This window comes from Methanocalculus natronophilus (assembly GCF_038751955.1).
GTDB lineage: Archaea > Halobacteriota > Methanomicrobia > Methanomicrobiales > Methanocorpusculaceae > Methanocalculus > Methanocalculus natronophilus.
This window is the reverse complement of the sequence record NZ_JBCEXH010000001.1, coordinates 295,551-403,126: the sequence shown is the minus strand read 5'-3', so window position 1 is coordinate 403,126 and position 107,576 is coordinate 295,551. Positions and strand designations below refer to the sequence as shown.

Here is a 107,576-nt window from a genome sequence, read left to right as displayed (position 1 = left end):
ATTGGGTTTTCAACTCTCAAGTGATCGTTGTTGGTTGGGTTAATCGAAAAGCTCTAAGGAAAAAGAGAGCACAACGCGATGAAAATCCAGGAGTGTGGCTGACTTTCTCCACAGGACTCCTGGTTTATCGCCGCCCCGGGCTCTCTATTCAGTCATCATCTCCGCCGTCGTCCTGGTCGTCTGTACCGACATCCGGCTCTTCGGCAGGCTCGTTCTCTGCAGACTCAACAGGTGGCTGCTGGGACTGGTCATAGTACGGATCATAGTGTCCGCCCCCGGACTTTGCCGCCTTCTTGATTGCGTTTATGATCGAAGATAGTGGCATACTATTCCATAACGCATCTCACTCTAAAAAATGTTTTTGCCGGTTCAGATGCTTCACTTCAGGCATCATCAATGACACAACCAATATCTCCGGAGAAAACCAATCGACCGCAATGGAAGAATGGTCGTCCCGCCTCGGTTTCATCCTTGCTGCTGTCGGATCAGCGGTTGGAATCGGGAATATCTGGCGATTTTCAACGGTTGTCGGTCAGAATGGCGGTGGCGCCTACCTGATCCCCTATCTCACTGCCGTTTTCCTCATCGGCCTGCCCCTGATGATCCTGGAGTTGCAGGCGGGACAGCGGACCCGGAGTACCGTGATCGCAGCCTTCAGCAAGGCCGGTGGCCTGCATGGAAGAAGAGCAGGGGATGGAACCGGAGGGGCAGGAACCGCCCGCTCGCCTGCCAGGTTCGCCGGGTGGATCATCTGTTTTGTGATGACCGGGATCTTCTCCTATTATCTTGTTATCACCGGCTGGACATTTGGGTATCTCGCCTTCTCCGTCACCGGGGCACTTGAGCCATTTTCTGCATTCACGGGATCGTACCTTCCGATCCTCTTTTTTATCATCTCCGGTCTCCTCTGTGGGATCATCATCTCATCCGGGGTCAGGAAGGGGATTGAACGGACAACAACCCTGCTTGTCCCTCTCATCTTTCTTCTCCTTGCGGCGATGATCTTCGTCTCGGTCCGCCTCCCCGGAGCAGATGCAGGTCTTGCCTTCCTCTTTACCCCCGACTTCTCGGTCCTCTCCGATCCCCTCATCTGGGGGGCAGCCCTTGGGCAGGCTTTCTTCTCGCTCTCGGTCGGATATGGGACACTCCTTACCTATGGTGCATACCTTGGTTCCGCTGAAAAGATCCCTGCATCGGCTGCCATTGTCACCATCGCAGACATCGTTGTCTCCCTGCTTGCAGGGATCGTCATCTTCTCGATCGTCTTTGCCTTCGGGCTTGAACCGGCAGCAGGGCCAGAGCTTGTCTTCACCACACTCCCCTATGCCTTCGAGATGATGCCGCTTGGAGCGATTGCCGCTGTCATCTTCTTTGCGATCGTCTTCTTTGCCGCGATCAGTTCAGGTATCTCCTTCATCGAGGTTCCGACAGCAGCCCTCGCAGAGACGTTTGGGCAGTCACGGAAGAAGATGGCAGCCCTTGTCACCGGTATTGCGATCCTCGCCGGGCTTCCTGCTGCCGCAAGCTATACTCCACTATCTCTCTCGATACAGGGGATCCCTGTCCTTGACGCAATGGATGAGGTTTTTGGTACAATCGGCCTCTCGATCACCTCCCTTCTGATCGCGGTCACCTTCTCCTGGTTCTTTGATCCAAAAGCCTTCTGGGGCGATCTCTCGGGACGGCACCCCCTCATCCGGGCACTCCCCTTTCTCTGCAAGTATGTGATCCCGGTGGCGCTTCTGATCACCACCACGTTCCGGATTGTTGCACTCTTCTGAAAAGACAAAAAACCTTAGGAGTGATTCCAGTTCTCCCCTCTATTTCTCTCCACTCTGCCCAGCCACCACCATGATCTCATGGGTGACCGAATCATCCACATACTCTTCACCGCAGTTCACCAACATCCATAATATCACCCATATTCAATACTACTGATGCATCATTTCAAAGCAGGTTTTCTCCTCGCTCTTCTGTTTGTGATCTTCCTCACTGTAGCGGGATGTACTGCTCCCAGCTCCCAGCTCCCGGATGATGGTGAACCGGATTATCCGATAGACTCCGTGGTCCTGACAACCGTTGACAGAACCGTTCTTCCTGTCCCTGTTCCATCAACGTCGCCTGCCGTGGGCCCGGATCAGATTGAAAGCTTTTCAGAGTACGGGTATGGCGTCTGGGAGTTTGGGGAGGGGCTGGAGCATGAGAAGAGACTGGATCTCATGCCTGAAGGATACACTCCTGCATCAGATACCACTACAGAGAAACTTCTTACCTTCTTTGCCATGGCCGATGTCCATATCACCGACAAAGAGTCTCCTGCACAGGCGGTCTATTATGGCTATAAATGGGGTGTCATTTCAGGATACTCTCCGGCTATGCTGTATACCACCCATATCTTCGATGCAGCAGTCCAGACGGCAAATGCCCTTCATAAAGAGAATCCATATGACTTTGGCATATTCGTAGGTGATGCAATTAACAGCGGCCAGTACAATGAACTGCGATGGTATATCGATGTACTTGACGGCAGGATAGTCAACCCCTCCTCCGGCGACAGGAATGATCCAATCCCCGGTCCTCTCAATGATTACCAGGATGAATACCGTGCAGCCGGTCTTGATGAATCGATCAGATGTTATCAGGTTCTCGGCAACCACGATCACTTCTGGATGGGTCTCTTCCCTCCGGATGATTATATCAAAAGTGCCATGACCGGCTCTGAAGTGCTCGAATTAGGTAATATCTTCGTTGACCCTCTCCGCCTCAAAAGCCGTGGCTACTATATGGGCGCAATCGATGGCCGGACACCCTATGGTGATATTATCGGTGCAGGGCCTGTTGCCAGCTTCCCTGACGGTCCCCCGACAGTCACAGCCGACAAAGATCGCCGTTTCATCTCGAGAACAGAGTGGATCGATGAATTTTTCTCCTCCTCTTTAAGCCCACAAGGGCATGGATTTAGCCAGTCCGCCAGAACAACGGGATTTGCCTGTTATTCATTCGAACCGCGATCAGATGTTCCGATAAAGGTCATTGTGCTTGATAATACCCAAAGGGACGATGATCCCAGTGAAAACACCTCCGGATTTGGTTCTATCGATCAGGAGCGGTATGACTGGCTTGTGCAGGAGCTCGAGAGTGGCCAGGCTGAAGGAAAGCTCATGATCATCGCAGCCCATATCCCGATAGTCATCAATGAGAATGAAGGTAGTCTCAGCTCAGTCATGAAATGGAGCGAGTATGCTGCGGTATCTGATCTTGATCTGATAGCCAAACTCCATACCTATCCAAATCTCGTGGCATGGATCTCGGGCCATCGGCATCAAAATACCGTGATACCTATCAAGTCTCCGGATGCTGAACGTCCAGAACTCGGGTTCTGGCAGGTTGAAACCGCATCACTGCGGGAGTTCCCTCAGCAGTTCCGGAACTTCGAGTTCGTTTACAACAGCGACAATACGCTCTCAATCTTCACGACCAATGTTGATCCGGCGGTCAGAGACGGTTCCCCCGCTGCAAAATCGCGTTCGTATGCTATTGCAGCCCAACAGATATTCAAAGCTCCAGTAGAGATGATGCCAAGTGGTGCCTATAATGCAGAACTTCTTGTTCAACTGACCCCGGAGATGCAGGAGATCCTCCAGAAGAGATAAAAGAGTTCTGGATTCGGTTATTATATCGATAATCGTACCGGTCGCTTCAACCGACCGGTACGCATTAAGGTTCAACTACGAACAACCTTCGTTCAGATTCAAGTGCAATACCTGTGTAAAACCGCTATTGCAAGCCCCGCTCTTTAGGGCGGGGTAGTTCAACGACATTCCGTCTTATGGTGTACTCAATTCCTGCAACACCCTTCAGCGATTACAGTGCTCTCAACAGGTTACAGAACCGGGAACATACCTGCGGACATCGATAAGGGTGCCATTTTCTGCAATCCGCTCAGCCAACGCCATGATTTCATGGGTGTTCGTCTCATCCACATAATCCTCGCCGCAATTCATGCAGATCTCTGCCGGGACTTCTTTTACCACCAGAGTGAACCCTTCCCGCTCGAAGGTGATCGTGGTCATACCGGGCCGTGTCTCTCCACTCTTACAAATAGCGCACTTCATCGTCTTCTCCTCCTCCTGTCTTTTTATCGGTTGCGTCATTTATATTCTACATCCCCTCCTCTTTTTCTGACATCTCCCGTCCCCCCTTTGGAGAATACTCCCTTCACCTCATCATATGCCCGGTCCAGCAGCACCCGGTAGTATGCCCGATCTGCTGTCTTCGCCTCCCACGGGGTATCGGCGATCAGATGCTTCCCATCACGGACGACATACCCGATCTCCATCCCGGCTTCAACAGCAACCCCCGCCATCCCGTAGGCACGTAGTGCGGATCCTTCAATGCATCGGTGTTTGTACCGGGTCCTGCCCACCCGCCGGGTGATGACGAGATCCTCTGTTGCTGCCATCTCAATCCCCCTAACCGCGTCTGCATACACCTCATCCGCCCTGCCTGCAAGCTGCCTGAGTTCGCCGGACGATTCTGCCTGTTCCATCAACGAGAAGATCTCCTCCTGAAACGATCTCACATACGGGGGAACATCCCTTCTCCGTGCGGCAACCCCGCGGATCTTCATCCCTTTCTCTTTCAGCCGCCCGAAGTACCGGTTGTAGGCGCCGGTTCCATCAGCCATCGGGAGGAAGGCGATCCAGGAGTAGGCTTCTGACTCGGTTGGTATCCCAAACGCCGCCTCGGTCTCGTGGACAAACCGTGAAATATCACCGCCGGTAACCCAGAGTGAATCAACAATCCCGTGGAGTATCCGGCAGCCCGCATCCTCAGCAATCTCCTTTGCCCCGATCAGGATCTCCCTGGCATGCCGGGTGATCCCCTCATGCACCCTGATACACCCGAATTTTGCGTTCCGATATCCCGTATAGCCAAAACTTGTCACCAGCATCCATTTCAGGAGACTGTCCATCCCTGCAAACCGTGCATCCTCTTTCTTCAATGCTTTCGTCCTCAGCCTGAGGGAGAGCACGGGGGCAAGCACTGAGGCGAGGAACCCCTCCCCGCCCCCGCCCTGCACCGTCTCGGGCGAGAGGTTCTGGCCGACGATGATTGAGGGATACATCGAGGTGAAATCCACCTGGACGACATCGTCATAGACACCCGGGTGCGGCTTGAAGATCATACCGCCTTTATCCGCCTCCCGGAGCTCAGGAACCGGCCTGCCGGATTCCGCATCCCATTTCCGGAACGGCACGGCAACCCCGCGCCGGATCGCCTCGTAGTTCTCATAGGACGAGATGAGTGTTCCGGGCGTGAACCTGGCGGTGAGGTTGGGGGCAAGCGCGGTAAGCCGCGAGGCGAGGAGCACGCCGGCAACCCCGCTCTCCCGAAAGGTAAAACTCCGGGCAGAATCAATGAGGCAACGCCCCTCGGGGATGAGCGCCCCTTCCCGGTGCACCACCGTTCCGTAGCTCTGGTAGGAGCGGGCAGAGATCCGCCTGTACCTGCCGGTCCTGCTGATCAGAAGCGGCACACCATGCTCTTCGGCCCGGGCCAGCAGGTGCGGCATCCAGTAATCGGCATGGGGAAAGAGGATCAGATCCGGGTTCTTCGCATCCAGTGCAGCAGCCACCTCCTCCACCAGCCCCCTTCCGTCACCTGCGATCCGGCGGCCATCCACGATCATCCCGCTGATACTCCTGCTCCGGTACTCCGGATCCAGGACCTGGATCTCAAGCACTGAAAGGCTCCGGTCAAAATGGGGGGAGAACCGGTCATCGCCGGGCCATGCACAGGCGGTCTCCCCCCGTTCAGCAAGAAACCGCTGGTCAGGCCTTATGTCAAGGTTATAGATCTTCGCACTGTACCCGCTCTGCTCCTCGATCAGTTCGGCAACTCTCCGGGACGCAGCGATGCTGTAGCCCGCCTCGTCACCAAAGATCGTTTGTATCCGGCATTCGGAGAGACCATACCGATCATCAAGCGCATCAAGCATATCCCGGTGGAGGTGTGGGTCTTCCAGCGTGAAGCAGAACGCCTGTGTATATGGAACCCATCGCGATCTCCCGGCCGGTTCCCAGAACCGGATGCCCCCACCCGATTCCGCGGCATCAAGTATCCACATCCCTCTCTTCTCCCGCACGGCTCTCTTCATCTGCTGCCTGTTCCAGTGCATCCGCCTCCTTCACCAGTTCAAGCAGAACCGACCAGACCGCGGCCTCAAGCGGATCGTCGAAGGCATAAAACGCCTCGCCCGTGTGGGCGCGTACCATCGCGGCGAGACGGCGTGCTGAGCCCTGCTCCTCTTTCCGTACTGATCGTGCCGCCCGTTCCCACCGGCGGGCAAGATCGTTTCCCCCCTGCCGGACACTTCCGATGCTCCGTCCCATTCAGAACACCTCCAGTGTCGCCTGGTCTGAAGCCTTTCTCCGCTCATGTCCACCCCTGCTGCCAGTTCGTCTCTCAGCATCCTTCTGCTGCGATTCGCCCATGGTGATGATCTGGCCGGCGTACCCGGCAAGCACCCCAAACGATCGATCGGGCACGGGTGTGTACAGGATCACAATCGATCCCGCCGCGCACTCTGCCATCGTCTGGCCAACTGCTGCCAGCACCCCTCCACCTGCATCAGCAAAGAGGGTTGGATCATGCTCGATGAAGACGATCGTATGGCCCGCATCACGGAGGATGGTGAGGAGCTGGTGTGCGGTGAATGCCCGCCGCACATCAAAGGTTGCGGTCCGGTCGCCGACCCGGGTGAGGAGGCGGGACCCGTTCCCCGAGATATAGAGGACAAGGTACCGCTTCAGCTCGGGCCGCCCGGCAAAAAAGGCGACAATATCGTCTATTGGTGCGGAAACTGCTGCAAATGTCCCTGTCCGGAGGATGATATATGGTGAAACCCGGAGCTCCATACCCCACTATCTGTGAGGTTCTGGTATTGATGATCAATGGCCGGGGGGTGAAAGTGAAGGCGAGCTTTTTATCTTCTCTTCTCCAAGCTACCTTGATAATGATGCATGTAGATGTCTCACGAAACGAAGGTGTGCTGGTCTTTACACTCGAAGGGCGGCTGGACGGCCATGGAGCAGGCATCCTTGAGGAGGTGGTCAGGTCAGCGTTCCATGATGATGACACATCTGCCGCACTTGACATGACAGCAGTTGCATACCTCTCAAGTGCCGGAATCCGTTCCCTCCTGACGCTCTCAAAGGAGGTGAAACGGCGTGGCGGAGTCATGGCGCTTGCCGGTGTGCAGGAGTACCCCCTCAAAGTCCTGAAGATGGCAGGCTTTCATTCGATCTTCTCCATTACTCCGACTGTCGAAGAGGCAGTCAGGATCTCTGGGAAGGGCGGGATCGCCCTCTCCTTAATCGACGAACTCACGACCCCGTCGGTGAAGCACGATGGTGTCCAGTACCAGATTGAACGGGCCGGAACAGATCCCGCCCGCCTGAAGGTGATCGGGAGCCTTGAGAACCTCCTCCGTTCCCGGATCACCCTGGAAGATCTCGCTTTGACCTCGTTTACAGACGTCAAATACTCAATAGGGCTTGGGGCACTGAGCCCGGATCCCACCTCGGCTCTCCCGCTGCTCGGGGAGATGATCATGCTCCACGGCTCGATGGTCTGGCTCCCGACCGATGGAAACGACACGCCGGACTTCCTTGCACCGGTCGGTGACGATCCAGGTATCCCGGTCTATGCTGCATTCAATGTCACGCTTGAAGGGCCGTTCCACGAGTACATCTCCTTTGATGCCGATGACCCTGATGGTATTGCGCTTGACGATCTCTACCGCCGGATCTTCTCGTTTGCAAAGGCCAGGCGGAAGGACTTCAAGGGTGTTGTCGCCGTATCGATTGCGGGGGTCTCGGCAGGTGTCACCGGATCAGCCATCATCCGGGCACCCCTCAGGGAGTATGCAGGCGAGCTGAAAGGAACGATCATGGATGAAGATGTAATTGGTGACTGGTGCACTGTCAACACCGATCCCCTGCACACGGGCGACACCCTGATCTCGTTTGGTGTCGGGGTGGATACGACAACCGATCTCTCCTCCTATGATCCTGTCGCGCTCCATTCACTTGCCTACATACATCCCTCACACACAGGTAATGCCGATCTGAAACTCCATAACCACGGTGTTATCTTCCGCGGCGTCCCCTGGGACAAAAACGCAAGCCTTGAGAAGCTGATCCAGACACTCCTTGAGGAGGCAGAGGTTGCGGAGATGCGCCATCTCCTGGGCTCCACACGACTGAGACGGGGCAAAATTGGAGTGGCATATATCAGCGGGATCAGCGAGGTATAATCGATCCTGCACCCGGAGGGTGCCTGCCATGTTCCTGACACAATTCAAAAAAATCTCACAGAAAGCTGGTCTTCCGCCCGGAAGTCTTGTCCATATCGGCGAGCCGACAGACGATCCCGTCACGATCACAGTGATGGACTATGATCCAGATGGTAACCTGACCGAACTCTGCACACGGGATCCGGAGATCATCAGCAGGTACCGCACCTCAACCTCCACCACCTGGATCGCTGTCGACGGTATTCATGACACAGATGTCGTCCGGATGATTGGTGATCTCTTCGGCATCCATCCGCTGACACTTGAAGACCTGATGAACTCCACCCAGCGGCCAAAATTCGAAGAATATCCCGACTACATCTTCATCATCCAGCGGATGATCTCCCGGAGCGGTGGTGAGATCGGTTCGCGGCAGGTAGCGCTGATCATCACTGAGACCTGTCTTTTGACATTCCTTGAAAAACCAGGCGATATCTTTGATCCTGTCAGGAAACGGATCCGGTCACGGGGAAAGATCACAAAAGCAGGACCTGACTTCCTCTGTTATGCCCTGATCGATACTATAGTCGATGAATATTTCGAGGTCCTGGAACTGCTTGGAGAAGAGATCGAGGTGCTGGAAGATACACTCATCCAGCATCCTGATCCCGACTCCATCGTGATGATCCGCCGTCTCAAACGTGATCTTATCGCACTCAGAAAAGCGATCTGGCCTCAAAGGGAGGTTCTTTCTGCACTCCAGCGGACTGAATCCTCCCTGGTATCCCAAAAGATCGGAATCTACCTCCGTGATGTTTATGATCACACCATCCAGGTCATTGATGCCGTTGAAACCCTCCGGGATCTCACCGCCGGGATGCTTGATCTCTATCTCTCGACCATCTCCTACCGGATGAACGAGGTGATGAAGGTCCTCACGATCATCGCAACTATCTTCATCCCTCTCACCTTCATCGCAGGTGTATATGGCATGAACTTCGCCTACATGCCCGAACTGGAACTCACGATCGGCTATCCGGCAACGCTCCTTCTTATGTTTGCCGTCTCGATCATGATGCTTTTTTATTTCCGGAAAAAGCGCTGGATATAACCACCGCCTGCTGCAGGTGACTGGAAGAAGACACTGCCGTCAACAACCCGGTCATGGGGGAGTTGCCTCCTCCTGCGGGGAGATCCAGCCACATCCGCAATCTCCCGGATGCAGCAGAGCAGGTCCGGCCGCACAAGTGCGCTTCCCCCACCTGTAAAGAGCGGGGCAAACCCCCCAGGTGGCTGCGTTGGTGAGATATAGAGGAAGTGAACTGGCTGCTCTCCTGCAAGCTCCCGGATGAGGGCCCGTTTTCTCTCCACCTCGGCACGGAACAAAGCTGGTGGGGGATGCGTTGTTGCTGCCTCGCCAAAATAGATCCTGCCCTCGGTATCTGCAAAGAGGAGGTCGATCTCGGCTGCCAGCGCACCGGCAGAACAGATCCGGATCCCCCCGTCCCGGGAGTAGCGGATCCCTTGTTTTGTCTTTGATGGCGGCGGCGCATCTGCGCCCCATGCAGCGAGCCGCGCGATTCCCCCGTGCGCTGCAGCAACCGATCGCAGGAGTTCATAGATGATCGCCTCAAAGAACCTCCCCTCGGATCGTCTCCGGATCTCATACTCGCCGGAGGTGAGTCCCTGCCTGATCTTGAGCGGCAGGTGACGGAGCGCATGGAGTGCCTCAGCCCTCCCGGCATTTGCCTCCTGCAGACGATGGATGGGTTCACCGGTCATGGAAAAAAGAGTATGTTATCGGTGGGTGAAGTATGCAACTACCTTCCCCTCATCAACCGAATCGATACGGACAAACCCAAACCTCTCGAACTGAACGGTTCTGCCCTGGTACTGCCTGCACTCCTCCTCGCAATACCCGGTAACCGGCCCCTCAGGGGTCAGGACTGTGCAGGGTATAGCCGCTTCCCGGGGCAGCCACTGGATGATCGGTGCTTTTGCAGCTCTTGCATCAGCCAGCGAATCCCCTGCATATCCGGCTGTCCCCTCTCCTGTCACGCGGATATTGAAGAGATCCTTTATCCGTATCAGCTTCCCTGCTTCAACCTCTTCACCCGGGATAAGGATCTCAGACGTAAACCTGAGCTTCCGGAACCCCCGCTCGCTGTCACCCGGGTACCGGGGAGCTTCTGCAACCTGCTCAGGTGCCCCCTCTACCCGGATGGAGACCGGATCCCGGACAAAGAAGTACCGGTTTGATTCGCGGTCAATCAGGTCGCGGTTCTTTGCAAAGAGGTTATCCCACGAGAACGAGATATCGGTCTCCCCGATACCTATCTCGGTGATCACCGCCTGGACAGCCTCAGGCCGGATTCCGCGGCGGGCAAGTGCACGGAGTGTCCCAAGCCTGATATCGTCCCAACCAGAATATGTGCCGTTACGTATCCCCTCGTGCATCGAGGAGGTCGAGAGGACAAGCCCTTCGATGGACATCCGTCCATAATGGAGATAATGCGGCTGTTTCCACCCGAAATAATCAAAGATATACTTCTGGCGGCGGGTGTTTGCGATATGATCCTTTCCGCGGATCACGTGCGTCATCCCGAGGAGATGGTCATCAATTGCCACTGAGAAGTTCATCAGCGGATAGACTGTTGCATCGACACGCGGATGTATTGTGGAGGTGACGATCCGCATCGCAGAGAAATCCCGGATCGCCGGGTCAGGATGATCGATCTCGGTTCGGATCCTGACTGTTACCTCCCCCTCGGCATACCGTCCATCGAACATGCCCGCATACCGTTCCATCTGCTCTTCCACAGCGAGATCACGGCACGGACATGCCTTTTTGGCAAGCTTCAGTTCACGGAACCGCTCCGCCTCGCAGGTGCAGACATACGCCCCTCCAAGTGCGATCAGTTCCTTTGCATATGCATAGTAGATCTCAAGCCGGTCGCTCTGGTAGACGATGTCAGAGATTCCGACCCCGAGCCACTCGAGATCCTCCTGCACCATCGTATACGCATCCGGGTCGATCCGCTTTGGATCGGTATCTTCTATCCGGTAGATGTAGTCTCCACCATAGCGCCTGATATAGGCGTCATTGAGAACTGATGCACGGGCATGGCCAAGATGAAGCGGCCCCGAAGGATTGGGTGCAAACCGCATCACAACCCCGCGCTCTCCATCGGGCAGGGGTGGGAGTTCGGTTGACCGCTCCCTCTTCTGGTGGATCGATGCAGAGAGTTCCGGGGCAATGGCGAGGAGCCGCTCCTCCCGCTCCTCATGAGAGAGAGCCGCAACCCCGTCAAGGACAGAACCAATTGTTTCGTTCAGCTCTTTTGCTCTCTTCCGAAGCTCAGGATGAACACCGAGCACCGCGCCGATCACTGCGCCCGCACGTGGGATATTGGCGTGTTTAACCGCATTCTGGAGTGCATATGCTTCGAGGATCGTCTTGATCCGATCCTCCATCTCAGGACCCCCGGGTCACGAAGAAATCAACCATCTCGATGATCAGTTGTTTCTCTTCGGACTCAGGCAGGACGGAAAGCCCTTCTTTTGCCTGCTTGACAAGATCAAGCGCGATTTCCCGGACCTCGGTGATGACTCCTGCTTCCTCAAGCTCCCGGATCACCGAATCGATCTCATCATCGGTTAAGTCCTTCTTGTATGGTGAGAGATCAATTCCTTTCTCTGCAGCGACAATTGCAATCAGGGTCTGCTTTCCGGACTGGAGATCTGATGCCCGGTCTTTTCCGCTCGTTCCCTTCGGAGCCATCAGATCGATTATATCATCCTGGATCTGGAACCCGATACCTGTGGTCATACCGAGGTTGTAGAGCGCCTCGGACTGGATGGGGGTACCGCCTGCAAGAATGGATCCGATTCCGGCAGCAGCAGCATAGAGCGCCCCGGTCTTCTTCCTGACCATATCAAGGTAATCGCCACGGCTCACGTCTGTCTGCTTCTCAAACGCCATATCCTCAAACTGGCCTTTACAGATCTCCTCACAGGCTTTTGCGAGCATCGATATCGCACGGACACGGGCATCCATGTCTGCTTCAGCTTTGGTGATCAGCTCAAATGCCCGGGCATAGAGGACATCTCCTGCCAGGATCGCGGTTGCTTCATCCCAGACGGAATGAACTGTTGGAACACCCCGCCTCAGCGAGTCGTTGTCCATGAAATCGTCATGAACGAGTGTGAAGGTATGGGTCACTTCAAGTGCAAGTGCTGCGGGGAAGACCTGGTCAGATGCTCCCTTCCGGACTGCATCTGCTGCCAGCATCACCATTGCAGGCCGGAGCCGCTTTCCCCCTGCCAGAAGCAGGTGCGCACTCGCCTTGTTCAGGTCGCCGGGAGCGTCCCCGAAGAAGCGGAATAATGTCTTATCAACGATATCCTGGACAGATTCAAGGTATTCTTTCAGATCCATGGTTGTTTCCTCATCTTATTTCTTTAATTGAAGCCGCTGGCCGTTGTGGAGGAGGTGCACATCCTTATGGAGCGTATACCCCATCTCAGCAGCAAAATCCGCATACGCAGCTGTCATCTGGAGATCTCCGTGCGACGGGATGATATGCTCCGGGTTCAGCATATGGATAAACTCGTAATGATCCTCGCGGTATGCGTGGCCGGTGACATGCAGTTCATCAAAGATCCGTGCACCTGCCATCTTCAGCCTGGTCTCGGTGAGGTACCGCTGGCCGAAGTTCATCGGGTTTGGGATCACCTTGGCCGAGAAGAGGACTTTATCACCCTTCTCAAGCCGGTATGGCGTATCCCCGGCACCTATCCGTGTCAGGACCGAACCCGGTTCGCCCTGGTGACCGGTGATCACCGGGACGAACTTCTCTTTTCCTTCCTTCATCATACGACGGAACACCCGGTCCACAGTCCTCCTGTTCCCAAAAACCGAGGTGGTTTTCGGGAATGCAACCAGCTTCATCTGCTCTGCGGTTGTTGAGTACCGCTCCATCGATCGACCAAGCAAAACCGGCTTTCTCCCGATCTCGTACGCGCACTCGGTGATCGTCTTCAGACGGGCGACATGGGAGGAGAATGTCGTCACGATGATGGCGTTTTTGTCATCTTCGAAACTCGTGATGGTATCGCGGACGAGATCCCGGGCGATCCGCTCACTCGGTGCCCGTCCGTTTGATTCGATATTCACGCATTCGGTGATGAGGGCAAGCACTCCTTCCTTGCCGATCTGGGTGAGGCGCCGGAAGTCCGGTGGTTCTCCGATAACTGGTGTCCGGTCAAACTTGAAGTCGTTTGCATAGATCACCGCACCATGGGGTGTGTGAAGCACCGCCATTACCGTATCGATGATCGAGTGCTGGGTCCTGACAAACTCAAGGGTCAGGTGCTGGGAGATGGTGTATTTCCCCCCCGACTTCAGTGCAAAAAGTTTGTTGTTCACCCCGAACTTCTGTTCTCCGGCGATCTGCTGGCGTATCAGTTCTGTTGTGTATGGTGTTGATATGATGGGGGCATTATACCGGTGGGCAAGCTTTGGAAGCGCCCCGATATGGTCAAGGTGCCCGTGTGTACAGACGATTGCCCGGACTGTCCCTTCGATGCCGTTCATCACGGTATCATCCGGGATTGCTTTCATCTGGATCAGGTCGAGCGAATGCATATTTTCGACCTCGGCATCCTCGTGGATCATAATCCGATCAAGCCGAAGCCCCATATCGAATATCACGATATCCTTGCCGCACCGGACCGCGGTCATGTTCCGACCGACTTCATCGTATCCGCCTACGGCGATTATTTCTATCTCCATTTTTTCTCCTCAATTTCGTATTTCTGTATCATATCACGAGTTTCTCCGGTAACATACGTCCTGACGTTCCGCATATCGCGGATCGTTGCTGCCCCTGAGAGAAACATCGCTGCTTTCAACTGGCTGTGAATATCCCCGATGGCTGTTAATAGTGCCGAATCGCTCTCTATTGCAGGTGCGAGCAGCGGGAGCGCCATCCCTGCCATATCCGCACCGAGTGCGAGAGCCTTTGCGATGTCAATGCCGTCTCTGACACCGCCTGTTGCAATCACGGGACCGCCTGTCTCCCTGGCTTCGAGGAGAGAGACCACGGTTGGTATCCCCCAGTCAACGAAGTCCTCGCCGAGACGGTGGAAGAGATCCCGGCCGCTCTCCCTGCCCCGGATCCCTTCGACACGTGCCCACGAGGTGCCGCCATGGCCGCCGACATCGATCGCCTGCACACCGGCATTCCAGAGGAGGCGGGCAGTCTCCCGCGAGATGCCCGATCCCGTCTCCTTGATGATCACCGGGTACGAGACTTCGGAACAGAGCTCTTCGATTGCACCCAGGCATCCTCTGGCATCACGATCCCCTTCGGGCTGGATCGCTTCCTGCAGGAAATTCAGGTGGATTGCAACTGCATCGGCATCAATCATTGAGACTGCCTTATCTGCCCATGCAACCCCATGGTCGCGGAGCTGGACGGCCCCGATATTTGCCGCAATAAACGCAGTCGGCGCTTCTTCCCTGACAACCGCAAATGATGCGGCGAGTTCGTCATGCTCAAGTGCCGCCCGCTGGGATCCGACACCGATAGCACACCCAAAGACCTCAGCTGCACGTCCGAGGCGGCGGTTCACCTCGGTCGTCTCCGGGTGGCCGCCGGTCATTGCGGCTATGAAGAGCGGGGACGAGAGCGTATGGCCAAGGAGGCGGCAGGAGAGATCGATCTCGTCCATAGCGCATTCGGGGAGTGCATTATGGACGATCCTGACATCGGCAAAGCCACTTGATCCCGCCTCGATCAGCTCGCTGCTGCAGATCCGGAGATGGTCAAGCTTTCGTGACCGGGTCTGGTCAGGCCGGGTCATCTCTCTGCCCTCACGATATCGGTACCGCCGTGGGGTTTTCCTGCCAGGAAATCCGAAAGCCGGTCGATATGAAAGATCGAGCCGGTAATGCCGGCTTCTGCCAGTTCTGCCAGCTCCCGGACCTTTCCACGCATACCTCCGGTGACATCGGTATGTCTGGATGAGCCGAGATCAATAGTCTCAACCTGCCCGGAATCAAGCCGGGGAACCACTTCATCCCGGACGAGAACCCCTGGCACATCGGTGGCCAGGCCGACACGGCCAGCGCGGGTTCCGCGGGCAGCATGCAGCACAAGCTGATCCCCCGAGATGATTGCGGCACCCCGGATCCGATCCATTACCACATCCCCGTGCAGGACCGGGACAATACCGAGTCCGGCCATCCTGCCGAGATGCCCTGTTTCAAAGGATATGAGCCTCCCGTTCTCTGCATATGATCCTGAGAGCGGGTGGATCCCGATTGCATCAATCCCGGCATCGTGTAATGCCGATACAACAGCAGCATTCAGCCCGGCAACAGCCCTGTGCGTCTCCAGAACGCCCCGGGCGTTCGATTCGGAGACACCGTCCTGGATTCCGAACCGGTGTGCCTCCGGATGGCCGCACGATCCCGCACCATGCACAATGATCAGCGGAAGACCACGGCTGGCAGCGATCGCCTCCGCTATCGTCCTGAGCCGGCCGTGATCGATTATGCCGGCATGTTCCTTCTCGGTGATCACCGATCCGCCGAGTTTGAGTACAACCGTATTAGTCATCTTTCTCTTTCCGTACACCCTGGGTATCGATGCCGGTGATGATGGCACGGGCATCACATGCCTCAATTGCACCGGCAACCCTGGTCTTTGCATTCTTGGAACAGAGTGCGAACATACATCCTCCGCCACCAGCACCGGTCAGCTTTGCCCCAAGCGCACCTGCTGCCCGTGCAGCCAGGACGAGGCGGGAGAGCTGGGGATGACCGACACCCAGTGCCTCGAGGAGCGCATGGTTCATATTCATCAGGTTACCAAGCTCGCGGGGGTTCTTGAAATGGTGCATCGAGCATTTTGTTACTGCTGCGATTGCATCGATGATGGGCTCTGCAATCTCCGGACGGCTTCTCTTCAGTTCAGCGACCCTGTTGACCATATCCGAGGTGTTGTGATGGGTCAGGCTGTTGCCGATAACGAGCTGCAGCTGCGGGGGAGGAAGCTTCCGTTTTGTCGTGCCGGTGATCAGCACCATCCCGCCGACGGTCGATACATACGTGTCTGTTGCACTGGCTCTCCCTTTCTGGACATTCTTCTCGACGGTATGGGCGATTGCTGAGAGCTCATCCTGTGTTTTGCCCAGGCCAAACTCATCGTTGATGGCAAAGAGGGTTGCAACAGTCACTGCTGCTGATGACCCAAGACCTGATGAACTCGGAAGCTGGGATCTGACATAGACCGATCCGGATACGCCCATCTGGCGGAAGCACTCTGCAATATAGGACGAATTCGGTTTCTTCAGCCGCTTTGCCTTCCTGACAGTGACCATAACCCGTGGCTTGATCGCCATTGCGATCCCGGGTTTTCCGTAGACCACGGCATGTTCACCAAAGAGGAAGACCTTGCCCGGTGCGCTCCATGTTGCCACCCTATACCACCGCAATGGCGGCGTATCCAACAACGTCAGGATCTCCGGTTACATCGCCGCTTGTCATGTACGAGAGGAGGATTCCCTTCTCCGCACCGAGATCGGCTGCTGCACGGATCATCGTGGCGACAGGGCCATATCCGCATGCTGATACCCCGAGTGTTGTGATACGCCGGTAGAACTCATCGCTGTCGAGTGAGAGGATCGGTTCAATGACTTTGGAATCAAGCTTTTCAGCTTCCATCCGGGGAATATAATGTGAGAAATCACTCGAAGCGACGATGATCACCTCTTTCTTCGTCTTCTGAAGTGCCGAGAGTATCAGTCCCGAGACCCTGTCCGCCTCTTCAGGGGACTGGTCTCCCATCAGGATCGGTGTGATCCTGGCTCGCGGAAACCGGTACTTGATAAACGGCATCTGCGTTTCAAGGGAATTCTCGTTATCCTGGTGTGCCTCTTCATCAACAGGCAGGTCAAGCGCCCTTGAGAGCCGCTCATCATTGGTGATGAGGCCAAGCGGCGTCTCCCACGGGAGTGCGGATACACAGGTCCGGTATCCGCGATGACTTGGGCCGATGACGATAAAGGTGCCGGAGAATGCCGGGTCTATTGTGCCATATCCGCGTGCCGCAACAGCACCGGAGTAGGGGTATCCGGCATGAGGAACAACTATCCCGATTGGATGCAGACGCCCCTCTGATGCCTGGAAGTACATCTCGAGCAGGTGCTCGAGGTGCCCGGGCTCTGCCGGGTAAAACATCCCGGCCATCGTACTCTCTCGGATCTCCATAGAACTCCCCACCTCTTCTGGCAGTTGTCCTTCAGACTATTTAAATATCGGTCTCAAAGTCCTCTGGTGTAAGCGAGGTTACAACACCACGGAGCCTGAGCATCTCCTTTGTGAGGAGGTAGTACACCATGGAGAGGGCTTTGCGTCCCTTATTGTTGGTTGGGATGACGAGATCGATGTTTCGCAGGCTGTTGTTTGTGTCACAGAGCGCAATCACGGGAATCCCGGTCTGGACAGCTTCCCTGACAACCTGTGCATCACCGATCGGATCGGTGACGATGACGACATCCGGCTCGATATACCTGTTCAGCGCGGTCTTGCTTAAGCTCGGGTTTGTGAGCATCCCCGGTATGAACCTGCCGGTTGCTGCCATTGCACCGATTGTGTCTGCAAATCTCCGTGCAGGATACTGTCCGTACTGCCGCGAGGTGACGGTGAGGATCTTCGGTGCCTCATACCTTGAGAGGAATTTTGCTGCCTGCTTGATCCGCTCGTCGGTTTTCCGTATATCTATAATATACAGGCCATCTCCACGGACCCGGTAGATGAAATTCTTCATCTCGTTGCTCTTCTGCTGTGTTCCGATGTGAACACCTGCCGCCAGGTACTCCTCGACCGGGACAAGGGGTTCGTTCAGTTCGATATCAAGTTCATTCTCGCTCATGCGAAATTCTCCGAAATACGAATCAATTCGTTTAATTTAGCTATTCTCTCGCCACCCACGATACCGCACTTGAGGTAGACGCACCCAAATGCGACTGCGAGGTGGGCAATGGTCGTATCTGTTGTTTCTCCGGACCGGTGGCTCATCACCGTTTGGAGGCCATAGCTGTGGGCCAGCCGGATCGCCTCGAAGGTGTCGGTGAGTGTACCGATCTGGTTTGGCTTTATAAGGACAGCGCTTGCAGATCCCCGATCGACTCCCATCTGGATGCGTTCGGGGTTCGTGACAAAGATATCATCACCGCAGATGAGGCAGGTATCGCTAATCTGGTCTGTAAGCGTTGCGAACCCTTCAAAATCCTCTTCAAAGAGGGGGTCCTCAACATAGACGAGTCCAAACTCGTCGACGAGATCAGCGATATAGGCGATCTGGTCTTCGGTAGACCGGGTACGGTCGCGGTATGCATACCGTTCCCCATTCCAGAGTTCGCTTGCTGCAACATCAAGACCTATTCCAATGGTGACGCCGGTCTCATCGGTGACAGTGTCGATGGCTAAAGAGATCAGGTTAAGTGCCTCGCTATCAGTGATCCGGGGTGCCCATGCTCCTTCATCACCTTTTCCGCATGGGATATCCCTGCTGGTGAGGAGTTTCTTTACCTCCTTGTGAATGGCTGCATTGGTGAAGACCGCCTCAGCTGTGGAGGATGCACCGGTTGGAACAACAAGAAATTCCTGGATATCGGTTGCTCCGGGTGCATGAGCGCCTCCTCCGATGACATTTCCAAGCGGAAGAGGCGTCTCGTCGGAGAAGACTCCGCCAAGATAGCTGTAGAGCTCCACTCCAAGAGCGGATGCGGCTGCCTTTGCATTTGCAAGCGATAGGGCAACAGCTACATTAGCTCCGATCTCCGCGAAGTTGCCTGTTCCATCGATCTCGTGGAGGATGTGATCGAAGGTGACCTGCCTGGTAGCGTCAAGGCCGATCAGATCAGGGATGACCCTGGTGTATGCATAGGGTACTGCCTCCTGCGGCTGCCTGACAACTGCTTCATGAGCACCGGTGCTCGCCCCGCTTGGGGCAGCAGCACGGCCAAACCCTCCTTCAACCCACACATCTGCCTCGATAGTGGGATTGCCACGGCTGTCAAGGATTGTCCGGAGGCTGACCGCTTCGATCGCCGTCATGCCACCACAACTTCCCGATCCCCGAAATGGCGCTTGACGGTGATGGGTATAAGCCCTTTCTCAAACTCCTCAAGTGCAATCTCCAGGGGGTCTATGCGCCCGGTACTCACAAGAACCGGTGCCCCCATTGATATCTGGAGGGCGCGTGCTCCTATGATCCTGGCCCGCTCGTATCGAGTGTAGGATATCATGCTAATCATCCGTAAAATTTTGTAACCTGAATGGGGTCGCTGAGATTCGAACTCAGGTCACTGCGTCCCGAACGCAATAGGATAGTCCAGGCTACCCCACGACCCCTCATTGATAGGGATACAGCTCATCAACAATCTCCTTATGTGAGAGAAGCATTCTTCTGCAACAGTAGCGTTCCAAATCGAGGGAATCGAGGATCTCTTTTGGATCCTCTCCTGCTGCTGATCGCTCTTTGAACTCATCCCATGCCGTGGAAACGACTTTTCCACAGGTGAAACATCGTACAGGTATCATAATCCCCGATTCCTTATTATCCTGCTGATATTTAACGGTACGACTTCTGGAATCTCTTCCTTGCTCCACGCCCGTGCGGTTTCTTCGCTTCTTTCTGGCGCGAATCATTGACGAGCAGGGTCCTGTCGTATCCAAGGTACCCTTCCTTGATTGCGGGATCATTTGTCCAGCCCAGGATGCCCCGGCCAAGTGCGGTCCGGATGGCTTCTGCCTGGCCGATGATACCTCCACCCGATACATCGATATCGATGTCGATAGTGTCTGTGACACCGGGTGCGAGGACGAGTGCCTCTGCAATCTTCATCCGGATCAGATCAGATCCATAGATCTCAAGGGGGACCGAATTGATCCGGATCCTGCCCTTCCCCTCACGCAGGGTGGCGCGGGCAACGGCTGTCTTTCTCTTTCCGCTTGTATTGATAATTTTTGTCATCGATTCTCCCCTCCTAGAATTTTGCACCAAGGTTCTGGCTCACGGTCTGAAGCGTGACATACCGTGGCTTGTTTAACCTCTTGCGGTGTGCCTCTTCAATCACTTCCATATCCATGCCTGCAAACTCTTCAGGCACGCCGACATAGGTTTTTATCCTGCCAAACGCCTCGCGGCCAGGTCCTGTCTTGTACGGCACCATACCGCGGATTGCCCGCTTCATGATATGATCGGGTCGGCGGGGGAAGAACGGTCCGCCTTCGACAGATCCCCGGGCTCTTTTCTGTTGGTATTTCTGGAGGACTTCTGCTTTTCTGCCGGAGAGTATGGCTTTCTCTGCATTGACAATGGCGATCTCCTCGCCCTGTAAGGCACGCTTTGCGACAGTGCTTGCAAGTCTTCCGAGGAGCAGGTTTTCAGCATTGATGATCGTTGCCATTTGGAATTTCACCTCAGTATCCTGACCCGGCTGCCCTGCGGGTTTGCCATAACCAGTTCTTCAATTGTCATACAATCTCCGCTTGCCTGGATTATCTTCTCCCTGGCCGATTCGGAGAAGTTCAGTGCAGCAACCCGTACTGACTGGTCCAGCACGCCGCTTCCGAGTACCTTGCCGGGGACGAGAATGATTTCGCCACCCTGTGCATAGCGGTTGATCTTGCCGATATTGACCTCGGCATAGTTCCTGCTGGACGTGTCAAGCCTGCAGGCTATCTCACGCCAGATAGTTGCCTCGTTGGTATTGGATGCGGTTCTGAGCATCCTGATGACTTCATCGAGGCGCGGGTTTGTCTTGCCCGTTCTCTTCATCTATAGTCCCTCCATGGATATTTCATGTAAAGCTTCAATCAGTGTGTCTGATCTGGTTCTGATATAGCGGAGCCCCTCCTCAATGATCTGCTGTGCCGAAAGTGATCCATCGGTTTCGATGATGAAGAGGAACTTCGTACTGTCTGCGCCTGCCTGAATCGCTGAATCATCGCCGATTCCTGTTGCAATACATGCCTTTTCACAGAGACGGCAGAGTGAACAGGCCTCAAGTCTCCCATCCACGACACGGACAACACGGCCTTTCACTTCGAGGACGCCGCGTGGACACTCCTCAACGCACATCCCGCACCCGTCGCATCGGTCATTGATATCAATGACCGGGTACTCCTTGTACCCGCACGCGACTGTCGGCTGCCATTTTGCATGCTCGGTACCGTTGTTCAGGTACGCAACCGCTTCGATGACGACTTTCTGGTCTTCCCAGAGCTTAACGATTGGGATGCCCGGGTCAACCGGGGTGGTTAATGCATCATCTGAGACGAGATCTCCGGATACGACCGTCTTTGGTCCCTCGGCAGTGATGGTGAAGGTGACCTGGCAGATCGGACAGCCAGCCCCTTCGCATCTGCATGCATCCTTTCGTGCAAATTTCGCAAGATCCGTCTTTATCGGGACCATACCAAGTCTGTGTGCGAGCATCTCATCGAAGAGAACGCTGGTATTATCATAAATCCGGATGTTGTCGATGGCAAGGGTTGGAACCTCACCAATCATCGCTCTCCTGAGCGCATTTGCAAATGCTTCAGAAGCGCCGCTTAAGGTGAACTGCGCAATGGAATCTTCGATCCTGCCAAATTCGATCTCCATCAGACTCTCCTTCCCCGCCTGCCCCCGCGTGTACGGATGCTGTCATGCGAGACAGGGGTGACATCTTCGATTCTGCCGATCCTGATACCGGCACGGGCAAGTGCCCGGATAGCTGCCTGGGCTCCGGGACCGGGGCTCCGCTGCTTTCCGCGGCCGGGCGCCCTGACCTTCACATGGAGGCCGACGAACCCCTTGTCCCGAATTGCCTGTGCGACGTTTGTGGCCATCTGCATCGCTGCATAGGGTGAACTCTCGTTCCGTGCCTGCTTGACGACCATCCCGCCGCTGCTCTTGCAGATGGTCTCTGCTCCCGAGAGGTCGGTGACGGTGATGATGGTGTTGTTAAAGGATGCATAGATATGGGCAATTCCCCATTTGTCATTCTCAGCTGCCATGCTTACTCCCTCACATTATTGATCCGGCCCCGCTCGGGGTTGGTCTCCTGGGTGAACGGTGACGACTGGTAATAACTGATCTGGTCTTCCTCTGCCCGTGTAACCATGTACCCGGGGATCGAGACACGCCTGTCATTGATTGCGATATGGCCGTGGTTGATCAGCTGGCGGGCCTGTTTTGGTGAACGGGCAAGACCTTTGCGGTAGACAATCGTCTGGAGCCTGCGTTCCAGGATGTGGTTGACTTTCAGCGACAGGACGTCGTCGATTGTTGCTCCGGCACCGATGATGGCGTATCTCTGAAGGTGAGAGAGGAGCTCCTCACGTCGTGCCTCAACACGTCCTTCCTCGACACCACCGGAGGTCATCGCAAGGATGTCACGGGCACCCTGCCTGTGGCGGCGGAGAATGTGGGTTGCCTTCCAGATCTCCTTTTTGTTCCTGAGACCAAAGCTGATTGCCAGATTCCGTTCATCCTCAATCCGCGCCTTCTCGAACCGGCGCTGGGGGGACTGATACTGCTTGTGGTTCTTTCCTGGATATCCCATTTTGTCTTCACCCCTTATCTCTTCTTCTTGGACACACCAACAGTCGCTCCTGTCCTGCCAGTGGATTTTGTCCGCTGTCCACGTACCTTCTGTCCGGTATCATGACGGATGCCGCGGTAGCAGCGCATCTTCCTCATAATATTGATATCCTCGTCATGTGCAAGCGAGACATCAGCGGCGAGAAGGTGGCGGGGTTTTCCGGTATAGAGGTCTTTTGGTCTGTTCATCATCCAGGTCGGGACTGTCTCAACGTACTCGTCCACAACAGCCCGGATCCGGTCAACATCCTCATCTGACAGTTTGCCCATCAGCTCGTGGGTGTTGACGCCGGCCTTGCGTGCCAGGACGAGCGCGGTGTGGGTACCCACGCCCTTGATGCCCGTCAGCGCGATCTGGACCTGTTTTGTGCCGTCAAGATCGGTATTGCTGACGCGTACGAAGTAATTCAGTTCGGTATCTTCCATTGTAGCTTCCTCGTGTATCTTCTCTTACAGCGCTGAGGGAGGGATTTGAACCCTCGAGTCCCAGGGGGACACAGGTTTAGCAAACCTGCGCCATACCAGGCTTGGCTACCTCAACAGAGACGACGCATCTTTCGACACTCGCAGTGCACTGTACCGGCACCGCTCCATAAATGAGTGCTCTATACTATTGGAAGAAAAAGGTATTAATTGTTATGGGTGGTCAACTCCGCCCTGTCCGCTGAATCCCGGAGAAAACAAGGGCTGAGGTTACCAGGGGGAGGGCGATTGTGGCGTCGCAGAAACACTGGACACGGGGCGAGTCCACGGTCTCCTTGCCCCAGCTGATCGCCTCTTCGAAGGTGCAGCCGGAGAGCCCTCCCCAATGGGGGGCATCGGTGGTGAACTGGACCGCATAGGCATGGCCGCCGAGATCGTGCTCATGGATTGAGGCTATCACCTGGGTCTGCTGGATGAAGTTCTTCGGAACACCCCCTCCGATATAGACGACACCGGTCTTCCCTGCACCCTCGACCATCCGGGTAATCTCGTCGGTATCGGCGATCTGGTCGACCTCGACCTCAACACCTGCCCTCCGTGCCATCACCAGGCTGATCCCAATTGATGAGTCTGCGATTGCAGGGACAAAGATGGGGATGCCTTCAGCAGCACAGGTGGCGGTGAGCGATCGCCCCTCTGGTCTCTCACTGGCGATCCATGTACCGATCCGGCCAATCAGCTCGCGGCTCGATCCCTTAAATGGTGCAATGGATGCGAGATAGCGCTCGACCCGGGAATCGATATCCCGGAACTCCTCTTCATAGGCGAAGACATCGTAGATCCGGTCGATCCCCTTCTCAAAAAGTGTTTCATCATCGGCCATGTGGTGGCCGCGATAGTGGCGGACGCCCAGGTGTTCACAGATGTCATGGAAGATGTTTGCACCGGTTGAGACGATACCATCAATATAGTGGTTTTCTGCCAGGGTAATGAGGCATTCCTGCATTCCTGCAGGCACCATCGCGCCCGAGATGCCAAGCAGGATTGTACAGTCGGGATCCCGGATCATCTCCCTCCATATCCTGTATGCTTCACCAAGTTTCCGGCCCTGAAAACCGGTCCTGCTCATCGCATCAAGGAGTTCGCTGATCTGCTCGGTAGGTTGTACCGGGGTGGTCGGGTTCATCTCCATGCAGAGTACATGCACTGCTCCCTGTATTAAAAGGCGCTATCGGGCAGCATGGTTAGGGGTGTGGATATGGTCTGCTGCCTCACGGGGCTTTTCTGGTGTTGGTAAAAAAAGAAGAAAAGAGCCGTTTTATCTTCTCAGAGCGCTTTAATAAGCGATCTCCGGGTGATAAGGCCGACTGGCTTTTCCTGGCTGGTCACGAGAACCGTACTGATATTTTTTCCTGCCATCAGGTCAATGACCTCTTCGACTGTTGATTTCATGTCAGTCGTGATGACGGGGGTGCTCATGATATCCTTTGCGATCAGGTTTCGGATCCTGTTATCCTGATGCCGCACCTCAACCATCTCTTTGAGTCTGACAACTGCACGTGCAAGATCGGTCTCGGTGACGATGCCAAGGATCATACCATTGTCATTGACGATAAACCTGGTCGCGGAATCGTCAACCATTCTCCGGTGAAGGTGAACAATCCGGTCTTCAGGTGCGATCTTTGGCGCAGTCTCGATAACATCCTCAAGCGGACAGTTGGGCTTCAGTACTCTGAGCAGATCAGCCATCGTCACTTTCCCGATAAGCTTGTGTTCACTGTCCAGAACAACAACAATCTTGTAGCTCTGGAGGAGCGGAATCAGGATATCGATCTCCTGATCCGGGTAGGCAAAGGTAAAGTCCTCTTTGGTCACGTTCGCAACGTGGATCTGGGTTGGCGGAATATTCCCTGTCTTCTTGCTGCCGATCTTCTCGGCAATTGTCCGGCGGGAGGCTGTACCGATGACCTTATTCTGGTGGGTGACGATGATCGGGTCGACACCGTCTGCGAGCATCCGGTCAAGCGCCTCTGTTATAAGAGCCGATTTCGCAATACTGACGGGTTTTGACATGACGTCCCTGATAGTTATCTCTGCTGTCATTGTGCTACCTCTTTCAGTATGTCATCCCGTTTTAATATCCCTCTGATCTCACCATCGGAAACAGCGATGATACTGTTGATCTGGTGCTCTCTCATTAACGCAATCGCACTTGCTATAGATTCATCCGGGTTGATTGTCCTCACCGGACGGGACATCACGTCCTCTGCTATCCCTGAGACATGACGGACATGACGGAGGCTTTTTCTCCCTCCGCTCTCCTGCCGTCTCAGATGGGTGATGTCCTTCTCGGGAATGCCCATATGATCGAAGTATTCATAGAATGCAATATTGGATTCCGTGATAACTCCTGCAAGTGTTCCGTCATTGTTTACCACAAGCAGCTTGTCATTTCTCTCCCTGATGATGTCGATAATATGGTTCAGGGAGTGGTAGCGTGATACCGTCATCACGTCCTCCATGATATCGGAGACCTTTGCCCTGATCCGGTCAACCTCTCCGGATGCCATGATATCGCTCTTTGTGACGATACCCTCGACCTTCCCAAGCTCGGTGACCGGAAGACCGCTGACATCATTGGCAAGCATCAGGTGCGCTGCTTCACGTGCCTCTGCCTGGGGCGCTATGGTAACCGGCTCTCTTCTCATCATCACCTCAATTGGTATCCTGTCAATGGGCCTCCTTCTCCAGATGGGATCGGTCTGCCGGAATCCGTATGCGATATCCTTTTTTGTGATGATACCGGCAAGCGATTCATCCTCATCCATCACAAGCAGTCTTGATATCCTGTGCTTCAGCATCATGTTGCGGGCATGAGCGATATTCTCGTTTCTGCCCACAACATAAACAGGGGATGACATCATCTCTCTGATTATCATGGTGTCTCACCTCTTTGCGAGTGTTTTGACAAGATCGAATTCTGTTATCATTCCAATGAGGCGTGACTCTTCGGTGACGGGGAACGCTCCAATCTCTTTCTGCACCATCTCGCGTGCCACCTCATTGATGCTTTTATCAGGTGTTGTTGTCTGGAGGCTGCGGCTCATGATGGAGCGGATCGGCTGAGCCGTCACTTCACCGACATCTCCAGTCTCCAGCTTCCGGAACACCTCGCCTGATCCGAGGTACTTCATGATATCTGTTGCCGTCACGATTCCAAAGAGGACATCTTCGGAGACAACCGGGAGCCTTCTGAAGCGGTATTTGTTCATCTGCTCTGCAACCGCTGCAATCGAACAGTCGGGGTTTGTGACCCGTGGTGCCTGTGACATCACGTCCTCTACTGAAAGGAGACTCTGTCCATGGAAGAGGGCTTTGAGCAGATCGTGTTCGGTCACCATTCCGATGACTTTTGAATCGGCATTTATGATCGGGGCTCCACCGTGTCTTTTCAGGACGATCAGGTCTATTGCATCCTCGATACCGTCTGATTCCGACAGTGTCATGACCTGTTCGGTCATGATCGTTCTCAGGCTGTCATTGATTGCTGAGACAAAGTTTCCATGATGTTTCTTTGTCACCAGGTTGAACCGGTCTCCACCGCCCATAAAATCGACGATATCTGAGACCGTGATGATCCCGCGGAGGTGCCCGCTGCCGGCATCTGTGATGGGAAGCCTCCGAAAACCCTCCCGGGTCATCGTCTCCACACCATCGCAGATGGTCATCGTCGGCGGAACACAGATTACATCCGGTGTTGCGATGGACATTATGCCGCCTTTCCGCTCAGCCGGACGGGATTTAAACTCTACTGATCCACGATTCATCTTGCCTTGCATCATAAGGTGACGCTCACCTTTGTTCTGGCCTGTATTTCTCTCGTGCATGCTGACTCCTTCACGCCTTTTTGACAAGGGTTTTCAGGACATCATGGCGATCCAGAATGCCGACGATAACCCTGTCCCTGACAACCGGCATGCGGCTGATATCATGGGTGATCATGAGGTTTGCGGCATCAGATACCATAGCATCCGGGCCGGTTGTGATAACCGGGGTGTTCATGACGCGGTTGATGGGGATCTTTTTGCTGTTCCCAATGGAATGCCTGATCCTGCCGTTTTCTACAAGGTCGCGGCGGGAGATGATCCCGACAATCTCCTTTTTACTGACAATCGGCAGGGAGGCATAGCCACTATCGAGGATGGTCGCATAGACCTTCTGGATGCTGTCGTCTGCGTCAGAACAGATGACCTGCTCTGTCATAACATCGAGAACCCTGCCCTTGATCTCATGGCGGGAGACCAGGATCGGGAAGAGATCCCTGAGCAGAATGGCCCCGATGCATTCATTTTTTGCATTGACAACAGCTGCGCTGTCTGCTTCTGATGCGAGAATGGCTGATGCAACATCTTCAAGAGGTGCCTCCATTGGAACAGCTGCTGCATGGCTGATGAAACCTGCAATAGTGACATTGGATCGTGTATCCATCACTCTCAGGACATCGGTGATAGTGATCTTCCCTTCAAGCTGGTTATCTGAATCGGTGATGAAGATCTCCCGATGGACATCATCCCGCAGGATCTGCCGTGCCCGGGTGACATACTCGTCTGCCTGAAGGGTCGTGACCTCAATCATCAGATCTCGGGCGACTTTCATAGGATTGACTCCTCTTCACGGCAGACCGGGCAGATAGTCTGGCTGTCGAATGTGACCAGATCATCTGACATGCTTCCGCAGCGGTCACAGATTCCGGCATGGTAGTCGTTCATCCTGTTGATGACGATCAGATCTGTCATGATCTCGTTGATCTCGTTTGCCACGCCGAGGATGTCCCGGACGGTGATCATACCGATTACCTTCTGGTCCGCATCAACCACAGGAAGCCGCCGGACACGGCTCTTTACCATCATCTTTGCGGCGTCTGCGATTACTGCCTCTCCACCAATGGTAATCAGCGGGGTGCTCATGACGTCCTTCACATATACCTCGCCAGGTTTTCTGTCCTTGGCCATTACCTTGCAGTTGAAGTCCTCCTCGGTTACAATACCGATTGGAAGGTTGTTCTGAAGCACAATACAGCTCCCAACCTCGTCACGGCACATTGCCCTGGCCGCATCAGCCGTTGTGGCGTATGCATCGATTGTGGTTGGATGAAGTTTCATCACTTCCCGAACCGGGATGCGTGTCTCGAAATCCATGTTATCACTATGTCTCATTTCTATTTCACCTCCGTCTTCTGCTTTCCGCTGATGGACACAACTACTACGCGATGCCCATATTAAAATGATTCGACAGGCAGACCCTGTGGTGAAATGACAGGGATCTGTTGATACCCGGAAACTGCCTGGTATCCCGGAAAAGCTGTTGCTGGCTGGAGGGTAGTATTATTAGTAATCGAAAGAAGAGTACAGGTACTATCGATTTCTATGATATCAAAAAGCAGAAGAAAGGAGTCTGAAGCATCTTGTGGAAAAGGGGATGACAGATGAGTATGTTCAGTCGGGCAAAAAACAGATTCAGAAGATTCTTCCAGTCAATATTCCGGAGGTCGAGATCCCGGATCGGTATCTATGGTCCGCCAAATGCCGGGAAGACAACGCTGGCAAACCGCATCGTCAGGGACTGTTCAGGTGATGCAGTCGGCCCGGTCTCCGAGATACCTCACGAAACCCGCCGGGCACGGCGGAGGGAGGATGTGGTGATCACCGGTGCAAACGGGAATACGCTTGCTCTTGATATCGTCGATACTCCCGGTGTGACAACCAAGATCGACTACCATGAGTTCCTTGAATACGGACTTGAACAGGATGAGGCGATCACCCGTGCCCGTGAGGCAACCGAGGGTGTTGCCGAAGCGATGCACTGGCTCAGGGAGGATATCAACGGTGTCATCTACGTGATGGACAGCACGCTTGATCCCTTCATGCAGGTGAACATCATGATGGTCGGTATCATCGAGAGCAGGGACCTGCCGGTGGTTATCCTCGCGAACAAGACCGATCTCCCGGATGCCGCACCTTCCAGGATAAAGAGTGCGTTTCCGCAGCATCCGGTTGTCTCTGTATCAGGGCTTGAAGGGACAAATATGGATGAGCTCTACGATATTATGACAGAACATTTCAGGTGATACCAATGATACAGGGAGTACAGATTGAACTGATCTCGGCAGACCGACTCAAAAACCTGACCGGAATGGAGAAGATCCGGACGATCCTCGATTCAGTTATGCTCGGGAATGTCGTTGTCCTTGAACGTGGGCTTTCACCAGATGAACAGAGTCTTCTTGTTGAGTATACGATGATGGAGATCCGGCCAGGCGGTTTTTCGGGAATTGAGATGGAGACCTACCCGGGAAGTGAAGCAGAATCCGGCGGTATATTTGCGAAGATATTTGGTGGTCGGAAGAAGCCGCAGGGCCGGATGACGGTCATTGGACCTGCTGGGCAGTTGAAGATGCTGAAGATCGAGCGAGACCGGCTTGTTGCCTGGGCCTCTCTCTCTTCAGGGAGGTGATCAGATACCATGCCTCACAAATGCACCCAGTGCGGCCGTGAGTTTCGGGATGGCTCAACTGAGATTCTGAGGGGATGTCCGAGCTGTGACGGAAAGAAGTTCCTGTATGTCAGTGACAGGGTGAGGCATAAGGATGTCCTTGAAGAGAAGTCCATCGAGGATATTGCAACCGAGACGAACGAACCTGTTCTGGAAGTAAAAACGCAGAGGAAAAAGCAGGATGACTTTTATGATCGTGTCGAGAGCGTCAGGATAGTGGGTCCGGGCAGCTATGAGCTGAATATTGAGAAACTGGTCCAGTCTGATGAACGGGTGATTGGTGTTGGAAAGGATGGCAGCTACGTTGTCGACCTTATCTCAATGGCAAAACCAAAGGGAAAAAAGTCAAAACATAAAAAATAAAAAGCTTATATTCTTCTCTATTTTTTTATCAGAGCTCATTTCAGTCTTATCAGGGTGGCTTCAGCCAAATTTTATATACTATTGCATGCCACAGGTACCTGGCTTTCTAGAGTTATTATCGGTCACGTGACTGCAGGTGCATCCTTCTTTGTATGCCCTGGTCAGGGGTGTGCCGTTTTATCAGTTGTACCGAAATTGGTCCGGTGCGATCATGGTATCCTGAGCGGAGGTGATTATTATGAAAACACGCTATATTACATCTGTATCGGAAATCCCAGGGATTTCAAGTGAAGAGCGGGAAAAGATAGGTGCGGTTCTGAACTGGTTCTCCTTCAAGGCGAGTGACTATTACCTGGGTCTTATCGACTGGTCGGATCCAGCAGATCCGATCAGGCGGCTTGTGATCCCCGATCCCGGTGAGATCGAGGAGGAGGAAGGCAATCTCGACCCCTCATCTGAATCGGCCTATACGCATGCACCAGGACTTCAGCACAAGTATGCACGGACAGGCCTTCTCCTGGTATCTGATTCGTGCGGGGGACTCTGCCGGTACTGTTTCAGAAAACGGCTCTTTGTATCTGGTGCAGACGAAGTCTCCCCGGATGTTTCTGCTGGTATTGACTATATCAGAAATCATCCCGAGATAACAAACGTCCTCCTCACAGGCGGCGATCCCCTGATGCTTGGGACAGGGAAGCTCAGGGAGATTATCGAAGAGCTTCGCAGGATCGATCATGTCAGTATTATCAGGATCGGGAGCAAGCTACCTGCCTACAACCCGATGCGGATCTCAGAGGATCCGGATCTTCTTCATCTCCTGCAGGAGTACAGCCTTCCAGAGAAGCGGATCTACGTGATGAGCCAGTTCACGCATCCCCGCGAGATCACAGCAGAAGCAGTCAAAGCAGTCACCGCTCTCACTGATGCAGGGGTGATGGTGCTGAACCAGACGCCAATTCTCCGTGGCATTAACGATTCTCCTGATGTGCTGGCAGAACTCTTCCAGAAACTCTCGTTTATCGGCATTTCACCCTACTATATCTTCCAGTGCCGCCCGACCCATGGCAATCATATCTATGCGGTCCCGGTAGAGGAGGGGTACCGGATATTTGAAGAGGCGCGTGCCAGGGTCTCAGGTATTGCAAAACGTGTGCGGTTTGTGATGTCGCATGCAACCGGCAAGATCGAGATAGCCGCCTGCACAGATGATCATATCGTGCTGAAATATCACCAGGCTGCCAATCCAAGAGAGATGGGCAAAGTCATGGTCTGCACACGGAACCCGGATGCATACTGGTTCGATGACTATCAACTGGTCTCGGGTACGCCTCTTTATCCTGAACACGGGGACTGCAATGCCCCATATGTTGGCATGTATCCCGGAGGGGCAGACTCGCCTGCTGGATGAAACCCAGCTCTTCTTTTCCGATACTATTAAAATACTGCCTGATGAATAGTATACCGCACATTATGTGCTGGCTAAGGTAAGTCCGACGTGCTTCTTCAGCACTGCTCCTTTTGGGGGGGCTTGGGATTACGGCGAGTCAGTTTCGGCTCTTTTCGTGACTTACAGTGAATGGCAGCTGCCAGACACTCCTGCAGGATTCTTCTGCACGGCAGGCTATAAACAACAATTTCGAGGTATACATGGCACGAATGCATGCACGACGGAGAGGATCATCGGGTTCAGTCCGGCCTAACAGGAAGGACGTTCCGGAATGGTTCAACACCGATCTCGCGGAGATCGAGAAACAGGTTATTGAAATGAAGAAGGAAGGTGTCTCTTCATCCGTCATTGGAATGGTGCTGCGGGACAAATATGGTGTCCCTGACATCAAAAAGGCGACAGGCAAGCGTCTTGGTACAATCCTTGAAGAGAACAACCTTGTTTCAGACATCCCCGAAGATCTCAGGAACCTGATGGAGAAGGCACTTGGCTTGCGCAGACATCTCTCTGAGAATAAAAAGGATGTTCATAACAAGCGCCAGCTCCAGCTGACCGAATCCAAGGTCAGGCGACTGGTGAAATACTACACACGAACCGGAAAGCTCCCGAAAGGGTGGACATACAAACCGGAGACTGCAGAGATTCTCCTTTCCCGATAGATTATGCCGTTTTCGTCGTCAGCAGAAAAAATCGCGGATCATCTGCAGACCGTCGGGTTCGTGGAGGTTCATGCCCATCACGATGCCGATGGAATAGCAGCCGCATCTCTTATCTGCACGGCGTTATCCAGAATTCAGGTTCCGTTCCATCTTCGTATTCGTGAAAACATCACTGCAGCTGCTGTACCCCAGGATCGTCCCGTTCTTCTCTGTGACTTCGGCTCGTCCCTCCAGGATCTTCCCGAATCGGTCATGGTCATCGATCACCATGTCCCGTCTTTTACCGGGGAGTTCCATGTTAATCCACGACTGCATGGTATTGACGGGGATCTCGAGCTCTCGACGTCAGGTGCTGCCTACCAGGTTGCCCTCCATCTTGGAGATAACCGGGATCTGGCAGGACTTGCACTGCTTGGTGTAATCGGAGACAAACAGGAGATTTCAGGTGAAAACAGGGAGATCGTGCATGAAGGGATAGCAAACGGTGTCATCTCGACAAAACATGCGTTTGCACTCGCCGGCCGCGATCTCTACGAGCAGCTCTTCTTCGCAACAGATCCATTCCTCCCTGATATCTCAGGCAATGATGCAGTCGCAAGGGATCTCTGCGGGATGGTTGAATCCGGCACACCTCCGGAGGATGACCCGGTCTTCCTCTCCAGGCTTGTCCTGGAGACAGGATCGGTGGCATCCGCAGAGGCGCTTCAGCGGATCGTCTCTGAGATCTATGAACTGGAGCGCGAGGTGATTGCTCCTGCACCGGCGATGGCTGCGGTCATTGATGCCTGCGGCAAATCCGGGCGGGGCGGCCTTGCCGTCTCGCTCTGTATGGGTGATCCGGCGGGGCTTGATGAGGCCTGGGAGATCTTCACCACATTCCGGCAGCGGATCATCACGGGATATAACTCGGCTGCGTCCCTGGAATCCGGATGGTATACAGTCAATGATACCGGTGTTGTCTCGGATATTGCGGATCTCCTTGCATCTGACCTTATACAGGCATCTCCTGTCTTTGTTCTTGCAAAGGAAGGTGAAATATGTCGTGTTTCGGCACGGTCCTCACCGGGGCTCAATCTGAACCTCGATAGTGTCATCAGTGAGGCGGCATCTGCTGTCGGAGGCAGCGGAGGCGGACATGGGATGCGGGCAGGCGCGACGATACCGCAGGGTGGAGCAGACAGGTTCAGGCAGATCGTGACGGAGGCGATTGCTGCATGCTGATTGGCTCAGGCAGGATCAGGTCATGCCATGCTTCACCAGACTGTGTTGCAGGCAGCCTCTCTCCAGATAACCTCGAGGGTATGGAGACAGGCGTGCGTGATGGTCTGGTCGAGATGGTAATCATGGAAAAACCCATCCGGTCACTCCTCGCATCACTGGATGACTATCTGATGAACCTCTCGGTTGCGGATGCACTCTGCAACCCTGCTACAACGGAACCAGAAGAAGGCAATAATCTTGAAAATGATGAAAATAAGGTGATATAATGGCAAAAAAGAAGCAAATTGGACGAAGGGTCGAAGGGTGGAAGGCGAAGAGCTGGTACAAAGTTTACACCCCTGAGACCTATGGTAAAGTGTATATTGGCGACATCGTCTCGGCAGATCCTGATAACCTGATCGGCCGGGTGATGGCGGTCTCACTTGGTGAGATCATCCAGGACTACTCAAAACAGTACATCAAGATGCGTTTCCGGATCAACAATGTTGCAGGAGATGCAGCATACACCGAGTTTATCGGCCATGAAGTGACCCGTGACTATCTCCGATCACACGTGAAACGGCGGACATCGCGGATAGATGCAACTGTTACAAAGAAGGTTCAGGGCGGCCGTGAACTGCAGGTGACAATTACCTGTTTCACGCTGAATCGTGCAAAGCTCTCGCATGTGCATGCAATCCGTGCAAAGATGCTGGATGTTGTGGATCGTCTCGCAAAAGAGATGGATTATGAAACCTTTGCAAAAGCTGCTGTCAATGGTGATATCTCCCGCGAGATCTTCAAAGAATCACGGACAATCTTCCCGATCCGCAGGATCGATGTGATCAAGTCCGAAGCAGTGAGTACTGCGGCACAGAAGGCTGCGGCCATAGCCGCATAACTTTTTTTTCCTCCCTGAAGGGGCATACTGATATTGTATTGAGGTATACCTCTATAGCAGGATGACTGCGCAGAAGATACTGTTCCTGGTGCTTGACGGGATTTCTGATCGCCCCTGCGACGCACTTGGCGGCCTGACCCCTCTTCAGGCAGCGTCGACCCCGGTTCTCGATCAACTGGCAAAAGAGGGTGTCTGCGGAATCATGGATACTATTGCTCCCGGTATCAGGCCGGGATCAGATACTGCACACCTGAGTCTGCTGGGATACCCTCCCGAGAAATACTATACAGGCAGGGGTCCGCTTGAGGCGGAAGGGTGCTTTATCAATATGGAAGCAGGGATGATCGGCTTTCGAGCAAACTTTGCAACGCTTGATGAAAACGGATCAATCATCGACAGGCGTGCAGGCCGTATTCCATCGACCGCACCACTCTGTGAAGCCGTGCGCGAGGGTGTTGATCTCTCTGCATATAATCTCGAATTCTTCTTTGAACCAGGTGCCGGCCATCGTGCCGCTCTCGCATTTAAAGGGGAAGGGCTTGGAGCGCATGTCACCTCAAATGATCCGAAACACGAATTTCTCCCGCCGCTCCCGGTCAGGCCAATGACCGAGGCCGGATCGGATCACAGGACCGCTGAAGCAGCAAATGAGTTTATAAGGCAGTCACAGGAGATCCTCAGTGATCATCCGCTGAATAAAAAGAGGGAAAATGAAGGTCTCATGCCGGCAAATATTGTCCTGATCCGGGGAGCCGGGATCATGGGGAGGTTTGAACCATTCTCTGAGAAATGGAAGATGACGGGTAGCGTCATCTCTGCTGCCGCCCTCATCTCGGGGATCGGATCTGTTGCTGGCCTTGAGCGGATCGCGGTGCCCGGGATAACCGGATCCGCAGATTCCAATCTGGATGCAAAAATGGCTGCTGCCGAACGCGAACTCGAAAGAAAGGATTTTGTCCTGGTTAATATCAAGGGTGCGGATGAATTTGGCCATGATGGAAAAGCCGGGGAGAAACGGGACTTTATTGAGGTGATTGACCGTGCCCTTGCTCCACTCACCAGGAGGTCTGATATCATCATCGCGATCTGCAGCGACCATACAACCCCCTGTTGCGCAAAAGATCATACCGGGGATCCGGTGCCGCTTTTGATCCGGGGTCCCGGGGTCCGAACTGACCTGGTCTCTTCCTTTGATGAGATCTCCTGTGCAACAGGCGGCATCAACAGGATCCGGGGACAGGATCTTATGCCGATCCTCGTTGATCTTATCAACCGTTCAGATAAATACGGTGCCTGAGGTGTATTCCGGTATGGAGGATATCATTGCAGATGAAAAAGTGGTACTCAAAGGTTGCATCCTCCCTGATCAGACCGAACTCCAGGAGCGGATCCTAAAAGCGCCGGGAGATGTCATCATCGGCGAACATTCGACGATCGAGTATGGCGTTTCCGGATTTGATGTCTTCATCGCCGAATCCTGCCACCTGAAGGGTGATGTAACCGCAGCAGGAGATCTCCGTGTCGGCAACTTCTGCGAGATTGACGGAAACCTCATTGCAGAAGCTGATGCCTATATCGGCGAGGGGGTTACGATCCGGGGGAAGCTTTCTGTTCTTGGAAACCTCGATATAGGCGACAATGTGGTTATTGAGCATGGGTTTGATGCACGTGGCGCAATTGAAGTCAGAAACCCGATGCCAGTTTTCATCTATATTCTCCTCTACGTGATGATGATGCTCAGAATAGATCGTGAAGAGGAGATCGACCAGCTCTTTGACGAACTCTGTTCTGATACCGATCACCCGCTTGTACTCCCCTCCCATACGCATCTTGACCAGGAGAAGCTCCAGGTGAAGGTCCCGATCATGATCGGCTCTTTCTGCCGTCTCCATGGCCAGATCCGCGGCCCGAAGACATCTGTTGGGAGCAACACCACGCTGTTTGGGAGTATACGGGCACTGGACTCGATTGCAGTCTCACCCGGCGCAATTATCCACGGGAATGTTGAGGCAAAAAATGATATTGTAATCGAAGAATATGTCCATGTTCTCGGTAATGTCTCTGCCAGGCGGGTGACGATGGATGAGGATGCAACTGTTGAGGGTCTCATCAGGTCGACTGATGGCCTGACGATCAGGAGGAATACGTGAATGAATGCCGAAATGATTTTTGAAGTCCCCAAAATCGGGTTTGTCGAACCTGATTTCGGAAGCCTTGCCGGGCCTGAGTATGTGCCGCACCTCCTTGGGGTGCCTGCCAGAGAAGGGTCTGCCCGTCTGCTCATCGATACTGAGGATGAACCCCTTGCTCTCGCCCTCTCTGCAGATGGGCAGACCTGGTGGGCGTCCACCTGCCTGTACCGCCCCCTGACCGGGGAGGAGATCAACTGTTTTGAGGAGGTCGGGGGGGATCTGTACCAGGTTGAGCGGCACACCTGGGAACGTGCGGTCCGTCAGGTCTTTGCAGACGGGATCAGGTCAATGGTTCATCCTGCATTTGAGGATGTACCCCCGGACAGAATAGAAAAACTCGAATCGCTCATCCATGAGGTCTGGGGTGCCAATGGATCGGGATCCTGTATCGACTGCTGTTGTGGTTCGGGGATCGGATCTTCTATCGTCAGGGGGATGGGTATGGAGCCGCTTGCCTATGATAACGATCCCGCACTGATTGCCCGGGGTTTGATCGCTGGCAGGCTGGACCCCGGCGGCACGCTCTGTATCGACGGAAGATCCGCAGATAGCTTCCTCCCTCCGGTTGAGAAAGGCCTTGGCATTATGATCGGTGAGATCCATTCGTTTGCAACTGATGTCTGGGAAGAGCTGGTGATGGTTCTCTTTGACCTCTGCGACAATGCGCTGATTACGGTTGGCACAAAATACGAAGCTGACTTGATTCTTGCATGGGGAGACTCAAATGAGCGATCAATTGAGGTCTTTGAAAATGAGCGGGATCCGATCTATGACCGGTGGGTCTGTCTGGGGTGAAAGGTGGTATGCCAGCCACCTGACCCGGGATCATTTTTTTCTGGCTCTTGCTGATTCGTATGGGTTTTAAAAATAGGGACGAGTCATCATCTGGTTATCAAATGTTTGCATCATCATCAGGGTCTGTTCACTGAGGCGTTTTTCCCACCGCCCCGTCCCCGTCCACACATGCTCCGCAAGGGATGTTGAACCGGGTATTTGCAGATGCAGGCGCGGGAGGGGGCGGGAATGCTCCTTTGGTCTGCCAGAAGCAGATAACACCCCGCAACCTTTGGAATCGCCTTTCAGGTTGCTCTGATGAGCAAGGGTGTATCAGCTCTGTCATCCTGCTCCCTCGATTACCCCGCCCCCCGATACCCGCGCCGCACCTGCTTCAAACTACCCACATGAAATAGCGAGGAGGCTTTTTTGTGAATCAAAAGGCGGTTCGTGCAGGCTACGTTGATCTGTGCTGTTTGCTGTCCAGCTTGCTGTCCTGCCTGGAGACACGTTTCTTTATCTCTTCTTCTGCTCGTCATCATCGGTTTTACATTCAAGATCTGCTACAATCAGCAGCGGGTCATCGACTGATCTGACAAGTGACCGGATCCGCATCAGCCGCTCAATTCCGATGAAATGTTCGCTCATCACCTTCCCAAGTGGTGAGAGTTCGATTGTGCCTTTTCTCCGGATGATCAGACCGTGTCTCTCCATCACCGGCATCGCATCTTCAAGTGTGCCGACCATCCTCTCATTCATCTCCTCGATATCCCCTTCCCTGCCCCTTGCAACAACCGTATTTGCCGCATACACCTCGCTGCTCTCTTCCATCCCATACACCGGGGCAACCTCTTCCATCACGCCTCGCAGGAGGTTCAGTGCGATCTCCTCTTCAGTTGCCTTTGACTCCCGCGAGTAGGATCCACCGGGTTCTGCGAGGATCACAACACGGCCCGCATCATGGAAATCGGGTCTTCCTGCCCGCCCGGTCATCTGCTGAAATTCCTGGACGGTCAGCCACTCGATCCCCATTGCAAGGGCATCAAATATCACCTGTGATGCAGGGAAGTCAACGCCTGCTGCAAGGGCGGCAGTTGTCACGACCGCAGCAAGTTTTCCTTTTGCAAACTTTGACTCAATCTCCCGCCGCTCCTGTGATGTCAGGCCGGCATGGTAGGGGGCTGCCCTCGGGCCGATTGCATCTGCTATCTGGTGGCACCTGGACCGGGCATTTGTGAAGACGATCGTCTGGCCTTTGTACCCTTTTGACGAGCTCTTGCCAAACTCTTCGAAGATAAGCCGTTTGATGGTTGGAATCTTTGCGTCCCGCTCAAGGAAGAGGAGGTGGCGGTCAAGTGAGACCGGCCGTTCGGCATAGGTTACCAGGTTCGCATTCAGCTTCTTTGCCAGAAGATGGGGGGATCCGATTGTTGCCGAGAGATAGATGAACTGCGCCTTTGGAGCGATATGCTTGAGCCGGGCGATCATCCCGTCAAGCCGGTGGCCGCGGTCAGGATCTTCAAGCATCTGAACCTCGTCGATGATGACTGTTCCAATATTGCTGATCGTTTTTCCTCTCCTGAGCGTCGCATCCAGACCTTCGTACGTGCCGACGATGATCCCGGATCCGCTATCACGCCGGGCAGCTGATCGTGTCTCCGGGAGATTGAGGCGTGAGACGCCGGTTGAGAGAGAAACACTCGCTATTTTCCTGTATGATTCAGAGAACCGCTCGTACTTCTGGTTTGCCAGTGCAACAAGCGGAACCAGAAAGAGGAGTCTCCCCCGCCCTTCCAGGAGATTTTTGAGCCCGGCCAGCTCTCCGATAAATGTCTTTCCACTGGCTGTTGCAGCGACGACAAGCAGGTGTTTCCCATACAGGAGCCCTGACTCGACTGCCAGCTGCTGGACAGGCATCAGGGTGGTGACAGGGGTCGCATCGACAAACTCCCTCGGCACCGGCAGCTCAACAAGATTGTCGGTCTTTGTGACCGGGTGGGCATCAACCCTGTCATAGAGGGTCTTCTTCATATCCAGGGATTCGGGCTGGATGATAGCCAGTACTGCCTCAAGGTCCCGGTGTTCGAGCAGGAGATCCTCTATATGCGCACGTGTCCGTTTTCCGAGTTTCCTCAGGTGCTGAAGCTCCCGCGAGAGCTCTTTTTTGGCACAGGTAAGACAGATCTCCTCTCGTCCGCACCGAATCGACGTTTCACTGGTCAGCTGCGTAATCCGGTCTTCAAGCAGGCATATCCGGCAGATCTTTTGGTACTGGAACGGTATCTGGAGATCCCGCAGGAACTCCTCAAAATACATATCCTGTTGTGTCAGGTGGACACTGCCGCCCCTGAGAGCGGCTATCAGATCTTTTGTCGGGGTTTTCCGGGGATGGGAGGCGCCTGGTCGCCTGACCAGGAAGTCATCGGGACGAATGCCCCGTGTCGTCCGCTCAAGCGATACCAGGCCGATATGCCGGATCTTCCGATCATCATAGAAGATGATCCGGTATCCTTTCTTCCATGGGAGGACAATAGCGCTCATATCTGTTTTATTGAGCTGCCAGATCGTGGATTGTATAGGAGAGGCCGGCCGTCTCAAGACGCTTGATAAAATCGGTAAACTCGGAATCAACAACGATAATAGCACAGTTCATCCCGTGGAACGCAGCTTCGATGACTCCTTCGCGTGCGCCATAGAACATATCAGATCTGATTCCTGATTTTTTGAGTGCCATATATGCCTCTACACCGACAGCACCGACGATCTCGGCCTTCTGAACGATTTTATAGAGCTGCTCTCTCTCGATTACGCGGGATCCGCCCCGCTCTATCCGTGGGACTTTACAGACGCAGATGGTACCTTCGGTATGATCAATGATGCCGTTTAACCGTGCGATCCCGACATCGCTTCCCTTCTCGGCATCATCGATTGCAACACCCATTGCAGATCGCGGCTCGCTTCCGGCATAGAGCCACCCTCCTTTCATGTACACACCGACTTCATCACCTTTCTGGATCTCTTCTCCGGCGATTGCAGCCCAGACTGCAACCTGCTGGATAATATCGCGCCTGACATGGCGTGCATAGCTTTCCAGCTGTTCAGCATTCTGCAGTACCCATTCTACACCTTTTCTGGTGACACTGTACCTGCCGCGCCCCTCGGCAACAATCAGGCCGTCATCTGCCAGATCACGGATATATTCAGAGATTGCCTGTGGTGTTACACCGAGCTTTTCTGCTATCTCCTGCTGCCTGATCGACGGCTGGTGCTCGGCTATCTCGACCAGTACCTGAAACCGTGTGGTCTCTCTCTTACTCCGGAGAAGGATGCTGAGGGGGTCTCTATCGCTCTCCGTCAAGGAGTATCAACCCCTGGCCCCGGACATCGAAATGAGGAAGGCGTTTTGCTATGCCTTTCACATAGATCGGTTTCACACCGACTTTCCGCGCGATCTCCCCAATAGAGGTATTCCCCAGATCAACCTCGGTTTTAATCCGGTCTGAGAGATCCCTCAGTGACTCATCGTTTGATGTTGATATATAGAGCATTGAGACGAGGTCTTCCATGGAACACTGGAAATTTGCCCTGAACTTGAAGTAATTGACCCGGTATTCCTTCTCTGGTTTTTTGCCTGCCTCGGTTCGCCACTGCTCTTCGATGAGGTTTCCTTTCTTAAGCATCTTCAGGCAATGGCTGATGCATTCCTGGTCATGGTGTTCACAGAGCTCAGATTCAGTCACCCATGACTTCGAGAGCATTTCATACACTACTTTATACCCTGAGTTGTTAAATGTAACAAGGAGCGGCACGAGCTCCACAGGGTCGCTGACAATTTTTGTCTTAGGATGATCCGTCACTATAAAAACCCTGATGTACTATATGGCTCTGTAATTCTATAACCTTTGTTGATAATCCATGCGGAGATCAGGCACTATCATTGTCCGCGGGATCGTTCAGGGAGTTGGATTTCGCCCCTTTGTCTATGCCATGGCAGTCTCGCTCGGTATCCGTGGGTCGGTTACGAACCTCGGGAGCGAAGTTGTCATTCATGCCGAAGGAGACCGTTTTGAAGACTTTTTGAAAGCGATTTCAAAAGGCCCCCGCCTTGCAGCAATAGACGAGGTGATCGTAACAGACCTGCAAGCTGCACCCCGGGCTGGCTTTTCCATATGTGAGAGCGGTTCAGGAAGCCTCTCTGGCCTGATCCCCCCTGATGTTGCGACATGCGATGCGTGTATTGCTGATATAAACCAGCTCAATGGGCGTTATTCCGGCTATTGGGCCACGTCATGCCTTGATTGCGGCCCGAGATACAGCATTATCCGCGCGCTTCCATACGACCGTATCCGGACAACAATGGATCAGTTCCCCCTCTGCCCTGCATGTGAGGAGGAGTACTGGAACCCGGACTCCCGGCGCCACCATGCCCAGACAATCGCCTGTGAGGCCTGCGGCCCTTCCCTGACCCTTCTCGATCCCGAGGGCAGGCCTCTGCCGGTTGGAGATCAGATCCGAAAAACGGCAGAATTTCTGGATGCCGGAAAGATTCTGGCAATCCGTGGTATCGGCGGATTTCATATCGCCTGTATAGAATCGCAGGCAGAACGGCTGAAGACGAGGCTTGGACGATCCAAACAGCCTCTTGCCATCATGGCTGACCTGGATGTCGCAGAAGAGATCTGTCACCTGGGAGCAGAAGACAGGGCAGCTCTCACCAGTCCTGCACGGCCCATTGCAGTTCTTGAGAAGCGGGATCATTCTGCTCACAACACCATCACAAACCTCCATACCATCGGGGTAATGCTCCCCTATACCGCACTGCATCACCTCCTCTTTCAGCACCTGAAGGCACCGCTTCTCGTGATGACGAGTGCAAATATACCAGGGGATCCCATGATCACCGGGATTGACCGGGCAATGTCGCGCCTCCGTGGGACAGTTGACTACTTCCTCACGCATGACCGGGTGATCCAGAACAGGTGTGATGACTCGGTGATCCGGGATGGTCTCATCATCAGGCTCTCCCGCGGGATGGCGCCCAGGCGGCAGCGGATCGATCTGGGTGACTGTCGCATTCTTGGTGTCGGCCCTGAGCTGAATGCGAATGCCACCATCTACCAGCATGGCTTCTGTATAACCTCCCCGCATATCGGCAACATCAGAAACCCTGGAACGGTCCGGTACCTGGAAGAGACCGTTGAGCGGCTATCCCGGCTCACCGGTTTCTCCCCGGATATCATCGCCTGTGATGCCCACCCTCAGTTCCTCTCGACGCGGTTTGCCCATGAGCTTGCAGCATCAACCGGTGCTGAGGTTATCCCGGTTCAGCATCACCGTGCCCATATCGCGGCAACGACACAACAGCGGTGTGTCGGGATTGCAATTGATGGTGTCGGGTATGGGGATGACGGCACCGTCTGGGGCGGCGAGATCTTTGTCGGAAGAGTACCCGACTACAGGAGGGCTGCCCATCTTGAAGAGGTGCTGATGCCCGGTGGCGATGCCGCGACAACCCATCCCGGCCGGATGCTGTATGGGATCCTGCCGGATGACCGTGTTCTTGAGGTCCTCTCGGATCACGGGTGGAGCGATGTTGCGCTCTCAGCCCTTGCCCACCAGGTCAGCAGGCGGTTCAATACAATGACAACCACCAGCACCGGCCGGGTGCTTGATGCCGCCTCAGCACTGCTTGGTATCTGCAGCGAGCGGACCTATGATGGTGAGCCTGCAATGCGGCTTGAAGCAGCTGCTGCATCCGGGAAGCCAGAGCCCTGGGAGCCTGTTGTGATGGAATCGGGAGGAGTGGAGATCTTTTCCACACGACAGCTTATGGAAGAGGCGCTCAACCGCTATCTTGGCATTGCTCATGAACAGCCGATGGTACGGCGCCGCGGTATTGCGGATATTGCTGCCTCGGTTCAGTATAACCTTGCAACGGGTATTGCGCACCTCGCGGTATCAGCTGCCAATGAGAGCGGTAGTACGCTTGCAGCCCTCTCAGGCGGTGTCTGTTACAACACCATGATCCGCACAACCATCTGCAACGAGCTTGAGAGAGCCGGGATCCAGCCGGTGATCAATTGTGACTATCCTCTCGGGGATGGCTGTATCTCGTATGGTCAGGTTATATCTGCTGCATACCGTGTGAAGAAAGAATAAAGCACGGGATTTTGAGCATCCGATCCGGCAGATAAAACCGGGAAAAACAAAGCCGGAACAGGAATAGTTCTGTAAAAAAAAGAGTTTTAGCCGAAGAGGGCACCAAGGCCGGCCATGCCGGACTCTTCTTCCTCTTCCTTCTTTGACTCTTCTTCCTCTTCGGGAGCCTCTTCAGCGGCGGCAGGTGCTGCTGCAGCTGCCGGTGCTGCGGCTGCTGCAACAGGTGCTGCAGCTGCCTTGGTGATGGCTTCCTGAATGTCAACACCGTCGAGGGCAGCAACAAGCGCCTTCACACGGGATTCATCTGTAGCGATACCAGCGGCAGAGAGAACTGCCATAACCGATTCTTCCTCTACTGGCTTTCCAGCGGAGTGCAGTAAGAGAGCAGCGTAAATATACTCCATAATTCAGTCACCTTATTCAACTAATGCTTTTAGTGTGTTCATCTGTCTGTATGCCTTACCGATGATGTCATCGATACAATCTTTCTCGTAGACGGCAGCCTCTATGCCGAGACCGCGTGCCTCGCGGTATGCCTTGCCAAGGATCGTCTCAATCGTGAATGCAGTTGGATATGCTGCATTAACCGAGAGGTTGAATGCCTGCTGGACAGCGAGGATGAGATTGTTATAATATTCGGCCTCGTCAATGTCGAGAACGTCTGAGAGGTACAGCTGATCCTGGTACAGAGCGACATGAAGCGAAAGACCAACATCCATTGGTTTGATCTGGAGTTTTGAGAGGATTCCGACCTTCTTCCGGTCAATTGCCTCTCCTGCTTTCACGACTGTCTTTGTCTCACGGATCTTCACCTTGCCTCCTTCGATGGTGGCGGGAATTCCTGCCTGCTGAAGTTCACTGACAATTGGCCCTGGCTTGAAGCTTGTCGGTCCTTTTGCAACAACGATATCTTCGGGAGCGATCTCGCCTGCTTTTGCGACTCGCTTCGTCTTCGTCTGCTCAAGGGACTTGAAAAGCTTAAACGGGTTTTCGTTTGTGAACAGCAATGCAGAGTGTCCGGTGATATGATCTTTGAGGTCCTCGTAGACGCCGCCAAGATCTGAGAACGCATGTTCGATAAGCGTATTTCTCAGCACTCTGATGACGGTGGTGTCTTTGAGGTTGCGTCGGATCTGCTGGAACTGTGTGGCCGGGATGCCATAGGTATCGATGATACCAAGTACTGCATACTCACCCACGTTCTTCTTGATCTCTTCGACAATGTCTTGTTTCCACTGAGGCAGGTGGCGGGTATAAATTGCCATCTAGATCACCTTCACTGCCGGGCCCATGGTCGTTTTGACATAGACCGAGCGGATATTCTGTGAACCCTGCTCCAGAGTAGTTTCGACCCTTTTGAGGACTGCACTGATATTTGCTGCAAGCTCTTCAGGACTCATCTCAGTGTTCCCGATTTTTGCAGAAAATGTCAGCTTGTCTTTGGTCCTGATCTTGATCGATCCACGCAGACGTTCGACTATAGGCCTGATGTCCTGTCCCGGTGGGATGGGCATCGGCATCTTGCCGCGTGGTCCAAGTCTTGGACCTAAAAATCGGCCTACGAGTGGCATAACGGCGGTCTCTGCAAGGAAATAGTCATAATCGCATGCAACCTGTCTGGCTTCACGCGGTTCTCCTCCCAGGCGTTCGATCTCTTCAGGGCCGATAATAGTATCAACACCTGCCTCTTTTGCCTGGGATGTGATATCCCCTTTGCCCAGAACCGCTATCTTTTTGGTGCCTGCACTCTCTGGCAGAAGAATCGTCGTATCAATACGGTTTTTCGGCTGGGCCATGTCGATGTTCTTCAGGTTGACGGTTATGTCCACACTCTCCCTGAATTTCCTCTTCGGGGCCTGCTCGATAGCCGCGGATACGGCATTCTGAATCTGGGTTATTTCAACCATGTACTCATGCCTCCATAGTCTTCGACCGGATGCGTCCGATCTCCTATGGTTGTCTGTTTGTCTATGCGTTCAGCTGATCATCGAACTGACCCGCATCAATCGCGGCAATCGCATCTTTTGACTTCATGCCTTCGATTGTCACTCCTACAGAGCGACAGGTGCCCATAACCTCCTTGACCGCATTCCTGAGGTCATAGGAGAGCATCGACTCCTGTTTCATGCGGGCGATCCTGATGACCGCTTCGAGCGGCAGATCACCAACCGGCTGGGTATTCGGGCTTGATGACCCCTTCTCGGAACCAGCTTCTTTCAGAACCAGTGCAGTCGTCGGCGGGATACCCACCGTGATGGTGAAGTTCTTCTTATCGTCGACCTCCACCGTGACCGGCACTGTCATTCCATTGAATTCTTTCGTCTTGAGATTGATCTCGTCAACGACGCCCTTCACGTTGATTCCAAGAGGACCCAGCGCAGGGCCCAATGGCGGGCCTGCGGTTGCTCTACCGCCGGGTACCAGTACCTCGACAGTTTCTGCCATAGTATCACCATGCCAAAAGTCCGGTCTAACCTGACTCTCAGCTGTGGTTCATATATGTCAACGGCTGGTATGATAAACCTGATGGGAAAAAAGTGTGGTGGTGACCCGGGCAGAGGGATCCTGCGGGTCTCTTTGCGCATCTAATTTTCAGTCATCGCTTCTTCGTTCGATGACCCTGACGTGGTCGCCGCGAACAGTGATTGGGATTGGAACAATGCTTTCATAGAGTTCAACGGTGATCTCTTCTTTTCCAAGATCAATCCGTTTGACAACGGCCTTTTCACCTTTGAACGGCCCTGCGATCAGCTCGACAATTGTCCCCTCTTCTATCCCCGAGACGACAGGCTTCGGCACCAGGTAATGCTGCACCTCTTCGAGCTTTGTCTCACCGGGCACAAGTGATCGTGCACTTGGTATCTGCTCGATCAGCTCCTGGATACGTCCCCGCCCCTCGGGTGATTCGATGATCACATATCCTTTGAGCTCTCCGGGAACGATCACTGATGAGACCCGTATATCGACCAGCTTCCGTTCAATTGATCGGAATATTGCATCGGCTACAGCACGTTCCTGCTTTGAAGTCGTCTTGACGGCGTAGTAGTGGTTTTCAGCCTCGGTCATGGTGATCAGGTACTTTATGCCAGAAGCATGATCTCGTAGAGGAGGAATCCTATCAGTCCGATGATGAAAATTCCAATCGCCGCAACAAGGCCGATCTTCGTAAACTCTTCACGTGTCGGAGTCCGCGCCAGTTTCAGGACACGGATATATTTCCGGAAGAGTTCTTCATTAATATTGAAACCTTTGAAATCAGGCCTCTTCAATTCAGGCATATCCATGGTATATCACTTAAGGAAATCTATGTCATACTGTTTCTGGACACGCTGCCCGTGATATGGCTCTTCGATCTTCCCATAGATCTGGGGTGACTGAACACCGGTCACGATCAGCATCGTCCTCATTCTGTTCTCCATCGCGGGATCGATCTGTGCACCCCAGATGATCCGTGCGTCCGGATCGATTCTCTCGTATATCTCCTGTACAACACCTTCAGCCTCGGACATTGTCATGTCGGGGCCTCCGACAACATTGACGAGCGCTGCAGTTGCGCCTGAGATATCGACATCAAGGAGTGGTGAGCGGAGGGCTTTCTTCACGGAATCTCCTGCTTTATCTTCGGAATCGGATTCTCCCATCCCGATCATGGCGATACCGCCCTGTTCCATGACAGACCGGACATCGGCAAAGTCCAGGTTGACAAGCCCGGGGAGGGTGATCAGTTCGGTGATGCCTTTGACTGCTTTCATCAGCACCTCATCGGCAACCTTGAAAGCGGTGGCGAGCGGGAGGCGGGGTACGACTTCGAGAAGCCGGTCGTTTGGAACGACAATGACAGTATCTGCAACTTCACGAAGGTGTTCAAGTCCGGCTTCGGCATTCTCCATCCTGTTTGCTCCCTCGGCCGTGAAGGGGAGTGTCACCACAGCGATGGTGAGCGCCCCCTCTTCACGGGCGGCTTTTGCGACGATGGGTGCGGATCCGGTACCTGTACCGCCACCGAGACCGGCAGTGACAAAGACCATGTGGCTTCCGGCAAGAACCCGGTGAATATCATCCTCGCTCTCGATTGCCGCTTCCTCGCCCCGGCGGGGTACTGCACCTGCGCCCAGGCCTTTTGTTGTCTGCCTGCCGATCAGCATCCTCCGATCGGACTTGATCATTGCGAGGTGCTGGGCATCGGTGTTGATTGCGATCATCTGTGCGCCATGGATATTCTCTTCAAACATCCTGTTGACGGTGTTTGATCCGCCACCACCGCATCCGATGACCGTGATGATTGTGCGAAGTGATGCAAGGACATCGTCAAAGTCATCATCCTCGACATATCCTTCAGGAGCCGGTTCATTCTGAGCATCCACAATAGGTGTGCGTTCGGTTGATGAAGAGGAATATGCTGCTTCCTCCGCTTCTTCTTCCTTCTTCCGTGATAATGCCTCTTCCACAATTGATCTCATGTATATCTCTCCAATCCCGGAATTGTTATCTCCCGCTCATCACGGGAGGAGACCATCTCCGGCTTTATAAGACTCTCCCCGACAGTGATCTCCAGTCCGGCGGCGAGTCTGCCAAAGAGTGGCCCAGGGGGTACCCCAAGCATGCGCGCTTTCTCAGGGTCAAAACGATCTCTCCTGATGATAAGGCGATCACCCTCGACAACAGAGAGAGAATGTTTCGTAATCTGTTGTACACACAGGGTTATTAAATCACTTGCTAATTGTTCTTTCTGCTCACGACACCCGATGAAGAGAGGGAGGGCTGCAGAACCGCCTGTTGTGATTCTGATTGACGGAGTGATGGTATCGAGGAGCGTAAGAAACGCCTCCTCATCGGCGCGGAGCGCTTCCTGGAGGAGCTCTTCATGGATCGATACAATCTCCGGATCACAGTCCCCTGCCATGCCATGGTTTTTAATCACGGATCCGGGGTAATGTGTTGCTGCAAGGTCAGCTGCCCTGCACCAGGTCTGCCAGCCAACATCCCCAAGCTCGTGCATGGTTCCCTCGGTGATGACTGGCAGGCCTGCCTGCTGCAGAAGTGACCTGACTTGTTTTGCCTCTGTTCTTGTCATGGCTTTTCTGTCGATGTATCCCGCCACCGCGCCGGATCTTTCAGCCATCAGCGCAACAAGTTCAGGGGTCAGGCTTGAGATCTCCCTTGTATGTGCGATATGCCCAAACGCTCCCCGTGTGCTGCCTGCAATGGCGGTCTGCCGGACAGCGTAATGGGTCCCTCCAAATCCTATGAGCGGTACAGCATTGCCGGGTTTTGCCATAAGGACACTTCTGGCAACGGCATGGGCTGCTTCCGGATCACGCCACTCGTTTTCTGTGCTCCCAATCTCAACAAAGAACGAGGGAGTTTTCAGATCTGTTGGGCCGTGATGGGTTACTTCATAGGCGACCCGATATCCCTTTGGGACAAAACGGTTCAGGTTCTTCAAAACAGCCTGCATCATCTTCGGATCTGCGACTGCCAGTTCATTGGGTCTGCCGCCATATGCAGCTTCGGCGAAGTTGCCGGTGACATGGACTGTCAGCACCGGGTAGGGCCGCTCACTTGTATGGCGTGAGAGGAATATGATCCGGTCTGCCTGGATCTCCTGGTCAAGACCATCTGCATAGATCAGCCTGCCTTCGGTCCTGTGGAAGAAATAGTCTTCCTCAAGAAGTGGCCAGGCGGGCCCTGATCCATCTTCTATGAGTTCATCGAGAGCTGATCGTATTGCCAGTCCCGCGGGGTCAAGCGCGGAATAGACGAGTGCTGTCACCATCCCTCTCCGGGTTTGATCCCAGAGGTAATGATTCCTGCTTCTTTGATCCTGATCTGTAAATGCTATTATACCGGCAGTGCAACAGGAGAAGTATGTCACAGGAAGCAATAGCAAAAATCTTTGCTGAGCAGGGTATTGGCAAGGAGATCCAGTGTGATGCGGCATTTCAGATCTCAGAAAAGCACGGCATCGACAAGCTCGAGATAGCAAAATACTGCAATAAAAACGGTATCAAGATCCGCGGCTGCCAGCTGGGTTGTTTTAAATGAGCCGTTTTCTCCGGGTTATTCCGGTTGAAGACGCTCTGCAGACCCTCCTTTCAATCGCACCCTCTCCCGGGGAAGAGCGTCTGCCTCTTGCAGATGCGGTTTTTCGCATAGCTGCATCAGATGTCACCGCCCCGGAGGATATGCCGGGGTTTGCACGATCTATAGTGGATGGCTATGCGGTTCTTGCTGCAGATACCGCGGGAGCTGGCGAATCGCTCCCGTCCATGCTCACCTGCACGGGACGGGTCGAGATGGGATCTGCGGATCCGGGTTCGGTCCGGGCAGGGGAATGCCGGTATGTCCCGACCGGAGGGATGGTGCCTTTGGGTGCGGATGCAGTGGTGATGATCGAGTATACCGAATCAGCAGGGGATTCTGTCCTGGTGATGCGCCCCCTGGCAGAAGGGGAGAATATTGTTTGTGCTGATGAGGATTTCCAGAAAAACGAAGTGATTATTTCAGCAGGGCGGCCGATTCTTCCCCAGGAGGCAGGCGTGCTCGCCGCAGCGGGCATATCATCTGTCCTGGTCAGGCGTGTGCCCGGGATTGCCGTTATAGCAACCGGAAACGAGATTGTACCTCCGGAGACTCACCCCTCTCCCGGCGAGGTGCGGGATGTCAACTCGATCGTCTGCGAATCATTCATCCGCCAGTGCGGGTGCATACCCATCTCCTGCGGTATTGTTCCAGATGATCCCGGTCTGCTCACCGCAGCTCTCAGGGACGCAATCGCTTGTGCGGATGCTGTTATCATCTCCGGCGGGAGCTCCAAGGACGAGCGGGATGCATCTGCAGAGGTGATAACCGAACTTGGCCGCCTGCTCGTCCATGGGATCGCCATCTCTCCTGGAAAACCGACGATCATCGGGGAGGTCGCCGGAAAGCCTGTCATCGGGTTGCCGGGACATCCGTCATCGGCATTCATGGTTCTGCGAGCCATAACCGGCCCGCTGCTTGAGGCAATGAGCGGCTCTGCAATCCGGTACCATACATGCCAGGCTACCCTGGATGCGTCGATTCCCTCTGCAAAAGGGAGAGAGGATTATGTCCGGGTCAGGCTCAACGGGGATACCGCAACCCCGCTCTTCTCAAAATCCGGCCTGCTTCATACGCTTGTCCAGAGCGACGGGTATGTCCGGGTGCCTGCGGGATCTGAAGGATACGAGACTGGATCAGGTGTGGAGGTGATATTGTGGTAAGCCGGTACCTCTCCCTGGTGCCTCTTGAGGAGGCAATAGATATCATCCTGACCAGGTGCAGCTCCCCCCTCCGCACCCGCAGGGTTCCCCTGCCCGGGTGTGTGGGCGGGGTGACGGCAGCTCCGGTCTTTGCTGACTATTCGGTTCCCGAAGCGCACCTTTCGGCAATGGACGGGATTGCGGTTCGTTCATCTGACACCCACGGTGCAACAGATAAGACCCCGGTCTTTCTCGGAGCTGCTGTCAGGGTGAATACCGGCAATGTTGTTCCCGCAGGCTATGATGCCGTCATCATGATCGAGGATGTCACAGAGGGTGATGGCGGTTTTCTGATCAGGCAGCCTGCTGCTCCCTGGCAGCATATCCGCCCTGTCGGGGAGGATATTGCCGAGTCTGAGATGGCCATCCCTCGTGGCCACCAGATCCAGTACCACGACATCGGGGCGCTTGCTGCCTATGGGGTCACGGAACTGGATCTCCGCTCGATGTCGGTTGCGCTCATCCCGACAGGCAGTGAACTGGTTGCTCATGGCACCCGCCCAAAACCGGGCCAGGTTGTTGAGAGCAACTGCCTGATGGCGGCAGCACACCTGGAATCGCTTGGTGTTGAAGCGGTCGTCTTCCCGCCTGTTGCAGATGATCCGGAGCGTATCAGGGATGCAATTGCAACAGCAGTCCAAAACCATGATCTCGTCATTATCTCGGCAGGTTCATCGAAGGGAACGAAAGATTATACTGCAACTGTTGTCGAAGAACTCGGCGAGGTGCTGGTTCATGGGGTTGCGATCAAACCCGGGAAGCCGGTGATCATCGGGTCTGTTCATGACACGCCCATCATCGGGCTTCCCGGCTACCCCCTCTCGGCACTGACAATTATCCGTGAGATTATCACGCCTGTTGTTCGTGCTGCCGGTATCCCGGTTGTGCAGCCAAAACCAGTTGTCGCCGAACTGACCCGTTCGCTAGCCTCAGATATCGGAACCGACGAATTTGTCCTGATGACTGCGGGTTTTGTTGGGGGACGGATGATAGCAACCCCGCTCTCACGGGGGGCAGGTGTCCAGATGAGTGCGGTCAGGTCTCATGGAGTCCTCCGTATACCCCGTGATTCTGAAGGGATGGAAGCAGGCGAACCGGTCAGTATACAGAGCAGCCGTTCCGAAGAGGAGATCCGGTCTGCTATCATTCTTGCAGGCAGCCACGATCCAATCCTCGACAATCTCGCCGATCTCCTCTCACCCCTCCCTGTTCATTCAGCCCATATCGGGAGCATGGGAGGTATCCTTGCCCTGAAGCGGCGGCACTGCCATTGTGCTCCGATGCACCTTCTTGCTGATGATGGCACCTATAATATCCGGTACCTGGAGCGGTACATGCCTGGTGAGGCGGTGACGCTCGTCTGTGTCGCAGAGCGTGAACAGGGGATCGTCTCACGGGACGGCATCACCTTTGATGACCTTGCCGATGTCTCGTTTGTGAACCGGCAGAAGGGATCCGGTACCCGGATGCTCCTTGACCATCTCCTGCGTGAGCGGGGAATCGATCCCGGGACGATCCAGGGGTATAATCGCGAGATGACGACTCATCTTGCGGTTGCTCTTGCAGTGAAGAGCGGGGAAGCCGATGCCGGCCTCTGTGTAGCCTCTGCTGCACGAACCGCCGGGTTATCGTTTGTTCCTGTTGGCAGCGAGCGGTATGAGCTTGCGATCATGACAGAGGATCTTGCCGATCCCCGGATTGACGCTGCACTTGATCTCATCAGTTCTGACTCCTTCAGGTCGATGCTTGAAGGGATCGGAGGTTACCGGACTGAGCTGACCGGTACCCGGCAGAGCCTCCCGCTCTGATACTCCTCTGTTTTTTTTGAAGTCTAGCTCACTTCCTTGAGCTCAAGGACGGTGAGGATATCTGTCCTGGTTACGATCCCGACAATGGTTCCATTCTCCAGAACCGGAATTCTCCCGATATTGTGGATCGTCATGATCTTCAGTGCCTCGGTCACTGATGCAGCGGGGGAAATGGTGATGATCGGCTGCCGTGTCATGACGTCACGGACCTGCATCGCCTCGCGATCTATCTCGCTCGTTTTATGGATGTCGGCAAGCGTGATGATCCCGGTGAAATCACCGCGCTCGATGACCGGGAATCCAAGATGTTTTGTGGTATACATCAGCCTGATCACATCGATGAGCGGACGCGTCGGCTCGACGCTGACCACATCGGTGGTCATGATCTCACCGACAGTGACATCCTGGAGGAGGAAGTTTGTCGTGACCATCGATGATTCCTGGCTTGCACCGATATAGATGAAGAATGCGATGATGATCAGGAGGAAATTGAAAGATAAGATCCCAAAAATCCCAAAAAGGATGGCAAAGCCCTTTCCGATATCAGAAGCGATCCTGGTTGCGCGATGGAGCGGCATCCGGCCGGCCAGCCAGGCGCGGAGCACCCGTCCTCCATCCATTGGGAATGCAGGCAGGAGATTGAATGCGAAGAGCAGGATATTCAGAAGAGCAAGATATCCAAACCCATACACGAAAATACCCGCAATTTCGGCGACATCGACAAAGATATCAACGACATAGACCATAGCCCAGCTTATGAGCCCAAGCCCGAGGCTCGTTAAGGGTCCGGCAAGTGCCATTGGAAGTTCCACCTTCGGATCCGGCAGCATATCCTCCATTGATGCGACCCCGCCGAAGATGATCAGGGTTATAGAGTTGATTTTGATGCCATTTGCCCGGGCGATAAGCGAATGTGCAAGCTCATGGACAAAGACACAGAAGAAAAGGGCGAGCGCGACGACTGCACCCATAATATAGGGGATAAAACCGCTCTCAATGATGGTCCGGTCAATTGGAACTGCAAAGAGGCCTTCGATAAAGGTGACCGTCAGGCCGATCTGTGATCCGATGATCCAGGCGAAGAGCGGGATTATGAGAAGAAATGTAACATGCAGCCGGACCGGTATGCCAAAAATCCTTCCTATCTCAAGGGATCCATCCATGAAAGGATTATCTTTTTTAACTATTTAGTATATATCTTGAACAGATAGCTATGAAGTGGCAGATCTCAGAGCTCTTTGGTATGAGCGTCTACACCGACAGAGCCGTATATATCGGCAATGTCGAAGATGTCGTCATCGATATCGATAATAAGAAGATGGCATCGCTTGCTGTTGCAAACATCAATTCAGACATTATTGATCTCAAATCATTCAAGGGCGTAAAGATTCCATACCGCCTGATTAAGGAGGTTTCCGATATCGTTCTTATCCGTCATATCCCGGGCGCGTTCAAGACGTCTGCTGTAACGGATCCAGAAGAATGAAAGAACGGGAGATCTTCTCTGCACTTCGGACGACATCCCCCTGTTTTATCAGGCTGGATGGGAGATCATTTCGATCGGCAGCGACAGCGTTATCCCTGAAAAAACCGTTTGACGAAGATTTTTCTCTCGCGATGGAGGAGGTTTCGCGCCTCCTTCTCGCAAAAAGCGGCCTTGCGCCTCTCTTTGCCTATACCTTTTCTGATGAGATCAGTCTTTATCTCGTTGAGCTCCCGTTTGAAGGGCGGATTGAAAAACTCGACTCGGTTGCCGCCTCATTTGCTGCAAGCGCGCTCACAAAAGCCCTGGACCTGCCTGATCCCATCTCATTTGATGCGCGGGTTGTGCCGGTGGATCCTGCGTCTGCAACCGGGTATCTCATATGGCGCCAGAAAGAGGCGTGGCGAAACCATACCAATGCCTACTGCCAGTGGGCGCTTCTCCAGGATGGTTATTCTGCATCAGAGGCACAGACGCGGCTGCATGGGATGAATACCGCGAGCCTGCATGATATGATGCATGCACGGGGTATCAATCTCGCAAAGACGCCCGGATGGCAGCGGCGGGGTATACTCATCTGCCGCAGGCAAAAGCCGCATACCGGGTACAATCCCCTGACCGGCGAAGAGGCAGAAACTGCGCGCATAAGGATTGTGGCAGATAGAAATCCACCGGTTTTTCATACAGAAGAAGGGAGGGCGTATCTCTCTCTCCTCTTCAACAGGCAGTTGCAAGACTGATAGTGACCTCTATTCCTTCGATATCCCAGGTGGATGATAATCCGGTCTTCTGTACCTCTGATGGCTGATCACCGGTAAAGACGAGTTTTATGGCCCGAATCTCATTTGCAATCCAGCTGGTTGATCCATTGAGCAGATTGAGGATCCGCTCGTCCCCAATTGAGATGGTTGCATCTATTGAATCGTTTACCTGGAGATCCATCTGCTTGCGCATCTCCTGGACACGGCGGATCACCTCGCGCGCATATCCTTCGGACTCAAGATCAGGTGTAAGGGTGACATCGACATAGACTGAGGCATCCGGCATGAGCGCGGCATAGACATTCTCAGGGAGTTTCTCGGTGAAGGTGACATGATCAGAGGTGATCTCTATCTCGCGCTCGCCCGCCCTGATGGTGGCCGATCCCGTCTGCCCGATTGCTGATTTGAGCTCATTTCCATCTGCCTCCTCGATTGCACGCCTGACAAGTGCCCCCTCTTTTCCAAACTCCGGTCCGATCTTCTTCATCTGTGGAACAGGAGTCCAGAGGATCCGATCCCAGGTACCGGTTATGACCCTGACATCGCGTGCATTTGCCCGCGCTTTGCAGAGCGAACGGAGTGTTTCAACTGCCGTCTGCACCCCTTCGCTTTCGGTAACAACAACGACCTCGCTGACAGGCCAGCGGAGTTTTCTCCTGCCTGCCTGCCTGGCATTGGCAACCGCATCGTCAAATGACTGGACAACAGCCATTGCATCCTCAATTGTTCTGTTGATGAGCGCGTCGTCTCCGCCAACCCAGTCGAGCATATGAACACTCGCTGGATCGCCGTCAAGCTTCAGGTTCCGGTACATCTCTTCTGCAAGGTGGGGGACAAATGGTGCGGTGATCCTGATAAGTGACCGCATCACGTAATACATCGTCTCGTATGCCTGGTGCTTGCTCACGGACTCCTCTTCAAGCCACATCCTGGGCCTGACGAGCTGGACATACCAGCGGGAGAGGTCATCCAGGATGAATGTCTGGATCTTCCTGGTTGCCCGGTGGAGATGGTACTCTGCCATTGCAGCATCGACCTCTCTGGCAAGCGAGTTGATCTTTGAGATGAGCCATTGGTCCTCAACTGCGCCGCTCTCTGCAATCATCGCAGCAGTGCCTGGATCATAGGTGCCGTCCGGTGCTGCTGCCGGTGCAAAGCCGTCAAGCCGCATATAGGGTATCGGGAACCGGTAGACATTCCAGAGGATGTTTAATGCACGGTTGACTGTTTTTACACCATCCCAGTTGAACTTCAGGTCATCCCACGGTGCACAGGCAGAAAGCATGTAGAACCTGAGGACATCGACGCCGAATGTCTGAATCACTTCTTCAGGGGTGACGACATTGCCGAAACTCTTTGACATCTTTTTCCCGGCAGCATCAAGTGCAAACCCATGCATCAGCACCTGGCGGTACGGTGCCTGGCCAAATGCGATCTGGGAGAGGCCCAGCTGGGAGTAGAACCATCCTCTCGTCTGGTCCTGACCTTCCGTGATGAATTCTGCCGGCCAGAGGTTCTGAAACTCCTCTTCCCTGCCGGGGTAGCCGAGTGTTGCCCAGGAGGCGACACCTGAGTCGAACCAGACATCGAAGATATCCTCAACACGGCTCATGGTGCCTCCACATGAACAGGGGAAGGTGATCTCATCGACCATGGGCCGGTGGGGATCAGTGACTGCGGTTTTTGAGAGTTCTTCCAGTTCAGAGAACCTGCCGATGACCCGGTAGGTTTCACAGGATGAACAGACCCAGACCGGGATCGGGATGCCCCAGTACCGCTGGCGGGAGATGCACCAGTCACGTGCGCCTTCGATCCAGTCATGGAACCGGGCGCTGCCTGCCCAGTCCGGGAACCAGTCGACCTCGTCTTTAATCGAGGCCAGCATCTGCTCTTTTGCCTCACTTGCCTTGATGAACCACTGCGAGGTGGCACGGAAAATATTCGGGGTCTTGCACCGCCAGCAGTGACCGTACCGGTGTGTCATCTTCCGGTCTGCAAGGAGTGCATCTCCAAGCGCCTCGATCACCAGCTGGTTTGTCTCCGGGTCTTTGACTGCAAGACCGGCAAATTCGCCTGCTTCATCGGTGAACCTGCCCCTGCCATCAACAGGGCAGACAATCCTGAGCTTCTCCTTCATGCCAAGGACATAGTCGTCCCAGCCATGGCCTGGTGCGATATGCACCATCCCGGTATTCTCCATCGCAACGAAATCTGCTGCGACGACACGGTGGGGAATTGTTGCCTGCATGGGAACAGATCTGACAAGTGGAGACTCGTAGGCTGTTCCGACGAGATCTGATCCTCTCCTGACCTCCAGGATCTCATAATCCTGGTACCGGCCTGCTTTGAGGATGCTCTCGACGAGTTCTTCTGCAATCCAGAGGATCTCAGATATACCCTCACGGATTGCGCGGACACGGGCATAGAGGAAGTCCGGGGAGACTGCTACCGCGACATTTGCGGGAAGTGTCCAGGGGGTCGTTGTCCAGATGACGAGAAACTCGTTCTCCCTCTCCAGAACCGGGAACTTGACAAAGATCGAGGGATCGGTGACATCAAGGTACTCGACCTCGGCATCGGCAATTGCCGTTTCACACCGGGGACACCAGTTGACGACACGGTATCCGCGTTCAAGCATCCCTTCTTCATCGACCCGTTTCAGGGTATACCAGGCAGCCTCGATGTATTCGTTGGATATTGTCTCGTAGGGGTTCTCAAAGTCAAGCCAGACACCGAGATCAGAGAACTGCCTGCTCATGATGTCTTTATGGGTGACTGCAAAGGTCCGGCACTTCTCCACAAATGCTGCGATTCCAAATGTCTCGATATCCTTCTTTGATTGAAAACCAAGTTCATTCTCCACCCGTACCTCGATTGGCAGGCCATGCATGTCATAGCCGGCCCGGTCGATGACATGCCTGCCTTTCATCCGGTAGTAGCGAAGAATGGCGTCTTTGAGGATCTTGTTCCATGCCGTTCCGAGATGGATATACCCGGTGGTGTATGGGGGCCCGTCAACAAAAAAGAACGGTTTTCCACTCTCTCTCTGCTCCTGTACCTTCTTGTAGGTATCTTCAGCACGCCAGTATGCACGTACTGCCTCCTCCACGCTGTGTGGTGTGTAACTGCTGGTGACTTCCTCCACCTGGATCCCTCGATCTGCTGTATTCCTAATTGTTGAGCGGAATGAGACAAAGGGTTTTCCACACATATGCAAAAATGAGCGAAACGAAAAGCTTTACATCTCCCCCGTCTGTGCAGGTAGTACGTGAGAGGACTGATGCAGATGGAGTGCAGCATACGGCCGTATATTCCTGACGATTATCCGCATATATGCCGGATAGACTACGAACTCTTCGGGGATTTTGGGTATTCCCCCATCTTCCTGCGGCAGGCAGGAGAACTGTTTACCCCTGTATACTTTGTCGCAGCAATCGGAGAGGAGCGGATCGGTTTTATCATCGGAGCGCAGGAGATGGAGACGGTTCGGGAGGGGTGGATCCTGCGGATTGGTGTGACTGCCGCCTGGCAGGGACGAGGGATCGGGGCTGCCCTTATGAACCCCCTCCTTCAGTCGTTTCAGGATATGGGTGTTGAACGGGTGAGGATTGCCCTCTCCAAACGGCACGGCCCGGTCACTGATCTTCTGCTTTCAACAGGCTTTTCTATTCTCGCATACGAGAAGGCATACTATTACCCGGATATTGACCGGCTGATCATGGAGCGTCTGCTGTAGGTTTCCTCTCTTCTCCAGGCACCATTCCCATCCAGTTGATGATATACTTATACAGTTCCACGACCACGAGAACCGAGAAAGAGAGGAGCGTGACTCCTATCCATGCATTGAGGGAGACTGGTGCGATGCCCAGCGCCTCCTGGAAGAATGGCGTGTACATGGCTGCAATATGTATCGCCTGGGCTGCAACGATTCCAAGGATCAGGTAGATATTTGAGAAGATGGGTATGCTGAAGAATGATTTGTACTCTGATCGGCAGTTCAGGGTATGGAAGTTCTCGAGCATGACCACCAGCAGGATGAGGAGGTTGCGAGCCTCTTCTGTGGAATAACCCGCCTGCAGAAGCCAGAACCAGAATAAAAATGCCACAGTGCCCATTGTGGTGCCTGCAACAGCGATCTGCCTGACCATCACACGGTCAAACATTTTCTCATCAGGATCACGCGGTGGCCGTTTCATCGTATGTGGCTCGCCCGGCTCAAATGATAGTACAACTCCCTTGATGCCGTTTGTCACAACATTCAGCCAGAGGAGCTGGGCTGCGACAAGGGGTATTGGAAGGCCGATGATGAAGATTGCTGTTATGAAGAGGAAGACTTCTGCCCACCCGGTTGAGACAAGGAGAAAGATGACTTTCCTGACATTGTCATATGCATATCTGCCCTCTTCGATACCGGCAACAATTGAGGAGAAGGAGTCGTCGGTGATGATCATTGCAGAGGTGTCCTTTGCAACATCGGTTCCGGATCCCATAGCCACGCCCATGTTTGCCGACCGGAGGGCCGGTGCGTCATTGACGCCGTCACCGGTCACTGCCACAAAATGGCCTGCTGCCTTCAGCGCATTTACTATCTGAAGCTTCTCCTCAGGGCTGACCCGTGCAAACACATGTTTTCGGTCGACCAGGGCCGCAAATTCGGGGCTGCCTGGAGATCCTGCTGCTGCAAGTTCGCGTCCGGTGATGAGGTCATCTTCATCCTCTCCGATTCCAAGCTGTTGTGCTATGGCAAGAGCTGTTTGCGGATGATCACCTGTGATCATCTTCACATCCACACCTGCCTCATAACACTCCATGACAGCGCCATATACTTCCGGCCTGATGGGATCGATGAACCCGACCAGGCCATAGAGTTCAAGCTCCGGAGGCGGTCCGCCTTTCACCTCGACGGGATCAGATGTCCCACCGGCAACCGCAAGCACACGGTACCCCCGGCTGGTGAGACTCTTCATCTGCTCCTCAACAGAACCGGTATTGATCGCTTTGCTTCCCTCAGGGGTGAGCATCGTCCTGCAACCAGGCAGGATGACTTCAAGAGCACCTTTTACTGCGACATACCGCTCCTCTCCTTCCTGGTACCAGACCGTGGCAAACCGGTTGTCTGAGGAGAACGGGATCTCGGCGAGAACGGTGTGTGTGGCCCTGATGGCTGCGGGGTCAAAACCTGCCTTGTACCCGAGGGCAAGCAGGGCAATATCCATCGCGTCGCCATTGGAAGACCATTTCTCATCCCGCTTTTTGAGATCGCCTTCATTGCAGATGATTCCGCTTTTGATCAGGTTGCTGAGTGCGCCGGTGATGCCGGCCGGATCACCTGTATCATCGAGCACCTCTCCTTCCCCGGAATACCCCTCGCCAGAGACAGTACATTCCCGGCCTCCCGGGAGGGCAATGATTTTGGCTGTCTGCTGGTTCACCGTCAGTGTCCCTGTCTTATCGCTGGCAATGACAGTACAGCTCCCAAGGCTCTCGACAGCCGAAAGCTGCCTGACAATGACATGGCGCTCTGCCATCCGTGTTGTTGCAACAGCAAGCGCAACGGTCAGGGCAACCGGAAGCCCCTCAGGTATGGCGGCAACAGCAAGGGCAACTGCAAGGAAGAAGACCTCTGTTGGGGGCTCTCCCTGGTAGATGATGACCGCAGCAAGGACGATGCAGGCAAAGAGAACGGCGATACTGATATTCCGTGCAAACTGCTCCATCCTGATAAGGAGGGGGGTTTTTCCAACCTCTGTGGTGGTTACTGAAAGGGCGATCTTTCCTATTTCTGTCCGTGTGGCCGTTGTTGTGACGATCCCTAAGCCACGGCCTGACATGACGGTGGTTCCGGCAAATCCCATGTTGCTTCGATCCGCAACCGGCGTATCCTCAGGAAGGGTATGGGTATTTTTTTTGGTTGCAACGGACTCCCCTGTCAGAAGCGATTCATCAATTGCAAGGGAGGAGGAGGAGATGATCCTGACGTCGGCTGGCACCCTGCTTCCTGCTTCAAGATAGACGACATCACCGGGAACCAGGTCTTCAGCAGGGATCTTCTCCTCATATCCCTGCCGTTTCACCCGGGCATATATTGTGAGCATCTCCTGAAGGGCAGCAGCATTTCGCTCGGCTTTCCACTCCTGGATGGATCCGATCACCGAATTGAGCCCGATGACAAGAAAGATAAAAATTGCATCCGTCCAGTCATCTGCGACCGCCTTGACGATTCCTGCAACAACGAGTATGTATATCAGCGGGCTTGCAAACTGCCTGAGGATAATGCGGATGGTAGAGGTGGCCTTTTTCCCGGGGAGGGTGTTTTTGCCATACTGTTCTTGTCGTGATGCAACCTCTGCCTTTGAGAGTCCGTCTTGTTCTGTCTGAAGGTGGCTGCGGATATCTCCAATACCCATTGCATGCCAGGTGAGATCAGTTGCCCTGTCGCTCCCCCCTTCAGAAGACATAGGCATATCTTGTATCTAAGGCGTTATTCATTGTTTCCATCAAAAACGATCAGGTGATCCAGCGCTGTTCCTCCGGTCACCTGTACCCATTCTTCGTGTGACCTGATGGGCCTGCGTACAACTATTGCAGCAGCTGTCTTCTTCCCGATGCCGGGCAGGGCGCTGAGAGCCTGTTTTGGCAGCCGGTTGACCGGGATCGGAGAGGGGAGGGCTGTCACCGAACGGCTTCCATACCCCACAACCACACAGTCAAGGACGGTTTGTGCCGGGTACTCAAGCGGCAGTCCGATCAGTATCGGGTATGTTCCCATCTGGCGTGCAAATGAGAGCCTGCCTGGGATCTCAACAACTGCATCTCTCAGAAGTGTTGATTGCGGAAAGACCCGTTGCAGCATGACGGTATCAAACTCTTTTCGTGTCCATTCCTTGAATGACCGGAAGAGTGACTGGTGGCGGTCGAGGGTGTTCTCACGATAGGCTGCTGTCCCCGCAAACGGCATCAGCTGCCTGATATTCACCCTCCTGACCAGAAGTCCCTCGTTCAGAAGCGTGGTTAAAAATTCCCTGTTCATACAATAGGTGTCGGCGGTCTCCCCGGCAAGTCCGCAGACGAAGTTCAGGCCAGGAAGCAGGTGGGGAACGCCGTTTGTATCCCTTTTGCCACCGATTGTATTGACGATTCCAATTGCGTCCATCACCTCTTCGGGTGAGGCTTTCAGGTTGTTTCTCTCGATCACAACGGGATCTGCAGTCTCCATCCCGAAGGCTGCGATATCGCCTGCCGTATGGCCTGCGACCACTGCTTCCAGGGCTTCGGTTGCAGCTTCCTGGTGCCTTGCAATAGTTGCGGGATTGACATTGTCGATATGCAGGGTTTGCAGATCAGGTGCTGCCCGTCGGATCGCATGAAACAGGGCTTCTATCTTCTCAGGCTCAGGTCGCGGGAATGCACCGCCGCTGCTCCCGTATACAAGGAGATCAGGCTGGCGGCCGATCCGGAAGTGGGTGGCGCCATGTTCTGCAAGTGCTGCCACCTCCTCTTCGATACGATTGATGGGCCGGTACCTGGGGCTGCCGAGGAATGGTTCGGTACAGAACGAGCAGCCGCCGGTCAGAGACCGGGGACAGCCTTTTGCCGTCTCCAGCTCAAGCATCAGGTGAGGGTAGCAGGGATGCTGCCTGATGATCTCTGCGCCACGCACGCTCCAGGCACTGCTCTCTTCATAGTTTTCCTGGCGATCAGATTCGAATCCCTCCAGGTACTGGAAGAGTGAGGTTGCGGGATCACCTGCCAGGCTGCCTGCATATCCGGCTATTGGTTCGGAGACAGCTGCTTTCCCACCACCCGGTGATATGCCGTAGGCGATCGGTCCGCCGAGAAGGGCGGTCGTTCCTGAAAAGAGCGTTCCAAGCTGGCGGAGTTCCGTCAGGGTGGCAGGGGTTCCGGAGAGGTACTTTCCGGGAACGGTCTGGCCTGCGATCACAACTGTAAGCGGGATCTTCCTGAGGTTTGCGAGATCCTGTGGTGCAGACCTGACCTGGTCGATTGTCCGGTATTGGACGCGGTATCCCGCTTCAATGAGAACACCTGCAACGGTCCTGATGTAGGGTGAGAGGTAGGGGGGAACGCCGAGGCATGCGGGCTCGTCGACGTATCCGTCAATGATCAGTGCATCAGAGGTCATAGCCAAGCAGAGAGAGCAGCCGCCGTGCCCAGGTGAGTTTTCCTCTCTTCATCGGATCAACTGAGGTGTCGGAGAGGTCAAACCCACAGATGATGATTCGTTCTGCGCCAAGGGCGTCTGCTCCAAAGACCGCCCGGTCACCATCTGTGAACCCGCCGAAGTTATGGATATGGGCAAACGGCCTGCTCTGTGTTGTGCCGACAACCGGGCCGTCAAAGAGAGGCACCCATCGTCTGAGGAGCGGGATGTTGTCGCCATGGGCATGGACGACGATCACTGTATTCTGCCTGTTCAGCTCGAGAAAGGGCTCTTCAGCACCATCCAGATCAGTGAAGATGATATCCGGCCTGATCCCGTGTGCATGGAGATGGAGGGCGGCGGCATCTGCGGCGATGACTGTTCCTTCAATCCTGTCGAGATCTCTGGCAAGAGAAGGGGCGTTCCCGCAGATGGTGACGGTTTGCTCCGAGATGAGATCCCTGAGCTGTCCGATATCGTTTTTGACCAGGATCTCTCCGAGAAGCGCTGCTGCTCTTTCGTCTGATTCACGGTCAAAGCCGAAGTAATTGAGTATTTCTGTATAATGAGGTTCCCAGTCCTCAAACCTCATTCGTTCTCTCCGTTGTCATCGATGCCGACAATCCGTGAGAACCTGAGCAGGATCGGCTCGATGATCATCTTCAGGAGATCTTCTTTCTCCCGGACAAGTGAGAAATAGTTCAGGGGGATTGCTGCTGCAGCCATGTTCGCATGGCCGCCTGCGTCACCAAACTCCTCAAATGCCTCCTTGAGGACATTGCCGATGTGCACCCTGATGTCTTTGGTCCTGGCAGAGATGGTGATGTTTGAATCGGTGATCCCATAGACAAGCGCGGTGGTGACGCCTTCAAGGTTGATGAGCATATCTGCTGCCTGCGGGAGGGCGTCACGGTTCCTGAGATAACCGACATTTGAGAAGAGGAAGCCGTTTTTGATCTTTCTGTTATTAATCGCATTGCCCATTACTTCCAGTGTCTCCTGTGAATAGGAGGGAGACATGATCTTGTCAAGGAGATCGGGATCGGTTAAGGGGAGGAGGTATGCGGCATTATAGAGATCGCTTGCGGTGACATTCCTGCGGAACTCCCGGGTGTCTGCCCGGATACCATAGTACAGGGCTGTTGCGATGGTTTTGTCGACGCTGATATCAAGTTCCTGCAGGTACTGGGTCAGGATGCTGGCTGTTGCGCCGGATTCGGGTCTTATATCGATATATTGTGGTTTCTGCTTGAGTTCGACACCTTCTGAGCTGTGGTGATCGATGATGATATCGATCTTCAGTGAGGGATCGAGATCATTGTTTGGACCTGGCGCTCCGGTGTCCACAAGCGCAAGGTGGCTGCATTCAGCAAGCCGTTCAGGCGTGATCCGCTCCATATCTATATCGAGAAGGTTCACAAATGCCCGGTTCTCCTGGTGGCCGACGTTGCCTCCATAGAGGATGGCGCATTTGAGTTCTCCCTTGGAAGCGCTCTGTGCTATGGCGCAGAGTGCCATTGCGCTTGAAATTGCATCGGGATCCGGGTTTCTATGGGTGATGATCCCGAGTGTGCCGGTCATTCCTTCAAGGAGTGAGTAGAGCTGCTGCGCACTTCTGGCTGCAATCAGGCGTTTCATATGGTTTACGGCTGATCTTGCCACCACCTGCTGCGGGTAGAGGACGACATCCGCACCTGCTTCAACCAGTGTGTCCACGGAGAAGAGATCAACTGCACGCGCTATACAGAATGCCTGCGGATGGCATCTCTTTGCCAGTGCCACGGCATTCATATTGGCTTCCTTGCTGCTTGAGAGAACAAAGATAATTTCTGGAATGGGGAGTTCAAAAAAGAGCTTTTTGTCCTCCATATCGTGGACAACTGCCTGGTATTTATGATCCTTTAAGTCTTCGACCCGCTTCTCATCCGAATCGATGACGATGATATCTTCAGTCTCTTTCAGAAGCTCTTCGATGACATTATAGCCGATGCTCCCGCACCCAAATACCATGTACCGAACCTTGGGTTTCGGGCTCTTTTTTTTGCCATCAGCCATACCTACCTATTGCGCATTCCGAGATGATAAGCGTGATTGGATCACTTTTTTGAGGTGGTGCATGGAGGGTGCATGGAAGTACAATGGAAATACACGGTGCAAGTACAAGGAAGCACAAGGAAGCACATGGAGGTACATGTCTGCTGCGTGTCTGCCTTCGGCTGTGAGCAGGATGGGTATCTGATCGGGGATCTCCGGTGGTATTCAGAAGAAATAAATAGTCCTGAATACAACGTATTTGGGTCAAAACCGATTGATATATTGGGCCTGTAGCTTAGTTCGGAATAGCGACGGACTCTTAATCCGTAGGTCAGGGGTTCAAATCCCTTCAGGCCCGTTCTCTTTGTATTGCTTCTTCTCAAATTCTTCCGGGTATTCTCTTCCCGTCTCTACCCCTGCTCTCGAAACCCCTGGCAACCCATTATCATCATCCGACAACCCATTGTCCCCATCCGGCAACACAACCGCCATCATCCAGCAACCCGCTGCTCTATCCCTCTACACTGCCATCAGCATCTCTTCGAGGGTGGGGTACCGCGACTCGATCCGCTCGACATTGCCCCCGGCAGCAGCAATCCTGGCGGTGATCCGGTTCAGTTCGTCAATATCCTTTGCAGTTGAGAGATAGGCATCATCAAATTGTGAGAAGGGAACAGATGCCCCGATGAGATCGGGATCCTCTATCTGGAAATGGATATAGTAGGTGAGGGATCCAAACTTCTCCCTGAGTTCATCCATCGTGCCAAAAGCGACCTTTTCACCGGCCGAGAGGATCATGACGGTATCTGAGATCTCCTCAACCTGGAAGAGATTGTGTGCGGAGAGGATGATCATCCTCCCCTCATTTCTGATCCGGGTGAGATAGCCGGTAATGAACCGGGATGTCATCGGGTCAAGGCCCGAGGTTGCCTCATCATAGACCAGGATTGCCGGATCATGCAGGAGTGACCTGGCAATAGCCACTTTTCTCCGCATCCCTTTGGAGAGCTCCCCCAGCTTCTTCCCTTCATCACTCAGGTTCAGGGAATCAAGGAGCTCCTCGGCACGCCGCTTTGCTGCTTTCTTCTCCATGCCGTAAATATCCCCGAAGAATCCAAGGTATGAGGGAATCGTCATGGTATCATAGAGCCGTGACTCTTCCGGGAGATATCCAAGCCTCTCTTTGAGCTTCATTGGTTCGAGCCCGACATCAATTCCGTCAATAACAAGGGTGCCTGACGTCGGGGTGAGAAGACCAGCCATCATCTTCAATAGCGTCGTCTTCCCGGCCCCGTTATGCCCGATGATACCGAATATTCCGCTCTCTTCGATATCAAAGTCGATTCCGTTCAGTGCAACGAATGAATCGAACTCCTTTCGTATATTCCGGGCATGAATCATATAATCACAGAATCAATCCTGAGATGTCATAAAGGTAGGTATTCCAGCCATCAGTGACGCAGCATGCAGGTACGACCAGGAAGATGCTCAAAAAAGAGTAACATACTCTCTTAGCCTGGCAAAATGACCGGGAAAATCAGATAACAGCAACTATCCTGCCAGTGTAGCTGCCGCTGTGAAGAGACTTTTATAGATGAAATGTCCTACATACGCGTGTATGAGGCAGGGATATCTGCGTCAGGTCTCAGTCATCGCAAGGTGGGAGCTCCTGCGCACCCTCACCACAATGGGACGAGGCGTCCTGCCGGCTGCGATTGTCCTCTTCATTCTCCTGGTTGCTGCTTCCGGATTTGCAGCAGGCAGTGGTGTCCATCTCCAGGACGGGATCTATCGTGTCGGCACAGACAATACCCTGGCCGGCCAGATTATAGCTGAAGATACACGCTTTACCGTCTATACCGGTACATCGGCTCAGATATCCCAGTCCCGCCTCTTTTATGACGTCGTCATCCTTGGCAACAATGTCTATTATAGCGACAATGAGAAAGGCCGGGCAGCACTGACGGCACTTGAACGGGTCTATGAGCGTTATACCGCTTTGATCAGTGCGGAAGAGCCTGATCTCTATGCAGCATACCCGCTCTGGATCGATCGCCGGTATGAGCAATCCGAACTTGATTTCACAGCAACCGAGAGGGGCGAGCGGATCTCCCCGGTGCCCCAGCGGGACGCCCCGACTCCCCGGGGTCCTGTCCAGGAGGTTGCCACCCCTGAACCCTCGGTTCCCCATGAGCCCGAGGTGCTGCGTGAAGAAATAACCAGGTCCGCCCGTCAGGATGACACCGTTGCCAGGTATACAAGCGTCATCGGGCAGGAATCAGAGCTCGGCACCTTCAGGACACCCGCCCAGCTCGCTCCACCCCTGCCGTATGACTCAATCATTTTAATATTCGTCTTCATCTTCCCGCTCTACTTCACCTCGCAGTTCTACATGATGAGCATCATGAACGAGCGGATTGAGAGGCGGGGGGAGATTCTCTTATCTGCTCCATACCACCCCTCTGCAATCATCATCGGAAAAGCAGTTCCCTATTTCTTCCTGATGATCGCAATCTCGCTTGTGATCATTTTGATCACCGCTCTCCCCCTTGTTGTCATCCTTCCGCTGATCCCGGTGATCCTCTTCTTCCTTGCAGCAGCCCTTGCAATCGGCATGCTCGCACGCAGCTTCAAGGAACTCTCGTTCCTCTCGATCTTCTTCTCGACACTGGCAACATCGTACCTCTTCTTCCCAAGCATCTTTGCAAATGTCCATGTCGTCTCCCTCATCTCACCTCTCACGCTGGTCGTCCTCCAGATACAGGGGGATGCGTTTGGGCTCACAGACTATCTCTACTCCACATCGCTCTTCTTCCTCACCGCCGGCATCCTTCTCTACATGGGGGCGAAGAACTATACTGAAGAACGCCTCTTCTCGCTCCACCAGCTGATACCGCGGACTCTTGAATTTATCTCAGCCTGTATATCCAAACGGTATCCTGTTGTATCCCTTGGATTGCTCGGTGCGCTTGCCATCCCGTTTGTCTTCATGGCACAGATGATGGCTCTCGTCCTCTTCTTCAATCTCCCAATGCCCCTCTCACTCCTCCTCATGATCGGGTATGCCGCGGCAACCGAGGAGGTGGCAAAATCAATTGGCATATTCACGCTTGCAAAGATACTGCCAGGCGGCCTTTCCTGGCGGCTTGTCTTCCTTGGATCTGCTGCCACCGCGCTTGGTTTTGTCGCCGGAGAGAAACTCCTCCTCTTTGCAACCATTGCCCAGGTGACTGAATCCGTCTTTGGGAGTATTCTCTTCCTCTCGCTTGACCTGCTCTGGATGCCGTTCCTCCTCCATGCAGTTTGTGTCGCCGTTATTGCCATTGCTCTCAAGGCGGGGGGATTCCGCTGGTACATCCCCGGAATCTTTCTTGCAACCATCATCCATGTACTCTATAATCTCGCAGTCCTCGGGGTGATCGGGCTATGAAACAGCGACATGTTGCCGTCGTTGCAAAGAAGGAGCTTGCCGGTATTTACCGTGAGAAGACGATCGTCTTTGCAATACTGCTCCAGCTCTTCATTGCGCTCTTCTCCTCGTTCCTTATGGTCGGGCTCACAACCATGTATGACCCCGATGCCCTCGCCGGGGTGCGCGGGTTCCAGTACGGGGTCGGCTATGTCGGTTTGGAAGAAGGCGATCTCTATTCAATCATCGATGATCGCAGGGATCTGGCGGTATACCAGATGGATCTCAATACTGCGATTGCTGCATTGAAAGAACGGCAGTTATCTGCTGTACTCTGGGTATCTGCGTCGCCTCCGGATGGCGAAGGCCCGGTTCTGCTCACGCTCTATACCCTCCAGAACGATATGCAGGCAGCAATTGTCGAAGTGAAGATGAAGGAGGTATTTCTTGAATATGAAGCCATGCTCAGAGAGATCCGATCCGACCGCCTCACGATGGAGCCGATCCGACTGACCTTCCCGGAAGGGGCAGGCACATCAAACTACTTTGAATTTGTCTTTGGTCTCCTTATCCCGCTGCTCATCTTCATGCCTGCGATCATCTCAGCAGCCCTCGTCATCGATCTCATATGCGAGGAGTACCAGTCGGGAACACTCGAAACCCTGCTTTCGACAACAGTCACCTATACAGAGATGCTCTGGGGAAAAATCATGACCTGTATCCTGATTGTCCCCATCCAGTCTGCTGCATGGCTTGCTCTGCTAGCAGCAAACGGCATTGTTGTCGATGCTCCGTTTGCGATGCTCCTCCATGTGATAGCCGGATCATTTGTACTCATCCTGATCGGTGCATTCTGCGCACTCCACTACCGCGAGAGGACAAGCGCCCAGTTCATCTTCTCAACTGCAGTGGTTGTGGTCATCATCACCGCGATGTCGGTTCCCTATAATCCCCTGAATATCCTTGTCCGGCTTGGTGTCGGTACCATGGGCTCAATCCACTGGCTGGTTCTTGCCGGGATGATTGCACTGGGAGCTCTCCTTGTACTGTTTTTGAACAGGTATGCAGATCAGATCAGCCGCCTTCCGCTCACAACCAGATAGTTATATATACGTCCTTGAATACAGCAGACAGAAATGAGCCTGATAGTACAGGTTGATTCGAGATGTGCACTATGCGGGGTGTTGAGCAGCCAGCCTGTTCTTCTTCAGGCTGATGCCCGGGGGTCGCCGGATCTCGATCTCCGCCCGCCTGAGTCCCTGCGATCAACCCTGGAGGCATGGATCCAGCACTGCCCGTCCTGCGGGTACTGTGCGGATGATATATCGTCCCTGCATGAGGGGGCAGACGGAATCATAGAGAGCAGCGCATATCGCGGGACACTCAGAGATACCACACTTCCGCTTCTGGCGCGGCGTTTTCTCTGCTGGTCCATAATACAGAACCAGCGGGGATCGCCTGCAAAAGCCGGGTGGGCTGCCCTGCATGCCGCCTGGGCATGTGATGATATTGGCTATGCCGCTGCCGCATCGGAATGCCGCCAGAAGGCACTGGCATCATTTCGGGCGGCACAATCACAAGGGAGCCGGTTTGCTCATGGAAAAGGTGTGGAAGAGACCATCCTCGCTGATATTCTCAGGAGATCAGGCCGCCTGGATGAGGCGGAGGCTCTCTGCTGCCAGGCACCTGACCCAACACCCGGGATTCTGCTTGAACAGTATCTTGCAACCATCCGGGATCTGAACTCCCACTCTATGGATGAAGCACGGTTGGAAAAGGAGGGTTTCCACAGGTAACATATGCTGTCTCCTGGTATGACCCCGGCCAAAGGATTCAGAAGTCCGAAAGCTCTGCTGAAAAACCGCTTTCGCCTGGATTCCTGACCAAAATTATTATCTGGCGCCACTCCATGTAATGGAATACGAAAGCGAGCCATGTATCTCTGGTCCACATCAGATATTGTCATCTATCTCTTCCTGACTACTGCAATAGCCCTGCTCATCTTTTTCAGTATCGTGACCGTCCGGATGATCATCACACTCTCACAACAAAGAGAGAGACGCCGAAAGGCCGAACTCAATGGACGAGGCGGGTCCCTTGCATCCCTGACCAGGGCGCGGTTCTGGCAGGACATGGGAAAGAATAAGTGATCCTTATTATCTCTGCTCTCTAAAACCGTATAGTATGCGAAGGAAGGTGCTGCTGTAGGATGCGCTCCAGAAAAGAGGTTGTATCTATCCTGAAAAGCAAAAAAGCCGAGATGGCCGATTCTTTTGGGGTGACACAGCTTGGTGTCTTCACACCACCGTTTCCCGGAACAGAGAACCTGCACGTGATCGCCGCATTCGCAGATGATCGCGATCTCCTGGATATGGCAGGATTATCTGTTTTTATACGGGAAAAAACCGGTCATACGGCCTCTGTAATCTCCCTGAAAGCGCTCCGTGATGAGATGACGCCCTGTATCATGCAGGCAGAGCCGGTTGGGCAGGTGCAGGTGCTCGCCTTCCTGCAGGAGATTCTCCGCTCCATTGCTGATATCGAACTCTTCTGCCGCGGGATCATTTATGAGGTCTTCCTCTCTGATACCAAAACCCGGCATGCCGTCTACTCCCTTCTCCAGACAATTGGTCTGGAGAGTCTCAGTATCCCTGATGAGTACAAGGCAGCACACCCTTCTGTTCCCTGGGATCTGCTCTCGGCTTTGCCTGGTCTGGTCTCTCCCTGTTACGGGACAGACAACCGGCTTATCTGGAATATGGTGCAGAGACGGCTGCCCGGAATCAAAAAGGATATTGAGGCGTTACCCGGCATGAAAAGTGCAGGAGAAGGGCGAAAGAGGCGATTCTTCTAGCAGGGATCTGCTTAGAAATAATACTGCATCCCGTTCTTCTGCAGGTCGGCATGCAGCTGCGCATACCCGGGCATGACTGTTCCGACAAGTTCCCAGAACCGCTTCTGGTGGTTCTTCTCGATGAGGTGGCAGGTCTCGTGTGTGATCACATACCTCAGGTACTCCGGGGGTGCCTGGACTATCCGGAGGTTGATGATGATCCCGTTTTTGGGTGTGCATGAACCAAACCGCCGTTTCTGGTACCCAAACCGGATACGTGGCCTGTCAACCCCGATTACAGCTGCGGCACACGCTGCCATATCTTCGGCAACAGGCCGGACTGCCTCTCTGTATGCATCCATCACGAGGCCCCGGATCGTTTCATCTGCCTCAACAGGCACGGTATGCGGCGGCAACCGGATCTGGAGCTGGTCTTTCCATATCCTGGCTGAGACTGCCGTCTCTCCTTTGAGCTGCCGGACCGTGAGTGTCCTGCCGAGATAGGAAATCGTCTCCCCGTCTGCATACCTTCTCTGCGGCCTCTTCTGCAGATCGATCTCCTTTCTCCTCAGGGCATCGGCAATCCAGTTTTCTGCTGACCTGATCAGTGCAATAGCCGCATCTTCCCGCAGGTGTTTTTGGGATCTGATCTCAACAGAGAGATCATCATTTATCGTGATTGCCACCCGCTTTCTCCGGGGATTGACAACATTCTCATAGGGGATCTCTCTGCCGTCTATCGTTACGATCCCCAAAGCCTGCTGGCTGGATCTTCTCTTCTGCAACAAGGAGGAGTACTTGTTCTGCCTCTCTATTCAGGATTTTGAAAAGGGTTTTTTCATATTGGAACATGCATTACAGCTTCAAAGCATTGATAGCCTTTTAAAAGAGATATATACAGAGATGAAGATCCGTGCCATAAGCCGGGATACGCTCCATACACTGCTTGAAATGGCAAAGAGCCAGCACCCCCTCGAATTTGTCGCACTTCTCGAATCCGAGGACGGGGTCTTATCCGGGATAAACCTCCTTCCCGGCACCCGTCTTGATGAGCGAAGCGCATCTGTTCTGACAGATATGATTCCGCTTGGCATGTCATTCTCGGGCAGCGCTCACAGCCATCCAAATGGTGTCATCCGACCATCTGAAGCGGATATCGGGTTCTTCCCGCGGTTTGGCAACTGCCACCTGATCATCGGCTACCCCTATGGAGCCGATGACTGGCAGGCATATTCGGCCAATGGCACAGAACGCAGTCTCGAGGTGATTTCATGAAACGGGTTGTTGCAACCGGGACTTTTGATATCGTCCACCCGGGCCATCTCCATTACCTGAATGCCTCAAAGGCGCTTGGAGATGAGCTCTGGGTGATTGTTGCGCGTGACCAGAATGTTCTTCCCTATAAGCCCCGGCCAATCGTCCCCGAAGATCAGCGCCTTGAGATGGTTCGTGGATTAAAGCCGGTCGATCATGCTGTCCTTGGGGACCAGAGAGACCGGTTCTCCCCGATACGGGAGATTCGGCCGGATATCATCACCATCGGGTTCAACCAGCGTTTTACGACCGAAGCTCTTGAAGCCGACCTGAAAGCAGCAGGACTTGAGATCCCTGTTGTCAGGATCGATCAGTATGCCGGATGCGAACTCTGCTCTTCCCGGCACATCATCGATTCCGCTCTTGAGAAACGGGGATACCCCTCAGGTGTCGAGTAAGCGCCCTGCTCCATCCCAATCTTTATCATCTCAACAGAACAGTGCACCATGATGTGGTGCAGGTGACAACACAGACCCTGAAATCCGAGATCGCCTCTCTCTTTGCTATTGCAGAGAAACGGGGCGGTATAGCAGCAGAACTACCTGTGGAGGAGATTGTTGTTGCAGACTGGGTCCGGATGAAGTGCAGGTTTGGATGCAAAGGATACGGAAAGCATCTGAGCTGTCCTCCCTATACCCCGGGCCCGGAAGAGACGCGGCGTGTCCTGATGGGATACCGGCATGCCATGCTTGTCAGGTTCGATGGTGATCCGGCACACCCGGTGATTCAGCCTGAGGATATCCCAGCTGATTTCCATGGATTTTACCGGGAGATGATCCTCTGGATCTGGGATACAATGTGGGAGCTTGAGAAGACTGCCTTTTATGATGGGTTTTACAAGGTATTCGGCTTTGGTGCATACCCCTGCATCTTCTGTGACGTTTGTGTTGTCGAGGAGTGTATGGGGGTTGCGGATGAGAGTCTCAGGCGGAAGTGCCTTCACCCTGACCGTCTCCGCCCGAGCATGGAAGCAGTCGGGATGGATGTTATTGCAACCGCACGAAAGGTTGGATGGGAGATTACGCCAATACCCTGCGAGGGAATGGAATACGGAAAGATCATGCATGGAAATATCCGGTCTGTCGGCCTCCTCCTCATTGACTGAGCCGGGATGATGTATCCTCCCCGATTCCGTAATGCCGGCTGAAGATTATCCGGAACCGGTTTGGGTTAACTGATTGATAAAAATCCTCAAAACCCCGCCCTTACTTTGAGAGAGCGAATAAAAAAAGCAGTCACTGCGAACGTGTATTCAATAACGGATGCGCCATATGATCCATTGTCCGGGAGCGTATCGGGTGTTGTGGGATCTCCCCCTGCTGAAAACAGGGGGTGTAATCCCTGGTGCTAAGGTGTGGGACGTGCCAGAGATTGACGCGCCCGGTCTGGATGGTGTGTCCTGATGGGACAGTATTGTGTATGTTTCTCTCCGATTTAATACTTTTTATTATATTGGTAATACTCATACGAGAGGCTATCTACGCAGACAACCAATACCCCTGATCAGATGTTGACACGTCCCCTGATCTGCATCTTTCATGGCCCACTGGTCTTTGATGAAGGCGATGCAGCATGGATTGCGCGTCTGCTTGCCCCGGATTCTCTTGTGGTGGCAGGTGTGATGGGGAGGACCGCAGCGCGGGAGAGCGGGCTTCCGGTCAGCTTTGCCGATCTGCCGCCATCTGGTGTCATCAATGGAATTGATGGTGACTGTATCCTTGTCAACAGGGGGAAGACTCCGGCATCCGGGCGACGGTTTGGGGAGATCGTCGCATCCAGGATACGACAGGATCGCGGGCTGATCCATCTCGAGTGCTCGGATTGCACCTGCTATGCCTGGAATGGCGGCAACACGCAACGTGCTGACGAGATCGCAGCAACCCTCGGGTACCGGATGGTGGCTCTGCAGTCGGAAGACGGCGATGACCCTGATCTCCGGCAGATCTCCGGGTGTCTGCCCGGGGAGCCGGTTATGGTAGAGGGGATCACAATCGGGCATGCCACCTCTGATCATGTCATCCTCTCCCGGGAGGCGGGCAGGCTTGTCCCGGTCTCCGGCCTCTGCCCAAAGGAATCCGGTCTTTTGAGGCTGCATGCAAGAGGCTGCCCCCCGCTTGATCGGGCATGGTGCAAAACCGGTCCGATCAGATCGATCAGGCCGGAAGAATCACACCGCACCGCCCCACCCTGCGGCAGAATCAGCATAATCGATCACGGGGCCCTCACCATCTACCGGCAGATCACCCCGGATACCTGTGGCATCCTGACCATAGGCGATGACACAACGCTTGCCTGCGGCCATATCGGGGCGGTTGCCGGTGTTCCTGTCTTTGGCATCACGGATGGCGATGCTGACGGTATCGTGCCTGAAGCCTATGCACCGGGTTCGGTCATCGTCCATGTACTCTCTGGTACAGATGACGAGCTTGGCCCGGAGATCGCAGCCAGCATCCCAAACCATCGGGATCTCTGCTGGGATATGGTTGTTGCCAGGCTTCTGGAGGAGTTCTCTGACCGGATCTGCATCCTGAGGGATCTCAGGTGATGCAATGTGCCGGATGCAAGGGCAAAGGTCTCTGCGGCCTGCCGAAATGCCCCGTTCTCCAGCGTTTCTATGCGCAGACCAGTGAAAAGCCTGTATCTGACTATATGGGACCCGCACCCTCGGTCCTCATCGGGAGCGGCGGGTACCCCAGGGTTGTTGGCGGCCCGCTCCTGCTCCGGGAGACTGACCTGCCAACAGACTGGATCTCCGATCGCCTTTCAATAGATGATATTGTCAGAATCCGGTCGCGGTCAATCAGGGGCTCTCAGGATGTCCGGCTGGTCCTGGAGAAGGTTCAGGAGGTGGCCCTCTCAGGCAGGCCCCTTGATGTCGAGGCACGGTTTGCCAGACCTATCAGCTTTGATCTCTCATTTGACGGCACGGTCGCCCCGGTTGGCCTTGCCGGGCAGTTGAAGAAGATTGATATTCTTGATAACGCCGTTGTCGAACCGGCAGTTGATCGGTATACCTCTGATACCGATCTGCTGGCAGCAGATGCCGTCACAGCGCTCCACAGGGATAACGTGGATGTATACAGGATTGCAAACCTCCTCACAGCCGGGCTGCTTGGGTCAAAACGGAGATTTGTCCCGACACGGTGGTCGATCACTGCAGTTGACGATATGATCTCCCGTGATCTCAGGCGGCGTGTCGAACGGCTGAGCCCCCTCTCAGATATCTTGGTCTTTTCAGCAACACTATATGGGAACACGATTGTTGTGCTGCTCATCCCTTCAACTGACTTTTTCTTTGAGATGATCGAGCGATGGCAGAAACATTCTCTCTGGGGCAAAACGTCTGATGTGGTGGTCTCAGATGGGGAGAAGAGGAAAAAAAAGGGGTATTCTCCCCTGGCGGGGGCATACTACTCCGCCAGGCTTGCTGTTCTTGAATACCTTGAGTCACGCGGAAGGACGGCACGGGCACTTGTGATACGCGATATCTCAGGCGATTACTGGGCGCCGCTTGGTACCTGGGTGATCCGGGAGGCGACCCGCGCTGCCATGCAGTCTGATCCCATCTGCTGCCCGGATCGCAGCAGCGCAGAAGCACAGGTCACAGAGCTTCTCGGCTCGCCGTTCTGGTATGCACACGCTGATCTGCTCAGGGAGATACGGTTCCAGAAGACATTTGCTGACTTTGCCTGAATATTTTTGTTTTTCAAAAGAAGCAGATCAATACCTTCATTTCAGCCTGGGGAGAGGTACACACGAGTGTATGCGCTTTTCAGAATTTGCAGATATATGTGATCGGATCGGGAAGCTCAGCGGCAGACTTGAGATGATCGATTCTATTGCAGAGATCCTTCCTGGCCTTGATGAAGCGAATCTTCCAATATTTGTCCGATATATCAGGGGATTGATCTTTGCTGACTGGAGCCCGGCACACCTTGGCATTGGTCCGCATCTCCTCTATGATGCTGCGGCCTATGTTGCCGGGAAAAAACGGGGTGATGTAATCGATCTTGTAAACAGGATAGGCGATGCCGGCCAGGCAGTTGAGATTATCCTGGCTGAAAAGACGCAGACCACCTTCTTTACCGAGGAACTGCTCCTCTGTGACGTTCATGCCACTTTTGAGAAGATGGCAGATACCGGCGGGGAGAAGTCACAGAGAGAGAAGATGAGGCATGTCCGCTATCTCCTCTCAAATGCCTCCCCGCTTGAAGGCCGGTATCTCACCCGCCTGATGCTCGAAGAACTCCGGATCGGTGTCGGTGAGGGGAATGTCCGTGACTCTATTGCAAAGGCATTCTCTCTTGAGCCGGATCTGATCACCCGTGCCCACCAGGTTAAAAACGACCTCGGTGAAGTTGCACGCCTCGCAGGTTTTGATCCAGCAGCTCTTCGGACAGCCGGAATCGAGCTCTTCAGGCCTGTCAGGATGATGCTGGCACAGGCTGGATCCATTGAGGAGATGACCACTGACTCCCGCGAGGTCTGTGCCGAATACAAGTATGACGGATCCAGGTTTCAGCTCCATGCATCAGGTGATCGGATCGTCATCTACTCCCGGAGGCTTGAGAATATCACAGATTCCCTCCCAGATATTGCAGAACAGCTTCGATCCCGTATCACCGGGGATCTCATTCTTGATGGGGAGGTTGTCGCAGTCGAAAACGGAAGGCCCATGCCGTTTCAGACCGTGCTCAGGCGTATCCGGAGAAAACATGGTGTTGCCGATCATGCATCCAGGATACAGATGATCCCCTGTGTCTTTGATATCCTCTACCGGGATGGCGAGAGCCTCATTGACCTGCCTCTCACTGAGCGGAGAAAACACCTTGAAGAAGCTCTTCGCGGGTGTATCGCAGAGCAGATCAGATCCAGTGACCCGGATCGTCTCGAAGAATTCTACCAGAAGGCCCTGGACTCGGGCCATGAAGGGATCATGCTGAAAGCACCGGATTCACCCTATATACCGGGGAACAGGGGGAAACACTGGATCAAATGCAAACCCGAGGTCGAGACGATGGATCTTGCGGTCATTGGCGGTGAATGGGGTGAAGGAAGACGGGCGCACCATTTTGGCTCCTTTCTCCTTGCCTGCCAGGATGACCAGGGACTGCTGCTCCCGGTGTCAAGGGTGGCAACCGGTATCAGTGACGAGATGCTGGCTGAGCTGTATACACTCTTTTCTGACCGCGTGATCAGCACAACCGGCAAGGACGTCCTCTTTGAACCGGGGATAATCTTTGAAGTCGGATACTCAGAGATCCAGAAGAGCCCGAATTATGAGTCCGGCTTTGCCCTGAGATTCCCCCGCTTCATCCGTCTTCGGGATGACAAGCGTATGGACGAGATTGAAACAGTCGCCTCAATTGAGATGCGGTATACCAAAGCTGCCGGAAGCGGTGACAGGCGGGGTGGGGAGGCGAAACAGTAATTTTCTTATAGTCCTATAACAGTCATCACTGATTATGGATGATCTGGCGGTTCCTGATGATCCCGGGCAGGAACAACTTGAAGATATACAAAGCAGGTTCTTCACGTATATTTCCAATAATAGTGAGGCAATAGACAAATCTCTCACGCTCTTCTTTGACCAGGTCGAATCAACAATCAAAAGTTCCCTCCCCCATATCCCTGTGCCGGATTATACTCACTTCCTGGATGAGATCGCCTGCCATATCTTTCGGACGAGCTCCCATAGAGACGAACCAGCATATAATGAACTTCTCGGGAGTGTCCTGAAAGAGAAGAAGCCGGGTGCTGGCGGAAGAGGTGCGCTTGACCTGGTTTCGGGGATTCATCGGATCACGAGAGGAAACTATGCAAATGCCACTGAACTGCTGAGAAAATACCAGTATTATGATCCCCGGATCGGCTTTGCCCTTGCCTGGTGCTACCTGAAGATGGATGAGACACTCCCTGCTGCCCACCCGGATCTGCCTGAGTATAGCACGGATGCAGGCAGGAGTAAACTGGTTGAATCCAAAGTCAGAACCAATGGTTTTCCGGATACACGCCCCTCCGAAATGGTGCTCCATGCACGTGAGCAGCTGATGGAACTTGCACGCAAACAGCCCGCCCTGGTAGATCACCAGGTCCTGAATGTGGATGAAGAGGCAACACTTGATGCCATATTCTGGAGAATCTATGCACAGGCAAGAGAATGGTTTCCGTATGAACGCTGGTTTGTTGATATTGGTCTTGCAAAAGCAGAGCATGACGATGATGGTGAGAAGTTTGATCTCCTCCTGAAAGAGGGAACAGAACAGTTTCCTGATGATATCAGTTTCTTACGGATTGCTTTTTCTGATGCCCTTTTGAAGGAATCGTTTGAATCAGCGGCAAAAATTCTTCAGACGATGGTCCGGGTCATGCCTGACGGTGTTGAGCCGGTCTACTATGGCCTGAAGCTGGCGCTTGTGACCAGGAATAAACAGATCTTTTACCGGTTTCGAAAACTTGCTATCATACGGGGGTTTCCTGCATACCTCCTTCTCCTGCTCGAGTATGCGTTTCTGGTGCTCCAGAGGAATGATTCAGCAGCACGGGAGAAGCGCGACTTCTTCGCCATGCAGTACCCGGGGCTAACCTACATCGTCAGGCTGCTTGCCTACCTTGAAGAGGATGCCTTCTCTGGTGATCCCGCACGGGAGAAGAGGAGTAGAGAAGCACTTATTCCGATAATCGATAGTTTTGCAATGAATGTACTGAAGATTCGAGAGGATTGATCCCAGATGATGAGGGAAGAGTTGTTTATTCAATCATTTCAGAAAGCACCTGACAGTATGCTGATACTGGAGAAGAAGAGTGGAGCTGTTGTCGCCATCAACAGGTCCCTGGCAAAGACTTTTGGAACGCCCGAGGGGCTTGATCTCTCCCTTGCTCTAGCATCAGTCATTCGTACAGGCTCAGATCAGGCTGCTGCACGAGGTGTCCTTGAGCAGAAGATCAGGAATGCTGTTATGGAGGAGAGAGAGAGCTTCATTCAGAGTATTGCTGATACAACAGGCACTGCCAGTGAATACCTGATCCGTCCACGACTGATGAACCTGAGCGGACGGGAATACTACCTGCTCTCTCTCTCAAAGGTTGCGGGAACAGCAGAAACCGAACTCCTGATCGAGGAAGCGCTCGCCGAGAAAGAAGTGCTGCTCCGCGAGGTGCACCACCGTGTCAAGAATAATCTCCAGGTGATCTCAAGCCTGATCAATCTTCAGGCACAGTTTGTCGATGATCCATTGGTCATCGGGTACCTGACAGACAGCCAGAACCGTGTCCGGGCACTTGGGTATGTATATGAGCACCTCTACCGGACAAAGGAACTCGGGCTGATAGACTTTTCAGAATACACAACAAGGATTACCCAGAGTCTCCTGCGGGAATACAGCGAAACAGCAAAGAATGTATCAGTGGAGTACGATGTCCAGAATGCAAAACTCAATCCTGATACGTCAGTCCCGCTTGGACTTCTCCTGAATGAGCTGGTTTCAAATGCCCTCCGGCATGCGTTTCCTGATGAGAGGGAGGGCACCATCAAAATCTCCATGCATCCTGACGGGAAAGGGAGGTTCATCCTGGTGGTAGCAGATGATGGTGTCGGAATTCCTTCGTCTGTTGATATCGGGAAGACCAGGTCTCTTGGACTGCTGCTCGTCTCATCACTCGTCTCGCAACTGGACGGGGCAGTTGATCTGAAACGAACCAATGGGACGACCTTTACGATTCTATTCAAACCCCTGCAGTACAGGGAGCGGAGCTGATGGATATGGGGCAACACCGGGTCTATATTGTCGAAGATGAAGCAATCATTGCAATCGATATAAAAAGTCGTCTCATGGCTATGGGCTATGATGTCGTCGGCACCTCTGTCTCTGGCGAAGATGCAGTCGAGCAGGTCAGAAAACAGGAGCCTGATATTGTACTGATGGATATTGTTCTGAAAGGTGAGATGGATGGTATCACTGCTGCCGGGATTATCAGGGACGAGATGGCGATACCGGTTGTATACCTGACCGCCTTTGCAGAAGAACAGACCATCAACCGGGCAAAGGTGACTGAACCTTATGGGTATATCTTAAAACCCTTTACTGAACGTGATCTCCAGATCGCAATTGAGATTGGCCTCTATAAAGCCTCTGCTGAGAAGAAGCTGAGGGAGAGTGAACGGTGGATCTCGACGATGATCCAGAGCATGGGAGAGGGTATTATCGCAACAGATACGGAAGGCCTCATCAAATTCATGAATCCGGCTGCCGAATCCCTGCTTGGACACAGGCAGGAGGATGTTATCAAAACACCATCAGGCGTAATATTTGTGCTGGAACCTGAAGCGGAGAAGAGCGTGCGGGTTGATCCGGTTCTGCAGGCACTCTCTCTGAAGAGAACAATCCAATCAGATCAACGCATGATCCTCCAGGCTTCAAAGGGATCAGATCAATACGTGGAGTATACGGCAGCACCGATCCTTGATGCAGATGAAAACCTGATGGGAGCTGTCCTCATCTTCCGCGACATCACCGCCCGCGTGAAGATAGATGAAGAACTCAGGCGGCACCGTGAAGAGCTTGAGGATCTCGTTTTCGAGCGGACAAAAGAGCTGCAAAAGGCAAACGCACGGCTCGAACAGATGCTCCATTACATCGATATGGCAGAGAAGCGATGGGTAGAGGAGATGCTTCTCTCTGAAGTCTCAGGCTCATCCGGCCTCCCCTCCCATGCATCTGAGGGCATTGTCAGCATTGATGCCGATGCACATATCGTGCTCGTAAACTATATCGGTGAAGAACTCTTTGGGTGGAAACAGGAAGAGGCTGCAGAACAGCCGGTATCCTCGGTTCTTGTACTTGAGAATGCTGCTGGCGAGGCGATCGGGTTTCCCTATGACCAGGTGTTAAAGGACGGCTCCACCGCCACACTGGAACATGACTGTTTCCTTCTCCTGCGTTCTCAAGAGAAGGTACCGGTTGTGGTGAGGGCTGAGCCGATCCGCGATCAGACCGGCGCAATTATCGGTGCTTCAGTCACACTCCGGAAGAAGGCGCCCGGTTAGCCGGTACACACCCCTCTTCTTCTTTTCAGACCCTGATCGTCTTCTGGAGGCATGAACAGCCGATATCCGGCGATGCCACCCGGAGGTTGATGTAGCTCATATCAAGCCCGAGTGCGTCCTGCGATTCGGCAAATGCACGTGTGGGCGTATTGTTAATCTCGCTTAGGTGGGAGAGGATGATGGTTGATACTGATCCTTTGAGGCTTCTGATGCATTCGGCAGCCAGTGTATTTGAGAGATGCCCGGATTTTCCCCGTATCCGCCGTTTCAGGTAGTCAGGGTATGGACCTGTTTTCAGCATATCCGGGCAGTGGTTTGATTCGAGCACAATCCCATCTGCTGCTTCGAGATAGTGCATCATCTGCGGGGTGACGATACCGGTATCTGTCATGATAGCGAGGATCGTCTCACCTGAACGGATCGAGTACCCGCATGGCTCGGCCGCATCATGGGAGACTGCAAAGGGTGTAACCTCGAACTCTCCTGCAGTGAAGGGCGTGTTATACCGGCACGCCCTGGCTTCAGCCGGCTTTTTTATCGACTGCCGTGTGCTGCGAAAGGCCGTCAGGGTGCCTCCTGTTCCGGTGAGTGGCAGGTTCAGCGACCGGGCAAGTGCCTCGGCGCCACGGACATGGTCGGTATGCTCATGGGTGAGGAGAATCGCATCCACACTCTCATGGTCAAGGCCTGCACAGGCAAGCCTTGCGAGGATCTCTTTTTTGGAGAGGCCCGCATCGATGAGGAGGGCGCTTCCACCGCTGTTGACATAGATGCAGTTGCCGCTGCTCCCGCTTGCAAGCACTGTGCATTCCATCTGGATATGGTATTGGATGCTCAGGCGTATAACTGGTTTTGTCTGTCAATCTGTTGTGCTGGCGTCCTGCCTGTGTGCTGCCCTGAAGAGCCGCCTGTTGCCTGCTCCCGGGAAAGGTTCAATGGCTTCCGGGTTGCATGCATGAGTATGTGGAAGCCACTTGACATTTCGGGGTGGAAGGAGGAGCGCCGGGGTGATATCGCCGGGGTGCAGGGTGCTGTCCGGGAGATCATCGAGGCAGTTCAACAAGGCGGTGATACCGCTCTCATCGAGCTTACCAAACGGTTTGATGGTGTGGATATCCATTCGCCCCTGATCCCGGCAGAGGAGATCGAAGAGGCATATGAACTGGCAGATGATCGCCTCATCGAAGCACTCTGTGAAGCAGAGGCCAGGATCACCCGGTTTCATGAACTCCAGACGTCCCGGTCCCTCTGGCTCGAGGAGGTGGAGCCGGGGATCACACTCGGTGTCCGGACAACTCCGCTCTCCCGCATCGGCTGCTATGCTCCGGGTGGACGTGCAGCGTATCCGTCAACCATCCTGATGACGGCAGTCCCGGCACGGGTCGCAGGTGTGCCTGAGATCGTCTGCTGCACCCCGCCGCCTGCGGATCCGCTCACCCTGGTGGCGATGGATATCGCCGGTGTCACCGAAGGCTACCGGCTCGGCGGTGCCCAGGCGATTGCGGCAATGGCGCTTGGAACAGAGACGATCTCTCCTGTTGCAAAGATCGTCGGGCCCGGGAATGTCTATGTGACTGCTGCCAAGATGCTCCTCCGTGATCATGCGGAGATCGACTTTCCGGCTGGTCCCTCAGAGATCGGGATCATCGCAGATGGGACTGCTGATCCTGTGTATATCGCAGCCGATGTCATCGCCCAGGCAGAGCATGATCCAAACTCTCCAAGCGTGCTGGTGACGACCGATCCAGGGCTTGCTGAGCGTGTCGGGGAGGAGATTGCCCGGATGCTTGCCACTGCACCTAGGCGGGAGATTATCGAAGCAGCGCTTGCAAAATCCGGGTATGTGGTTGCCTCTTCCCGGAGCGAGGCAGTCCGGCTGATGAACGGGATTGCGCCTGAGCATCTCTCGCTCCAGGTAGCTGATCCGATGGCACTGCTTGGGGAGGTCGGGCATGCGGGCTCGATCTTTGTCGGCTCCCACACCCCGGTTGCCTGCGGCGATTACGCATCAGGCACAAACCATGTGCTCCCGACAGCAGGGTATGCGATGGTACATTCAGGGCTTGACGTCCACCACTTCTGCACCCGCAGCCAGGTCCAGATCCTGAATGAAGAGGGGCTCGCGGCAATCGGCGATGTGGTTGAGGCGCTTGCTGAGGCTGAGGGGTTATATGGGCATGCGGAGTCGGTGCGGGTGCGGCGGCGGGGATAGTTCTCTTGTCTGGTGGTATGGAGAAGCAGAATGGCTTTTGATCATTACTTGAAACATTCGGGTTGTGAACGTTATCTCAGCCTGATATCTGTTTCTCTCTTTTGAACTCACGAATAAAAACATCGGCCGGGCGTGTACGTCTGCTCTTTACGTCATTTTCAGCCGGAATACGTAATGGGGTGAGACTTGATGCCTCTCTCGCCTCTCACCGTTCCTCTTCAGCAATTGACAAAAATTATTCTATATCCTATACACCGGCCGCTTGCTCTTCTCTCCCCTCCACTTTCCTTCCCCGGGGGCAAGCCCTGCGGTATCGTCTGCCATCTCCCGGAGGGTTGCGCTTGCGAGATCGGCAAGGTGGACAGCCCATGCTTCAGGTGTTCTGGGTGCGACATCGCCGTGGTCGCCATGGTGGGACTGGATGATATGGAGGAGGTGCAGATAGGTTGCGTCATCAAGGAACTCCTTATACCGGGTGAGGAACGCTACCCCAAGCGGGATGTGGCCGATGAGATCATACTCCGGACGTGCCACAAACAGAAGGCCCTGTCTCTCAAAAGAGAGCGCCTTGCCGATATCATGGAGGATCGCTCCGGCAAGCAGGATGTCGCGATTGAGCCTGTAGCTCTTCTGTGCTTCAGCCATGGCAACTGCAATCCTGGCGGTCTCTAACGAGTGTTCGGCAAGGCCGCCTGCATAGTTATGGTGCCGCTTCCTGGCAGCAGGCTTTTCATAAAAACCACCGACATCCATCAGTGCAAGCGAGACAAGCAGCTTGAGCTCACCACTCCGGATTGTCCCGGCGAGTTCCTGGATCTGCTTTGCGGTCTCTTTGATATCAACCGGCGAGTACACAAAATCTCCGTGTTCTGCTGCCGGAATGGTAACCGGGGCGGCGAGATCGGCAATACCGTCATTGATATTGATCTCGCATTCGCCATTGAAGACCTTTGCAAACCCCCTGATCCGGTAGACTTCTCCTGGTTTCAGGCTTCTGCCGACTGCCTCGATCTCAGGAGCCGGCTGTGCCGGCAGCCCCCAGATTTTGCAGGAGATCCTGCCGGTGCTGTCGGCAAGGGTGGCATAGAGGTATCTTCCATCATCTCTCTTCGTGCGTATCCCGATCTCTTCGAGGAGGAAGAGGGAATTAACATCGCATCCGTCGGTTATATCGGTTATTGACTGGTTTTTTGGCATGGGATCACCTTGCGTATGGGGTCATGGTATCTGTTGTGGACAAATGTAAGTAAGAATCTGGTTGCTGAGAGGTATTTTGTGTATCGGTTGGGATTCTATGGATAGAGATCAGGGTAGAGCATATACTTCCATGCAGGGATGATGATGATCTCCTTTCCTTGTATCTGCTCATGGCCATAACTGTCCATTGTCAGGATGTACCCCAGAGCCAGATCATATTCATGAAGGGCGTCAAGCAGCCCGGTAATCTCTCTCTTTCTTGTCTCGCTGTTCTGGAGATCAGCAGATACCTGGATGGCAGAGAGAACAGCCGGCTCCTTCATGATCAGGAAATCACATTCCTTCCCGGATGCATTCTGGTGATAGAAGAGGGAATATCCTTTCTTTGCCTGCAATAAATAAAGGAAAACAAGGTTCTCGAGTTTCTGTCCGGTATTTTCAGAAAAACAAAATGATACGGTATTTAAGAAGCTGTTGTCCCCTGCATATACTTTCTTTGATGCCTGAATCTGCTTGTTCAGGGAATAATGGAAGGCAGGCAGCGTATAGAAGAGGTACGCGTCCCTGAAGTACCTGATGTACTGGCTGATTGTGTTTGTGCTCTTCAGCCCTGTTACGTTCTTCAGCGTTGAATATGAAAATTTGGAGGTGGCATTCGAGGCAAGGTAGGTGGCAAGCCGTGCGAGCCCTGCCTGTTCACGTAGCATATAGCGGGCTTCGATATCCTTCTTCAGGATGTCATTGAAGTAATATCCCGATAATTCCATGTCTTCCTCTTTCACTACCTCGGGGAATCCGCCGTATTCAAGATATTCCTTGAAATAATGGACAATTTCGGCAGATCTATCTGAGGTGAGGAGCTGCCCATCCGGTATCTCTATCTCTCTGAGCCGTAAAAATTCACGGAGACTGAAGGGATGGAGATCCAGCACGACATTCCGTCCTGTGAGTGATGTTGCAATCTCTCCTCCCAGGATCTTCGCATTCGATCCGGTGACGAAGACTTTATGGCCCTTGAAATGGAGGTTGTTTACCCATCGCTCCCATTGAGGTGCGTACTGTATTTCATCAAAGAAGAAAACAGTCTTCTTCCTGCTGGAGAACAACTCTATTGCGATATTTTCAATATCATGATAGTTCTCAGTTGTCATGTCGAGGAGCCTGATATCCTCAAAATTGATAAAGAGGATAAACTCATCCCGTTGCTGGTACTGATCTGCAATGAGCTTCAGGACAGTGCTCTTTCCTGATCTCCGTATGCCTGTAATGATGACGATCTCTTTTCCACGCATGTATCTCTGCAGGTCGATATCCCGTTCTATCGTATCTTCAGGTATCCCTGCAAAGATCTCCTGGTGTTGCAGGATCACATCCATGAGCTGCGCTTTATCCATGAAATCTCCACCTCTGCCTCTTGTTGTCACTTCTTCTCTACAACCGTTCTTTACTATTGAGATGGTTGTTTATAATACCTATGTCATTGGGAAAGAAAAGATAGGTGTACTCTCTCGTGTACGTTTCCATACTCCTTCATCTCGAGTAGCATTGCACAGGAACAGCATCAAAAAATGAATGCCCCTCTGGTGGGCGATGTTGAATGAGCGTGTACATCCACACCTGCTCATACATCAGGCATGCGATGGACACATGTCTTCGATCTCCTCATCAGATGGATCGAGAATGCAGAGCCGTGCTGCAGCACGCGCCTCCTCAAAAGCACCGGCTGCGTCTGCACTCCTGCCTAGCCTCGCAAGTGCAAGCCCCCGGTAATACCACTGAAACCGTGCCTCAGCAGGAAAACCGATCACCGTCTCCCATGCCTCGACTGCATCATCATGTTTGCCGAGTGCTTCAAGGCAACAGCCACTGAAATACCATGCATGGCAGAACTCCGGGTAGATCGCGATTGCCTTGTAGCAGGATTCGATCGCATCCTGGTACCTGCCCATCCTGAAGAGCGACTCTCCCCGCAGGGACCACGCATCCACGTAAGCCGGAGCATGGTCAAGGGCCCGGTCATAGGATTCCACGGCTTCAGGATACCTGCCAAGTGAATCAAGGGCTTCTGCCCGGCTGATATGCACAAGCACATTTTTTGGATCGAGTTCAGCTGCCATTTCAAATGCATCAATTGCCTCATCATACCGGCCAAGGCGGCTGAGTACAGTCCCGCGATTCATCCACGTCCCGGCATGCCGGGGGTTGATTGCACGTGCCTTCTCATATGACTCAAGTGCCTCGTCATACCTGCCGAGATCCTCAAGTGCGTTGCCGCGGTTGTTCCATGCCGGGAGATGTCCCGGTTCAAGGGCCAGTGCCCGGTCATAGGATTCAATCGCCTCGTCGTATCTGCCGAGATGGCCAAGCGCTGCACCCCGGTTGTTCCAGGTATCGACATGGCGGGGCCGGCGGGCGAGTGCCCGGTCAAAGAACTCAAGGGCTTCGGCATAATACCCGGCGACCAGATGTTCAACCCCTTTATTGAAGTCGCTCTTGCTCAGCAGATCAAAGATTCCCATGTCACATCACCTCTTCACCATTCAATCTCCATCACCGCTCGTTCTTCTTCACGAATATCTGTTGTGGAACTCTTCTCAAAGCTATATTGTTCCATTGGATCAAACCCGGGATAGAGTGCGGCCTTGTCAAGCAGATCCACAAACGACCTGAGGAAGAGCCGGGGGATCACATCAATCCTCCCGCCGAACCGGTTGGTGACCCTGTTTATCATCACCCGAATGAACCTGAGGTTGATCCTGGATGAATCCACCTCACCATACGCATCACGGTAGATCTCGATGACACGCATCGCCACCTCAAGCAGCTTCTTCTCATCGAACCGCTCAAGGGAGATCTGTGTCTGGCGCAGGTTCCTGAACCCGTCGTCATCAGGTATCTGTATCCTGTCATAGAGAGGCGGAAGCGCCCGGATCCCTTTTGGCCCTTCAAAGAAGGATGGTGTCCCGGTGAAGAGAAAGAATGAGGCGGGCATCTCGTTTCTGTCGACAGAATCAACAATCCTCCTGAGATTGATATATGCCCGCTCACGGAGGGGACGCGATGATGCCTGGGTTGTCTCGGTCTCATCACAGGCTACCGCAAGCCCCCGGTAGCCTGCCTGCTGGATGATTCTTGTGATCCCCCGGAGGAAGGGGAGCGCCGACTCCTCATCCACGCCTCCCCGGAGCCCTGCCTCTGCCTTGAATGCCCGGCCGACCGTCTCTTCACCGGCTATCCAGCCGAGTGCTGCCTGTGCAATTGCAAAGTCGCCCCGGTTGTTTGCCTGGTAGTATGTCCTGATGGCAGCAGCAAGCCCCGTATTCTCTTCAGCTATCCTGGCAAGTGACGTCTCTATCTCTTCTGCGGCAGCGAGCGCCAGCTTCTCCTCGTCCTCCTCACCATACGCATCGATAAGCCGCTCTTCTATCCCGAATATCCAGGTATCAATGATACCTTTGAGGGCGTTCTCTTCAGTGCCTGTTTTGAGGTTCCGGATGATTGCGCTGTAGAGGGATGCGAGCTTATGAAGGGGAGTGTCGGGGGATATGACGATATGGGCGGTCGCAAACCCGTTCTGCCTGGCAATTTCAAGGGCCCGTGAGATGAAAAAGGTCTTGCCGCTCCCGTAATCGCCCCTGACGAACTTGATCTCAGATCTGCTGGAAGCAACATACTTCAGCTGATCGGCGATCACCTCCTCCTCGGATTCGACCCCGACAGCGAGCCGTTCAAGGCCAAGAGCAGGGACAGTGCCCCGGCGGAGAGCATTGATTATTCCAATGCTCTTTAGTTTTGCCTCATCCTCACTGCTCGTCCCGGACATATCCATAGATCTCACCCTTCTCCCCTGTACCACGCTTCTCTATAACCGTTATTCCAGCATCCCTGCTTTTCCGGATAATTTCGTTTATGATCCCGCCAACCCTGCGGGAGCCAAGAAATGTCCGAAGCTCCATCTCACTGGTCTCCCTGTGCTCCCTGAGAAACGAGAGCACCAGCTTTTCTTTCTCGGTGAGGGAGAGTATATCTGTTACTGATCTCGTCTTCAAATCCGCAGAAGAGCTGCCACTCTCCAGCCGGATTACCAGCTCTTCACTATATGCAGATTCCTTTGCCCGTGCAAGGAGCGGAAGAAAATCCTCTATCGCAATTGATGAGGGGTAGCATGGCAGCACGTCCAGTCCCCGGAGACAGTCTTCCTTGCATGCACGATAATCGCCTTCAGCGAGGGCATCTGCAGCTGCATAGAGGCAGGCTACAGAGAGGATCTCCCTCCCCCCTGCCGAGAGGCTGTCTGCCTGTTGGATAAGCCTCTCTTTCAGCCCTGCAATAATTTTCCTGCTTCTGTAGAGTTTCTCCCTGCCCTGGATGATCTGCTCTGCAGCCATCTCAAGGTTTGCTGTATTTTGGATATGGGAGAGGATATAGAGCATCACCTTCTCTGCCTCCCGCATCTCACCAGCCCTTGCAAGATATGCAGCATAGGGGACTCCTCCAAAAACAGAGTCGCTCCGATAGGCGCGGTAGAAGGTGTCACGGGCGACTGCCTGCTCTCCTGCTTTTTCGAAGAGTTCTGCAAGCGGAACAAGAGAGACCCAGGAGGGGTGCGGGTCAAGAAGAGGTTTGATCTCCTGTATGGCAGCGTCGATATCCATGTGCGAGCAGAGGAAGTCGATATATGTGCCGATGACCATCACCAGTGAATCCAGGTCTTCAAATCTCAGAAGCTCTGCTTCCAGCAGCTGCCTGTATTCGCGATCAGCTCCGGTATAGTCGCCGCCTGCCGCAAGAAGCCCGCAGAGGACCAGGTGATAGACGGGATCGTCTTCAGCCTGCCTGATCTGCCTGATGAGATCCTCTGCGTACGTCGTATTTCCGCATCTTTTAGCCAGGAGTGCTGCAGAGAAGAGAAGTTTGGTATCGGGATAATCAGGAATGTAGTGCCGGTAAAGCCTCTCTGCCTCCCCTGGATCTATACGGGCAAGCGCAGAGAGCCAGAGGCGGAGAAATGCGATATCTCCTGTATCTCTCCATGCCTCTTCAGCAGCGCCTGCTGCTTCGGTAAAGCACCGCGATTGTATGAGCGCCTCTACCCAGGTGGTGGTATGCACCCCTGCAAATGCCGAGCGCCTGTAGAGGTCGGTTGCCTCTTTTCCCTCGCCGATTGCGATCAGCGACTGCATCAAAAAAGAGAGATCGTCCTTCTCCCCGCTCCTCCTGGCAAGCTCCTTCTGAACTGGTATGGCAGCCCGGTGATCGCCTTGGGAGACGAGGGTTTCTGCATACCGCCTGAGCGCCCGGATGTTGGAAGGGTCGAGGCGGATTGCTTCTGCATATTCGGATGCAGCACCCGGATTGCCCCCTCTCCTCAGTACTTCAGCCAGGCCGAAATGCAGCTGTGAGGACGTTGGCAAACTCTGTATGAGATCGCAAAATGCTGCCTCTGCATCACTGAGCCTCCCGAGTTCGAGGAGGTTTTCGGCAGCCAGGATAAGGGATGCATAATCCTTCCATCCATCGCAGAGTGCCAGCGACGCTTCAAAGGATCCCTCTTCATAGAGCTGATAGGCATGCTGGATACGATCCTTTGAATCTGCTGGCTGTATCATGAAAACCGGATCTTCAGGAGCCCAACCAGCATTGCGAGCGTATCTGGGATCCTGACGGTTGAGCCGCCCTTATCGCTCCATACAATCGGCTGCTCAAGAATGGTAAAACCTGCCTTCTCTGCCTTCCAGATGAGCTCGACATCAAATTCAAAGCCCGTTGCCCTGATAGTATCAAGGACATCTTCGATCACCTCACGCCGGAATGCCTTTGCCCCGCACTGGGTGTCCAGAAAGCTGATACCGAAGAGGATATGGATGATTATATTGAAAATCCGGCTCTGAATCTTCCGGGTCATGCTCTGGGGAGTCGGCAAATGAGCACCTTCGACCCATCGCGATCCGATCACCCCGTCATACCGGTCAAGCCTGGCAAAAAGTTTCTTCATCTCGCTGATCCCGGCAGCTCCATCCGCATCAAGGTAGCCGATATATGAACGGGAGGCGCTTTTCATCCCCATGGCAATCCCGCCGCCTTTTCCGAGGCGCGTTTCGGAGTAAAGGGCGATGATCCCTGTCCCGGGGTGTTCCTCCTTGAAGGAAGCGACAACATCCCCGGTTCTGTCGCTCCCGTCAATGACAACGATCACTTCGCCATGAAAATCCAGGCATTCAATGAGGAGGTTTTCAATCCTCTCCTCCTCGTTGTATGCCGGAATGACTAAGGTACAGTCTTCTTCCGGAATCTCTGCATTCATCTTACTGCCTGAGCAACCCGACAATCGCGTCTCCAAATGCTTGTGCGGCTGCCGGCCCGTTTGCTGTGACAATCCTGTTCTCAACGACAACCGCGTCATCAAGCAGTTCTGCACCCATCTCCTTCATGGTGCGTGTGGATGCCGGGCTTGCAAAGACCGTGGCTTTCTTTTGCTTCAGAATGCCTGCGAGCGCAAGGACGACAGGAGAGAGGCAGATGGCAGCGGTTACTTTTCCGCTGTCATGGAACGCTCTGACAAGCCCGATGAGCGGATCACTGCTCCAGAGGAAGTCCTGTGCTCCCATTCCTCCGACAATGACGATGCCGTCAAACTCGTCTGCTGTCACGTCCTCAAATGTTGTCTCAGCCTGGACGATCTCGCCAAGCATGCCATAGCAATCGCCTTTCTTTGTTGATGCGATGACCGTTTCGATTCCACTGGCGGTAAAAACCCGCATCGGTTCGGTGAGCTCTTCGTCACGGAACCGGTCTGGTGCTACTGCGAGCAGGAGTTTCATAGTAATGGTATCGGAAACAATGCCATTAAGGGTTTTCACTATATGCTTTTCTCCAACCGGGTGGATGCTCTGCTTCAACCTGGAGAGAGAGAGAGGGAGCCTGCAACCAGTACGCTCTATCGTGCCTCCGGGGATTGGCCTGCACCTGTCTTCTGCATGATCATCCGGTCTTCTCCAGGGCCAAAATATTCTGCTTCAAAGGATACTCTCTGAAAGCCACGTGACTCGTAGAGGGCGATCGCACCGGTGTTCTTCGGGGATACCGTGAGGCAGATCTCCTGTGTGCCCAGCTCCTGGAGCGCCTCCTCGATGCTGGTTGTAAGCAGGCGGCCTATGCCTCTGCCCTGGTGTTCCGGCTCCACTTTCAGCCTCAGTATCCATCCTTTTCTGCGTGAAGCCGAAGATACACACCCTATTGTATAGCCAACAATACTGCCTTCATCGTCTGCGACAAAGAAGGCAGGTCCTGCCAGCTCCTGCATCTGCCGGATGAAGACATATGCGCCATAGGTGAAGCCGGACCCTGCAGTCTCCATCCTGACGAGATCTGCAACATCCCGGGAAGCAACGTGCCGTATCAGAACCATTGGAAAGAAAAAGAGAGGTTATTCCCGCCGTCCGGCAAGGAAGACTGCTCCGGCTATCGCAATGCCGGCAAGAACTGCGATGAGCGAGAGCGGGGTCGGCTGCGGCTGAACCGGCTGCAGGTTCGCATGCAGCTTCACGGTCTCGCCCATGGCCGGATACTCGGTGATCTGACCGGTGAAATCCGAATACCCGCTCTTTGTCACCCGGTAGGTGGTATAGGGTGTTGCAGTTGTGTAGACCTGCACATTTAACTCACCATTTGCGGTAACACCTTTGTACTCGCCGTCAAAGTAGACGTTTGCACCATCGACGTTTGAATAGACGGTGTACCAGCCGATATCACCGCCGATCGGTGGTTCCACAGGGGTGGGCTGGGCTGGCTGCAGGGTCGCATAGAGCGTGACGGTCTCACCCATTGCAGGATACCTGTCGATTGACCCATGATAGGGCGTATAGCCATCTTTTGTCACCAGGAACTCCGTCACGGGGGTGCCGGTTACAAAATACTCAACATAGAGTTCACCGTCTGTTATCTGACCCTCGTAATCGCCTCCAAAATAGACGTCTGCACCATCAACATTGCAGCGAATCAGAAACCATGCCTTGTCTCCACCGACCATTGCTGAAGCGGCGGGAAGGATCAACGCAACTGCGATGATCAGTGCCAGGAGATGTTTGATAGAAACCATCCATTTACCTCATAGATGTAAAAGGATCTCTTTATAAATAAAGAATTTCCCAGAAATCTTTATCCCAACCCGGTTCTACTCTTACCGATGGATTATCTGAGCCGGCTGAAAGAGGATTCAAATGAGGCCAACCCGTTCTTCAGGATGATGGGTGTCGATGTCATCTCTTTTGAAGAAGGGCATGCGGAGCTCTCGATGGAGATCCAGCCGACGATGCATAATGGCGTAGGGTGGCTGCAGGGCGGAATATTCGTTGCACTGGCCGACGAAGCAATGGCGCTTGCCCTCTATACGGTACTTGAAAAGGACGAGGGTATTGCAACCATCTCTGAATCGACCAGTTTTCTCAGGGGGGCCAGGGACGGAAGGATAATTGCGCGCGGATGGATCGTCCGGCGCGGCCGACGGGTTGCGTTTACTGAAGGGGAAGTCCGCAGGGGCGACGAATCCGGGGAAGTCCTCGCCAGGACAACTGCATCGTTTGCACTCGTTTCCAAACGCTGATTGGAATGCCAGGCACCCGGCCTTGTGGGAAACCATGATCAGGTGCGGATGCGAAGAATAATAGTCTATACAATCGAGACGGATAGTGCGTGGTTTTCAGTGAAGTATATTGTCGTTACCGGAGGGGTGATGAGTGGTCTTGGGAAAGGGATCACCGCCGCCTCGATAGGCCGTATCCTGAAAAACAGGGGTTATGTGGTCACCGCTGTCAAGATTGATCCATACCTGAATATTGATGCGGGCACCATGAATCCCATCCAGCACGGCGAGGTCTTCGTCCTCCGTGATGGTGCCGAGGTTGACCTGGATCTCGGGAACTACGAGCGGTTCATCGACATCGAGCTGACCGGGAACCATAACATCACAACCGGAAAGATCTACCGGGCCGTCATCGAGAACGAACGGCGGGGTGATTATCTTGGAGATACGGTCCAGATCATCCCGCATATTACTGATATGATCAAATCCCAGATCAGAAGCGCTGCAGAGAACTGGGATGGTGCCGCAGGCCCCGCAGATGCCTGCATCGTCGAGGTGGGAGGAACAGTCGGCGATATCGAGAGCATGCCGTTTCTTGAGGCAGTCAGGCAGCTGCACTGGGAATCTGCACCCGGAGATTTTGTCCTGATCCATGTCACCCTTATCCCTGCGGATTCAATGGGTGATCTCAAGACAAAACCGACCCAGCACTCGGTCAAGGCGCTCCGTGAGCTTGGCCTCTACCCGGATGTCATCGTCGGGAGGAGCACCCTGCCAGTTGCGGCAAACACCAAGAAGAAGATCTCGGCATTCTGCGATGTCCCTGAGCGGGCAGTGGTCAGCGCGACAACGGTTCCGGATATCTACCATGTCCCGATGGAGCTTGAGAAGGAGGGGCTTGCAGATGTTCTCACCGATCTCCTCCAGCTCAACACCCATACTGCATCCCCGGACTGGTACCGGCTTGTAACACGGGAGTATACAAGCAGGGTCACAATAGCAATAATCTCAAAATACGGTATCGAGGATGTCTATATGAGCATCAAGGAGGCCCTGAAGCATGCAGGCCGGGCAACATCCACAGAAGTCATAATCAGGTGGCTTGATGCTGAAGACTGCACCTCAGCTGATCTCCTTGATGTTGACGGGATACTGATCCCTGGCGGATTTGGCATCCGGGGTATCGAGGGGAAGATCAGGGCGATCCGGCATGCACGGGAGAAGAAGATACCGCTCTTTGGCATCTGCCTCGGGTTCCAGCTTGCTGTCATCGAATATGCACGACATGTTGTGGGGCTTGCAGATGCAACCAGTTCTGAGATGGGATCCGGAACCCATGTCATAACGCTCCTCCCCGAACAGGAGGATGAAACAAACTTCGGTGGAACAATGCGTCTTGGCGATTATCCGGTTGTCATTATTCCGAAAACTTCTGCTGAAAAGATCTACGGGGCAGTGGAGATCACCGAACGGCACAGGCACCGGTATGAGGTGAATCCCGAGTATATCCCGGCTCTCGAGGAGAAGGGTGTTGTCTTCTCTGGCAGAAATAATGCCAGAATGGAGATTATGGAGATTCCAGACCATCCGTTCTTCCTTGCAACCCAGTTCCACCCGGAGTTCAGGTCACGGCCGACCCGGCCGTCACCACCATTCCTTGAATTTGTTCAGGCATGCAGGGCACACAAACGATCGTCATAGGTGAGATACAATGGTAAATGCACAAAAATTTATTGAGGAGACAGTTGAGGAGATCCGGACAAAGGCAGGGGATGGTCATGTGGTTATGGCCCTCTCCGGTGGCGTGGACAGTTCAGTCTGTGCAGCACTTGCAGCCAGGGCTATCGGGGATCGGCTGATCCCAATCTATGTTGATACCGGCCTGATGAGGAAAGGAGAGAGTGCCCGGATTAAGCAGCTCTTCGGCTCGATCAACCTGAAGACTGTTGACGCATCAGCAGATTTCTTTGCCGCCCTCAAAGGCATCATTGACCCTGAAGAGAAGCGGAAGGCAATCGGGGAGCGGTTTATCAGGATCTTTGAACAGGAAGCAGCAGCAACAAAAGCCGAGTATCTCCTCCAGGGGACGATCTATCCTGACCGGATCGAGAGTGAAGGCGGGATCAAGAGCCACCATAATGTCGGTGGCATGCCTCTTGACATCAACTTCAAAGGCGTCATCGAACCGCTCCGTGACCTGTACAAGGACGAGGTGCGGGTTGTTGCAGGCGCACTCGGCCTGCCACCGGAGATCCAGCACAGGATGCCGTTTCCGGGTCCGGGACTGGCAGTCCGGGTGCTTGGGGAGGTTACACCTGAAAAGGTCGCCATTGTTCGTGAGGCCAACTTCATTGCTGAGGAGGAGCTGATCGAGACCTACTCGCCGTGGCAGTGTTTTGCTGCTCTCATCGGGCTTGGAACCGGTGTGAAAGGGGATGTCCGGCTCCATGGGTGGATCGTCTCGGTGCGTGCTGTTAACTCCCGCGACGGTATGACTGCTGATCCGATCAGGCTGCCGTATGAAACCCTTGACCGGCTTGCCTCCCGTATCACGTCTGAGATCCCGGGTGTTTCACGGGTTGTCTATGATATAACCGGAAAACCACCGGCAACCATCGAATACGAGTGAAGATTCATGAGTGACTACAAAAGCCTCGATGCCGCCTACTATATGCCTGCCTTCTCCCGCACCATGATGATAGCACGTGGGAAAGGCTGCACGGTCTGGGATGTTGAGGGCAATGAGTATCTCGATTTGGTTGCAGGTATTGCGGTCTGCAGTACCGGCCACTGCCATGACCATGTGGTTGATGCAATCTGTGCCCAGGCTCACGACCTGATCCACTGTTCGAACCTCTACTATGTGCCTGGCCAGGCAGAGTTTGCAAAACGGCTTGCAAACGCTACCGGCCTTGCAAAGGTGTTCTGCTCAAATTCCGGAGCAGAAGCAAATGACGCAGCCATTAAACTGGCACGGATTGCCACAAAGCGTGACCGGATCGTCTCGTTTACACACGGCTTCCATGGACGGACTCTTGGCTCGCTTGCAGTAACCCACAAGCCGGCGATCCGTGAGCCGTTTGGCCCGCTTGAACCGAAATGCACCTTTGTTGAGTATGGAGATTTCGATGGATTGAGGGCGGCTGTCACTGAAGAGACTGCTGCAGTCATCCTGGAACCGATCCAGGGCGAGGCCGGCGTCATCATCCCGCCTGAAGGATTTATTGAAAGCGTCCGGGAGATCTCTGACGACAAAGGGGCTTTGCTGATTGCAGACGAGATCCAGACCGGCATGGGCAGGACCGGGACGTGGCTTGCGATGCACCAGACGAAGGTGATGCCGGATATTGTGTCACTTGCAAAAGGGCTTGGATCGGGCTTTCCGGTCGGTGCTATTGCTGCCCGGGAGGATCTCGCCTTCAATAAGGGCGAACACGGAAGCACGTTTGCGGGCGGGCCTCTTGCGATGGCTGCCTCAATGGCGACGATGGATGTTGTCGAGCCGCTCCTTCCCGGTATCCCCGGGAAAGGAGAGCTGTTTGCAGAAGGGCTTGCAGCATGGAATCCGCGTGTCCGCGGCCTGATGATCGGAATCACTGTTGGTTCCGAATGCCCGAAGGTGCAGCAGCTCTGTGCCGAACGCGGTGTGCTTGTGAATTGTGCGGGAGATGGAAACCTCAGGCTGGTACCCCCGCTGATCATCTCTTCTGATGAGATTGCCCGTGGTGTGAGTGTCATCAATGAAGTTCTCAGGGAAGTCCTTGGTTAGATCCGTCTTCTCGGAAGGCGGGTACGTCTATGCCGGGAAGGCAGAGGATATTGCGGCACGGCATGGGTTTGCGAGGATTGCCCGGCTTGCCTCAAATGAAAATCCGTTCCCCCCATCAGATCTCGCAGCGGCAGCTGCAGCAGAGGCACTCAAATCAGCAAACAGGTATCCCGATACAAGAAGCAGCAGCCTGAGAGAGAAACTCCAAAATTTGCATGGTGTATGCCCGGTTGTGGCAGGAGCGGGTATGGATGGCGTTATCGAGACGGTAGTCAGGACACTCATTTCAGAAGGTGATCCGGTTGCTATCTCAACCCCCACGTTCTCGTTCTATGACCTTGCCGTTTCCGCACAGGGGGGAGCAACGGTGCATGTACCGCGGACGGAGTCGTTTGCCCTGGACCCTGATGCGTTTCTTGCAGCTGCAGGGGATGCAAAACTCTCGTTTATCTGTTCGCCAAACAATCCCACGGGAACAGTTACCCCGCCTGATCGGATTGCCCGTATCCTTGAAGAGATCCGGGGTCTCCTCTTCCTGGATAACGCGTATGTCGAGTTCTCAGGAGTCGACTACCTTCCGCTTCTCGACGAGTTTGACAACCTGATCATCGGGCGCACCATGTCGAAGGCCTATGGGCTTGCCGGGCTCAGGATCGGGTATGCGTTCGTCCCGGAATGGTTCCTGCCCTATTACGAGCGGGCTGCAACACCATTTGCATTGAACGTGGTCTCGGAGAGCGCAGCAATCGGTGCTCTCTCGGATCCGGCTTATAGGGAGAGCTATACTGCGCATGTCCTCAGGTGGCGGAGCCGGTTCCTGGAGGAGATCCCCTATCCTGTCTCTGAAAGCGGGGCAAACTTCGTGCTTGTCAATGTCGCTCCTCATACCGGTCGGGAAGCAGCGGATGCACTTGCGACACAGGGGGTGCTTGTCAGGTCATGCGAAAGTTTCACCGGTCTTGGTGAGACCTATATCCGGGTCACGATCGGGGAAGACTGGGAATGTGAGCGGTTCCTCTCCGGGGTACACGCACTATGATGGTTGGGTTAACCGGTGTTCCCGGTACCGGCAAGACAACGGTTGCGGGTATCCTGCGGGATCGTGGCGTCCCTGTACTCTTTATCAATGATACGATTGAGCCCTATATCCTGGGTGATGATCCGGACAGGGAGACGGTGATCATTGACGAGGATCGGTGGGCAGCAGAATTTGAACCCTTTGATGGTGTAGTCGAAGGCCATCTTGCCCATCTCCTCCCCTGTGACCGGGTGGTCATCCTCCGCTGTAATCCAATCGAAATCAGGGAGCGTCTCATGGCCCGGGGGTATACGGTTGAGAAGGCTGAAGAGAATGCCCTTGCAGAAGCACTTGATTCCGTCCTGATCGAGGCACTTGAGTCTTTTCAATCAGAAGTAATTTATGAGTATGAGACGACTGATACCGATAGCAGTAATGTCGCGGCCTTTGTCATGGATGTTCAAAACGGGAATGCTCTTCCTGCACATGGCATCTGTGACTGGTCGGATTATCTCATGAACCAGATGCCATGACACTCGATTCGCTCCGTCCACATATGGCCGGCTTTGTCCGCCCGGTTGCCAGGCTCTCGATACGTCTCGGTCTCACCCCGAATATATCGACGGTTCTGGCACTCATCGCCGCAATGATTGCCGGAACCGCGTTCTGGTACCGCGAGATCGGGATCGGGGTTCTCTTTGTTGCGATCAATGCTTTTTTTGACGCTATAGACGGAGCTATTGCACGGGAAATGGGCTCTGCCGGTGTGAAGGGTGACTTCCTCGATCATGTCCTTGACAGGTATGCGGATATCTTCATCATCATCGGTATCTTTGCCGGAGGGTTTGCTCCCTGGGAGGTTGGCGTCTTTGCGCTGACCGGCGTCCTGATGTCCTCGTACCTGGGCACCCAGGCGCAGGCTGTGGGTGTTGGCCGCTACTATGGCGGGCTGCTTGGCCGGGCTGATCGCCTCTTTCTGATCCTCATCGCAGGCATCGCAGATATCCTCTATCCATCAGGGCTGTTTGACTGGACATTCTTAGGCGGCATGCTTCTTGTCTTTGGTATCCTGGGCCATATCACCGCCATCCAGCGTTTCCATTTTGTCTGGAAGGAACTGAAGAAGCAAAAATAACGTATCACCCCGGTACGGAAAGGGAAAAAATCTCCTACCCGTTCTGCCTTGAGACAAAACAGAATGGATCTTCTGCATTGATATCGCCACGGATCCTGAGTGCCCGAATCCGGCAGCCGCCGCCACAGATGGCAAGGTGGCTGCAGCCGGTGCATGCTCCCTGCAGGGCGTCTCGCTTGCTCCTGAAGAACGTGAGGATGGAATTGCCGTTATCATTCCAGATTGCAGAGAAGGGACGGTCCCTGATATTTCCTGCCAGGAGGTCGTCAGATTGCGCGAACTGGCAGGGGTAGACGCTGCCATCAGAACTGATGCTGGCAACCCGCCTGCCTGCACTGCACCCCCCCTGCACCGAGGAGATGAGTGACTCTGCTTCTTCGAGATCATCTGCCCCGTCAGCTCTCATCGCATGAAGAAGATAGATTGCATCCTGTGGGGCGTCGACGGTGAGAAACTCCATCCTGGCCGGGTCGGTCTCTTTTGCCTTCTGGTAGAGGAGATTGAGAGCAGCGGTTACCTCTTCCCCATCGAGCTGGAGCCGGTCATAGGCATCACCGCCACGCCCGCTTGGGACAAGCCAGTAGAGGCAGAACCGGGATGCGCCGATCTCAAGAGCCAGATCAATGAGAGCCTCGAGCTCCTGGTAGTTCTCACGTGTCAGGGTTACCCGTGCGCCGCACCTGAGGCCAGCATCATTGCAGTGGCTGAATGCCGCAACCGTCTGGTCGAATGCATCCTCAGATCCCCGGAACCGGTTGTGGGTTTCTGCTGTTGCACCATCAAGCGATATGCCGGCATACCCGATCCCGCTCTCCTTGATCTGTGCTGCGATCTCTTCTGTGATCAGTGTCCCGTTTGTCGAGAGGGCAGACATGATCCCCTTCTCCTCTGCATATGCTGCCAGGGTGAAGAGATCAGATCTCATAAGCGGCTCTCCTCCGGTGAAGAGGATAAGCGGCACCTTCATCTCCGCAAGGTCATCGATGAGGGCTTTTGCCTCAGCCGTGGTGAGTTCCCCCTCACACTTCGTCCCGGGCCCGGATCTGCTGTAGCAGTGGGTGCAGTTCAGGTTGCATCTTTCGGTTATGTTCCAGAAGAGTACAGGGCGGTACTCCGGAAGCCAGGCAAGATACCGTCCGGGTGTGGCCGCAGTTCCTCCTGGTTTGTGGTTCATCATTGCGCTGACTGTTCCTTTCCCATGGAGGCATTGGGTGATCCTGTTCATAGCAAAATATCTCCGCACTCTTTAATCCGGACCGCCGGGACACGTTTCAACTCTTCGGTGCTGAAGAGGACGATATAATCGGTGATCCCTTTCCTTGTTGCGAACTCTTCGACGAGGGTATAGACTTCGTGCCGCTCACGGTTATGGTGCACGGTATAGACATTGTAGTCCCACCTGCCGGGGATGGGCTTCCTGAGATAGCAGTGGGAGACGCCAGGCAGGGACGCCAGTTCCAAAAACCCGTTCCAGTCGTTTGGAACCTTCCATGCGACCAGGGCGTTTGCCTCGATTCCGATCTCCCGCTGGTTGATCCGGGCCCGGATCTTCCTGATGATGCATGTGTCTTTGAGGTTTGCGATCCGGGATAGTACCTCCTGCTCCGTGATGCCAATTCTCTCTCCGATCTCTTGAAACGGGCGCTTTGAGAACGGTATGCCTTTCTCAAGCTCTGCGAGGAGCGTCCTGTCAGTCTGATCCATGCTCATCCTCACTGGTGGTTGTGCAGGAGAACCTGACATCGATCTTGTATGCCCGGATGGTTGGGAGCGCAATCATATCCTCCGCCGGGATGCCGGCACGTCTTTTAATCTCCTCGCAGGTGCGATTGATCTCTTCATCGGTCTTTCCGGCGAGGGTGAACCAGATATTGTAATGGTGGTCACGGCGATAGTTGTGCGAGACGCTCCGGTAGCTGTTGATGATTCTTGTGACCCTTAGGATCTCCTCTTCCGGTACATGGACGGCAACCAGTGATCCGGCTTTTAATCCAAATGTCCTGGAATCAAGAATGGGTGAGATGTTCCGGAGGATACCCGCCTCTTTCAGGCGGCTGAGCCTCTCGATGCACTCATCCCCGCTGATGCCAGCCATCTCCCCGACTGCCTGCCAGGGGTTCTCCACCAGGGGGAGGTCTTCCTGGAGTGCATCAAGGAGGAGACGGTCTACATAATCGATCTCCTTCTCAGGTGTCTCTCCATCAGTCATGTGTCTGCCTCCTCTCCTGGCTGGTACCAGCATAAGGGGTCCTCAGCCAGGATATCGCGTGAGACCGGACCCGGCTCCCTGAGGCCGTCACACCACCGTGTCTCTGCATGGCCCTGGTATGCCCGGGCCCGGCACCCTCCGCAGATGGTGCGGTAGCTGCATATTCCACACCGTCCGGTCAGGTTATCCTGGTTTCTGAGTGCATGAAAGAGTTCTGAACTGTTCCAGATCTCTTTGAAGGTCGTATTCCTCAGGTTTCCGGCAGAGACCGGAAGATAGGGGCAGGGGGTGACGTCGCCGTTTGCATAGATCCGGCAGTAGGTGATCCCGGCAAGGCAGCCTCTCCCCCATGCATCATTTCTGATCCCGATCTCATCAGCAATCCTCCGGAACTGGGGAGCACAGGTCGGCCGGATGGTGATGCCATCTCTACTGTGGTGAAGCAGGACGTCCCGGATGATCTTCTCGTACTCTTCAGGTGACCTGAGGCTGATCGAGTGGCCCCTGCCGGTATGCACCGGGAAGAAGAGGTGGTAGTCTGCTACACCCTTCTCTTCACCAAACCCGATGACCGCATCGATAGCAGCTCTCTGTGGCCTGACCACCGTCATATTGATCTGCACCCGTATTCCTGCATCATGGCATGCATCTATCGCTGACACGGCCCGCTCCCAGGCTCCCTTCACACCCCGAAACGAGTCGTGGACATCCGGATCAGTTGAATCCAGGCTGATTGCAGCAGCCAGAACCCCTGCATCGGCGAGACGGACGGCCATCTGCTGGTCGAGTGTATACCCGGATGTGCCAATGGCAATCCTGAGGCCCTGTTCTGTTCCATAGGCTGCCAGTTCGGTGAGGTCTTCCCTGAGAAGGGGCTCGCCGCCGCTCAGAATGAGGAGGGGGCTGCCCACGTCCCGGATCTGGTCGATGACCTCTTTTGCCTCTTCTGTTTGGAGGACTCCATCAGGTTCGCGATTCCCTGCATCCACATAACAGTGGCTGCATCCAAGCGGGCAGCGGAGCGTGATGTTCCATGAGATGAGACGGGGGGTTGTATCCGGTTTATGCATGCTACAATCCTCTGTACGTTCTGTTCCGGCTTTCCTGGCATGCCCTCTCACATACGCTCTTTTTGTTGTATGACTCTAAAATAGGTTTGTATTCCGGACTTCTGCTTCCAGGTGAGAGGGAAAAAAAGTGATTTAGCGGATCTTTTCATCAATTCGTTCAAGGGTTGTCCTGATCTGCCGTATCTCGTCAAGAAGCGGGTCTTTTGAACGGGCTGGCGGGATCTCGCCTCCTGACTCGGTTGCAATTGCGGGGCCGGACCTGACATATCCCATAACAAGCTCCCTGAGTTCTTCTGCACCGGTGATGCCGCTCAGGCTGAGTTCTGCCATTGGCTGGGCCGAGTAGCCGGCAGTCTGGATGTGCAGGCTCGAGATCCCAAAGAGCCGCATTACCGGGCCCTGGTAGATGTCGATGTTGGTGATCCTGGAGTAGGGGACGATAGCGTTCTGGCGGAACCAGACGCCCCGTCTCCAAGTGATCTCAGTTGGGGTCAGTTCGTAGACGATGGATTTGTAGTAGAGCGGCAGCCAGTAGAGGATGAAGAGGAGGGCTGCGATGATCGGGATGGTTATGACAAGTGCGGCGATACCAGGCACCACGGCAAGGATGCCGATACTGAATCCTGCTGCGAGGATGAGGATGATTGCATAGATGAGGAAGTAGTACTTTTTCAGTGCAGGATCGGGGTTGAATGTCTCGCCGATCCGGTAGGGCTGTGTGGTCATGAAAGAATACTGGATGTCTTCGCTTAAAGGGATTGTGTGTGGCCTGTGGCTCTGATGCGTTTTTTGTCAAAAAAAATTGAGGGGTTTTGGCTTATTGAATACGAAAAGGTTGGTTGAGGAAGGTGGCGTCCTCCAACACCCTTTTTTTACTCGGCGTGCTTTGCAGCAACCGTCTTTGCGAGTTTTTTGAGTGCGGTAACATCTTTTTCTGCAGGATGTCCCCTGATATAGACCGGATCGATGGTTTCGCATTTCAAAGGAGCAATGATATCGCTGATCTGTTTTATGGTCTTGCCGCCCCAGCCAAATGATCCGATGACAGTTGCGTACTTCGCCTTCGGCTTGATTGCGGTTGCGAGGTATGCTGCATAGACGGCAAGGGGGTGGGCTCCGAAGAGGACTGTTGGTGTTGCGATGATGATCGTCTTTGCTTCAACAAGGCTCATGGCAAGCAGGCCGGTGTCACTCACCGTGAGGTCGAACCGCTCGACATCAACACCCTCCTCGATGAGGGCGTTTGAGAGAATATCGACCATCTTCTTTGTACTGCCGTGCATCGAGACATAGGCGATCACCGCGGTGTTTGCCGGCTCTCCGGTTGCCCAGGTGCGGTAATACCCGAGGATCAGGTCGGGGTTATTGTAGAGGGGGCCATGGCTTGGTGCGATGACATCCACATCAAGGTTTTCAATCGTGTCAAGGTATGCGGGTATGCTTGCTGCAAAGGGCATCATGATCTCGGCATAGTAGCGTTTTGCCGATTCATAGAGCCGTTTTGGGTCATTAATATAGAGATCTGATGCTGCCAGGTGTGAGCCCAGGAAGTCGGTTGTGAAGATGATCGAATCTTCCGGGATATACGTGAACATGGTATCCGGCCAGTGCACCCAGGGGGCGTGGATGAACCTGAGGGTTTTTCCGCCGAGATCGATCTCCTCGCCGTCTTCCACAACCTGCACCCTGTTCTCCTCTATCCCAAAGAACTCGATCAGGAGTTCCTTTGCTTTTGGTGCTGCAAGCACGACTGCTCCGGGATAGAGTTCAAGCATCAGGGGGATGCACCCGGAATGATCCTGTTCGGTATGGCTGACGATGATGTAGTCGATGGTATGGATATTCTCTGCCATCAGGTTGGTGACAAGCTCCATCTCCATCGTCTCGTCGACGGTATCGATGAGGGCGGTTTTGCTGCTCCCCTGTATCAGGTAGCTGTTGTAACTTGTTCCCTTTGGTGTCGGGACAAGGGCATCGAAGAGCCGGCGGTCCCAGTCTATTGCCCCGACCCAGGTGATTCCTTCTTTGATTGCTCGGACAACCACGCCACACTCACTCCTTCTTCACAAAGAGGTCTTTGCGTGCTGCACAGACCGGGCAGACCCAGTCTTTTGGGAGTGATTCAAATGCTGTTGCCTCTGCCTCATCATTGTGAATATGGCCACAGATTGTACATTTCCATGCTGTCATGATATTCTCTCCTTTGCTATCTCAATCGATAATCTAGTGCATAAGGGTTTTGATCGCGGCGGTTTGTGCATACGCCGTCTTCTTCTCTCATTTATATGGAGAGTTTTATCCCAGGGGACGATTAGCTCACGGTAGCAGATCTTAGTAAATCCCTGATTCTCCCTGCAACAGCTGCTGAAAGGTCATCTGCAATGATCTCTTCAGGTATCTCTCCAAGGCCGATCCGGATCCCATGCAGAATAGCAGGGTGGGCAGAAACCGGGGTCTGGTCAAAGCTGCGGATACAAGGGTTGCCAAAGAGCGCCATCTTCTCTACAAACCGTTGTATCCATGGAACTGTCTGCCGTGCCTCTTTCAGGACCGCAAGAGCTGCTGCCTCAGCAGCAATGATATCAGTACTGGCGATGAGAAGGCCAGGGTCAGGCCGGACAACAGCTGCTTTCCCAAGTCTGATTGGACCAGACTCAATGCTGTAGCGGTCAGGGCCAAAGGTAGCCTGCACAAGGGTTGCAGAGAAGAGCGTGAGCCTGAGTTTCTCCCTGAGAACATCGCTGATCTCGACGATCTTCTCAAAGAATGCCCCGGTTCCGTCATCCACTGATGATAGTGTGCTGCCTTTCGTCGCCTTGAGAATATACTTGTTCATGGGGCCGTTTGCATGGAATTCGACCCTGCTGTCTTCCCTGAGGAGCCCCACCATGTTCTTCAGTCCAAGGGTTGCCCCGGTCATGCTGTGGGTGCTTATCCGGGGGAGGCTGATGATATGATCCGCAGTCTTCACCCAGTGGGTGACAGAGTAGCCATTCTTCCATGAACGGGTCTGTTCTGACTTGTGATGGAAGAACCCATCCTCCCACCCCTCATCCTCAAACCCGATGAACCGCCTGCCATCACGTCTGTTCATGCCGGACGCGATGAAGTTTTCAGTTGTACTGCCACGGAGCACCCCGCCTGGATGGTGGAGTACGTGCTCTATGCCGGACTGATCCCCGATCACCACCTCCGCTCCCCGTTCAGTGAGGAGATCAGCAACAGCCCTGACCGCGAGCGGGTCAGTGGTGGATGGATACGGGAATGATGAGTTCAGGGCAGGTTTCAGGAGCACCGTGTCGCCTTTGGAGAGCCATGAGAGATCATCGGTTGCCTTCAGCGTTATGCTCCTGGCTGCCGATACCACCTCCTCCTCTCCAGAGCCGCGTTGTATGCCCGAAACAAACACCGGTTGCATGGGGAACTCTTTGCAGGATTGTGGCTATAAAGGTAGTGGTATGCCGGGGCTCCTGCACTAAGGCCAGACTACCAGGTACCCTGTGAGTATACATAAAAACAGGATAAGGGACCGCATATTCCACTCCGTTATCTTCTCAATTTGGAAGCCATCCCGTTTGGCAAGGTGGACTGCAGCAATTCCAAAGAGAAGCGGAACTCCTGATGCAAAAGCGGCAACTGTGAAAAATTGTCCGGAATCCGGACCAGATACCGCAAGTATACAGAATGCAAACGTCGTGGCAGCAGCACCAAGTGCGGCAATCCGGAGAGCCTGCTTCCGGCCTGCCCTCACAACGAGGGTCTTTTTTCCGGTTGCCGCATCGTTTCTGAAGTCAGGCAGCTCAACGCTCACGATAAAGAAGAGGCCGAGGAAGAAGAGCGGGATCATGAGCCAGAGCATCTCAGGAGCTAGTTGGAGGGCAGTAAAGAGATAGCCGCCGCCGGGCAGGAAGATGCCGAATGCGGCCATTGTTGCAACTTCACCAAGTCCCCGGGCAGTCAGCCGCACCGGGGGGGCGGAATATATCCAGCCAAGTGTGATCCCGGCAGCGACAAAGGCTATCAGGAATGCCGGAAACCCGGCGATCAGGACGAGCAGAAGCGTGAATCCGATTGAAAAGAGCGAGAGGATGGCAGCAGTCCAGAAGACCGGCCCGGCAAGATGGGGGTTGACGGGGAGGACACCGCTTCCCCCGGAGAAGCGTGTTTGTATGGCAGGATCATCGGTGAGGCGGTCATAGTAATCATTGCTGTAGGAGACGGAGAGATGGGCAGTGCCGCAGATGAGATATCCAAGGAGAAATGTCTGCATCTCCAGTACAGCGCCCATCCGGACGGCAAAGAGTGCCCCGATCACGTACAAAAGAAACCCTGCGACGAGGAAATGCAGCCGTCCCGCCTGCACAAGGAGTAATCCGTCCCTGATTCTGTCTGAACCCATACAAGCACTTACCCCCGCACCCGGTCTCACTCTGCACCATCCTTTGTGTACAGGGTGGATGGTTTCGTATAGCTCACACCATGCCTGCCTGAGATCAGGTTCGCGGTTATTCTTCCCGATTCATATATCGTCGGCAGACCGCTGCCGGGGTGCGTTCCGCCTCCGACAAGATAGCAGTTATCAACCTCCTCGAACTTGTTCCTCGGTCTGAACCAGAGCATC

General features: G+C 54.0%; 113 protein-coding genes and 3 tRNA genes (1 of these 116 only partly in view). 45 read left to right on the top strand and 71 right to left on the bottom strand.

The features are described from left to right. Positions 1 to 148 precede the first annotated feature (148 nt). Positions 149 to 325 (bottom strand): hypothetical protein, encoded by a 177-nt coding sequence (locus tag ABCO64_RS02135; protein ID WP_253458107.1) that lies wholly within the window; start codon positions 323 to 325, stop codon positions 149 to 151. 112 nt (positions 326 to 437) lie between these two features. Between ABCO64_RS02135 and ABCO64_RS02130 the strand changes: the two genes are divergently transcribed. After that, positions 438 to 1,781 (top strand): sodium-dependent transporter, encoded by a 1,344-nt coding sequence (locus ABCO64_RS02130; protein WP_253458103.1) that lies wholly within the window; start codon positions 438 to 440, stop codon positions 1,779 to 1,781. A 156-nt stretch (positions 1,782 to 1,937) separates the two neighbouring features. Beyond that, on the top strand, positions 1,938 to 3,653 hold the full coding sequence (locus ABCO64_RS02125) for a TIGR03768 family metallophosphoesterase (RefSeq protein WP_253458100.1): 1,716 nt from the start codon (positions 1,938 to 1,940) through the stop codon (positions 3,651 to 3,653). Positions 3,654 to 3,875: 222 nt separating this feature from the next. Here ABCO64_RS02125 and ABCO64_RS02120 read toward each other — a convergent pair whose 3' ends face one another. From ABCO64_RS02120 to ABCO64_RS02105, 4 genes are read right to left on the bottom strand one after another with little or no spacing between them, the layout of a single operon-like run. Beyond that, positions 3,876 to 4,154, bottom strand: a complete 279-nt coding sequence (locus tag ABCO64_RS02120) for a type II toxin-antitoxin system MqsA family antitoxin (protein ID WP_253458098.1) — start codon at positions 4,152 to 4,154, stop codon at positions 3,876 to 3,878. Beyond that, the gene (locus ABCO64_RS02115; protein WP_292615591.1) at positions 4,151 to 6,160 is read right to left on the bottom strand and encodes a type B DNA-directed DNA polymerase; all 2,010 of its coding nucleotides are present in this window, start codon (positions 6,158 to 6,160) and stop codon (positions 4,151 to 4,153) included. The genes ABCO64_RS02120 and ABCO64_RS02115 overlap by 4 nt, the downstream gene beginning before the upstream one ends. Then, positions 6,117 to 6,395: a DUF8156 family protein gene (locus ABCO64_RS02110; protein WP_253458091.1), complete on the bottom strand. Its 279-nt coding sequence runs from the start codon at positions 6,393 to 6,395 to the stop codon at positions 6,117 to 6,119. Before ABCO64_RS02110 ends, ABCO64_RS02115 begins: the two co-directional genes overlap by 44 nt. Then, a complete protein-coding gene (locus tag ABCO64_RS02105) occupies positions 6,396 to 6,920 on the bottom strand; it encodes a hypothetical protein (RefSeq protein ID WP_253458088.1) in 525 nt (174 codons plus the stop codon). It lies immediately after the preceding gene. Positions 6,921 to 7,018: 98 nt separating this feature from the next. Between ABCO64_RS02105 and ABCO64_RS02100 the strand changes: the two genes are divergently transcribed. Together ABCO64_RS02100 and corA are read left to right on the top strand one after the other, a co-directional pair. Then, positions 7,019 to 8,320 carry an STAS domain-containing protein gene (locus ABCO64_RS02100; protein WP_253458085.1) on the top strand — a complete coding sequence of 434 codons (1,302 nt, stop codon included), beginning with the start codon at positions 7,019 to 7,021 and terminating at the stop codon, positions 8,318 to 8,320. Between the two features lie 28 nt (positions 8,321 to 8,348). Then, positions 8,349 to 9,410, top strand: coding sequence for a magnesium/cobalt transporter CorA (gene corA / locus ABCO64_RS02095; protein WP_253458082.1), 1,062 nt, complete (start codon positions 8,349 to 8,351; stop codon positions 9,408 to 9,410). Here the strand turns inward: corA and ABCO64_RS02090 are convergent. The 27 genes from ABCO64_RS02090 to ABCO64_RS01960 form a co-directional block, all read right to left on the bottom strand. Next, positions 9,383 to 10,081 carry a hypothetical protein gene (locus ABCO64_RS02090; protein WP_253458079.1) on the bottom strand — a complete coding sequence of 233 codons (699 nt, stop codon included), beginning with the start codon at positions 10,079 to 10,081 and terminating at the stop codon, positions 9,383 to 9,385. The two genes, corA and ABCO64_RS02090, sit on opposite strands and share 28 nt — an antisense overlap. Positions 10,082 to 10,096: 15 nt before the next feature. After that, positions 10,097 to 11,773 (bottom strand): glutamate--tRNA ligase, encoded by a 1,677-nt coding sequence (locus tag ABCO64_RS02085; RefSeq protein WP_253458076.1) that lies wholly within the window; start codon positions 11,771 to 11,773, stop codon positions 10,097 to 10,099. A gap of 1 nt (position 11,774) precedes the next feature. After that, entirely contained in the window at positions 11,775 to 12,737 is a 963-nt protein-coding gene (locus ABCO64_RS02080; protein ID WP_253458073.1) for a polyprenyl synthetase family protein, read from the bottom strand. 15 nt (positions 12,738 to 12,752) lie between these two features. Beyond that, positions 12,753 to 14,093, bottom strand: coding sequence for an RNase J family beta-CASP ribonuclease (locus ABCO64_RS02075; protein WP_253458070.1), 1,341 nt, complete (start codon positions 14,091 to 14,093; stop codon positions 12,753 to 12,755). Further along, positions 14,084 to 15,166, bottom strand: a complete 1,083-nt coding sequence (gene fni / locus ABCO64_RS02070) for a type 2 isopentenyl-diphosphate Delta-isomerase (RefSeq protein ID WP_253458067.1) — start codon at positions 15,164 to 15,166, stop codon at positions 14,084 to 14,086. The genes ABCO64_RS02075 and fni overlap by 10 nt, the downstream gene beginning before the upstream one ends. After that, on the bottom strand, positions 15,163 to 15,924 hold the full coding sequence (locus tag ABCO64_RS02065; RefSeq protein WP_253458064.1) for an isopentenyl phosphate kinase: 762 nt from the start codon (positions 15,922 to 15,924) through the stop codon (positions 15,163 to 15,165). Before ABCO64_RS02065 ends, fni begins: the two co-directional genes overlap by 4 nt. Next, positions 15,917 to 16,786 (bottom strand): mevalonate kinase, encoded by an 870-nt coding sequence (gene mvk / locus ABCO64_RS02060; protein WP_253458062.1) that lies wholly within the window; start codon positions 16,784 to 16,786, stop codon positions 15,917 to 15,919. Before mvk ends, ABCO64_RS02065 begins: the two co-directional genes overlap by 8 nt. A 1-nt stretch (position 16,787) precedes the next feature. Beyond that, complete coding sequence (gene amrB / locus ABCO64_RS02055) at positions 16,788 to 17,576, bottom strand: AmmeMemoRadiSam system protein B (protein WP_253458061.1); 789 nt, start codon at positions 17,574 to 17,576, stop codon at positions 16,788 to 16,790. Positions 17,577 to 17,616: 40 nt separating this feature from the next. Continuing rightward, positions 17,617 to 18,240: a 30S ribosomal protein S2 gene (rpsB, locus tag ABCO64_RS02050; protein WP_253458059.1), complete on the bottom strand. Its 624-nt coding sequence runs from the start codon at positions 18,238 to 18,240 to the stop codon at positions 17,617 to 17,619. Then, entirely contained in the window at positions 18,237 to 19,427 is a 1,191-nt protein-coding gene (eno, locus tag ABCO64_RS02045) for a phosphopyruvate hydratase (RefSeq protein WP_253458057.1), read from the bottom strand. The genes rpsB and eno overlap by 4 nt, the downstream gene beginning before the upstream one ends. Further along, the gene (locus ABCO64_RS02040) at positions 19,424 to 19,618 is read right to left on the bottom strand and encodes a DNA-directed RNA polymerase subunit K (RefSeq protein ID WP_253458055.1); all 195 of its coding nucleotides are present in this window, start codon (positions 19,616 to 19,618) and stop codon (positions 19,424 to 19,426) included. The genes eno and ABCO64_RS02040 overlap by 4 nt, the downstream gene beginning before the upstream one ends. A gap of 31 nt (positions 19,619 to 19,649) precedes the next feature. After that, positions 19,650 to 19,724, bottom strand: a tRNA-Pro gene (locus tag ABCO64_RS02035). Further along, complete coding sequence (locus ABCO64_RS02030; protein WP_253458054.1) at positions 19,725 to 19,913, bottom strand: DNA-directed RNA polymerase subunit N; 189 nt, start codon at positions 19,911 to 19,913, stop codon at positions 19,725 to 19,727. Between the two features lie 31 nt (positions 19,914 to 19,944). Beyond that, entirely contained in the window at positions 19,945 to 20,346 is a 402-nt protein-coding gene (locus ABCO64_RS02025; RefSeq protein WP_253458052.1) for a 30S ribosomal protein S9, read from the bottom strand. A 13-nt stretch (positions 20,347 to 20,359) separates the two neighbouring features. Further along, on the bottom strand, positions 20,360 to 20,782 hold the full coding sequence (locus ABCO64_RS02020) for a 50S ribosomal protein L13 (protein WP_253458049.1): 423 nt from the start codon (positions 20,780 to 20,782) through the stop codon (positions 20,360 to 20,362). 8 nt (positions 20,783 to 20,790) lie between these two features. Beyond that, positions 20,791 to 21,153 (bottom strand): 50S ribosomal protein L18e, encoded by a 363-nt coding sequence (locus ABCO64_RS02015; RefSeq protein ID WP_253458046.1) that lies wholly within the window; start codon positions 21,151 to 21,153, stop codon positions 20,791 to 20,793. Beyond that, the gene (locus tag ABCO64_RS02010; protein WP_253458043.1) at positions 21,154 to 21,981 is read right to left on the bottom strand and encodes a DNA-directed RNA polymerase subunit D; all 828 of its coding nucleotides are present in this window, start codon (positions 21,979 to 21,981) and stop codon (positions 21,154 to 21,156) included. It abuts the gene before it with no gap. Beyond that, entirely contained in the window at positions 21,981 to 22,376 is a 396-nt protein-coding gene (locus tag ABCO64_RS02005; protein WP_253458041.1) for a 30S ribosomal protein S11, read from the bottom strand. The genes ABCO64_RS02010 and ABCO64_RS02005 overlap by 1 nt, the downstream gene beginning before the upstream one ends. Before the next feature lie 2 nt (positions 22,377 to 22,378). After that, the gene (locus ABCO64_RS02000; RefSeq protein ID WP_253458037.1) at positions 22,379 to 22,924 is read right to left on the bottom strand and encodes a 30S ribosomal protein S4; all 546 of its coding nucleotides are present in this window, start codon (positions 22,922 to 22,924) and stop codon (positions 22,379 to 22,381) included. Between the two features lie 14 nt (positions 22,925 to 22,938). Continuing rightward, positions 22,939 to 23,388: a 30S ribosomal protein S13 gene (locus tag ABCO64_RS01995; protein ID WP_253458034.1), complete on the bottom strand. Its 450-nt coding sequence runs from the start codon at positions 23,386 to 23,388 to the stop codon at positions 22,939 to 22,941. Between the two features lie 30 nt (positions 23,389 to 23,418). Next, a tRNA-Ser gene (locus tag ABCO64_RS01990) sits at positions 23,419 to 23,503 on the bottom strand. Positions 23,504 to 23,608: 105 nt separating this feature from the next. Beyond that, positions 23,609 to 24,577, bottom strand: coding sequence for a deoxyhypusine synthase (locus ABCO64_RS01985; RefSeq protein ID WP_253458031.1), 969 nt, complete (start codon positions 24,575 to 24,577; stop codon positions 23,609 to 23,611). A gap of 134 nt (positions 24,578 to 24,711) precedes the next feature. Then, on the bottom strand, positions 24,712 to 25,488 hold the full coding sequence (locus ABCO64_RS01980) for a CBS domain-containing protein (protein WP_253458029.1): 777 nt from the start codon (positions 25,486 to 25,488) through the stop codon (positions 24,712 to 24,714). Continuing rightward, positions 25,485 to 26,324: a CBS domain-containing protein gene (locus ABCO64_RS01975; RefSeq protein ID WP_253458027.1), complete on the bottom strand. Its 840-nt coding sequence runs from the start codon at positions 26,322 to 26,324 to the stop codon at positions 25,485 to 25,487. Before ABCO64_RS01975 ends, ABCO64_RS01980 begins: the two co-directional genes overlap by 4 nt. 6 nt (positions 26,325 to 26,330) lie before the next feature. Beyond that, positions 26,331 to 27,272 (bottom strand): CBS domain-containing protein, encoded by a 942-nt coding sequence (locus ABCO64_RS01970; protein ID WP_253458025.1) that lies wholly within the window; start codon positions 27,270 to 27,272, stop codon positions 26,331 to 26,333. Between the two features lie 10 nt (positions 27,273 to 27,282). Continuing rightward, the gene (locus ABCO64_RS01965) at positions 27,283 to 28,041 is read right to left on the bottom strand and encodes a CBS domain-containing protein (RefSeq protein ID WP_253458023.1); all 759 of its coding nucleotides are present in this window, start codon (positions 28,039 to 28,041) and stop codon (positions 27,283 to 27,285) included. Then, positions 28,038 to 28,601, bottom strand: coding sequence for a CBS domain-containing protein (locus ABCO64_RS01960; protein ID WP_253458020.1), 564 nt, complete (start codon positions 28,599 to 28,601; stop codon positions 28,038 to 28,040). Before ABCO64_RS01960 ends, ABCO64_RS01965 begins: the two co-directional genes overlap by 4 nt. A gap of 269 nt (positions 28,602 to 28,870) precedes the next feature. Here ABCO64_RS01960 and ABCO64_RS01955 point away from each other — a divergent pair, with 269 nt between their 5' ends. The 11 genes from ABCO64_RS01955 to ABCO64_RS01905 all read left to right on the top strand — a co-directional run bounded on the left by ABCO64_RS01955 (position 28,871) and on the right by ABCO64_RS01905 (position 37,494). Beyond that, entirely contained in the window at positions 28,871 to 29,512 is a 642-nt protein-coding gene (locus ABCO64_RS01955; RefSeq protein WP_253458018.1) for an Era-like GTP-binding protein, read from the top strand. Positions 29,513 to 29,517: 5 nt separating this feature from the next. Beyond that, a complete protein-coding gene (locus tag ABCO64_RS01950; protein WP_253458015.1) occupies positions 29,518 to 29,898 on the top strand; it encodes a DUF2073 domain-containing protein in 381 nt (126 codons plus the stop codon). Positions 29,899 to 29,907: 9 nt separating this feature from the next. Further along, on the top strand, positions 29,908 to 30,300 hold the full coding sequence (locus tag ABCO64_RS01945) for a Zn-ribbon domain-containing protein (RefSeq protein WP_253458012.1): 393 nt from the start codon (positions 29,908 to 29,910) through the stop codon (positions 30,298 to 30,300). Between the two features lie 238 nt (positions 30,301 to 30,538). Next, positions 30,539 to 31,708 carry a KamA family radical SAM protein gene (locus ABCO64_RS01940; protein WP_253458009.1) on the top strand — a complete coding sequence of 390 codons (1,170 nt, stop codon included), beginning with the start codon at positions 30,539 to 30,541 and terminating at the stop codon, positions 31,706 to 31,708. A gap of 239 nt (positions 31,709 to 31,947) precedes the next feature. Next, complete coding sequence (locus ABCO64_RS01935; protein WP_253458006.1) at positions 31,948 to 32,406, top strand: 30S ribosomal protein S15; 459 nt, start codon at positions 31,948 to 31,950, stop codon at positions 32,404 to 32,406. A gap of 3 nt (positions 32,407 to 32,409) precedes the next feature. Next, positions 32,410 to 33,627 carry a DHH family phosphoesterase gene (locus ABCO64_RS01930; protein ID WP_253458003.1) on the top strand — a complete coding sequence of 406 codons (1,218 nt, stop codon included), beginning with the start codon at positions 32,410 to 32,412 and terminating at the stop codon, positions 33,625 to 33,627. After that, complete coding sequence (locus ABCO64_RS01925; RefSeq protein ID WP_253457999.1) at positions 33,621 to 33,893, top strand: KEOPS complex subunit Pcc1; 273 nt, start codon at positions 33,621 to 33,623, stop codon at positions 33,891 to 33,893. Before ABCO64_RS01930 ends, ABCO64_RS01925 begins: the two co-directional genes overlap by 7 nt. Next, entirely contained in the window at positions 33,893 to 34,507 is a 615-nt protein-coding gene (locus ABCO64_RS01920; RefSeq protein ID WP_253457997.1) for a 30S ribosomal protein S3ae, read from the top strand. The genes ABCO64_RS01925 and ABCO64_RS01920 overlap by 1 nt, the downstream gene beginning before the upstream one ends. Before the next feature lie 61 nt (positions 34,508 to 34,568). Then, positions 34,569 to 35,804: a 2,3-bisphosphoglycerate-independent phosphoglycerate mutase gene (locus ABCO64_RS01915; RefSeq protein ID WP_253457994.1), complete on the top strand. Its 1,236-nt coding sequence runs from the start codon at positions 34,569 to 34,571 to the stop codon at positions 35,802 to 35,804. Between the two features lie 13 nt (positions 35,805 to 35,817). Further along, entirely contained in the window at positions 35,818 to 36,657 is an 840-nt protein-coding gene (locus ABCO64_RS01910) for a polymer-forming cytoskeletal protein (protein WP_253457991.1), read from the top strand. Positions 36,658 to 36,669: 12 nt separating this feature from the next. After that, positions 36,670 to 37,494 carry a hypothetical protein gene (locus ABCO64_RS01905; RefSeq protein ID WP_253457988.1) on the top strand — a complete coding sequence of 275 codons (825 nt, stop codon included), beginning with the start codon at positions 36,670 to 36,672 and terminating at the stop codon, positions 37,492 to 37,494. Positions 37,495 to 37,989: 495 nt separating this feature from the next. Here the strand turns inward: ABCO64_RS01905 and ABCO64_RS01900 are convergent, their stop codons facing one another. The 3 genes from ABCO64_RS01900 to ABCO64_RS01890 are packed head-to-tail and all read right to left on the bottom strand — an operon-like array spanning position 37,990 to position 41,330. Next, complete coding sequence (locus ABCO64_RS01900) at positions 37,990 to 40,014, bottom strand: DEAD/DEAH box helicase (RefSeq protein ID WP_253457985.1); 2,025 nt, start codon at positions 40,012 to 40,014, stop codon at positions 37,990 to 37,992. A gap of 7 nt (positions 40,015 to 40,021) precedes the next feature. After that, positions 40,022 to 40,831: a DUF7839 domain-containing protein gene (locus ABCO64_RS01895; RefSeq protein ID WP_253457982.1), complete on the bottom strand. Its 810-nt coding sequence runs from the start codon at positions 40,829 to 40,831 to the stop codon at positions 40,022 to 40,024. Further along, positions 40,815 to 41,330, bottom strand: coding sequence for an ArsR family transcriptional regulator (locus tag ABCO64_RS01890; RefSeq protein WP_253457979.1), 516 nt, complete (start codon positions 41,328 to 41,330; stop codon positions 40,815 to 40,817). Before ABCO64_RS01890 ends, ABCO64_RS01895 begins: the two co-directional genes overlap by 17 nt. A gap of 58 nt (positions 41,331 to 41,388) precedes the next feature. Between ABCO64_RS01890 and hypF the strand changes: the two genes are divergently transcribed. Next, positions 41,389 to 43,632 carry a carbamoyltransferase HypF gene (gene hypF, locus ABCO64_RS01885; protein WP_253457977.1) on the top strand — a complete coding sequence of 748 codons (2,244 nt, stop codon included), beginning with the start codon at positions 41,389 to 41,391 and terminating at the stop codon, positions 43,630 to 43,632. An 86-nt stretch (positions 43,633 to 43,718) separates the two neighbouring features. Here hypF and rpl12p read toward each other — a convergent pair whose 3' ends face one another. The 8 genes from rpl12p to ABCO64_RS01845 form a co-directional block, all read right to left on the bottom strand. After that, entirely contained in the window at positions 43,719 to 44,036 is a 318-nt protein-coding gene (gene rpl12p, locus ABCO64_RS01880; RefSeq protein WP_253457973.1) for a 50S ribosomal protein P1, read from the bottom strand. A 12-nt stretch (positions 44,037 to 44,048) separates the two neighbouring features. Further along, positions 44,049 to 44,897, bottom strand: coding sequence for a 50S ribosomal protein L10 (locus tag ABCO64_RS01875; RefSeq protein ID WP_253457970.1), 849 nt, complete (start codon positions 44,895 to 44,897; stop codon positions 44,049 to 44,051). Then, complete coding sequence (locus ABCO64_RS01870; protein WP_253457967.1) at positions 44,898 to 45,539, bottom strand: 50S ribosomal protein L1; 642 nt, start codon at positions 45,537 to 45,539, stop codon at positions 44,898 to 44,900. A 61-nt stretch (positions 45,540 to 45,600) separates the two neighbouring features. Then, positions 45,601 to 46,077 carry a 50S ribosomal protein L11 gene (locus ABCO64_RS01865; protein ID WP_253457964.1) on the bottom strand — a complete coding sequence of 159 codons (477 nt, stop codon included), beginning with the start codon at positions 46,075 to 46,077 and terminating at the stop codon, positions 45,601 to 45,603. A 147-nt stretch (positions 46,078 to 46,224) separates the two neighbouring features. Then, entirely contained in the window at positions 46,225 to 46,698 is a 474-nt protein-coding gene (locus ABCO64_RS01860; RefSeq protein WP_253457961.1) for a transcription elongation factor Spt5, read from the bottom strand. Between the two features lie 14 nt (positions 46,699 to 46,712). Beyond that, positions 46,713 to 46,916, bottom strand: a complete 204-nt coding sequence (locus ABCO64_RS01855; RefSeq protein WP_292615583.1) for a protein translocase SEC61 complex subunit gamma — start codon at positions 46,914 to 46,916, stop codon at positions 46,713 to 46,715. A gap of 6 nt (positions 46,917 to 46,922) precedes the next feature. Then, positions 46,923 to 48,092, bottom strand: a complete 1,170-nt coding sequence (ftsZ, locus tag ABCO64_RS01850) for a cell division protein FtsZ (protein ID WP_253457953.1) — start codon at positions 48,090 to 48,092, stop codon at positions 46,923 to 46,925. After that, on the bottom strand, positions 48,089 to 49,408 hold the full coding sequence (locus tag ABCO64_RS01845; RefSeq protein ID WP_253457950.1) for a D-aminoacyl-tRNA deacylase: 1,320 nt from the start codon (positions 49,406 to 49,408) through the stop codon (positions 48,089 to 48,091). Before ABCO64_RS01845 ends, ftsZ begins: the two co-directional genes overlap by 4 nt. A 92-nt stretch (positions 49,409 to 49,500) precedes the next feature. On the opposite strand from ABCO64_RS01845, the gene ABCO64_RS01840 reads away from it, so the two are divergent. The 3 genes from ABCO64_RS01840 to ABCO64_RS01830 are packed head-to-tail and all read left to right on the top strand — an operon-like array spanning position 49,501 to position 52,723. Next, positions 49,501 to 49,677 (top strand): hypothetical protein, encoded by a 177-nt coding sequence (locus ABCO64_RS01840; protein WP_253457947.1) that lies wholly within the window; start codon positions 49,501 to 49,503, stop codon positions 49,675 to 49,677. Then, positions 49,674 to 50,876: a molybdopterin molybdotransferase MoeA gene (locus tag ABCO64_RS01835; protein WP_253457944.1), complete on the top strand. Its 1,203-nt coding sequence runs from the start codon at positions 49,674 to 49,676 to the stop codon at positions 50,874 to 50,876. The genes ABCO64_RS01840 and ABCO64_RS01835 overlap by 4 nt, the downstream gene beginning before the upstream one ends. Next, positions 50,870 to 52,723 (top strand): molybdopterin biosynthesis protein, encoded by a 1,854-nt coding sequence (locus tag ABCO64_RS01830; RefSeq protein WP_253457940.1) that lies wholly within the window; start codon positions 50,870 to 50,872, stop codon positions 52,721 to 52,723. Before ABCO64_RS01835 ends, ABCO64_RS01830 begins: the two co-directional genes overlap by 7 nt. Before the next feature lie 23 nt (positions 52,724 to 52,746). Here ABCO64_RS01830 and ABCO64_RS01825 read toward each other — a convergent pair whose 3' ends face one another. Beyond that, positions 52,747 to 53,886 (bottom strand): CBS domain-containing protein, encoded by a 1,140-nt coding sequence (locus ABCO64_RS01825; protein WP_253457937.1) that lies wholly within the window; start codon positions 53,884 to 53,886, stop codon positions 52,747 to 52,749. A gap of 50 nt (positions 53,887 to 53,936) precedes the next feature. Between ABCO64_RS01825 and ABCO64_RS01820 the strand changes: the two genes are divergently transcribed. Together ABCO64_RS01820 and ABCO64_RS01815 are read left to right on the top strand one after the other, a co-directional pair. Beyond that, positions 53,937 to 54,209, top strand: coding sequence for a PRC-barrel domain-containing protein (locus tag ABCO64_RS01820; protein WP_253457933.1), 273 nt, complete (start codon positions 53,937 to 53,939; stop codon positions 54,207 to 54,209). Continuing rightward, entirely contained in the window at positions 54,206 to 54,946 is a 741-nt protein-coding gene (locus ABCO64_RS01815; protein WP_253457930.1) for a tRNA(His) guanylyltransferase Thg1 family protein, read from the top strand. Before ABCO64_RS01820 ends, ABCO64_RS01815 begins: the two co-directional genes overlap by 4 nt. Here ABCO64_RS01815 and ileS read toward each other — a convergent pair. Then, complete coding sequence (ileS, locus tag ABCO64_RS01810; protein ID WP_253457928.1) at positions 54,924 to 58,112, bottom strand: isoleucine--tRNA ligase; 3,189 nt, start codon at positions 58,110 to 58,112, stop codon at positions 54,924 to 54,926. The genes ABCO64_RS01815 and ileS overlap by 23 nt on opposite strands. A 141-nt stretch (positions 58,113 to 58,253) precedes the next feature. Here ileS and ABCO64_RS01805 point away from each other — a divergent pair, with 141 nt between their 5' ends. Continuing rightward, positions 58,254 to 58,703 carry a GNAT family N-acetyltransferase gene (locus ABCO64_RS01805; RefSeq protein WP_253457925.1) on the top strand — a complete coding sequence of 150 codons (450 nt, stop codon included), beginning with the start codon at positions 58,254 to 58,256 and terminating at the stop codon, positions 58,701 to 58,703. Here ABCO64_RS01805 and ABCO64_RS01800 read toward each other — a convergent pair. The 4 genes from ABCO64_RS01800 to ABCO64_RS01785 are packed head-to-tail and all read right to left on the bottom strand — an operon-like array spanning position 58,684 to position 65,183. Then, positions 58,684 to 61,425: a cation-translocating P-type ATPase gene (locus tag ABCO64_RS01800; RefSeq protein ID WP_253457922.1), complete on the bottom strand. Its 2,742-nt coding sequence runs from the start codon at positions 61,423 to 61,425 to the stop codon at positions 58,684 to 58,686. The two genes, ABCO64_RS01805 and ABCO64_RS01800, sit on opposite strands and share 20 nt — an antisense overlap. A 23-nt stretch (positions 61,426 to 61,448) precedes the next feature. Then, on the bottom strand, positions 61,449 to 63,110 hold the full coding sequence (locus tag ABCO64_RS01795) for a radical SAM protein (protein ID WP_253457919.1): 1,662 nt from the start codon (positions 63,108 to 63,110) through the stop codon (positions 61,449 to 61,451). Beyond that, a complete protein-coding gene (locus ABCO64_RS01790) occupies positions 63,100 to 63,720 on the bottom strand; it encodes a 6-hydroxymethylpterin diphosphokinase MptE-like protein (protein ID WP_253457916.1) in 621 nt (206 codons plus the stop codon). The genes ABCO64_RS01795 and ABCO64_RS01790 overlap by 11 nt, the downstream gene beginning before the upstream one ends. Next, entirely contained in the window at positions 63,717 to 65,183 is a 1,467-nt protein-coding gene (locus ABCO64_RS01785) for a DHH family phosphoesterase (protein ID WP_253457913.1), read from the bottom strand. The genes ABCO64_RS01790 and ABCO64_RS01785 overlap by 4 nt, the downstream gene beginning before the upstream one ends. Before the next feature lie 263 nt (positions 65,184 to 65,446). Here ABCO64_RS01785 and ABCO64_RS01780 point away from each other — a divergent pair. Next, positions 65,447 to 65,520, top strand: a tRNA-Lys gene (locus ABCO64_RS01780). 161 nt (positions 65,521 to 65,681) lie between these two features. Here the strand turns inward: ABCO64_RS01780 and ABCO64_RS01775 are convergent. Then, positions 65,682 to 66,563, bottom strand: coding sequence for an ABC transporter ATP-binding protein (locus ABCO64_RS01775; protein ID WP_253457910.1), 882 nt, complete (start codon positions 66,561 to 66,563; stop codon positions 65,682 to 65,684). Positions 66,564 to 66,780: 217 nt separating this feature from the next. Here ABCO64_RS01775 and ABCO64_RS01770 point away from each other — a divergent pair, with 217 nt between their 5' ends. From ABCO64_RS01770 to ABCO64_RS01750, 5 genes are all read left to right on the top strand, one after another. Beyond that, positions 66,781 to 68,592 carry an ABC transporter permease family protein gene (locus ABCO64_RS01770; protein ID WP_253457908.1) on the top strand — a complete coding sequence of 604 codons (1,812 nt, stop codon included), beginning with the start codon at positions 66,781 to 66,783 and terminating at the stop codon, positions 68,590 to 68,592. Continuing rightward, complete coding sequence (locus ABCO64_RS01765) at positions 68,589 to 69,674, top strand: ABC transporter permease (protein WP_253457904.1); 1,086 nt, start codon at positions 68,589 to 68,591, stop codon at positions 69,672 to 69,674. Before ABCO64_RS01770 ends, ABCO64_RS01765 begins: the two co-directional genes overlap by 4 nt. A 33-nt stretch (positions 69,675 to 69,707) precedes the next feature. Continuing rightward, a complete protein-coding gene (locus ABCO64_RS01760; protein ID WP_253457901.1) occupies positions 69,708 to 70,367 on the top strand; it encodes a hypothetical protein in 660 nt (219 codons plus the stop codon). Between the two features lie 138 nt (positions 70,368 to 70,505). Continuing rightward, positions 70,506 to 70,721 (top strand): hypothetical protein, encoded by a 216-nt coding sequence (locus tag ABCO64_RS01755; RefSeq protein ID WP_253457898.1) that lies wholly within the window; start codon positions 70,506 to 70,508, stop codon positions 70,719 to 70,721. Positions 70,722 to 70,780: 59 nt separating this feature from the next. Beyond that, positions 70,781 to 71,425, top strand: a complete 645-nt coding sequence (locus tag ABCO64_RS01750) for a HepT-like ribonuclease domain-containing protein (RefSeq protein ID WP_253457896.1) — start codon at positions 70,781 to 70,783, stop codon at positions 71,423 to 71,425. An 11-nt stretch (positions 71,426 to 71,436) separates the two neighbouring features. Here ABCO64_RS01750 and ABCO64_RS01745 read toward each other — a convergent pair whose 3' ends face one another. Then, positions 71,437 to 72,192, bottom strand: a complete 756-nt coding sequence (locus ABCO64_RS01745) for a M48 family metallopeptidase (protein ID WP_253457893.1) — start codon at positions 72,190 to 72,192, stop codon at positions 71,437 to 71,439. Positions 72,193 to 72,307: 115 nt separating this feature from the next. Here ABCO64_RS01745 and ABCO64_RS01740 point away from each other — a divergent pair, with 115 nt between their 5' ends. The 9 genes from ABCO64_RS01740 (at position 72,308) to ABCO64_RS01700 (ending at position 81,764) form a co-directional block, all read left to right on the top strand. Next, on the top strand, positions 72,308 to 72,679 hold the full coding sequence (locus tag ABCO64_RS01740; protein ID WP_253457890.1) for a Mov34/MPN/PAD-1 family protein: 372 nt from the start codon (positions 72,308 to 72,310) through the stop codon (positions 72,677 to 72,679). After that, positions 72,676 to 73,116 (top strand): FAD synthase family protein, encoded by a 441-nt coding sequence (locus ABCO64_RS01735; RefSeq protein ID WP_253457887.1) that lies wholly within the window; start codon positions 72,676 to 72,678, stop codon positions 73,114 to 73,116. The genes ABCO64_RS01740 and ABCO64_RS01735 overlap by 4 nt, the downstream gene beginning before the upstream one ends. Before the next feature lie 62 nt (positions 73,117 to 73,178). Continuing rightward, entirely contained in the window at positions 73,179 to 73,823 is a 645-nt protein-coding gene (locus ABCO64_RS01730; protein WP_253457884.1) for a DUF2284 domain-containing protein, read from the top strand. A 402-nt stretch (positions 73,824 to 74,225) separates the two neighbouring features. Continuing rightward, complete coding sequence (locus tag ABCO64_RS01725) at positions 74,226 to 75,263, top strand: DUF2117 domain-containing protein (protein WP_253457881.1); 1,038 nt, start codon at positions 74,226 to 74,228, stop codon at positions 75,261 to 75,263. Then, positions 75,263 to 76,411 carry a hypothetical protein gene (locus ABCO64_RS01720; RefSeq protein WP_253457878.1) on the top strand — a complete coding sequence of 383 codons (1,149 nt, stop codon included), beginning with the start codon at positions 75,263 to 75,265 and terminating at the stop codon, positions 76,409 to 76,411. The genes ABCO64_RS01725 and ABCO64_RS01720 overlap by 1 nt, the downstream gene beginning before the upstream one ends. Before the next feature lie 70 nt (positions 76,412 to 76,481). Continuing rightward, on the top strand, positions 76,482 to 78,149 hold the full coding sequence (locus tag ABCO64_RS01715) for an ATP-dependent DNA ligase (protein WP_253457875.1): 1,668 nt from the start codon (positions 76,482 to 76,484) through the stop codon (positions 78,147 to 78,149). Positions 78,150 to 78,183: 34 nt separating this feature from the next. Further along, entirely contained in the window at positions 78,184 to 79,443 is a 1,260-nt protein-coding gene (locus tag ABCO64_RS01710; protein ID WP_253457872.1) for a hypothetical protein, read from the top strand. Positions 79,444 to 79,500: 57 nt separating this feature from the next. Next, entirely contained in the window at positions 79,501 to 80,475 is a 975-nt protein-coding gene (locus ABCO64_RS01705) for a sensor histidine kinase (RefSeq protein ID WP_253457869.1), read from the top strand. Further along, entirely contained in the window at positions 80,475 to 81,764 is a 1,290-nt protein-coding gene (locus ABCO64_RS01700) for a PAS domain S-box protein (RefSeq protein ID WP_253457866.1), read from the top strand. The genes ABCO64_RS01705 and ABCO64_RS01700 overlap by 1 nt, the downstream gene beginning before the upstream one ends. A gap of 25 nt (positions 81,765 to 81,789) precedes the next feature. Here ABCO64_RS01700 and ABCO64_RS01695 read toward each other — a convergent pair whose 3' ends face one another. Continuing rightward, positions 81,790 to 82,578 (bottom strand): MBL fold metallo-hydrolase, encoded by a 789-nt coding sequence (locus ABCO64_RS01695; protein WP_253457863.1) that lies wholly within the window; start codon positions 82,576 to 82,578, stop codon positions 81,790 to 81,792. Between the two features lie 147 nt (positions 82,579 to 82,725). Between ABCO64_RS01695 and hisD the strand changes: the two genes are divergently transcribed. Then, positions 82,726 to 83,976 carry a histidinol dehydrogenase gene (gene hisD / locus ABCO64_RS01690; protein ID WP_253458177.1) on the top strand — a complete coding sequence of 417 codons (1,251 nt, stop codon included), beginning with the start codon at positions 82,726 to 82,728 and terminating at the stop codon, positions 83,974 to 83,976. A gap of 240 nt (positions 83,977 to 84,216) precedes the next feature. On the opposite strand, the gene ABCO64_RS01685 is transcribed toward hisD, so the two are convergent. From ABCO64_RS01685 to ABCO64_RS01645, 9 genes are all read right to left on the bottom strand, one after another. Then, positions 84,217 to 85,173: an HD domain-containing protein gene (locus ABCO64_RS01685; protein WP_253457860.1), complete on the bottom strand. Its 957-nt coding sequence runs from the start codon at positions 85,171 to 85,173 to the stop codon at positions 84,217 to 84,219. 95 nt (positions 85,174 to 85,268) lie between these two features. After that, positions 85,269 to 86,567 (bottom strand): ATP-binding protein, encoded by a 1,299-nt coding sequence (locus ABCO64_RS01680; protein WP_253457858.1) that lies wholly within the window; start codon positions 86,565 to 86,567, stop codon positions 85,269 to 85,271. 234 nt (positions 86,568 to 86,801) lie between these two features. Next, entirely contained in the window at positions 86,802 to 87,692 is an 891-nt protein-coding gene (locus ABCO64_RS01675) for a tetratricopeptide repeat protein (protein ID WP_253457855.1), read from the bottom strand. A gap of 14 nt (positions 87,693 to 87,706) precedes the next feature. Continuing rightward, the gene (gene brxD / locus ABCO64_RS01670) at positions 87,707 to 89,002 is read right to left on the bottom strand and encodes a BREX system ATP-binding protein BrxD (protein ID WP_253458174.1); all 1,296 of its coding nucleotides are present in this window, start codon (positions 89,000 to 89,002) and stop codon (positions 87,707 to 87,709) included. Continuing rightward, complete coding sequence (locus ABCO64_RS01665; protein ID WP_253457852.1) at positions 88,977 to 90,782, bottom strand: tetratricopeptide repeat protein; 1,806 nt, start codon at positions 90,780 to 90,782, stop codon at positions 88,977 to 88,979. Before ABCO64_RS01665 ends, brxD begins: the two co-directional genes overlap by 26 nt. After that, entirely contained in the window at positions 90,779 to 91,477 is a 699-nt protein-coding gene (locus ABCO64_RS01660) for a dolichyl-phosphate beta-glucosyltransferase (protein ID WP_253457850.1), read from the bottom strand. Before ABCO64_RS01660 ends, ABCO64_RS01665 begins: the two co-directional genes overlap by 4 nt. Before the next feature lies 1 nt (position 91,478). Next, the gene (locus ABCO64_RS01655) at positions 91,479 to 91,994 is read right to left on the bottom strand and encodes a DJ-1/PfpI family protein (RefSeq protein WP_253457847.1); all 516 of its coding nucleotides are present in this window, start codon (positions 91,992 to 91,994) and stop codon (positions 91,479 to 91,481) included. A 116-nt stretch (positions 91,995 to 92,110) separates the two neighbouring features. Then, positions 92,111 to 92,581 carry a GNAT family N-acetyltransferase gene (locus ABCO64_RS01650; RefSeq protein ID WP_253457844.1) on the bottom strand — a complete coding sequence of 157 codons (471 nt, stop codon included), beginning with the start codon at positions 92,579 to 92,581 and terminating at the stop codon, positions 92,111 to 92,113. An 18-nt stretch (positions 92,582 to 92,599) separates the two neighbouring features. Beyond that, positions 92,600 to 93,271 carry a PEGA domain-containing protein gene (locus ABCO64_RS01645; RefSeq protein ID WP_253457841.1) on the bottom strand — a complete coding sequence of 224 codons (672 nt, stop codon included), beginning with the start codon at positions 93,269 to 93,271 and terminating at the stop codon, positions 92,600 to 92,602. An 87-nt stretch (positions 93,272 to 93,358) separates the two neighbouring features. Here ABCO64_RS01645 and ABCO64_RS01640 point away from each other — a divergent pair, with 87 nt between their 5' ends. From ABCO64_RS01640 to ABCO64_RS01610, 7 genes are all read left to right on the top strand, one after another. Next, on the top strand, positions 93,359 to 93,775 hold the full coding sequence (locus ABCO64_RS01640; protein ID WP_253457838.1) for a PaaI family thioesterase: 417 nt from the start codon (positions 93,359 to 93,361) through the stop codon (positions 93,773 to 93,775). Between the two features lie 99 nt (positions 93,776 to 93,874). Then, positions 93,875 to 95,455: a CTP synthase gene (locus ABCO64_RS01635; RefSeq protein WP_292617013.1), complete on the top strand. Its 1,581-nt coding sequence runs from the start codon at positions 93,875 to 93,877 to the stop codon at positions 95,453 to 95,455. A 10-nt stretch (positions 95,456 to 95,465) separates the two neighbouring features. After that, complete coding sequence (gene guaA, locus ABCO64_RS01630; protein WP_253457833.1) at positions 95,466 to 96,383, top strand: glutamine-hydrolyzing GMP synthase; 918 nt, start codon at positions 95,466 to 95,468, stop codon at positions 96,381 to 96,383. A 6-nt stretch (positions 96,384 to 96,389) separates the two neighbouring features. After that, entirely contained in the window at positions 96,390 to 97,523 is a 1,134-nt protein-coding gene (locus ABCO64_RS01625; protein ID WP_253457831.1) for an aspartate aminotransferase family protein, read from the top strand. Beyond that, a complete protein-coding gene (locus ABCO64_RS01620; protein ID WP_343089188.1) occupies positions 97,516 to 98,562 on the top strand; it encodes a pyridoxal phosphate-dependent aminotransferase in 1,047 nt (348 codons plus the stop codon). Before ABCO64_RS01625 ends, ABCO64_RS01620 begins: the two co-directional genes overlap by 8 nt. After that, the gene (locus tag ABCO64_RS01615; protein ID WP_253457827.1) at positions 98,559 to 99,074 is read left to right on the top strand and encodes an adenylate kinase family protein; all 516 of its coding nucleotides are present in this window, start codon (positions 98,559 to 98,561) and stop codon (positions 99,072 to 99,074) included. The genes ABCO64_RS01620 and ABCO64_RS01615 overlap by 4 nt, the downstream gene beginning before the upstream one ends. Further along, on the top strand, positions 99,071 to 99,676 hold the full coding sequence (locus ABCO64_RS01610; RefSeq protein WP_253457824.1) for a CDP-alcohol phosphatidyltransferase family protein: 606 nt from the start codon (positions 99,071 to 99,073) through the stop codon (positions 99,674 to 99,676). Before ABCO64_RS01615 ends, ABCO64_RS01610 begins: the two co-directional genes overlap by 4 nt. A gap of 34 nt (positions 99,677 to 99,710) precedes the next feature. Here the strand turns inward: ABCO64_RS01610 and ABCO64_RS01605 are convergent, their stop codons facing one another. The 10 genes from ABCO64_RS01605 to ABCO64_RS01560 all read right to left on the bottom strand — a co-directional run. Then, the gene (locus ABCO64_RS01605; RefSeq protein WP_253457822.1) at positions 99,711 to 100,901 is read right to left on the bottom strand and encodes a radical SAM/SPASM domain-containing protein; all 1,191 of its coding nucleotides are present in this window, start codon (positions 100,899 to 100,901) and stop codon (positions 99,711 to 99,713) included. Then, the gene (gene ahbB, locus ABCO64_RS01600) at positions 100,898 to 101,380 is read right to left on the bottom strand and encodes a siroheme decarboxylase subunit beta (RefSeq protein WP_253457820.1); all 483 of its coding nucleotides are present in this window, start codon (positions 101,378 to 101,380) and stop codon (positions 100,898 to 100,900) included. Before ahbB ends, ABCO64_RS01605 begins: the two co-directional genes overlap by 4 nt. Beyond that, on the bottom strand, positions 101,367 to 101,885 hold the full coding sequence (gene ahbA, locus ABCO64_RS01595) for a siroheme decarboxylase subunit alpha (RefSeq protein WP_253457818.1): 519 nt from the start codon (positions 101,883 to 101,885) through the stop codon (positions 101,367 to 101,369). The genes ahbB and ahbA overlap by 14 nt, the downstream gene beginning before the upstream one ends. Then, entirely contained in the window at positions 101,882 to 102,955 is a 1,074-nt protein-coding gene (locus tag ABCO64_RS01590) for a radical SAM/SPASM domain-containing protein (RefSeq protein ID WP_253457816.1), read from the bottom strand. Before ABCO64_RS01590 ends, ahbA begins: the two co-directional genes overlap by 4 nt. Before the next feature lie 132 nt (positions 102,956 to 103,087). Next, complete coding sequence (locus ABCO64_RS01585; RefSeq protein ID WP_253457812.1) at positions 103,088 to 103,681, bottom strand: PH domain-containing protein; 594 nt, start codon at positions 103,679 to 103,681, stop codon at positions 103,088 to 103,090. 146 nt (positions 103,682 to 103,827) lie between these two features. Next, a complete protein-coding gene (locus ABCO64_RS01580; protein ID WP_253457810.1) occupies positions 103,828 to 105,000 on the bottom strand; it encodes an FprA family A-type flavoprotein in 1,173 nt (390 codons plus the stop codon). A gap of 7 nt (positions 105,001 to 105,007) precedes the next feature. Beyond that, positions 105,008 to 105,145 (bottom strand): rubredoxin, encoded by a 138-nt coding sequence (locus ABCO64_RS01575; protein WP_253457808.1) that lies wholly within the window; start codon positions 105,143 to 105,145, stop codon positions 105,008 to 105,010. A 121-nt stretch (positions 105,146 to 105,266) separates the two neighbouring features. Continuing rightward, a complete protein-coding gene (locus ABCO64_RS01570) occupies positions 105,267 to 106,373 on the bottom strand; it encodes a DUF362 domain-containing protein (RefSeq protein ID WP_253457805.1) in 1,107 nt (368 codons plus the stop codon). Between the two features lie 57 nt (positions 106,374 to 106,430). Continuing rightward, complete coding sequence (locus ABCO64_RS01565) at positions 106,431 to 107,354, bottom strand: prenyltransferase (protein ID WP_253457802.1); 924 nt, start codon at positions 107,352 to 107,354, stop codon at positions 106,431 to 106,433. A 26-nt stretch (positions 107,355 to 107,380) separates the two neighbouring features. Beyond that, positions 107,381 to 107,576, bottom strand: the 3' portion of a protein-coding gene (locus ABCO64_RS01560; RefSeq protein WP_253457799.1) for a phytoene desaturase family protein. The gene runs 1,334 nt beyond the window's last position; 196 of the gene's 1,530 nt are visible here — the last part of the coding sequence; its start codon lies beyond the right edge, outside the window; its stop codon occupies positions 107,381 to 107,383.

What these genes read in the sequence shown, in the direction of transcription:
- ABCO64_RS02135 (WP_253458107.1), bottom strand. Translation starts at nt 325, where the DNA reads ATGCCACTATCTTCGATCATAAACGCAATCAAGAAGGCGGCAAAGTCC.
- ABCO64_RS02130 (WP_253458103.1), top strand. Translation starts at nt 438, where the DNA reads ATGGAAGAATGGTCGTCCCGCCTCGGTTTCATCCTTGCTGCTGTCGGA.
- ABCO64_RS02125 (WP_253458100.1), top strand. Translation starts at nt 1,938, where the DNA reads ATGCATCATTTCAAAGCAGGTTTTCTCCTCGCTCTTCTGTTTGTGATC.
- ABCO64_RS02120 (WP_253458098.1), bottom strand. Translation starts at nt 4,154, where the DNA reads ATGACGCAACCGATAAAAAGACAGGAGGAGGAGAAGACGATGAAGTGC.
- ABCO64_RS02115 (WP_292615591.1), bottom strand. Translation starts at nt 6,160, where the DNA reads ATGAAGAGAGCCGTGCGGGAGAAGAGAGGGATGTGGATACTTGATGCC.
- ABCO64_RS02110 (WP_253458091.1), bottom strand. Translation starts at nt 6,395, where the DNA reads ATGGGACGGAGCATCGGAAGTGTCCGGCAGGGGGGAAACGATCTTGCC.
- ABCO64_RS02105 (WP_253458088.1), bottom strand. Translation starts at nt 6,920, where the DNA reads ATGGAGCTCCGGGTTTCACCATATATCATCCTCCGGACAGGGACATTT.
- ABCO64_RS02100 (WP_253458085.1), top strand. Translation starts at nt 7,019, where the DNA reads ATGATGCATGTAGATGTCTCACGAAACGAAGGTGTGCTGGTCTTTACA.
- corA (WP_253458082.1), top strand. Translation starts at nt 8,349, where the DNA reads ATGTTCCTGACACAATTCAAAAAAATCTCACAGAAAGCTGGTCTTCCG.
- ABCO64_RS02090 (WP_253458079.1), bottom strand. Translation starts at nt 10,081, where the DNA reads ATGACCGGTGAACCCATCCATCGTCTGCAGGAGGCAAATGCCGGGAGG.
- ABCO64_RS02085 (WP_253458076.1), bottom strand. Translation starts at nt 11,773, where the DNA reads ATGGAGGATCGGATCAAGACGATCCTCGAAGCATATGCACTCCAGAAT.
- ABCO64_RS02080 (WP_253458073.1), bottom strand. Translation starts at nt 12,737, where the DNA reads ATGGATCTGAAAGAATACCTTGAATCTGTCCAGGATATCGTTGATAAG.
- ABCO64_RS02075 (WP_253458070.1), bottom strand. Translation starts at nt 14,093, where the DNA reads ATGGAGATAGAAATAATCGCCGTAGGCGGATACGATGAAGTCGGTCGG.
- fni (WP_253458067.1), bottom strand. Translation starts at nt 15,166, where the DNA reads ATGACCCGGCCTGACCAGACCCGGTCACGAAAGCTTGACCATCTCCGG.
- ABCO64_RS02065 (WP_253458064.1), bottom strand. Translation starts at nt 15,924, where the DNA reads ATGACTAATACGGTTGTACTCAAACTCGGCGGATCGGTGATCACCGAG.
- amrB (WP_253458061.1), bottom strand. Translation starts at nt 17,576, where the DNA reads ATGGAGATCCGAGAGAGTACGATGGCCGGGATGTTTTACCCGGCAGAG.
- rpsB (WP_253458059.1), bottom strand. Translation starts at nt 18,240, where the DNA reads ATGAGCGAGAATGAACTTGATATCGAACTGAACGAACCCCTTGTCCCG.
- eno (WP_253458057.1), bottom strand. Translation starts at nt 19,427, where the DNA reads ATGACGGCGATCGAAGCGGTCAGCCTCCGGACAATCCTTGACAGCCGT.
- ABCO64_RS02040 (WP_253458055.1), bottom strand. Translation starts at nt 19,618, where the DNA reads ATGATATCCTACACTCGATACGAGCGGGCCAGGATCATAGGAGCACGC.
- ABCO64_RS02030 (WP_253458054.1), bottom strand. Translation starts at nt 19,913, where the DNA reads ATGATACCTGTACGATGTTTCACCTGTGGAAAAGTCGTTTCCACGGCA.
- ABCO64_RS02025 (WP_253458052.1), bottom strand. Translation starts at nt 20,346, where the DNA reads ATGACAAAAATTATCAATACAAGCGGAAAGAGAAAGACAGCCGTTGCC.
- ABCO64_RS02020 (WP_253458049.1), bottom strand. Translation starts at nt 20,782, where the DNA reads ATGGCAACGATCATCAATGCTGAAAACCTGCTCCTCGGAAGACTTGCA.
- ABCO64_RS02015 (WP_253458046.1), bottom strand. Translation starts at nt 21,153, where the DNA reads ATGAAGAGAACGGGCAAGACAAACCCGCGCCTCGATGAAGTCATCAGG.
- ABCO64_RS02010 (WP_253458043.1), bottom strand. Translation starts at nt 21,981, where the DNA reads ATGGAGATCGAATTTGGCAGGATCGAAGATTCCATTGCGCAGTTCACC.
- ABCO64_RS02005 (WP_253458041.1), bottom strand. Translation starts at nt 22,376, where the DNA reads ATGGCAGCTGAGAATGACAAATGGGGAATTGCCCATATCTATGCATCC.
- ABCO64_RS02000 (WP_253458037.1), bottom strand. Translation starts at nt 22,924, where the DNA reads ATGGGATATCCAGGAAAGAACCACAAGCAGTATCAGTCCCCCCAGCGC.
- ABCO64_RS01995 (WP_253458034.1), bottom strand. Translation starts at nt 23,388, where the DNA reads ATGGAAGATACCGAACTGAATTACTTCGTACGCGTCAGCAATACCGAT.
- ABCO64_RS01985 (WP_253458031.1), bottom strand. Translation starts at nt 24,577, where the DNA reads ATGGAGATGAACCCGACCACCCCGGTACAACCTACCGAGCAGATCAGC.
- ABCO64_RS01980 (WP_253458029.1), bottom strand. Translation starts at nt 25,488, where the DNA reads ATGACAGCAGAGATAACTATCAGGGACGTCATGTCAAAACCCGTCAGT.
- ABCO64_RS01975 (WP_253458027.1), bottom strand. Translation starts at nt 26,324, where the DNA reads ATGATAATCAGAGAGATGATGTCATCCCCTGTTTATGTTGTGGGCAGA.
- ABCO64_RS01970 (WP_253458025.1), bottom strand. Translation starts at nt 27,272, where the DNA reads ATGCACGAGAGAAATACAGGCCAGAACAAAGGTGAGCGTCACCTTATG.
- ABCO64_RS01965 (WP_253458023.1), bottom strand. Translation starts at nt 28,041, where the DNA reads ATGAAAGTCGCCCGAGATCTGATGATTGAGGTCACGACCCTTCAGGCA.
- ABCO64_RS01960 (WP_253458020.1), bottom strand. Translation starts at nt 28,601, where the DNA reads ATGAGACATAGTGATAACATGGATTTCGAGACACGCATCCCGGTTCGG.
- ABCO64_RS01955 (WP_253458018.1), top strand. Translation starts at nt 28,871, where the DNA reads ATGAGTATGTTCAGTCGGGCAAAAAACAGATTCAGAAGATTCTTCCAG.
- ABCO64_RS01950 (WP_253458015.1), top strand. Translation starts at nt 29,518, where the DNA reads ATGATACAGGGAGTACAGATTGAACTGATCTCGGCAGACCGACTCAAA.
- ABCO64_RS01945 (WP_253458012.1), top strand. Translation starts at nt 29,908, where the DNA reads ATGCCTCACAAATGCACCCAGTGCGGCCGTGAGTTTCGGGATGGCTCA.
- ABCO64_RS01940 (WP_253458009.1), top strand. Translation starts at nt 30,539, where the DNA reads ATGAAAACACGCTATATTACATCTGTATCGGAAATCCCAGGGATTTCA.
- ABCO64_RS01935 (WP_253458006.1), top strand. Translation starts at nt 31,948, where the DNA reads ATGGCACGAATGCATGCACGACGGAGAGGATCATCGGGTTCAGTCCGG.
- ABCO64_RS01930 (WP_253458003.1), top strand. Translation starts at nt 32,410, where the DNA reads ATGCCGTTTTCGTCGTCAGCAGAAAAAATCGCGGATCATCTGCAGACC.
- ABCO64_RS01925 (WP_253457999.1), top strand. Translation starts at nt 33,621, where the DNA reads ATGCTGATTGGCTCAGGCAGGATCAGGTCATGCCATGCTTCACCAGAC.
- ABCO64_RS01920 (WP_253457997.1), top strand. Translation starts at nt 33,893, where the DNA reads ATGGCAAAAAAGAAGCAAATTGGACGAAGGGTCGAAGGGTGGAAGGCG.
- ABCO64_RS01915 (WP_253457994.1), top strand. Translation starts at nt 34,569, where the DNA reads ATGACTGCGCAGAAGATACTGTTCCTGGTGCTTGACGGGATTTCTGAT.
- ABCO64_RS01910 (WP_253457991.1), top strand. Translation starts at nt 35,818, where the DNA reads ATGGAGGATATCATTGCAGATGAAAAAGTGGTACTCAAAGGTTGCATC.
- ABCO64_RS01905 (WP_253457988.1), top strand. Translation starts at nt 36,670, where the DNA reads ATGATTTTTGAAGTCCCCAAAATCGGGTTTGTCGAACCTGATTTCGGA.
- ABCO64_RS01900 (WP_253457985.1), bottom strand. Translation starts at nt 40,014, where the DNA reads ATGAGCGCTATTGTCCTCCCATGGAAGAAAGGATACCGGATCATCTTC.
- hypF (WP_253457977.1), top strand. Translation starts at nt 41,389, where the DNA reads ATGCGGAGATCAGGCACTATCATTGTCCGCGGGATCGTTCAGGGAGTT.
- rpl12p (WP_253457973.1), bottom strand. Translation starts at nt 44,036, where the DNA reads ATGGAGTATATTTACGCTGCTCTCTTACTGCACTCCGCTGGAAAGCCA.
- ABCO64_RS01875 (WP_253457970.1), bottom strand. Translation starts at nt 44,897, where the DNA reads ATGGCAATTTATACCCGCCACCTGCCTCAGTGGAAACAAGACATTGTC.
- ABCO64_RS01870 (WP_253457967.1), bottom strand. Translation starts at nt 45,539, where the DNA reads ATGGTTGAAATAACCCAGATTCAGAATGCCGTATCCGCGGCTATCGAG.
- ABCO64_RS01865 (WP_253457964.1), bottom strand. Translation starts at nt 46,077, where the DNA reads ATGGCAGAAACTGTCGAGGTACTGGTACCCGGCGGTAGAGCAACCGCA.
- ABCO64_RS01860 (WP_253457961.1), bottom strand. Translation starts at nt 46,698, where the DNA reads ATGACCGAGGCTGAAAACCACTACTACGCCGTCAAGACGACTTCAAAG.
- ABCO64_RS01855 (WP_292615583.1), bottom strand. Translation starts at nt 46,916, where the DNA reads ATGGATATGCCTGAATTGAAGAGGCCTGATTTCAAAGGTTTCAATATT.
- ftsZ (WP_253457953.1), bottom strand. Translation starts at nt 48,092, where the DNA reads ATGAGATCAATTGTGGAAGAGGCATTATCACGGAAGAAGGAAGAAGAA.
- ABCO64_RS01845 (WP_253457950.1), bottom strand. Translation starts at nt 49,408, where the DNA reads ATGGTGACAGCACTCGTCTATTCCGCGCTTGACCCCGCGGGACTGGCA.
- ABCO64_RS01840 (WP_253457947.1), top strand. Translation starts at nt 49,501, where the DNA reads ATGTCACAGGAAGCAATAGCAAAAATCTTTGCTGAGCAGGGTATTGGC.
- ABCO64_RS01835 (WP_253457944.1), top strand. Translation starts at nt 49,674, where the DNA reads ATGAGCCGTTTTCTCCGGGTTATTCCGGTTGAAGACGCTCTGCAGACC.
- ABCO64_RS01825 (WP_253457937.1), bottom strand. Translation starts at nt 53,886, where the DNA reads ATGGATGGATCCCTTGAGATAGGAAGGATTTTTGGCATACCGGTCCGG.
- ABCO64_RS01820 (WP_253457933.1), top strand. Translation starts at nt 53,937, where the DNA reads ATGAAGTGGCAGATCTCAGAGCTCTTTGGTATGAGCGTCTACACCGAC.
- ABCO64_RS01815 (WP_253457930.1), top strand. Translation starts at nt 54,206, where the DNA reads ATGAAAGAACGGGAGATCTTCTCTGCACTTCGGACGACATCCCCCTGT.
- ABCO64_RS01805 (WP_253457925.1), top strand. Translation starts at nt 58,254, where the DNA reads ATGGAGTGCAGCATACGGCCGTATATTCCTGACGATTATCCGCATATA.
- ABCO64_RS01800 (WP_253457922.1), bottom strand. Translation starts at nt 61,425, where the DNA reads ATGTCTTCTGAAGGGGGGAGCGACAGGGCAACTGATCTCACCTGGCAT.
- ABCO64_RS01795 (WP_253457919.1), bottom strand. Translation starts at nt 63,110, where the DNA reads ATGACCTCTGATGCACTGATCATTGACGGATACGTCGACGAGCCCGCA.
- ABCO64_RS01790 (WP_253457916.1), bottom strand. Translation starts at nt 63,720, where the DNA reads ATGAGGTTTGAGGACTGGGAACCTCATTATACAGAAATACTCAATTAC.
- ABCO64_RS01785 (WP_253457913.1), bottom strand. Translation starts at nt 65,183, where the DNA reads ATGGCTGATGGCAAAAAAAAGAGCCCGAAACCCAAGGTTCGGTACATG.
- ABCO64_RS01775 (WP_253457910.1), bottom strand. Translation starts at nt 66,563, where the DNA reads ATGATTCATGCCCGGAATATACGAAAGGAGTTCGATTCATTCGTTGCA.
- ABCO64_RS01770 (WP_253457908.1), top strand. Translation starts at nt 66,781, where the DNA reads ATGAGGCAGGGATATCTGCGTCAGGTCTCAGTCATCGCAAGGTGGGAG.
- ABCO64_RS01765 (WP_253457904.1), top strand. Translation starts at nt 68,589, where the DNA reads ATGAAACAGCGACATGTTGCCGTCGTTGCAAAGAAGGAGCTTGCCGGT.
- ABCO64_RS01760 (WP_253457901.1), top strand. Translation starts at nt 69,708, where the DNA reads ATGAGCCTGATAGTACAGGTTGATTCGAGATGTGCACTATGCGGGGTG.
- ABCO64_RS01755 (WP_253457898.1), top strand. Translation starts at nt 70,506, where the DNA reads ATGTATCTCTGGTCCACATCAGATATTGTCATCTATCTCTTCCTGACT.
- ABCO64_RS01750 (WP_253457896.1), top strand. Translation starts at nt 70,781, where the DNA reads ATGCGCTCCAGAAAAGAGGTTGTATCTATCCTGAAAAGCAAAAAAGCC.
- ABCO64_RS01740 (WP_253457890.1), top strand. Translation starts at nt 72,308, where the DNA reads ATGAAGATCCGTGCCATAAGCCGGGATACGCTCCATACACTGCTTGAA.
- ABCO64_RS01735 (WP_253457887.1), top strand. Translation starts at nt 72,676, where the DNA reads ATGAAACGGGTTGTTGCAACCGGGACTTTTGATATCGTCCACCCGGGC.
- ABCO64_RS01725 (WP_253457881.1), top strand. Translation starts at nt 74,226, where the DNA reads ATGTTGACACGTCCCCTGATCTGCATCTTTCATGGCCCACTGGTCTTT.
- ABCO64_RS01720 (WP_253457878.1), top strand. Translation starts at nt 75,263, where the DNA reads ATGCAATGTGCCGGATGCAAGGGCAAAGGTCTCTGCGGCCTGCCGAAA.
- ABCO64_RS01715 (WP_253457875.1), top strand. Translation starts at nt 76,482, where the DNA reads ATGCGCTTTTCAGAATTTGCAGATATATGTGATCGGATCGGGAAGCTC.
- ABCO64_RS01710 (WP_253457872.1), top strand. Translation starts at nt 78,184, where the DNA reads ATGGATGATCTGGCGGTTCCTGATGATCCCGGGCAGGAACAACTTGAA.
- ABCO64_RS01705 (WP_253457869.1), top strand. Translation starts at nt 79,501, where the DNA reads ATGCTGATACTGGAGAAGAAGAGTGGAGCTGTTGTCGCCATCAACAGG.
- ABCO64_RS01700 (WP_253457866.1), top strand. Translation starts at nt 80,475, where the DNA reads ATGGATATGGGGCAACACCGGGTCTATATTGTCGAAGATGAAGCAATC.
- ABCO64_RS01695 (WP_253457863.1), bottom strand. Translation starts at nt 82,578, where the DNA reads ATGGAATGCACAGTGCTTGCAAGCGGGAGCAGCGGCAACTGCATCTAT.
- hisD (WP_253458177.1), top strand. Translation starts at nt 82,726, where the DNA reads ATGTGGAAGCCACTTGACATTTCGGGGTGGAAGGAGGAGCGCCGGGGT.
- ABCO64_RS01685 (WP_253457860.1), bottom strand. Translation starts at nt 85,173, where the DNA reads ATGCCAAAAAACCAGTCAATAACCGATATAACCGACGGATGCGATGTT.
- ABCO64_RS01680 (WP_253457858.1), bottom strand. Translation starts at nt 86,567, where the DNA reads ATGGATAAAGCGCAGCTCATGGATGTGATCCTGCAACACCAGGAGATC.
- ABCO64_RS01675 (WP_253457855.1), bottom strand. Translation starts at nt 87,692, where the DNA reads ATGGGAATCTTTGATCTGCTGAGCAAGAGCGACTTCAATAAAGGGGTT.
- brxD (WP_253458174.1), bottom strand. Translation starts at nt 89,002, where the DNA reads ATGGATATGTCCGGGACGAGCAGTGAGGATGAGGCAAAACTAAAGAGC.
- ABCO64_RS01665 (WP_253457852.1), bottom strand. Translation starts at nt 90,782, where the DNA reads ATGATACAGCCAGCAGATTCAAAGGATCGTATCCAGCATGCCTATCAG.
- ABCO64_RS01660 (WP_253457850.1), bottom strand. Translation starts at nt 91,477, where the DNA reads ATGAATGCAGAGATTCCGGAAGAAGACTGTACCTTAGTCATTCCGGCA.
- ABCO64_RS01655 (WP_253457847.1), bottom strand. Translation starts at nt 91,994, where the DNA reads ATGAAACTCCTGCTCGCAGTAGCACCAGACCGGTTCCGTGACGAAGAG.
- ABCO64_RS01650 (WP_253457844.1), bottom strand. Translation starts at nt 92,581, where the DNA reads ATGGTTCTGATACGGCACGTTGCTTCCCGGGATGTTGCAGATCTCGTC.
- ABCO64_RS01645 (WP_253457841.1), bottom strand. Translation starts at nt 93,271, where the DNA reads ATGGTTTCTATCAAACATCTCCTGGCACTGATCATCGCAGTTGCGTTG.
- ABCO64_RS01640 (WP_253457838.1), top strand. Translation starts at nt 93,359, where the DNA reads ATGGATTATCTGAGCCGGCTGAAAGAGGATTCAAATGAGGCCAACCCG.
- guaA (WP_253457833.1), top strand. Translation starts at nt 95,466, where the DNA reads ATGGTAAATGCACAAAAATTTATTGAGGAGACAGTTGAGGAGATCCGG.
- ABCO64_RS01625 (WP_253457831.1), top strand. Translation starts at nt 96,390, where the DNA reads ATGAGTGACTACAAAAGCCTCGATGCCGCCTACTATATGCCTGCCTTC.
- ABCO64_RS01615 (WP_253457827.1), top strand. Translation starts at nt 98,559, where the DNA reads ATGATGGTTGGGTTAACCGGTGTTCCCGGTACCGGCAAGACAACGGTT.
- ABCO64_RS01610 (WP_253457824.1), top strand. Translation starts at nt 99,071, where the DNA reads ATGACACTCGATTCGCTCCGTCCACATATGGCCGGCTTTGTCCGCCCG.
- ABCO64_RS01605 (WP_253457822.1), bottom strand. Translation starts at nt 100,901, where the DNA reads ATGAACAGGATCACCCAATGCCTCCATGGGAAAGGAACAGTCAGCGCA.
- ahbB (WP_253457820.1), bottom strand. Translation starts at nt 101,380, where the DNA reads ATGGATCAGACTGACAGGACGCTCCTCGCAGAGCTTGAGAAAGGCATA.
- ahbA (WP_253457818.1), bottom strand. Translation starts at nt 101,885, where the DNA reads ATGACTGATGGAGAGACACCTGAGAAGGAGATCGATTATGTAGACCGT.
- ABCO64_RS01590 (WP_253457816.1), bottom strand. Translation starts at nt 102,955, where the DNA reads ATGCATAAACCGGATACAACCCCCCGTCTCATCTCATGGAACATCACG.
- ABCO64_RS01585 (WP_253457812.1), bottom strand. Translation starts at nt 103,681, where the DNA reads ATGACCACACAGCCCTACCGGATCGGCGAGACATTCAACCCCGATCCT.
- ABCO64_RS01575 (WP_253457808.1), bottom strand. Translation starts at nt 105,145, where the DNA reads ATGACAGCATGGAAATGTACAATCTGTGGCCATATTCACAATGATGAG.
- ABCO64_RS01570 (WP_253457805.1), bottom strand. Translation starts at nt 106,373, where the DNA reads ATGCAACCGGTGTTTGTTTCGGGCATACAACGCGGCTCTGGAGAGGAG.
- ABCO64_RS01565 (WP_253457802.1), bottom strand. Translation starts at nt 107,354, where the DNA reads ATGGGTTCAGACAGAATCAGGGACGGATTACTCCTTGTGCAGGCGGGA.